The sequence below is a fragment of the Enterobacter sp. UCD-UG_FMILLET genome (assembly GCF_000762975.1).
Lineage (GTDB): Bacteria > Pseudomonadota > Gammaproteobacteria > Enterobacterales > Enterobacteriaceae > Enterobacter > Enterobacter dykesii.
Map to the genome: position 1 here is coordinate 1 of NZ_JRJC01000045.1, position 107,947 is coordinate 107,947.

The 107,947-nt window shown below is 55.5% G+C and carries 96 protein-coding genes, 2 rRNA genes, 1 pseudogene and 1 riboswitch; of the genes and pseudogenes, 49 read left to right on the top strand and 50 right to left on the bottom strand.

Translation table 11 applies throughout. The features are described 5' to 3' along the window. Positions 1 to 126: 126 nt before the first annotated feature. A 5S ribosomal RNA gene (gene rrf / locus LA04_RS20655) occupies positions 127 to 242 on the top strand. A gap of 99 nt (positions 243 to 341) precedes the next feature. Here rrf and mobB read toward each other — a convergent pair. Both mobB and mobA read right to left on the bottom strand, forming a co-directional pair. Next, positions 342 to 845 carry a molybdopterin-guanine dinucleotide biosynthesis protein MobB gene (mobB, locus tag LA04_RS20660; RefSeq protein WP_047652971.1) on the bottom strand — a complete coding sequence of 168 codons (504 nt, stop codon included), beginning with the start codon at positions 843 to 845 and terminating at the stop codon, positions 342 to 344. Continuing rightward, positions 842 to 1,426 carry a molybdenum cofactor guanylyltransferase MobA gene (gene mobA / locus LA04_RS20665; RefSeq protein ID WP_047652972.1) on the bottom strand — a complete coding sequence of 195 codons (585 nt, stop codon included), beginning with the start codon at positions 1,424 to 1,426 and terminating at the stop codon, positions 842 to 844. The genes mobB and mobA overlap by 4 nt, the downstream gene beginning before the upstream one ends. Before the next feature lie 68 nt (positions 1,427 to 1,494). On the opposite strand from mobA, the gene LA04_RS20670 reads away from it, so the two are divergent. From LA04_RS20670 to dsbA, 3 genes and pseudogenes are all read left to right on the top strand, one after another. Further along, positions 1,495 to 1,764, top strand: a complete 270-nt coding sequence (locus tag LA04_RS20670; RefSeq protein ID WP_008501866.1) for a YihD family protein — start codon at positions 1,495 to 1,497, stop codon at positions 1,762 to 1,764. A gap of 75 nt (positions 1,765 to 1,839) precedes the next feature. Then, complete coding sequence (locus LA04_RS20675) at positions 1,840 to 2,826, top strand: serine/threonine protein kinase (RefSeq protein ID WP_047652973.1); 987 nt, start codon at positions 1,840 to 1,842, stop codon at positions 2,824 to 2,826. A gap of 27 nt (positions 2,827 to 2,853) precedes the next feature. Next, positions 2,854 to 3,478 (top strand): annotated as a pseudogene (dsbA, locus tag LA04_RS20680) (thiol:disulfide interchange protein DsbA). 23 nt (positions 3,479 to 3,501) lie between these two features. Here the strand turns inward: dsbA and LA04_RS20685 are convergent. Next, entirely contained in the window at positions 3,502 to 4,410 is a 909-nt protein-coding gene (locus tag LA04_RS20685) for an acyltransferase (RefSeq protein ID WP_047652974.1), read from the bottom strand. A gap of 440 nt (positions 4,411 to 4,850) precedes the next feature. Between LA04_RS20685 and polA the strand changes: the two genes are divergently transcribed. Both polA and LA04_RS25360 read left to right on the top strand, forming a co-directional pair. Next, positions 4,851 to 7,643: a DNA polymerase I gene (gene polA / locus LA04_RS20690; protein ID WP_047652975.1), complete on the top strand. Its 2,793-nt coding sequence runs from the start codon at positions 4,851 to 4,853 to the stop codon at positions 7,641 to 7,643. A gap of 166 nt (positions 7,644 to 7,809) precedes the next feature. Next, positions 7,810 to 7,857, top strand: a complete 48-nt coding sequence (locus LA04_RS25360) for a spot 42 RNA, inhibition of DNA synthesis (protein WP_071892919.1) — start codon at positions 7,810 to 7,812, stop codon at positions 7,855 to 7,857. Positions 7,858 to 7,953: 96 nt separating this feature from the next. Here the strand turns inward: LA04_RS25360 and yihA are convergent, their stop codons facing one another. Then, complete coding sequence (gene yihA, locus LA04_RS20695; protein WP_029741470.1) at positions 7,954 to 8,583, bottom strand: ribosome biogenesis GTP-binding protein YihA/YsxC; 630 nt, start codon at positions 8,581 to 8,583, stop codon at positions 7,954 to 7,956. Positions 8,584 to 9,160: 577 nt separating this feature from the next. Here yihA and yihI point away from each other — a divergent pair. Further along, positions 9,161 to 9,676, top strand: coding sequence for a Der GTPase-activating protein YihI (gene yihI, locus LA04_RS20700; RefSeq protein ID WP_032644299.1), 516 nt, complete (start codon positions 9,161 to 9,163; stop codon positions 9,674 to 9,676). A 188-nt stretch (positions 9,677 to 9,864) separates the two neighbouring features. After that, entirely contained in the window at positions 9,865 to 11,238 is a 1,374-nt protein-coding gene (hemN, locus tag LA04_RS20705; RefSeq protein ID WP_047652976.1) for an oxygen-independent coproporphyrinogen III oxidase, read from the top strand. Positions 11,239 to 11,310: 72 nt separating this feature from the next. On the opposite strand, the gene LA04_RS24575 is transcribed toward hemN, so the two are convergent. The 4 genes from LA04_RS24575 to glnA all read right to left on the bottom strand — a co-directional run bounded on the left by LA04_RS24575 (position 11,311) and on the right by glnA (position 15,587). Continuing rightward, entirely contained in the window at positions 11,311 to 11,421 is a 111-nt protein-coding gene (locus LA04_RS24575; RefSeq protein WP_023333898.1) for a YshB family small membrane protein, read from the bottom strand. Between the two features lie 111 nt (positions 11,422 to 11,532). After that, on the bottom strand, positions 11,533 to 12,945 hold the full coding sequence (glnG, locus tag LA04_RS20715) for a nitrogen regulation protein NR(I) (protein WP_023309765.1): 1,413 nt from the start codon (positions 12,943 to 12,945) through the stop codon (positions 11,533 to 11,535). An 11-nt stretch (positions 12,946 to 12,956) separates the two neighbouring features. Further along, positions 12,957 to 14,006, bottom strand: a complete 1,050-nt coding sequence (gene glnL / locus LA04_RS20720) for a nitrogen regulation protein NR(II) (RefSeq protein ID WP_047652977.1) — start codon at positions 14,004 to 14,006, stop codon at positions 12,957 to 12,959. Between the two features lie 171 nt (positions 14,007 to 14,177). Continuing rightward, the gene (gene glnA / locus LA04_RS20725; RefSeq protein WP_023309763.1) at positions 14,178 to 15,587 is read right to left on the bottom strand and encodes a glutamate--ammonia ligase; all 1,410 of its coding nucleotides are present in this window, start codon (positions 15,585 to 15,587) and stop codon (positions 14,178 to 14,180) included. A 378-nt stretch (positions 15,588 to 15,965) separates the two neighbouring features. On the opposite strand from glnA, the gene typA reads away from it, so the two are divergent. Then, entirely contained in the window at positions 15,966 to 17,789 is a 1,824-nt protein-coding gene (gene typA / locus LA04_RS20730; protein ID WP_047624623.1) for a ribosome-dependent GTPase TypA, read from the top strand. A gap of 139 nt (positions 17,790 to 17,928) precedes the next feature. On the opposite strand, the gene LA04_RS20735 is transcribed toward typA, so the two are convergent. From LA04_RS20735 to LA04_RS20745, 4 genes are all read right to left on the bottom strand, one after another. Further along, positions 17,929 to 20,046: a peptidase domain-containing ABC transporter gene (locus tag LA04_RS20735; RefSeq protein ID WP_047653057.1), complete on the bottom strand. Its 2,118-nt coding sequence runs from the start codon at positions 20,044 to 20,046 to the stop codon at positions 17,929 to 17,931. Next, on the bottom strand, positions 20,039 to 21,313 hold the full coding sequence (locus tag LA04_RS20740; protein WP_047652978.1) for an HlyD family secretion protein: 1,275 nt from the start codon (positions 21,311 to 21,313) through the stop codon (positions 20,039 to 20,041). The genes LA04_RS20735 and LA04_RS20740 overlap by 8 nt, the downstream gene beginning before the upstream one ends. A 68-nt stretch (positions 21,314 to 21,381) precedes the next feature. Beyond that, positions 21,382 to 21,666, bottom strand: coding sequence for a hypothetical protein (locus LA04_RS24580; RefSeq protein WP_023309759.1), 285 nt, complete (start codon positions 21,664 to 21,666; stop codon positions 21,382 to 21,384). Between the two features lie 2 nt (positions 21,667 to 21,668). Next, a complete protein-coding gene (locus LA04_RS20745) occupies positions 21,669 to 22,445 on the bottom strand; it encodes a hypothetical protein (RefSeq protein ID WP_047652979.1) in 777 nt (258 codons plus the stop codon). Positions 22,446 to 22,850: 405 nt separating this feature from the next. Between LA04_RS20745 and yihX the strand changes: the two genes are divergently transcribed. The 4 genes from yihX to fabY are packed head-to-tail and all read left to right on the top strand — an operon-like array spanning position 22,851 to position 25,745. Next, the gene (gene yihX, locus LA04_RS20750) at positions 22,851 to 23,450 is read left to right on the top strand and encodes a glucose-1-phosphatase (protein ID WP_047652980.1); all 600 of its coding nucleotides are present in this window, start codon (positions 22,851 to 22,853) and stop codon (positions 23,448 to 23,450) included. Next, complete coding sequence (locus LA04_RS20755; protein WP_047652981.1) at positions 23,444 to 24,325, top strand: virulence factor BrkB family protein; 882 nt, start codon at positions 23,444 to 23,446, stop codon at positions 24,323 to 24,325. Before yihX ends, LA04_RS20755 begins: the two co-directional genes overlap by 7 nt. After that, positions 24,322 to 24,759 (top strand): D-aminoacyl-tRNA deacylase, encoded by a 438-nt coding sequence (dtd, locus tag LA04_RS20760; RefSeq protein WP_008501836.1) that lies wholly within the window; start codon positions 24,322 to 24,324, stop codon positions 24,757 to 24,759. Before LA04_RS20755 ends, dtd begins: the two co-directional genes overlap by 4 nt. Before the next feature lie 44 nt (positions 24,760 to 24,803). Continuing rightward, positions 24,804 to 25,745 (top strand): fatty acid biosynthesis protein FabY, encoded by a 942-nt coding sequence (fabY, locus tag LA04_RS20765; RefSeq protein ID WP_047652982.1) that lies wholly within the window; start codon positions 24,804 to 24,806, stop codon positions 25,743 to 25,745. Between the two features lie 182 nt (positions 25,746 to 25,927). On the opposite strand, the gene fdhE is transcribed toward fabY, so the two are convergent. Genes fdhE through fdnG form a run of 4 tightly spaced genes read right to left on the bottom strand, consistent with a single transcriptional unit; the run spans position 25,928 to position 31,451 of the window. Next, positions 25,928 to 26,857 (bottom strand): formate dehydrogenase accessory protein FdhE, encoded by a 930-nt coding sequence (fdhE, locus tag LA04_RS20770; protein WP_010436850.1) that lies wholly within the window; start codon positions 26,855 to 26,857, stop codon positions 25,928 to 25,930. Further along, positions 26,854 to 27,489, bottom strand: coding sequence for a formate dehydrogenase cytochrome b556 subunit (gene fdoI / locus LA04_RS20775; RefSeq protein WP_008501832.1), 636 nt, complete (start codon positions 27,487 to 27,489; stop codon positions 26,854 to 26,856). Before fdoI ends, fdhE begins: the two co-directional genes overlap by 4 nt. Then, positions 27,486 to 28,388, bottom strand: coding sequence for a formate dehydrogenase subunit beta (gene fdxH, locus LA04_RS20780; RefSeq protein WP_047652983.1), 903 nt, complete (start codon positions 28,386 to 28,388; stop codon positions 27,486 to 27,488). Before fdxH ends, fdoI begins: the two co-directional genes overlap by 4 nt. A gap of 12 nt (positions 28,389 to 28,400) precedes the next feature. After that, positions 28,401 to 31,451, bottom strand: coding sequence for a formate dehydrogenase-N subunit alpha (gene fdnG / locus LA04_RS20785; RefSeq protein ID WP_152594385.1), 3,051 nt, complete (start codon positions 31,449 to 31,451; stop codon positions 28,401 to 28,403). A gap of 372 nt (positions 31,452 to 31,823) precedes the next feature. On the opposite strand from fdnG, the gene fdhD reads away from it, so the two are divergent. Next, positions 31,824 to 32,660 (top strand): formate dehydrogenase accessory sulfurtransferase FdhD, encoded by an 837-nt coding sequence (fdhD, locus tag LA04_RS20795; RefSeq protein WP_047652985.1) that lies wholly within the window; start codon positions 31,824 to 31,826, stop codon positions 32,658 to 32,660. A 114-nt stretch (positions 32,661 to 32,774) separates the two neighbouring features. Continuing rightward, positions 32,775 to 32,987: a DUF1471 domain-containing protein gene (locus LA04_RS20800; protein WP_023309747.1), complete on the top strand. Its 213-nt coding sequence runs from the start codon at positions 32,775 to 32,777 to the stop codon at positions 32,985 to 32,987. Positions 32,988 to 33,026: 39 nt separating this feature from the next. Here the strand turns inward: LA04_RS20800 and LA04_RS20805 are convergent, their stop codons facing one another. Next, positions 33,027 to 33,350: an AzlD domain-containing protein gene (locus LA04_RS20805; RefSeq protein ID WP_033146957.1), complete on the bottom strand. Its 324-nt coding sequence runs from the start codon at positions 33,348 to 33,350 to the stop codon at positions 33,027 to 33,029. Then, positions 33,350 to 34,009 carry an AzlC family ABC transporter permease gene (locus tag LA04_RS20810; protein WP_023309745.1) on the bottom strand — a complete coding sequence of 220 codons (660 nt, stop codon included), beginning with the start codon at positions 34,007 to 34,009 and terminating at the stop codon, positions 33,350 to 33,352. Before LA04_RS20810 ends, LA04_RS20805 begins: the two co-directional genes overlap by 1 nt. Before the next feature lie 102 nt (positions 34,010 to 34,111). Between LA04_RS20810 and LA04_RS20815 the strand changes: the two genes are divergently transcribed. The 4 genes from LA04_RS20815 (at position 34,112) to LA04_RS20830 (ending at position 39,223) form a co-directional block, all read left to right on the top strand. Then, positions 34,112 to 34,660, top strand: a complete 549-nt coding sequence (locus LA04_RS20815) for a helix-turn-helix domain-containing protein (protein WP_023309744.1) — start codon at positions 34,112 to 34,114, stop codon at positions 34,658 to 34,660. Between the two features lie 17 nt (positions 34,661 to 34,677). Continuing rightward, positions 34,678 to 35,673 carry a LacI family DNA-binding transcriptional regulator gene (locus LA04_RS20820; RefSeq protein ID WP_047652986.1) on the top strand — a complete coding sequence of 332 codons (996 nt, stop codon included), beginning with the start codon at positions 34,678 to 34,680 and terminating at the stop codon, positions 35,671 to 35,673. 104 nt (positions 35,674 to 35,777) lie between these two features. Then, positions 35,778 to 37,901, top strand: coding sequence for an alpha-galactosidase (locus LA04_RS20825; RefSeq protein ID WP_047652987.1), 2,124 nt, complete (start codon positions 35,778 to 35,780; stop codon positions 37,899 to 37,901). A gap of 44 nt (positions 37,902 to 37,945) precedes the next feature. Further along, positions 37,946 to 39,223 (top strand): MFS transporter, encoded by a 1,278-nt coding sequence (locus LA04_RS20830; protein WP_023309741.1) that lies wholly within the window; start codon positions 37,946 to 37,948, stop codon positions 39,221 to 39,223. Here the strand turns inward: LA04_RS20830 and rhaM are convergent. The 5 genes from rhaM to rhaB are packed head-to-tail and all read right to left on the bottom strand — an operon-like array spanning position 39,211 to position 44,309. Next, complete coding sequence (gene rhaM, locus LA04_RS20835; protein WP_047652989.1) at positions 39,211 to 39,525, bottom strand: L-rhamnose mutarotase; 315 nt, start codon at positions 39,523 to 39,525, stop codon at positions 39,211 to 39,213. The genes LA04_RS20830 and rhaM overlap by 13 nt on opposite strands. Continuing rightward, on the bottom strand, positions 39,522 to 40,670 hold the full coding sequence (gene fucO, locus LA04_RS20840; RefSeq protein ID WP_047652992.1) for a lactaldehyde reductase: 1,149 nt from the start codon (positions 40,668 to 40,670) through the stop codon (positions 39,522 to 39,524). Before fucO ends, rhaM begins: the two co-directional genes overlap by 4 nt. 46 nt (positions 40,671 to 40,716) lie before the next feature. Further along, entirely contained in the window at positions 40,717 to 41,547 is an 831-nt protein-coding gene (gene rhaD, locus LA04_RS20845) for a rhamnulose-1-phosphate aldolase (protein ID WP_047652993.1), read from the bottom strand. Between the two features lie 36 nt (positions 41,548 to 41,583). Beyond that, complete coding sequence (gene rhaA / locus LA04_RS20850) at positions 41,584 to 42,843, bottom strand: L-rhamnose isomerase (RefSeq protein ID WP_047652995.1); 1,260 nt, start codon at positions 42,841 to 42,843, stop codon at positions 41,584 to 41,586. Beyond that, the gene (gene rhaB / locus LA04_RS20855) at positions 42,840 to 44,309 is read right to left on the bottom strand and encodes a rhamnulokinase (protein WP_047652997.1); all 1,470 of its coding nucleotides are present in this window, start codon (positions 44,307 to 44,309) and stop codon (positions 42,840 to 42,842) included. The genes rhaA and rhaB overlap by 4 nt, the downstream gene beginning before the upstream one ends. A 300-nt stretch (positions 44,310 to 44,609) precedes the next feature. Here rhaB and rhaS point away from each other — a divergent pair, with 300 nt between their 5' ends. Together rhaS and rhaR are read left to right on the top strand one after the other, a co-directional pair. Next, positions 44,610 to 45,446: an HTH-type transcriptional activator RhaS gene (rhaS, locus tag LA04_RS20865; protein WP_047653000.1), complete on the top strand. Its 837-nt coding sequence runs from the start codon at positions 44,610 to 44,612 to the stop codon at positions 45,444 to 45,446. Positions 45,447 to 45,519: 73 nt separating this feature from the next. Beyond that, complete coding sequence (rhaR, locus tag LA04_RS20870; protein WP_047653002.1) at positions 45,520 to 46,368, top strand: HTH-type transcriptional activator RhaR; 849 nt, start codon at positions 45,520 to 45,522, stop codon at positions 46,366 to 46,368. Here the strand turns inward: rhaR and rhaT are convergent, their stop codons facing one another. Further along, entirely contained in the window at positions 46,369 to 47,403 is a 1,035-nt protein-coding gene (gene rhaT / locus LA04_RS20875) for an L-rhamnose/proton symporter RhaT (protein WP_047653003.1), read from the bottom strand. It abuts the gene before it with no gap. 288 nt (positions 47,404 to 47,691) lie between these two features. Between rhaT and sodA the strand changes: the two genes are divergently transcribed. Beyond that, positions 47,692 to 48,312 (top strand): superoxide dismutase [Mn], encoded by a 621-nt coding sequence (gene sodA / locus LA04_RS20880; RefSeq protein ID WP_004203668.1) that lies wholly within the window; start codon positions 47,692 to 47,694, stop codon positions 48,310 to 48,312. Between the two features lie 71 nt (positions 48,313 to 48,383). Continuing rightward, positions 48,384 to 49,058, top strand: a complete 675-nt coding sequence (yiiM, locus tag LA04_RS20885; protein ID WP_047653004.1) for a 6-hydroxyaminopurine reductase — start codon at positions 48,384 to 48,386, stop codon at positions 49,056 to 49,058. A gap of 52 nt (positions 49,059 to 49,110) precedes the next feature. Here yiiM and cpxA read toward each other — a convergent pair whose 3' ends face one another. Then, entirely contained in the window at positions 49,111 to 50,484 is a 1,374-nt protein-coding gene (gene cpxA, locus LA04_RS20890) for an envelope stress sensor histidine kinase CpxA (RefSeq protein ID WP_023309731.1), read from the bottom strand. Next, entirely contained in the window at positions 50,481 to 51,179 is a 699-nt protein-coding gene (gene cpxR / locus LA04_RS20895) for an envelope stress response regulator transcription factor CpxR (RefSeq protein ID WP_006179159.1), read from the bottom strand. Before cpxR ends, cpxA begins: the two co-directional genes overlap by 4 nt. 150 nt (positions 51,180 to 51,329) lie before the next feature. Here cpxR and cpxP point away from each other — a divergent pair, with 150 nt between their 5' ends. The 6 genes from cpxP to LA04_RS20925 all read left to right on the top strand — a co-directional run bounded on the left by cpxP (position 51,330) and on the right by LA04_RS20925 (position 57,373). Further along, positions 51,330 to 51,836, top strand: coding sequence for a cell-envelope stress modulator CpxP (cpxP, locus tag LA04_RS20900; protein WP_047653005.1), 507 nt, complete (start codon positions 51,330 to 51,332; stop codon positions 51,834 to 51,836). Positions 51,837 to 51,988: 152 nt separating this feature from the next. Continuing rightward, positions 51,989 to 52,882, top strand: coding sequence for a CDF family cation-efflux transporter FieF (fieF, locus tag LA04_RS20905; RefSeq protein ID WP_047653007.1), 894 nt, complete (start codon positions 51,989 to 51,991; stop codon positions 52,880 to 52,882). 174 nt (positions 52,883 to 53,056) lie between these two features. Continuing rightward, a complete protein-coding gene (gene pfkA / locus LA04_RS20910) occupies positions 53,057 to 54,019 on the top strand; it encodes a 6-phosphofructokinase (RefSeq protein WP_023309696.1) in 963 nt (320 codons plus the stop codon). A 135-nt stretch (positions 54,020 to 54,154) separates the two neighbouring features. Continuing rightward, entirely contained in the window at positions 54,155 to 55,144 is a 990-nt protein-coding gene (locus tag LA04_RS20915; protein ID WP_047653008.1) for a sulfate ABC transporter substrate-binding protein, read from the top strand. 107 nt (positions 55,145 to 55,251) lie between these two features. After that, a complete protein-coding gene (locus LA04_RS20920) occupies positions 55,252 to 55,995 on the top strand; it encodes a CDP-diacylglycerol diphosphatase (protein WP_047653010.1) in 744 nt (247 codons plus the stop codon). Positions 55,996 to 56,068: 73 nt separating this feature from the next. Next, on the top strand, positions 56,069 to 57,373 hold the full coding sequence (locus LA04_RS20925; RefSeq protein WP_047653012.1) for an SLC13 family permease: 1,305 nt from the start codon (positions 56,069 to 56,071) through the stop codon (positions 57,371 to 57,373). Positions 57,374 to 57,420: 47 nt separating this feature from the next. Here LA04_RS20925 and tpiA read toward each other — a convergent pair whose 3' ends face one another. Continuing rightward, positions 57,421 to 58,188 (bottom strand): triose-phosphate isomerase, encoded by a 768-nt coding sequence (gene tpiA, locus LA04_RS20930; RefSeq protein WP_047653014.1) that lies wholly within the window; start codon positions 58,186 to 58,188, stop codon positions 57,421 to 57,423. A gap of 111 nt (positions 58,189 to 58,299) precedes the next feature. Beyond that, positions 58,300 to 58,896, bottom strand: coding sequence for a DUF1454 family protein (locus LA04_RS20935; RefSeq protein ID WP_047653016.1), 597 nt, complete (start codon positions 58,894 to 58,896; stop codon positions 58,300 to 58,302). 112 nt (positions 58,897 to 59,008) lie between these two features. Between LA04_RS20935 and LA04_RS20940 the strand changes: the two genes are divergently transcribed. After that, complete coding sequence (locus LA04_RS20940) at positions 59,009 to 59,428, top strand: DUF805 domain-containing protein (protein WP_023293600.1); 420 nt, start codon at positions 59,009 to 59,011, stop codon at positions 59,426 to 59,428. Here the strand turns inward: LA04_RS20940 and fpr are convergent, their stop codons facing one another. The 4 genes from fpr to LA04_RS20960 all read right to left on the bottom strand — a co-directional run bounded on the left by fpr (position 59,429) and on the right by LA04_RS20960 (position 63,764). Next, positions 59,429 to 60,175: a ferredoxin--NADP(+) reductase gene (gene fpr, locus LA04_RS20945; protein ID WP_029739198.1), complete on the bottom strand. Its 747-nt coding sequence runs from the start codon at positions 60,173 to 60,175 to the stop codon at positions 59,429 to 59,431. A 96-nt stretch (positions 60,176 to 60,271) separates the two neighbouring features. Beyond that, positions 60,272 to 61,282, bottom strand: coding sequence for a class II fructose-bisphosphatase (gene glpX, locus LA04_RS20950; protein ID WP_047653017.1), 1,011 nt, complete (start codon positions 61,280 to 61,282; stop codon positions 60,272 to 60,274). A gap of 106 nt (positions 61,283 to 61,388) precedes the next feature. Next, the gene (gene glpK, locus LA04_RS20955; protein WP_023333857.1) at positions 61,389 to 62,897 is read right to left on the bottom strand and encodes a glycerol kinase GlpK; all 1,509 of its coding nucleotides are present in this window, start codon (positions 62,895 to 62,897) and stop codon (positions 61,389 to 61,391) included. 21 nt (positions 62,898 to 62,918) lie between these two features. Further along, positions 62,919 to 63,764, bottom strand: a complete 846-nt coding sequence (locus tag LA04_RS20960; protein ID WP_010436934.1) for an MIP/aquaporin family protein — start codon at positions 63,762 to 63,764, stop codon at positions 62,919 to 62,921. A gap of 399 nt (positions 63,765 to 64,163) precedes the next feature. On the opposite strand from LA04_RS20960, the gene zapB reads away from it, so the two are divergent. Beyond that, entirely contained in the window at positions 64,164 to 64,403 is a 240-nt protein-coding gene (zapB, locus tag LA04_RS20965; RefSeq protein WP_010436935.1) for a septal ring assembly protein ZapB, read from the top strand. Between the two features lie 87 nt (positions 64,404 to 64,490). On the opposite strand, the gene rraA is transcribed toward zapB, so the two are convergent. The 7 genes from rraA to priA all read right to left on the bottom strand — a co-directional run bounded on the left by rraA (position 64,491) and on the right by priA (position 72,456). Further along, complete coding sequence (gene rraA / locus LA04_RS20970) at positions 64,491 to 64,976, bottom strand: ribonuclease E activity regulator RraA (protein WP_023309687.1); 486 nt, start codon at positions 64,974 to 64,976, stop codon at positions 64,491 to 64,493. A 92-nt stretch (positions 64,977 to 65,068) separates the two neighbouring features. Next, positions 65,069 to 65,989 (bottom strand): 1,4-dihydroxy-2-naphthoate polyprenyltransferase, encoded by a 921-nt coding sequence (gene menA / locus LA04_RS20975; RefSeq protein ID WP_047653019.1) that lies wholly within the window; start codon positions 65,987 to 65,989, stop codon positions 65,069 to 65,071. 68 nt (positions 65,990 to 66,057) lie between these two features. Next, the gene (gene hslU, locus LA04_RS20980) at positions 66,058 to 67,392 is read right to left on the bottom strand and encodes an HslU--HslV peptidase ATPase subunit (protein ID WP_008501803.1); all 1,335 of its coding nucleotides are present in this window, start codon (positions 67,390 to 67,392) and stop codon (positions 66,058 to 66,060) included. A gap of 9 nt (positions 67,393 to 67,401) precedes the next feature. After that, complete coding sequence (gene hslV / locus LA04_RS20985) at positions 67,402 to 67,932, bottom strand: ATP-dependent protease subunit HslV (protein ID WP_008501802.1); 531 nt, start codon at positions 67,930 to 67,932, stop codon at positions 67,402 to 67,404. Between the two features lie 94 nt (positions 67,933 to 68,026). Beyond that, positions 68,027 to 69,022 (bottom strand): cell division protein FtsN, encoded by a 996-nt coding sequence (ftsN, locus tag LA04_RS20990; RefSeq protein WP_039264217.1) that lies wholly within the window; start codon positions 69,020 to 69,022, stop codon positions 68,027 to 68,029. Between the two features lie 93 nt (positions 69,023 to 69,115). Then, complete coding sequence (gene cytR / locus LA04_RS20995; RefSeq protein ID WP_047653020.1) at positions 69,116 to 70,141, bottom strand: DNA-binding transcriptional regulator CytR; 1,026 nt, start codon at positions 70,139 to 70,141, stop codon at positions 69,116 to 69,118. A 119-nt stretch (positions 70,142 to 70,260) separates the two neighbouring features. After that, entirely contained in the window at positions 70,261 to 72,456 is a 2,196-nt protein-coding gene (gene priA / locus LA04_RS21000) for a primosomal protein N' (RefSeq protein ID WP_047653021.1), read from the bottom strand. 200 nt (positions 72,457 to 72,656) lie between these two features. Between priA and rpmE the strand changes: the two genes are divergently transcribed. Both rpmE and LA04_RS21010 read left to right on the top strand, forming a co-directional pair. Further along, the gene (gene rpmE, locus LA04_RS21005; protein ID WP_003862040.1) at positions 72,657 to 72,869 is read left to right on the top strand and encodes a 50S ribosomal protein L31; all 213 of its coding nucleotides are present in this window, start codon (positions 72,657 to 72,659) and stop codon (positions 72,867 to 72,869) included. 315 nt (positions 72,870 to 73,184) lie between these two features. Further along, positions 73,185 to 73,865, top strand: a complete 681-nt coding sequence (locus LA04_RS21010; protein ID WP_047653023.1) for an oligogalacturonate-specific porin KdgM family protein — start codon at positions 73,185 to 73,187, stop codon at positions 73,863 to 73,865. Between the two features lie 42 nt (positions 73,866 to 73,907). Here the strand turns inward: LA04_RS21010 and metJ are convergent, their stop codons facing one another. Further along, on the bottom strand, positions 73,908 to 74,225 hold the full coding sequence (gene metJ, locus LA04_RS21015; RefSeq protein ID WP_015966498.1) for a met regulon transcriptional regulator MetJ: 318 nt from the start codon (positions 74,223 to 74,225) through the stop codon (positions 73,908 to 73,910). Between the two features lie 276 nt (positions 74,226 to 74,501). On the opposite strand from metJ, the gene metB reads away from it, so the two are divergent. After that, positions 74,502 to 75,662, top strand: a complete 1,161-nt coding sequence (gene metB, locus LA04_RS21020; protein WP_047653026.1) for a cystathionine gamma-synthase — start codon at positions 74,502 to 74,504, stop codon at positions 75,660 to 75,662. Positions 75,663 to 75,664: 2 nt separating this feature from the next. Next, positions 75,665 to 78,097 (top strand): bifunctional aspartate kinase/homoserine dehydrogenase II, encoded by a 2,433-nt coding sequence (locus LA04_RS21025; protein ID WP_047653027.1) that lies wholly within the window; start codon positions 75,665 to 75,667, stop codon positions 78,095 to 78,097. A gap of 55 nt (positions 78,098 to 78,152) precedes the next feature. Here the strand turns inward: LA04_RS21025 and argH are convergent, their stop codons facing one another. From argH to argC, 3 genes are all read right to left on the bottom strand, one after another. Next, positions 78,153 to 79,526 carry an argininosuccinate lyase gene (gene argH, locus LA04_RS21030; protein WP_047653029.1) on the bottom strand — a complete coding sequence of 458 codons (1,374 nt, stop codon included), beginning with the start codon at positions 79,524 to 79,526 and terminating at the stop codon, positions 78,153 to 78,155. A 78-nt stretch (positions 79,527 to 79,604) separates the two neighbouring features. Continuing rightward, on the bottom strand, positions 79,605 to 80,381 hold the full coding sequence (gene argB, locus LA04_RS21035; RefSeq protein ID WP_090420882.1) for an acetylglutamate kinase: 777 nt from the start codon (positions 80,379 to 80,381) through the stop codon (positions 79,605 to 79,607). Between the two features lie 6 nt (positions 80,382 to 80,387). Beyond that, positions 80,388 to 81,392 (bottom strand): N-acetyl-gamma-glutamyl-phosphate reductase, encoded by a 1,005-nt coding sequence (gene argC / locus LA04_RS21040; protein WP_047653030.1) that lies wholly within the window; start codon positions 81,390 to 81,392, stop codon positions 80,388 to 80,390. Positions 81,393 to 81,480: 88 nt separating this feature from the next. Between argC and argE the strand changes: the two genes are divergently transcribed. From argE to katG, 3 genes are all read left to right on the top strand, one after another. Continuing rightward, complete coding sequence (gene argE, locus LA04_RS21045) at positions 81,481 to 82,632, top strand: acetylornithine deacetylase (protein ID WP_047653031.1); 1,152 nt, start codon at positions 81,481 to 81,483, stop codon at positions 82,630 to 82,632. Between the two features lie 262 nt (positions 82,633 to 82,894). After that, on the top strand, positions 82,895 to 83,782 hold the full coding sequence (gene metF, locus LA04_RS21050) for a methylenetetrahydrofolate reductase (protein ID WP_047653033.1): 888 nt from the start codon (positions 82,895 to 82,897) through the stop codon (positions 83,780 to 83,782). A gap of 147 nt (positions 83,783 to 83,929) precedes the next feature. Continuing rightward, positions 83,930 to 86,110 (top strand): catalase/peroxidase HPI, encoded by a 2,181-nt coding sequence (katG, locus tag LA04_RS21055; protein ID WP_047653035.1) that lies wholly within the window; start codon positions 83,930 to 83,932, stop codon positions 86,108 to 86,110. Positions 86,111 to 86,193: 83 nt separating this feature from the next. Here the strand turns inward: katG and gldA are convergent, their stop codons facing one another. From gldA to ptsP, 3 genes are read right to left on the bottom strand one after another with little or no spacing between them, the layout of a single operon-like run. Continuing rightward, positions 86,194 to 87,297: a bifunctional L-1,2-propanediol dehydrogenase/glycerol dehydrogenase gene (gene gldA, locus LA04_RS21060; RefSeq protein ID WP_047653036.1), complete on the bottom strand. Its 1,104-nt coding sequence runs from the start codon at positions 87,295 to 87,297 to the stop codon at positions 86,194 to 86,196. A gap of 12 nt (positions 87,298 to 87,309) precedes the next feature. Further along, the gene (gene fsa, locus LA04_RS21065; RefSeq protein ID WP_047653037.1) at positions 87,310 to 87,972 is read right to left on the bottom strand and encodes a fructose-6-phosphate aldolase; all 663 of its coding nucleotides are present in this window, start codon (positions 87,970 to 87,972) and stop codon (positions 87,310 to 87,312) included. A 14-nt stretch (positions 87,973 to 87,986) separates the two neighbouring features. Beyond that, positions 87,987 to 90,488, bottom strand: a complete 2,502-nt coding sequence (gene ptsP / locus LA04_RS21070; protein ID WP_047653038.1) for a phosphoenolpyruvate--protein phosphotransferase — start codon at positions 90,486 to 90,488, stop codon at positions 87,987 to 87,989. A 305-nt stretch (positions 90,489 to 90,793) separates the two neighbouring features. On the opposite strand from ptsP, the gene LA04_RS21075 reads away from it, so the two are divergent. From LA04_RS21075 to LA04_RS21095, 5 genes are read left to right on the top strand one after another with little or no spacing between them, the layout of a single operon-like run. After that, entirely contained in the window at positions 90,794 to 91,873 is a 1,080-nt protein-coding gene (locus tag LA04_RS21075) for a PTS fructose transporter subunit EIIC (RefSeq protein ID WP_047653039.1), read from the top strand. 14 nt (positions 91,874 to 91,887) lie between these two features. Continuing rightward, positions 91,888 to 92,208, top strand: coding sequence for a PTS fructose-like transporter subunit IIB (locus LA04_RS21080; RefSeq protein ID WP_024909180.1), 321 nt, complete (start codon positions 91,888 to 91,890; stop codon positions 92,206 to 92,208). A 51-nt stretch (positions 92,209 to 92,259) separates the two neighbouring features. Beyond that, a complete protein-coding gene (locus tag LA04_RS21085) occupies positions 92,260 to 94,557 on the top strand; it encodes a formate C-acetyltransferase (protein ID WP_047653044.1) in 2,298 nt (765 codons plus the stop codon). Continuing rightward, positions 94,523 to 95,398 carry a [formate-C-acetyltransferase]-activating enzyme gene (locus LA04_RS21090; RefSeq protein WP_047653046.1) on the top strand — a complete coding sequence of 292 codons (876 nt, stop codon included), beginning with the start codon at positions 94,523 to 94,525 and terminating at the stop codon, positions 95,396 to 95,398. Before LA04_RS21085 ends, LA04_RS21090 begins: the two co-directional genes overlap by 35 nt. 2 nt (positions 95,399 to 95,400) lie before the next feature. Further along, complete coding sequence (locus LA04_RS21095) at positions 95,401 to 95,757, top strand: PTS fructose-like transporter subunit IIB (RefSeq protein WP_047653047.1); 357 nt, start codon at positions 95,401 to 95,403, stop codon at positions 95,755 to 95,757. Here LA04_RS21095 and LA04_RS21100 read toward each other — a convergent pair. Next, positions 95,744 to 96,592, bottom strand: coding sequence for a helix-turn-helix transcriptional regulator (locus tag LA04_RS21100; RefSeq protein ID WP_047653059.1), 849 nt, complete (start codon positions 96,590 to 96,592; stop codon positions 95,744 to 95,746). The genes LA04_RS21095 and LA04_RS21100 overlap by 14 nt on opposite strands. A 54-nt stretch (positions 96,593 to 96,646) precedes the next feature. Next, positions 96,647 to 99,298 carry a phosphoenolpyruvate carboxylase gene (gene ppc, locus LA04_RS21105; protein WP_047653049.1) on the bottom strand — a complete coding sequence of 884 codons (2,652 nt, stop codon included), beginning with the start codon at positions 99,296 to 99,298 and terminating at the stop codon, positions 96,647 to 96,649. Positions 99,299 to 99,787: 489 nt separating this feature from the next. On the opposite strand from ppc, the gene oxyR reads away from it, so the two are divergent. Further along, the gene (gene oxyR, locus LA04_RS21110) at positions 99,788 to 100,705 is read left to right on the top strand and encodes a DNA-binding transcriptional regulator OxyR (RefSeq protein ID WP_023309664.1); all 918 of its coding nucleotides are present in this window, start codon (positions 99,788 to 99,790) and stop codon (positions 100,703 to 100,705) included. Here the strand turns inward: oxyR and sthA are convergent. After that, on the bottom strand, positions 100,688 to 102,088 hold the full coding sequence (gene sthA, locus LA04_RS21115; RefSeq protein WP_008501785.1) for a Si-specific NAD(P)(+) transhydrogenase: 1,401 nt from the start codon (positions 102,086 to 102,088) through the stop codon (positions 100,688 to 100,690). The genes oxyR and sthA overlap by 18 nt on opposite strands. A 196-nt stretch (positions 102,089 to 102,284) precedes the next feature. On the opposite strand from sthA, the gene fabR reads away from it, so the two are divergent. After that, complete coding sequence (gene fabR / locus LA04_RS21120) at positions 102,285 to 102,923, top strand: HTH-type transcriptional repressor FabR (RefSeq protein WP_008501784.1); 639 nt, start codon at positions 102,285 to 102,287, stop codon at positions 102,921 to 102,923. Between the two features lie 9 nt (positions 102,924 to 102,932). Next, positions 102,933 to 103,292, top strand: coding sequence for a YijD family membrane protein (locus LA04_RS21125; RefSeq protein ID WP_008501783.1), 360 nt, complete (start codon positions 102,933 to 102,935; stop codon positions 103,290 to 103,292). A 79-nt stretch (positions 103,293 to 103,371) separates the two neighbouring features. On the opposite strand, the gene trmA is transcribed toward LA04_RS21125, so the two are convergent. After that, complete coding sequence (trmA, locus tag LA04_RS21130) at positions 103,372 to 104,472, bottom strand: tRNA (uridine(54)-C5)-methyltransferase TrmA (protein ID WP_047653051.1); 1,101 nt, start codon at positions 104,470 to 104,472, stop codon at positions 103,372 to 103,374. Positions 104,473 to 104,576: 104 nt separating this feature from the next. Further along, positions 104,577 to 104,752: riboswitch (cobalamin riboswitch) on the top strand. Positions 104,753 to 104,818: 66 nt separating this feature from the next. Between trmA and btuB the strand changes: the two genes are divergently transcribed. The 3 genes from btuB to LA04_RS21145 all read left to right on the top strand — a co-directional run. Then, positions 104,819 to 106,666: a TonB-dependent vitamin B12 receptor BtuB gene (gene btuB / locus LA04_RS21135; RefSeq protein ID WP_047653053.1), complete on the top strand. Its 1,848-nt coding sequence runs from the start codon at positions 104,819 to 104,821 to the stop codon at positions 106,664 to 106,666. Continuing rightward, on the top strand, positions 106,611 to 107,462 hold the full coding sequence (gene murI, locus LA04_RS21140; protein WP_047653055.1) for a glutamate racemase: 852 nt from the start codon (positions 106,611 to 106,613) through the stop codon (positions 107,460 to 107,462). The genes btuB and murI overlap by 56 nt, the downstream gene beginning before the upstream one ends. Before the next feature lie 383 nt (positions 107,463 to 107,845). Beyond that, positions 107,846 to 107,947, top strand: a 16S ribosomal RNA gene (locus tag LA04_RS21145); the annotation flags it as partial.

The window sequence follows — 107,947 nt, forward strand, 5'->3', positions numbered from 1 at the left end:
AGCGCAGCGATGCGTTGAGCTAACCGATACTAATGAACCGTGAGGCTTAACCTTACAACGCCGAAGGTGTTTTGGCGAAGAGACAGACAATCAAATTTCAGCTTTGATACAGATTAACAGAATTTGCCTGGCGGCTTTAGCGCGGTGGTCCCACCTGACCCCATGCCGAACTCAGAAGTGAAACGCCGTAGCGCCGATGGTAGTGTGGGGTCTCCCCATGTGAGAGTAGGGAACTGCCAGGCATCAATTAAGTGAAGAGGCCATCCGCAAGGATGGCCTTTTTGCGTTTAAGCACCTCAGAAATTTGTAGGCCGGGTAGGGCGAAACCGCCCCGCGGTAAGTCAGATGGCACTCCACTCCACTATAAACTCCGCAATCCCTTCCACATCATTTAAATCCAGCATCGGAACTTCAAGCGGCAATACAACATCACTGGCCAACGCAATCACATGCTCATCCAGCGTTAATTCGCTGAAATCATGCCCGGCATCGCTTCTGAACAGTAGGATCTTAGGCACGGCCTCATGCTTAAATCCCTCAACCAGCACCAGATCCAGCGTGGCGTGATCCATACGGCTGACCAGATAAGCGAGATCCAGCGGCACCTCATCCGGCGTTTCTGTCATCAACGCCCAGCGCTGAGGACTTGCTACCATCGTTTGCGCTGCTCCGGCCTTACGCAGCTCATAGCTGTCTTTTCCTGGCGTATCGATATCCATGTTGTGATGGCTATGCTTAATCAATCCTGGACGGATACCTCTGGCACAAAGCGCAGGAATGAGTTTTTTCAGCAGCGTGGTTTTTCCGGTCCCACTCCAGGCGGAAATGGCGACAACAGGTATCATCTTTTCTCCTGCATCATCTGCAAATCTTCACACGTATTCACATTCACAAATGCTGATTTTAAATCGCTAAAATCAACGGGATGACCGCCAGACTCGCGCATAAAAGCCATCACCCTGCGCTCTCCCGCAGCCAGATAGGACTGCAGAGCTGGCGCTAGCGATCGATGCATCAATGCGATAGCAGGATGATCACGCTCGCCGTCATGTACCCAAACCACAGGAGCCGTACCGCGAAGCAGCAACAAACGCTCGACAAGATAGGACGGAATAAACGGGGTATCGCAGGGACAGAAGATGAACCACTCTCCGTGAGACTGTTGCATGACCGAAAGCATCCCGGCCAGCGGTCCCGGGTAATCCTCAAGGATATCCTGGTAAACGGCATACCCGCTGAGCTGGTAAGTGTCGATATGCCGGTTAGCACTGATGACCATTGTCGACACCTGGCCTGCGAGCGTATCAGCGACACATTGCCATAAGGGTTTGCCGTTCAGGCGTTGAAGCCCCTTATCTTTTCCCCCCATTCGCGTCGCTCTGCCACCTGCCAGAACGACCCCAATGATTTCCTGGCTAAGATTCACGAATATCGCCTCTTTTATTGTGGGATTGACCCTGCTAACGTGTCACTCTAAATGAAAGGAGCACCACCATGAAATGTAAACGTCTGAATGAAGTTATTGAACTCCTCCAGCCCGCCTGGCAAAAAGAGCCAGAGCTAAATCTGATGCAATTTTTACAGAAACTGGCGAAAGAGTCAGGTTTTGACGGTGATCTGGCAGACCTTTCTGACGACATCCTGATCTATCACCTTAAAATGCGTGACTCTGCCAAAGATGCTGTTATTCCTGGTATTCAGAAAGATTATGAGGAAGATTTTAAGACCGCATTACTGCGCGCCCGAGGCGTAATTAAAGAGTAAAAGCTTGTAAGCGGCGGCACCGAAATCGCCACAAGATGATATCCTGAATCATTCGTATAATTTCCGGATGATCGGATGAACGACCAGGCTTTTACTTTCCAGACATTACACCCGGACACCATTATGGATGCCCTGTTTGAACAGGGTATTCGGGTGGATTCCGGGTTAACACCGTTAAACAGCTACGAAAACCGCGTCTATCAGTTTCAGGATGAGGATCGTCAGCGCTTCGTCGTAAAATTCTATCGTCCTGAACGCTGGTCCGCAGAACAAATTCAGGAAGAGCATCAGTTTGCTCACGATCTGCTGGATGACGATGTTCCCGTTGCCGCACCGCTAAAATTCAATGACCAAACGCTCCTCACGCACGAAGGGTTTTACTACGCTGTATTCCCGAGCCTGGGTGGCCGCCAGTTTGAAGCGGATAATATCGATCAGATGGAGTGGGTTGCCCGCTATCTTGGGCGCATACACCAGACGGGACGCAAAAAAGCCTTTATTGCCCGCCCGACTATCGGGATTCAGGAATACCTTATTGAGCCACGCGGAATATTCGAAACGTCTGCCATGATCCCCACTGCGTTAAAGGATGATTTCCTCAACGCCACCGATAAGCTCATTGCTGCTGTTAAAACCTTCTGGCGCGACGATATTTCCGTCCTGCGCCTGCATGGCGATTGCCATGCCGGAAATATCCTCTGGCGTGATGGCCCGCTGTTTGTCGATCTCGATGATGCGCGTATGGGGCCAGCGGTTCAGGACCTGTGGATGCTGCTCAATGGTGATAAAGCCGAGCAACGCATGCAGCTTGAAACCATTATTGAAGCTTATGAAGAATTTAGCCCGTTTAATTCAGACGAAATTGCCCTGATTGAGCCTTTACGTGCGATGCGTTTTGTTTATTATCTCGCATGGTTAATCAGGCGTTGGGACGATCCCGCATTTCCCCGGAATTTCCCGTGGCTTACCGGAGAGGATTACTGGCGTAGCCAGATATCTACATTTACTGAGCAGGTTAAGGTTCTTCAGGAACCCCCTCTGCAATTAACGCCGATGTATTAATTGGACACACCCAGGAGAGAGTTAATCATGAAAAAAATTTGGCTGGCGCTGGCAGGTATGATTCTGGCATTTAGCGCTTCTGCTGCGCAGTTTACCGACGGAAAACAGTTCATCACGCTGGACAAGCCGGTCGCTGGCGAGCCACAGGTTCTGGAGTTCTTCTCGTTCTATTGCCCACACTGCTATCAGTTCGAGCAGGTTCTGCATGTGTCTGACAACGTTAAGAAAAAGCTGCCAGAAGGCACCAAAATGACCAAGTACCACGTCGAGTTCCTGGGCCCATTGGGTAAAGACCTGACCCAGGCGTGGGCGGTTGCGATGGCACTGGGCGTGGAAGATAAGATCACTGCGCCAATGTTTGAAGCCGTACAGAAAACCCAGACCGTTCAGACCACTGCGGATATCCGTAAAGTGTTCGTTGATGCCGGCGTGAAAGGTGAAGAGTATGACGCAGCATGGAACAGCTTTGTGGTGAAATCTCTGGTTGCTCAGCAGGAAAAAGCGGCTGCTGACCTCCAGCTTCAGGGCGTTCCGGCGATGTTTGTTAACGGCAAATACCAGCTGAACATGCAGGGCATGGACACCAGCAGCATGGATAATCTTCGTACAGCAGTATGCTGATACCGTGAAATACCTGGTTGAGAAGAAGTAATTTCGCTGATGTAAAAACGCCGGTCACTGACCGGCGTTTTTGTATGAAGATTTAATATTGTCTATCTGTTCGTCTTTCTCTTTCCAGAGCGTATTAAGCCACTGTTGGAAACGACGCTTGAAATTCTTATCGTTAACGTAATCACCGTGCAGCCCGGCATCTATCGGAACCAGATCGACACGCACAACAATGCGCGTCAATTTGCCGCTGAGCATATCGAAGAACGGCGTCTTATCGTTTTCCGGATAGCAGAGCGTGACGTTAAGGAGCTTATCGAACTGTGCTCCCAGCACGTTAAGCGCCATCGCAATACCCGCAGCCTTTGGCGGCAGCAGATGCTGATAAGGGGAGCGAGTTTGTTGATGCTTCTCTTCCGTAAACCGGGAGCCTTCAACAAAGTTCACGATGGTCGTAGGATGCGCGCGAAACTTTTCGCAGGAACGGCGCGTGGTCTCCACATCTTTGCCGCGACGCTCGGGATGACGAATCAAATAGCTGCGCGAATAGCGTTTCATAAACGGCATATCAAGTGCCCAGCAGGCCAGCCCGATAAAAGGCACCCAGGCGAGTTGCTGTTTCAGAAAATATTTGTTCATCGGGATGTGTTTGCGAAAAAGTACGCATAACACCACGATGTCCGCCCAGCTGTGGTGATTGCAGATCAGCAGATACCAGTTCTTCTTGTTAAGACTCTCCAGCCCTTTGATATCCCACTTCAGATGCGGATTCAGGCACAGCAGGATCGCCAGTCCTTCGCACCAGCAGTACATCATGAAATTACAAAATGCGGACACGGCTCGCCACACCCCAGGGACAGGCAGCAGCAGTTTAACGATCCCGGCGATAATGATCGGCACAGAGCAGGCGACAGTCACCAGGATAGTTAAAATGATGCTTAACAGTAATGTTATTGCTGCGAGCAATCTCGGCATGATGAGCTTTTTCAGGTAGTTAGCTGTAAGTTAGCGGTCGGCTATGCGACGCCGGGCGCTGATTTTACCAGAAAACAGACAAATTAATGGCCCTTTGACGTGATGATTTGGCCGCTTTTACCCTGTCGCAGACGATTTCTCTGTGATTGCTCGCTTAACAAGGCTTATATCCACATAGACTAAATTGCCATCAGTTGACCATATAGATAAGATCTAATGCTATAACAGCTTGATAATTAAGATCTAAAAATTAGCGCATATGTATTTTTTACGTCTGTTATTCATATGAAGTGAAAATATACACAAACTTATCCACAGTTTGATTTTTGCGAGCGATCCTCACGATCGCAAAATCTTTTCCTGTATCTGGCGCTAATACCTGATGTTTTCATCCTTCTGTGGCATCCTTTACCCATAAATTGATTAAAGGCACGGACATTATGGTTCAGATCCCAGAAAACCCTCTTATTCTCGTCGATGGCTCTTCTTACCTGTATCGGGCATATCATGCGTTTCCTCCTCTGACCAATAGCGCAGGGGAACCCACCGGCGCAATGTACGGCGTGCTGAACATGCTGCGCAGCCTGATCCTTCAGTATCAGCCAACCCATGCGGCTGTGGTCTTTGATGCGAAAGGTAAAACTTTTCGCGATGAGCTGTTTGAGCATTACAAATCTCACCGTCCGCCAATGCCTGACGATCTGCGCGCGCAGATTGAGCCGCTGCACACCATGGTAAAAGCGATGGGGCTGCCGCTGCTGGCCGTCTCTGGCGTTGAAGCCGATGACGTCATCGGTACGCTGGCGCGTGAAGCAGAAAAGATGGGGCGTCCTGTGCTGATCAGCACCGGTGATAAAGATATGGCGCAGCTGGTGACGCCAGGCATCACCCTGATTAACACCATGACCAACACCATTCTGGGGCCAGAAGAAGTGGTCACAAAGTACGGCGTGCCGCCTGAGCTGATTATCGACTTCCTCGCGTTGATGGGCGATTCCTCGGATAACATCCCGGGTGTCCCTGGCGTCGGTGAAAAAACCGCGCAGGCGCTGCTCCAGGGGCTGGGTGGTCTGGACACGCTCTACGCGGAATCGGATAAAATCGCCGGGCTCTCCTTCCGTGGCGCAAAAACCATGGCCGGAAAACTGGAAGAGAACAAAGAGGTGGCTTATCTCTCCTATAAGCTGGCCACAATCAAAACCGATGTCGAACTGGAGCTGGGCTGTGAGCAGCTTGAAGTGCAACAGCCTTCCGCTGACGATCTGCTGAGCCTGTTTAAGAAATACGAATTCAAGCGCTGGACCGCTGACGTGGAAGCCGGTAAATGGCTGCAGGCGAAAGGGGCCAAACCTGCTGCAAAGCCGAAGGAGACGATCGTCGTTGACGCAGAAGAGCAGGCGGAAGAAGAAGCCGTGGCGCTTTCCTTCGACAACTACGAAACCATTCTTGAAGAGTCACGGCTGATCGCCTGGATCGAGAAACTGAAAAAGGCGCCGGTCTTTGCCTTTGATACCGAAACTGACAGTCTTGATAACATCTCTGCCAATATGGTTGGTCTGTCATTTGCGACAGAGCCGGGTATTGCCGCCTACGTTCCTGTGGCGCACGATTACCTGGATGCGCCGGAGCAGATCTCCCGTGAACGCGTGCTTGAGCTGCTAAAGCCGATCCTGGAAGACGAAAAGGCGCTCAAGGTTGGGCAAAACCTCAAGTACGACCGCGGCATTATGCAAAACTACGGCATTGAACTGCGCGGGATTGCCTTCGACACCATGCTTGAATCCTACATTCTGGACAGCGTCGCGGGCCGCCATGATATGGATTCCTTATCTGACCGCTGGCTCAAGCACAAAACGATCACCTTTGAAGAGATTGCCGGTAAAGGGAAAAATCAGCTCACCTTTAACCAGATTGCTCTGGAAGAAGCGGGGCGCTACGCGGCAGAAGACGCAGATGTCACGCTGCAGCTGCACCTGAAGATGTGGCCAAAATTGCAGAAGCATGAAGGTCCGCTGAACGTGTTCCAGCATATCGAGATGCCGCTGGTGCCCGTGCTGTCTCGCATTGAACGCAACGGCGTGAAAATTGACCCAACGGTGCTGCATAACCACTCCGGGGAGCTGGCGCAGCGTCTGACCGAGCTCGAGCAAAAAGCGCATGAACTTGCAGGCGAGCCGTTTAACCTCTCTTCGCCGAAGCAGCTGCAGACCATCCTGTTTGAAAAGCAGGGCATCAAGCCGCTGAAGAAAACTCCTGGCGGCGCGCCGTCAACCTCGGAAGAGGTGCTGGAAGAGCTGGCGCTGGATTACCCGCTGCCAAAAGTGATTCTGCAGTACCGTGGCCTCGCGAAGCTGAAGTCTACCTACACCGACAAGCTTCCGCTGATGATCAACCCGAAAACGGGTCGCGTGCACACGTCGTACCATCAGGCTGTCGCGGCGACCGGTCGTCTCTCGTCAACCGATCCCAACCTTCAGAACATCCCGGTACGTAACGAAGAAGGCCGCCGTATTCGCCAGGCTTTCATCGCACCAGAGGATTATCTAATTGTCTCTGCTGACTACTCGCAAATTGAGCTGCGCATTATGGCGCATCTGTCCCGCGACAAAGGCCTGCTGACCGCGTTTGCCGAAGGGAAGGATATCCACCGGGCAACCGCGGCGGAAGTCTTCGGCTTGCCGCTGGACAGCGTGACCAACGAACAGCGCCGCAGCGCTAAGGCGATCAACTTCGGTCTGATTTACGGCATGAGTGCATTTGGTCTTTCGCGCCAGCTCAACATTCCGCGCAAAGAGTCGCAGAAGTATATGGATCTCTACTTCGAGCGTTATCCGGGCGTGCTGGAATATATGGAACGCACCCGCGCGCAGGCGAAGGAAAAAGGTTATGTCGAAACCCTGGATGGCCGCCGTCTCTACTTACCGGACATCAAATCCAGCAACGCGGCGCGTCGCGCTGGCGCAGAGCGTGCGGCGATCAACGCCCCGATGCAGGGTACCGCGGCGGACATTATTAAGCGCGCAATGATCGCCGTTGATGCCTGGCTGGAAAAAGAGAAGCCTCGCGTGAAAATGATCATGCAGGTACACGATGAACTGGTATTTGAAGTGCACAAAGACGACCTCGACGCCGTCTCGAAGAAGATCCACGAACTGATGGAAAGCAGCATGACGCTCGACGTGCCGTTGCTGGTGGAAGTGGGAAGTGGCGAAAACTGGGATCAGGCTCACTAACGGTTCTTCGCATAACGCGCCTTTTATGTAAGTTTGCAACATAACAACGCGCGTTTTGTGACAATCATTAGAATTCCCTATGTAAAGAATGAAAAAAAACTACAAAAAGTGCTTTTTCTGCAGCACAAAAAGGGGTAGAGTTGTCGGCGTAGGGTACAGAGGTAAGATGTTCTATCTTTCAGACCTTTTACTTCACGTAATCGGATTTGGCTGAATATTTTAGCCGCCCCAGTCAGTAATGACTGGGGCGTTTTTTATTGCGGCAAAGAAAACTCAGGCAAAAAAAACGCGGCTATCGCCGCGCTCGGTATTACTCTTCTTCCGCTTCCGTCGCGGGTTCCAGCTCGCTAAACCAGGTGTCGAGCTTCTGACGCAGCTTGTCCACGCCCAGCTTTTTCAGCGAGGAGAACGGCTCAACCTGCACATCACCGTTGAACGCCAGCACCGCTTCGCGAACCATATTCACCTGCGCTTTACGCGCGCCGCTCGCCAGCTTATCGGCTTTCGTCAGCAGCACCAGCACGGCGATATCGCTTGCTACAGCCCAGTCGATCATCTGCTGATCCAGATCTTTCAGGGGATGGCGAATATCCATCAGCACCACCAGACCTTTCAGGCACAGGCGTTTTTCCAGGTATTCACCCAGCGCACGCTGCCACTTGATTTTCATCTCTTCCGGTACCTGCGCGTAACCGTAGCCCGGTAAGTCGACCAGGCGTTTGCCCTCTGCGACTTCAAACAGGTTGATCAGCTGAGTACGGCCAGGTGTTTTTGAGGTACGCGCCAGGCTCTTCTGATTGGTCAGCGTATTCAGGGCGCTGGATTTGCCCGCATTGGAGCGGCCAGCAAATGCCACTTCAATACCGGTATCAGAAGGAAGGTGGCGAATATCGGGCGCACTGGTGACAAAATGCGTCTGTTGGTAGTTCCAGGTAGTCACGTGGTCGTCTCCAAAATCGTAATCTGAAGGGGATTATACCCGAATGCAGGCAAAAGGCTTTTCTGATTGCTATGACGTGTAGGCAAATGCCCCAGCCGGTGTGAGAGATAGGCAAGTGATGCTATGGGAGATTTCAGAGAATTCGCAGGCGTAAAAAAAGCCAAACTGTTTTAAATCATAAGCTTATTTCCGGGTAATTGTCTGAAAAATCCTTTTTGTACCGTTTCGTTGCTTGTTAGTTTAACGGAACAAGGTAAAGTGTGCGTCAGGGCGAGGAAGCCAACAGGAAATCGACTTAAGGATTAGGGTCAGGAGCGCCAGGAGGCGAAGACGCAGGATTGTCAGGATGACCAGCGCCTGGAGGCGTTTTAAAAGGAAATGGAACCGTATCACGGACGGTATTAGCCAAGGGATAAACAGGGTTTGTTGTTGGCAAACACGGAATGTCTGACCCGCTAAGGGTTGTGAGTCAGGAAAAAAGGCGACAGATTGCTCTGTCGCCTTTTTTCTTTGCTTGCTTTCTGCTAGATTTCGCCGCAATTCTATACTGAAGAAAACGACTTAAAGATAAAACATCATGAAAAAACCAACCTCCGCTGCGGGCGCGAAACGCCCTGCAAAAGCACGCCGCAAAACGCGCGAAGAACTGAACCAGGAAGCGCGCGATCGCAAACGCGACAAAAAACATCGCGGTCACGCTGCGGGTAGCCGTGCCAACGGTGGTGGTGCAGCGGGTGCTTCTGCAAAAGGCAAACAGCAGAAAGACCCTCGTATAGGCAGTAAAACTCCCATTCCACTGGGCGTGACAGACACCCCGGTCACTAAGCAGCACAAACCAAAGAGCGAGAAACCTATGCTTTCACCGCAGGCTGAGCTGGATTTGCTGGAGAACGATGAGCGCCTGGACGCGCTGCTGGAACGTCTTGAAGAGGGGGAAACCCTGACCGCTGAAGAGCAGTCATGGGTGGATGCCAAACTGGATCGCATCGACGAGCTGATGCAGAAGCTGGGCCTGTCATACGACGATGACGAAGATGAAGAAGAAGACGAGAAGCAGGAAGATATGATGCGTCTTCTGAAGGGTGGAAACTAACATTTGCACCCTGCAGGCACGATAGTCCTGCTTATAACCCTTCCGGTTATATGTTATCTGGTGTGGTTATTCGTTAAACTACGGCGGTTGTCGCGGCGACAGAAGTGGCTGCGCACCCGAATGATGGCCCGCAATGGGGCCAGAACGGGCCGCCGTATACGAACGCGACACCAACGGAAGGAGTGAGCATGTCAGCACCAACTATCGACTGGGATTTGGCCCTAATCCAGAAATATAACTATTCCGGGCCGCGTTATACGTCATACCCCACCGCGCTGGAGTTCTCCGATGCCTTCGGCGAGGCTGATTTCCAGCAGGCTGTCGCGCGCTATCCTGAGCGTTCGCTGTCGCTCTACGTCCATATTCCGTTCTGCCACAAGCTCTGCTACTTCTGCGGCTGCAATAAAATCGTTACCCGTCAGCAGCACAAAGCCGACCAGTATCTTGATGCGCTCGAACAAGAAATTGTGCATCGCGCGCCGCTGTTTGCTGGCCGTCACGTCAGCCAGCTTCACTGGGGCGGCGGTACGCCAACCTATCTAAATAAAGCGCAAATAAGCCGCCTGATGACGCTGCTGCGCGGCAATTTCAGTTTTAATGCCGACGCTGAAATCTCGATCGAAGTCGATCCGCGTGAAATTGAGCTGGATGTACTGGATCACTTACGCGCCGAAGGCTTCAATCGTCTGAGCATGGGCGTGCAGGACTTCAATAAAGAAGTTCAGCGCCTGGTGAACCGCGAGCAGGATGAAGAATTTATCTTTGCCTTACTCAACCATGCGCGTGAAATTGGCTTCACCTCGACCAATATTGACCTGATTTACGGCCTGCCAAAGCAAACGCCGGAAAGCTTCGCCTTCACCCTGAAGCGCGTGGCCGAACTCAACCCGGACCGCCTGAGCGTCTTTAACTATGCGCATCTGCCGACGCTCTTTGCCGCCCAGCGCAAAATAAAAGATGCCGATCTTCCTTCTGCCCAGCAGAAGCTGGATATTCTGCAGGAAACCATCACCTCGCTGACCGAAACCGGCTATCAGTTTATCGGGATGGATCACTTTGCCCGTCCGGATGACGAACTGGCGATTGCGCAGCGTGAAGGCGTTCTGCACCGTAACTTCCAGGGCTACACAACCCAGGGCGATACCGATTTGCTGGGGATGGGCGTCTCCGCTATCAGCATGATTGGCGACTGCTACGCGCAGAACCAGAAAGAGCTGAAGCTTTACTACCAGCAGGTTGATGAAACGGGCAACGCGCTGTGGCGAGGCATCGCGTTAACGCGCGACGACTGCATCCGGCGCGATGTGATTAAGGCGCTAATTTGCAACTTCCGTCTCGATTTCAGCGACATTGAGTCGCAGTGGGATCTTCATTTCAGCGATTATTTTGCGGAAGACCTGAAGCTGATTGCACCGCTGGCGAAAGACGGGCTGGTGGATGTGTCGGAGAGCGCGATTGAGGTCACGCCGAAAGGGCGTCTGTTGATCCGTAATATCTGCATGTGCTTTGACGCGTATCTGCGTCAGAAAGCGCGACTGCAGCAGTTCTCGCGGGTGATTTAAGGCGCATTGCAAAATGCACAAAACGTAGGCCGGGTAAGGCGAAGCCGCCACCCGGCTTTTACGTTCAACTCGCTAGCTAAACAGCCCAACCAGCGCCGCGCACAACATAGCCGCAACGGCTGTTTGTGGCGTGTGGCTTTCAGCGGCTCCGCTAGAGAGCATATTCACGATTGTTTCCAGCATGATGTTCACCCCCAATTTCCGGGCACGATCATACAAAACTCATCGGAACAGTAAAGCGCAAAATAACGGCAATTTGCGCTCAATTAATAAGCTTTACACAGCGGCGTACGATCACTCCATTCCCAGCTCTTTAAGCTTGCGCGTCAGGGTATTACGCCCCCATCCCAGAAGGCGAGCAGCTTCCTGCTTATGACCCTGCGTATGACGAAGCGCGGTAGTTAACAGCGTACGCTCCATCTCCGGCTGAGCTTCAGACAGCAGGTTTTGATGACCGGAACGCAGCGCGCGGTCGGCCCACTGCGCCAGCAGCGTCGCCCAGCTGTCCGGCAGCGCGTGCCCGGTACTGCTTTCAGGCGCGGTCGCTTCAAACAGCTCGGCCGGTAAGTCCTGAATCAGCACTTCCTGCCCGGCGGCCATCACGGTTAACCAGCGGCAGGTGTTTTCCAGCTGACGCACGTTGCCCGGCCACGCCAGACGCGTCAGAGCGGCATCGGTTTCCGGGTGAAGCTGCTTGGCCTCCACACCCAGCTCACGAGCGGCTACCTGCAGGAAATGGCGTGCCAGGCGGGGAATATCTTCCCGACGCTCACGCAGCGGCGGCAGATGAACGCGGATGACGTTCAGACGGTGGAATAAATCCTCACGGAATTTTCCTTCCTGCACGCGTTGCTCCAGGTTCTGGTGGGTCGCGGCGATAATACGCACGTCCACCTTCACCGGCGCATAGCCGCCCACGCGATAAAACTGCCCGTCGGCCAGCACCCGTAGCAGGCGTGTCTGGACATCCAGCGGCATATCGCCGATCTCATCCAGGAACAGCGTACCGCCGTCAGCCTGTTCAAACCGCCCCTGGCGAATGGTATTGGCGCCGGTAAATGCCCCTTTTTCATGGCCGAACAGTTCGGACTCAATCAAATCCTTCGGGATCGCCGCCATATTCAGGGCGATGAACGGCGCTTTTGCCCGCGGGCTGTGGCGGTGCAATGCATGCGCCACAAGCTCTTTACCGGTTCCCGACTCACCGTTAATCAATACGCTGATGGACGAGCGGGACAAACGACCGATAATGCGAAACACGTCCTGCATCGCCGGTGCTTCACCGATGATATCTGTCGTTGGCCCAAAATCGGGCGCGTGGCGCGGCTGTTGCTGCTCCTGATAATGGCTAATCGCGCGCTCAACCAGTGCCACCGCTTCGTCGATATCAAAGGGTTTGGGCAGGTAATCGAACGCCCCTTGCTGATAGGCGCTCACTGCGGCATCCAGATCGGAGTGCGCGGTCATTATGATGACCGGAAGCATAGGGTGGCGTTGTTTGATCTGCTTTAACAGCGCCAGCCCGTCCATGCCCGGCATACGAATATCCGAAAGCAGAACATCTGGCGTTTTGGTGGTGAGTGCGTCGAGCACTTCGCTGCCGCTCTCAAACGTCGTGCAGCTTAATCCTGCCCCTGTGAGCGCGCGTTCAAGCACCCAACGGATGGAGCTATCGTCATCGACTACCCAGACTATCCCTCGTTGCATAAACGTCACCTTTATTTTTTAATCGGCAGGAAAACCGAAAACTCGGTATGTCCCGGCCAACTGGTAAATTCAATTTTCCCGGAGTGTTGATCGATCAAACTGCGGGCAATGGATAAGCCCAGGCCGGTTCCGCCTTCGCGACCGCTAACCATCGGGTAGAACAGGGTGTCCTGCAGATGCGATGGAATGCCGGGCCCGTTATCCTCGACGTCGATTCGGGCCGCCAGCCGGTAGCGCACGCCGTGTAACGTGAGCTGAAAGGCGGTGCGGGTGCGTAAAATAATCTCGCCGCCTTCAGGCCCCAGCGCCTGCAGGGCATTACGCACAATATTTAACAGGACCTGCTCAATCTGGTCCGGGTCATGGGCCAGTTCCGGCAGGCTTGGGTCGTAATCACGTACCAGCGTGATGTTCTCCGGCAGCTCCATTGAGACGAGCTTCACCACCCGCTCAGCCACTTTATGGATGCTTTCCGTGACGTGCATTCCCGGCTGCTGCGGACCGAGAAGACGGTCTACCAGATTCCGCAGACGGTCCGCCTGCTCAATGATGACGTTGGTATACTCCGCCAGCGCGGGATCGGGCAGCGCTTTGGTCAGAAGCTGCGCCGCGCCGCGTAATCCACCTAGCGGGTTTTTGATTTCATGCGCCAGACCGCGCACCAGGTCACGGGCGGCAATCTGCTGCGCATGCTGAAGCTGCTCCTGGCTCAGTCGACGCTGATTATCCATCGGTGCCATTTCCAGCAGGATCAGGCCTTCGGGAAGACGTTGCGCGGTTAGCGACAGAATGTGCGAGCGCCCGTCGATCACCAGCGTCACTTCGTTATCGGTAAACCCCTGGCCAGCCTGCAAACTTTCCTGCATCAGGCCAATATTCAGCGAAAAATAGCTCAGGAGTTCAGGAAGCGGGGTGCCGAACAGTTTACGTGCGCTTTGGGCGAGCAGCTGCTGCGCGGCCGGGTTGGCGTAATGAACGGCCAGCTCGTCATCGACCAGCAAAATGCTGTTAATCAAAGAATTGAGGATCTGCCCAGCATCGGGCAGCGTGCCAGTTGCCATTCAGCAGTCTCCTGGAGTCGTTTGCACTAATTTAGTGCAGTATAGCGTTTTCGGCGTAAAAAGCGCGTGAGATCAGGTTGTTGGTGGAGAAAAAAGCCCATCCGGAGATGGGCTAAAAGTTTCCACGGCAACTACCCCCGGCGCTTATCGCGCCGGGTAAAACAACTTTAATTAAACGCTGTAGTACAGCTCGAACTCAACCGGGTGTGGCGTCATGCGCACGCGGTCGTTCTCTTCCATACGCAGGGCGATGTAAGCATCGATAGCGTCGTCAGTGAATACGCCACCTGCAGTCAGGAACTCGCGGTCTGCGTCCAGCGCCTGCAGGGCTTCTTCCAGAGAACCAGCAACCTGTGGGATCTCTTTCGCTTCTTCTGGCGGCAGGTCGTACAGGTTTTTGTCCATCGCTTCGCCTGGGTGGATCTTGTTCTTGATACCGTCCAGACCGGCCATCAGCAGTGCTGCGAAGCACAGGTATGGGTTAGCCGCTGGGTCCGGGAAGCGCACTTCGATACGACGCGCTTTAGGAGAAGCCACCACCGGGATACGGATAGAAGCAGAACGGTTACGTGCAGAGTAGGCCAGCATCACTGGCGCTTCGTAGCCCGGGACCAGACGCTTGTAGGAGTTCGTGGTTGGGTTCGCCAGGGCGTTGATCGCTTTAGCGTGTTTGATAACACCACCGATGTAATACAGCGCCTGCTCGGACAGACCGGCATATTTGTCGCCAGAGAACAGGTTGGTACCGTTCTTGGACAGAGACATGTGGCAGTGCATACCGGAACCGTTATCGCCAAACATTGGTTTTGGCATGAAGGTCGCGGTTTTACCGAAACGGTGCGCAACGTTGTGCACAACGTATTTGTAGATCTGAATTTCGTCCGCTTTTTTGGTCATGGTGTTGAAGCGGGTTGCCACTTCGTTCTGACCAGCAGTCGCCACTTCGTGGTGGTGAGCTTCAACAACCAGGCCCATCTCTTCCATCACCAGACACATGGTGGAACGGATGTCCTGTGCAGAGTCGACCGGAGGAACCGGGAAGTAACCGCCTTTCACGCCAGGACGGTGACCTTTGTTACCGCCTTCGTATTTGGTAGAGGAGTTCCATGCACCTTCGATGTCGTCGATAGCCACGTGGGAGCCAGAAATAGAGGCACCGAAACGGATGTCATCGAACAGGAAGAATTCTGGCTCTGGCCCGAACAGAACGGTGTCTGCGATGCCGGTAGAACGCAGGTACTCTTCAGCGCGTTTCGCGATAGAACGTGGGTCGCGGTCGTAGCCCTGCAGCGTGCCTGGCTCGAGGATGTCGCAACGGATGATCAGGGTTGGTTCTTCGAAGAACGGATCAATGACCGCAGTGGTCGCGTCTGGCATCAGAACCATGTCGGATTCGTTAATGCCTTTCCAGCCACCAATGGAGGAGCCGTCAAACATTTTGCCTTCTTCAAAGAATTCGGCGTTCACCTGATGAGCAGGGATTGTGACGTGCTGTTCTTTACCTTTGGTATCGGTGAAGCGCAGATCAACAAACTTCACTTCATGTTCGTTCAGCATCGTCAAAACGTGTTCAGCGGACATACTTAACTCTCCAGATTGGTCATTGTCGTCGTGGTAACGAGGTCTTCAATTTCTGTTTGTACTGGCTGGTGCCATGTATTTTTTATAAAGCGAAATCTGTGCCAACTTTTAAATCACCCTAAAAAGGCGTTATCATGCGCACCATAGTGCAAAAGGGCTGCACCACAATGGATTTGTTGCACCAGTATAGTGCTTCAATGTGAACATTGAGCACTATATTGGTGCAATTTACGTTAAAGTGCCCTTTTACCGCTCCGTGAAAGCGATCACAAAGCATCTCTGCAATACTTGTTTGCGGGGGATGTTTGTGATCCTGTTTTGTAGTGCGATTAATCCGTGTACAATAACGCGCTATTTCTAAATGCCTGAGGCAAAGTTGTGATCGAAAATTTGCGTAACATCGCCATCATCGCGCACGTTGACCATGGTAAAACTACCCTGGTCGACAAGCTGCTGCAGCAATCCGGTACGTTTGATGCGCGTGCCGAAACCCAAGAACGCGTGATGGACTCCAACGATTTGGAGAAAGAGCGTGGGATTACCATCCTCGCGAAAAACACCGCGATTAAATGGAATGACTACCGTATCAACATCGTTGATACCCCAGGGCACGCCGACTTCGGTGGTGAAGTTGAACGTGTAATGTCCATGGTAGACTCCGTTCTGCTGGTCGTTGACGCAATGGATGGCCCAATGCCACAGACGCGCTTCGTGACCAAAAAAGCTTTTGCCCATGGTCTGAAGCCAATCGTTGTTATCAACAAAGTTGACCGCCCTGGCGCGCGTCCTGACTGGGTTGTTGACCAGGTCTTCGACCTGTTCGTTAACCTCGACGCGACCGACGAGCAGCTGGACTTCCCTATCGTTTACGCCTCTGCGCTGAACGGTATCGCAGGTCTGGACCACGAAGACATGGCTGAAGACATGACCCCGCTGTATCAGGCGATTGTTGACCGTGTTCCTGCACCAAACGTCGATCTCGACGGCACCCTGCAGATGCAGATCTCTCAGCTCGACTACAACAACTACGTTGGCGTAATCGGCATTGGTCGTATCAAGCGCGGTAAAGTGAAGCCTAACCAGCAGGTTACTATCATCGATAGCGAAGGCAAAACCCGTAACGGTAAAGTCGGTAAAGTACTGACTCACCTGGGTCTTGAGCGTATCGAGAGCGACATCGCTGAAGCGGGCGACATCATCGCTATCACCGGTCTGGGTGAACTGAACATCTCCGACACCATCTGCGATCCGCAGAACGTCGAAGCGCTGCCAGCCCTGTCCGTTGATGAACCAACCGTATCCATGTTCTTCAACGTCAACACCTCTCCGTTCTGTGGTAAAGAAGGTAAGTTCGTTACCTCTCGTCAGATCCTTGACCGCCTGAACAAAGAGCTGGTGCACAACGTTGCGCTGCGCGTTGAAGAAACCGAAGATGCTGATGCATTCCGCGTTTCTGGTCGTGGTGAGCTGCACCTGTCTGTTCTGATTGAGAACATGCGTCGTGAAGGTTTCGAAATGGCGGTTTCCCGTCCGAAAGTAATCTTCCGCGAGATCGACGGCCGTAAACAAGAGCCGTTCGAAAACGTAACGCTGGACGTTGAAGAGCAGCATCAGGGTTCTGTGATGCAGGCTCTGGGTGAGCGTAAAGGCGACCTGAAAAACATGAATCCAGATGGCAAAGGCCGCGTACGTCTCGACTACGTGATCCCAAGCCGTGGTCTGATCGGTTTCCGTTCAGAATTCATGACCATGACTTCCGGTACCGGTCTGCTGTACTCCACCTTCAGCCACTACGACGACGTGCGTCCGGGCGAAGTGGGCCAGCGTAACAACGGCGTGCTGATCTCCAACGGTCAGGGTAAAGCGGTTGCGTTTGCGCTGTTCGGTCTGCAGGATCGCGGTAAGCTGTTCCTGGGTCACGGTGCTGAAGTTTACGAAGGCCAGATCATCGGTATTCACAGTCGTTCTAACGACCTGACCGTAAACTGCCTGACCGGTAAGAAACTGACCAACATGCGTGCGTCCGGTACTGACGAAGCAACGGTTCTGGTTCCACCGATCAAGATGACTCTGGAGCAGGCTCTGGAATTCATCGATGATGACGAACTGGTAGAAGTGACTCCGCAGTCAATTCGTATCCGTAAACGTCACCTGACCGAGAACGATCGTAAACGTGCTATGCGCGGTGCGAAAGAAGAGTAATACAGGTTAGCGTTAACGCTGTCCTGTATGTAAAAAGCCGCTGAGCGATCAGCGGCTTTTTTATTCGATTATCGCCAGAATTCTTCATTACCTGGGGCATTATGTCCGGAAGCTATCTCTTTCCTGCGAAATTCACGGATTAGGGTAACTCTGCTCCATTTATCACGAACACCCGATCTGCCGATGAAATCGTGGTTTCGCGATGCGCGATAATAATCCTTGTGATGTTCATCGCCTGTATAGACTGATTGACCTGACTCTCACTGGTTTTATCAAGGTGGCTGGTCGCCTCGTCCATGAATAAAATACCCGGTTTGCGGTATAATGCCCTGGCAATATAAATCCGCTGTTTTTGACCGCCGGACAACCCCTCCCCAAGTTCACCAATCAGTGTCTCGTAACCCATTGGTAGTTTTAAAATGTCATTATGAATATGGCTTGCGATGGCGCATTGCACCATCCACTGCTCGTCAATGTCAGGCCGAAAACCGGCGATATTCTCTTTGATAGAGCCTGAAAACAGCTTATCTTCCTGCATGATACAGGCAATGCGTTCAGCATAATGTTCAAAACCAAGTTGCTTAATATCAATGCCATTAATTCGGACGCAGCCGTTCGACGGTTCGAATAAACCGCACAACACTTTCATCAAGGTGCTTTTACCTGCACCCGATACGCCCGTAATAGCAATACTCTCCCCGGCATGAATGGTCAGATTCAGTTTGCTGAAGATAGGGTCCGCATGGTTATCATAACGGTAGGCCAGATCCTGAGTTTCGAGCGTTAAGGCTCCGTGTGGTAAACGCAGCGGGCTGGTGGACTTAGAAGAAGATGCTTCCTGCAGCGCAATATCGGCAACGCGTTCATTATGTAAATTGATGATCTTCAGATGAATGATAAAGTTGATCAGGGCATTTATTCGGTCATAGAACTGACTTCTGAAGGTGTTAAACGCGATAAACATACCGATGGTTAAATGACTATCCATCATCAGCCTGCCGCTAACCCACAGGATAACAATTTGGTCGCAGGCGGCGATAAAAGAGACGACACCACCAAAGAAGAGATCCATTCGCGTCAAACGAATGCCGGTATTGACCTTATCTGAAAAAAGATTAAACCAGTTATCGATTCTCAGGTCAGTCATCCCCTGAATCTTAATCGTCGCGATACCGTACAGGGTTTCCATAAAATAAGAATTAAGACGTGCTTCCTTGATTAACTCTTCTTCGGATAACTGGCGATAGTATCGATAGGTAGCAAACCGTATGAAGGTGTATATTGAGGTAAAAGAGACCACTATCATGCTGAGCTGCAGGTTGTATAAAAACATCATTACCAGCAAACCCATGAGCATTAGCGTATCAATAATGCTACCAGTTAAACCTGTGGTAAAAGTGGCCCGTATCACATCAAGCGAGTGGAAACGAGACTGAATATCCCCCAGTTTGCGTCTTTCAAAATAAGTGGTCGGTAGCTTAATAAGGTGAGAAAAGAGGCTAAAACTCCACTGGACGTCGATGAGTGTTCCCAGTATCAGCGTGGTCCAGGAGCGTATGACACTGACCGTCAAACGTAACAAAATCAGAATAAATAGCCCAAGACAGATGATATTAAGTAAACCGTAATCTCCGGATGCAATGACATTATCCGTGACTAATTGTGTCCCCACAGGCAACAGCAGGCTGATCAACTCAATCACCAGCGATAAGAAAAATATCTTCGTCAGTGATGTTATCAGTCCATTGATATTCTTTAATAACGTGGTGGCTTTTAATCTGTTTTGCTTTTTTTGAACTGAGAAAGTGGTTCCCGGCCATACCTCAAGCACAACACCAGTAAAATGTTGGGACAATTCGGGCATGCTAATCACCCGTCGTCCAAACGCAGGGTCGTGGATCACCGCGCCGTTCTTATCGACCTTAATCAGTACGACAAAATGGTTAAAATCCCAATGCAATATGCAGGGCTTGCGTACATCATGTAATTCCTGAAGGTCCACGGACAATGCGCGTGACGACATCTCCAGTTGACTGGCAATTGCTTTTATCGCATGGAGGTTGACCCCACGTGATGACAAATTAAATTGTTGCCGGAGTTGCAGTAGATCGACCTGCTTGCCATAAAAACTGCATATCATTGAAAGACAGGCCAGGCCACATTCGGACGCTTCAGTTTGAAAGACAACTGGGATGCGTTTAAATATCCTCAGATCCAACTTGCGCAGCAGCGTCTCAAGTGTATAAAGATTATTCATTACCCGCATCCGTTACGCTCATTTTCATTTCGTAAAAGGGCGATAATAACCACTCATAGATATGTCTCTTTTCAAGGAAAAGAGAAATCTGCGCTTTGGCTCCCTGGCTCAGTGAGAGTTGTTTTCCATGAACTTGCACAGACTGTAGGTCAGGTTTGATCATGATTTTGTACCAGGACTTTTTATCGTCATAGAATTCATGTGCGATGGTCTGCTTTGACAGGAGTTCTGGCTTCGATGCCGGAAGCCTGGATATTGCTGATATTGATGCCCTGAACTGACCAAATTTTTCATAAGGAAAGGCGTCGTAACTGACATTAACGCGCTGGCCAATCGCCAGATAAGGAAGAACTTCATCCGGAACCCAGGTTTCGAGATAGCATGGTGAATGTATATTCTGTTGAACTCGCGCCAGTACATCGCCTGCGCCGATCATCTTACCTTGCGCCGTATTGATGGAGTCGATTAAGCCATCGGCTGTTGCCTCGATGACATAATTACCTTCCGCTTCTGCATTTAACTTTTCTTTTTGCAATTCGTATATCTGTTGCTCAAGCTGGTAAATCTGGTGGTCATAATCAGCGCTCTGGGACTGGATTTGCTGATTGAGCGCATCGATCTGAACCTGGTCCTGTGATTTTCTGGCGACCAGGTCAGACACATTGCTCTGCTGTTGATAGAGTAGTGCGTTTTGGCTACTCATCTGGTCTTTGGTGACCAGACCTTTTTCCTGATAACGACGGTAATCGTTAACGTTTTTCTCAATCTGATGCAGTTCCCGCTCAGCCTGCACTAGTAACCCAGATGAGGTATTAAAACTGGACTGATAATGATCTTTTTGAGTGGTCAGCGCGTTGAGCGTACGTTTTTTCGAAGAGTTCAAATTTGCCATCATTACACTGATACTATTTATCTGTAGCGCGATCTCCTTTTTTTTATTCTCATCAACCAGGCCTGATTGCGTCGATACACCCGAATGAATGAGAAAGAGAGCGTCACCTTTTTTTACGCGATCGCCTTCATTAACAAAACTCTGCACGACTGTACCCTGCATTGATGCCGAGATATTCACTGAGCCTGGAAAAGTGGTTATCTCACCGTGAACGATTACGCGTCGGGTATAGGAACCTTTGGTAATAAAAATAGAAATGGAAGCAATAAAAAAAAAGCTGAGCAATATGATAAAAGCAAAAGGGATGCCCGGCAGAAGAACGGCTCTCCCTTCCCACCGGGTTCTTTGATGTTCAATAGCTTCCTTGCGAAACATATCTGGCCTCTTGCAAGGTGGAAATAGCCGCTAAATATCAGCGGCTATGAGTTATAATGATTCAGGAATTAATGTCTACCGTGATCATTACCCTGGCGGCCACCGCCACTTTTCGAACCACCATTACCTTTTGATGAACCACCGCTTTTACCACCAACGTTAACCGAGCAACCGCCGCTAAAGGATGTGCTTTCAGAGTGAGAACCATCTTTGTTAGTGGTGCTGGTGTGAGAATAGCTGCCATTACAACCAGCACTACCACCACCGAACATCCCACCAATCGCACTACCGATAGAACCCCACATTCCTGCACCGCTGACGTTACTTAATTCGCTTTCATTGAGTTCACGCATTATTAATGTTCCTTGCAATAGTGAGCAAAAGGTATACCCATAATATCCATAGACTTTTTCCATACCATTTCACCATCCGTGAATGAAATGTTTTTTACGCCAAAACGCGTAAAATCCTTTTCGCTGTACGTCGACAGACCTGTGTCTGGATCACCAATATTTTCTTTTTGCCCGCAAAGTGGCATCATCCATGACACATTTATATCTTTGTAGAATGCTTTATCCGTTTTTCTTAATTCTGAGAAAATGCGATCTGTTATTGTTGTGTCTGTATTGATTTCTCCGTTAACCGTAGTTGTTAACTTATTGTCATCAGAATTAGGCGACCCATGGAAGCCAATAATGGAACCATAGTTGATGATTTTATTTTTTGCCGCTGGGAAAAGATAGTTAGCACACGAAGAAAGGCATAATCGCCTCACCTCAATGTTAATTTCTTTATCATGAATAACTTGTGCTATTTTGATTGCAGTTTCGACATCGCCGCCACCACTGTTTATCGATATCGTTCTGACAGGGATAAGGTTTTTTCTGATAAGCCCCACAATGATTTTGTCATCATCTTTGGATATGTTACCGTCGATATATAACGTATCAAAAACGAGGTGGGTTGAAAGTTTTGGTTCAAGCCCTTGCTTCACAATCAGTTGGCTAGAGAGTTGATATAAAATATCTCTGCTGGCTTTTTTAAATCGGTAGGCATTGTATGAATACATAGCGAAAGCGCAGAGTAAAGCTATTAAAACGGCACTAAGGACGTATCCCTTTTTAATCTTCACGAAAGTGCAGCTCCATGTGTAAAGTAATGTAAAATTATCATTATAAAAAAGAAGATAAATAGAGTATTTGTATCAAAATGTAAATTTAAGTAAAGTAAACTTGTTGCGATTTCGAGCAAAGCCGCGCGAAATGGGATTGCCATGGCAAAAATGGGGGAATATGGTGATGAGGAAAAATTATACGGAAGCGTTTTTCGATAGTTTTTTGCAGAATGAACTAAAACCTATATCTTCGCAAAGTCGAACTTAAATAAAACTTATCCCTGCCTATCGCCCGAAAGCCAATATCATCTTCCTGGCTAAATTTTTGTTCTTCATACTGCTCCCTCTAAGCTGATTCTCGTGCATAGCCAAACTTTATCTTTCCCGCTACAGTTACCTCTCCACGGCGAGCAGGAGATAAACATGCTTTATATCTTTGATTTAGGAAACGTCATCGTCGATATCGATTTTAATCGCGTGTTGGGTGCATGGAGCGATTTTAGCCGCGTGCCGCTGGCGACCTTAAAGCAGAATTTCGCGATGGGCGAGACTTTCCACCAGCATGAACGCGGCGAAATCAGCGATGAAGAGTTTGCTGAACGTTTCTGCCAGGAGATGGGGCTTTCGTTAAGCTATGAACAGTTTTCCCACGGCTGGCAGGCGGTATTTGTGGCGGTTCGCCCTGAGGTGATCGACATCATGCACAAACTGCGCGAGCAGGGCCATCGGGTCGTTGTGCTATCAAATACCAACCGTCTGCACACCACATTCTGGCCTGAAGAATACCCTGAAGTTAAGGCGGTGGCCGACAAGATCTACCTCTCGCAGGAGATGGGGATGCGTAAGCCTGAAGCGCGAATTTATCAGGCTGTTCTGCAGTCAGAAGGATTCACTGCGGCCGATGCGGTCTTTTTCGACGACAACGCCGATAATATAGAGGGAGCTAACCAGTTGGGTATTACTTCAATTCTGGTGACCGGAAAAGAGACGATACCTGATTACTTTGCGAAGCAGCTATGCTAAAAACCGTTCATCAAAAAGCCACGCATCATACTCGTCCGCTGCGGGCCTGGCTGAAACTGCTCTGGCACCGGATTGATGAGGACAATATGACCACGCTGGCGGGTAACCTCGCCTACGTGTCGTTGCTCTCATTGGTACCGCTGGTGGCGGTCATCTTTGCCCTGTTTTCCGCCTTTCCGATGTTTGCGGACGTCAGCCTGCAGCTTCGCCATTTTGTCTTCGCGAATTTCATTCCTGCAACCGGCGACGTCATACAGAACTACATTGAGCAGTTTGTCGCCAACTCCAGCAAGATGACGGCAGTGGGTGCCTGCGGCCTCATCGTCACGGCGCTGCTTTTGATGTATTCCATCGACAGTGCCCTCAACACCATCTGGCGAAGCAAAAAAATCCGTCCTAAGGTTTACTCCTTTGCCGTGTACTGGATGATTTTGACCCTCGGTCCACTGCTGGCGGGGGCGAGCCTGGCGATCAGTTCCTATCTTCTTTCTCTGCGCTGGGCGAGTGACTTAAACAGCGTGATTGATAACGTTCTGCGCATCTTCCCGCTCATTTTATCGTGGCTCTCGTTCTGGCTGCTCTATAGCGTGGTGCCGACCACGCGCGTGCCTAACCGTGATGCGGTTGTGGGGGCGCTGGTGGCGGCGTTGCTTTTTGAGCTCGGTAAAAAAGGGTTTGCCCTCTACATCACCATGTTTCCGTCCTATCAGCTGATTTACGGCGTGCTGGCGGTGATCCCCATTTTGTTTGTCTGGGTCTACTGGACCTGGTGTATCGTCTTGCTTGGTGCGGAAATAACTGTCACTCTCGGCGTATACCGCGAACTCAAAAAAGCAGCAGAAGCTGAAAAACAACAAGAAGCAGACCAACCATGATTGCATTGATACAGCGCGTAACCCGTGCCAGCGTCACCGTGGAGGGAGAGGTGACGGGTGAAATTGGCCCAGGACTTTTAGTTTTGTTGGGTGTCGAAAAGGATGATGACGAACAAAAAGCCAACCGCTTGTGTGAGCGCGTGCTGGGCTACCGTATTTTCAGCGATGCGGAAGGTAAGATGAACCTGAACGTCCAGCAGGCGGGTGGCAGCGTGCTGGTGGTTTCCCAGTTTACGCTGGCTGCGGATACCGAGCGCGGCATGCGTCCGAGCTTCTCCAAAGGCGCCGCACCGGATCGTGCAGAAGCACTTTACGAGTACTTTGTTGAGCGTTGTCGCCAGCAGGAAATGAATACGCAAACCGGACGATTCGCTGCAGATATGCAGGTATCGCTGGTGAACGATGGCCCCGTTACATTCTGGCTCCAGGTATGAGCCAACTGGCGGCGTGGCCGCGGGTAACCAGAGAGAGTACAGCTATGTATCACCTTCGAGTACCGCAAACGGAAGAAGAGTTAGAGGTCTACTACCATTTCCGCTGGGAAATGCTGCGCAAGCCATTACATCAGCCAAAAGGGTCTGAACGCGACGCTTGGGACGCGATGGCGCACCATCAAATGGTGGTGGATGAAGAGGGTAACCTCGTCGCCGTTGGGCGACTGTATATCAATGCCGACAATGAAGCCTCTATTCGCTTTATGGCGGTTCACCCGTCAGTGCAGGATAAAGGGCTCGGCACCCTGATGGCGATGACGCTGGAGTCCGTCGCCCGTCAGGAAGGCGTTAAGCGCGTCACCTGTAGCGCCCGTGAAGACGCCGTCGAGTTCTTTGCCAAGCTCGGTTTTGTTAACCAGGGCGAAATTACCGCCCCGCAGACCACGCCGATTCGCCACTTTTTGATGATTAAACCCATTGCCACGCTGGATGACATTCTGCATCGTGCGGACTGGTGCGGTCAGCTGCAGCAGGCGTGGTATGAGCACATTCCGCTCAGTGAAAAAATGGGCGTGCGCATTCAGCAGTACACCGGGCAGAAATTCATTACCACCATGCCGGAAACCGGCAACCAAAATCCACATCACACCCTGTTTGCAGGCAGCCTGTTCTCACTGGCTACGCTCACTGGCTGGGGGCTGATCTGGCTCATGCTGCGCGAGCGTCACCTGGGCGGCACCATTATTCTTGCTGATGCACATATTCGCTACAGCGCCCCCATCAGCGGCAAGCCGAGCGCGGTGGCCGATCTCGGTGCACTGGGTGGCGATCTTGACCGTCTGGCGCGAGGCCGCAAAGCGCGCGTACAGATGCAGGTTGAGCTGTTTGGCGATGAAACGGCGGGCGCGGTGTTTGAAGGCACCTATATCGTTCTGCCTGCAAAGCCGTACGGTGCGTACGAAGAGGGCGGAAACGAGGAGGAGTAGCGGTCGTCTGGAAAGCGGCTCGCAAAATCGCCCGGCATTTTCTAAATTCTGGCTACCGCTCAGAGCAGAAGTTGCCCGTTGATCTCACGCAATACGAAAGACTTTTCGGGCATTGCCGGGTCGTTTCACCTTACCAGCTGTAGGCCGGGCAAGCTTGCGCCGCCCGGCACTCTCACAGGAGATTACTCCCCTTCACCCGGGAACAGGAACGGGTTGATCGAGCTGCGGGCAAAGCCCTCCTGCTCCATCTTCGCGTCCAGAATCAGCGAGGCGAGATCGTCTGCCACGGCTTCGACTTTCGGGTCTTTTTCCTGATACAGAATCTTCAGGTAAGTGCCGCAGTCGCCGCAGCTTTCGGCTTTCACTGCCGCTTCTTCATTTTCCAGCGACCAGTAGTTCAGATCGCGGGTCTGCTCGCAGTTGCTGCACTTGATGCGCACCACGTGCCACTCGGTTTCACACAGGTTGCAGTGCAGGTAGCGCAGCCCCTGAGTCGTGCCGATTTGCACCATGCTGGAGACCGGCATGGAGCCGCAGACCGGGCAGAACTGGCGCGCCTCGCCGTATTCGGCGCGGGCTTTGCCGGGGATCAGGCTTGCCATTTGCGCCCAGTAGAGCGACAGCGCAGCCCAGATAAACGGCGCTTTATCGCTGCTCACCAGCGAGAAGTCGGAGGCAAACAGCGCGCTCGCCATCTCTTCCAGTTCCAGGTCAGAGGCTTTTTCCAGATTCTCAATGACCGCCAGCGCGGTGCCGCTCATCTCTGGCTTCAGCTCTGCAATGAGCGAATGCAGCAGCTTTTGCCAGTGCTTGTCGCGCGGCAGGACGTGAATGTCCAGCGGCGGCTTGCCCTGCGCGTTGGCTTCTTTGATGCGCGCGGTCAGATCCATTTGCAGCGGGTGGTCGTACAGCACCACTTCCTGCGCGTGGGCAACCAGTGCGGCAAAGCGCAGAAAATCGCCCAGCGGGTTGTTCTCTGCCAGCTCGCGCAGACGCTCTGCGCGGCGGTTGTAGAGGTTCTTGAGTCTGGGGAATAACAACGGCGGAATATAATCCGCCGTGCGTTTCTCGCTCGACCCCAGCTCATCTTGCGGGATTATGCGAATACTCATTCAGATGACTTTTCCTGTTTCTGGCGGACTTCACGGTACCAGCGCGGGTGATGTTTCTTCGCCCACGTGCTGGTTACCCATCCTTCCACCATCGCGGTAATGGTGCCTTTCACCCAAAGGGCGGCGTAGATATGCACCATGATAACCACAATTAACGCCACTGCGGCAAATGAATGCAGCATCAGCGCGAATCGGATCACCGGGATTGAGAAAGCAGGCGCAAAGTACGGACGCCAGATGATCACGCCGCTCACCAGCAACAGGACCAGGAAGATAATCGCCGCCCAGAATACGCATTTCTGGCCGAAGTTATAACGCCCGGTATCACCCACTTCCTCGTTGACGACGATCTTACGAATATTCTTCGCCCAAAAGATATCATCCCGATTGATTAGGTTATGGTGCCAGTAGCGGAAAAACATGATGATGAACGACGCGAACATGATGACGCCCACAAACGGGTGCAGGATGCGCGCCAGCTGTGGTGTCCCCATGATCTGCATCAGCCAGTTGAAGGACGGGAAGAAGAACCCCAGCCCGCTTATCGCCGCCAGCATGAAGCAGAAGGCGGTGACCCAGTGGTTGATGCGTTCCGGCGCGGTGTAGCGCACGATGGTGTCACGTTTTCTCATTTGCGCACCTCGTCTTTCTCTTCATGCAGGTTGTCGTCTTCCTCTTCCGCGCGGTTCGGACCGACGCCGACGTAGTGGAAGATGCTCGCTGCGAAGGTGGCAGCAAAACCGACCGCTGCCAGCGGTTTCCAGATACCTTTCCAGAACTTCACGGTGGCGCTGATTTCCGGGTTCTCCGGCAGACCGTGATACAGATTCGGCTTGTCGGCGTGGTGCAGCACGTACATCACGTGCGTACCGCCAACCCCGGCCGGATCGTACAGGCCCGCGTTGTCGTAACCACGGGTTTTCAGCTCGCCCACGCGCTCTGCTGCCAGCGCTTTCATATCCTCTTTGGAGCCAAAGTGGATTGCGCCGGTTGGGCAGGTCTTCACGCACGCTGGCTCCTGGCCGACGGTGACGCGGTCAACGCACAGCGTGCATTTGTAGACGCGGTTGTCTTCCGGGTTCAGGCGCGGTACGTCGAACGGGCAGCCCGCGATGCAGTAGCCGCAGCCGATGCACTGTTCGGACTGGAAGTCGACGATGCCGTTGGCATACTGAATGATAGCCCCTTCTGACGGACATGCCTTCAGGCAGCCAGGATCCGCACAGTGCATACAGCCATCTTTGCGGATAAGCCATTCCAGCTTGTCGTTCTGCTCAACTTCCGAGAAACGCATCACCGTCCAGGACTTGGCGGTCAGGTCCGCCGGGTTGTCGTACACCCCGACGTTGTGACCCACTTCGTCACGCAGGTCGTTCCACTCAGAACAGGCCACCTGGCAGGCTTTACAGCCGATACAGGTGGTCACGTCGATAAGCTTCGCCACTTCCTGCTGGTGGTCCCGCGCCTGAGGCGCGGGCGTGAAACCGTTAGTCGCGGAACGACGGATAATGTCTTGAGATTGATAAGCCATAAGTCGTCTCCGTTACACCTTTTCCACGTTCACGAGGAAGGCCTTAAACTCCGGCGTCTGCGTGTTCGCATCACCGACGAACGGCGTCAGGGTATTCGCAATGAACCCTTTCTTCGCCACGCCCTCATAGCCCCAGTGGATCGGAATACCGATGGTATCCACCTGCTGACCGTGAACGTTCAGCGTGCGAATACGCTTGGTCACCACCGCCTTGGCCTTGATATAGCCACGGTTAGAGGAGACCTTCACGGTATCGCCATGGGCAATGCCGAGCTTGCCCGCCAGCTTCTCGCCGATCTCCACAAACTGTTCCGGCTGCGCGATGGCGTTAAGCAGCGCGTGCTTGGTCCAGTAGTGGAAGTGCTCGGTCAGACGGTAGGTGGTGCCCACGTACGGGAACTTGTCCTTTTTACCCAGCGCTTCAAAATCGCCCTTGAAGATACGGGCTGCCGGGTTAGAGACCACGTTCGGGTGCAGCGGGTTGGTACCCAGCGGCGTCTCAAACGGCTCGTAGTGTTCCGGGAACGGACCTTCCGCCATCTTATCGATAGCAAACAGACGCCCCATCCCTTCAGGCTGCATGATAAACGGCCCAACGTCGCTGCCCGGTGCGGCAGTGCTGTAGTCCGGAATATCCACGCCGCCCCATTTCGCGCCGTCCCACTTCAGAAGCTGACGCTTCGGATCCCACGGGTTGCCCTGCGGGTCAGCGGATGCGCGGTTATAGAGGATGCGGCGGTTGAGCGGCCATGCCCATGCCCAGCCCAGCGTATTGCCCAGGCCCGACGGGTCGGCGTTATCGCGGTTGGCCATCTGGTTGCCTTTCGGCGTCCAGCTACCGGCAAAGATCCAGCAGCCGCTGGAGGTAGTGCCGTCATCGCGCAGGTGTGCGAAGGTGCTGAGCTGATCGCCTTTCTTCGCCAGCACGGTACCGGTAGCCGGATCGATAACGTCCGCCAGCGCCTTACCGTTGCTCTCCATCGCCACTTCTTCCGGCGCTGGATTTTCCGGCGTCGAGTAGTTCCAGGTCATGTTCAGCACCGGCTCAGGGTTCGCGCCGCCTTCTTCCGCATACATCTTACGCAGGCGTAAGAAGATGCCGGCCAGGATCTCGCCGTCGTTCATGGCGATGCCCGGGGCGTCAGCGCCTTTCCAGTGCCACTGCAGCCAGCGTCCGGAGTTGACGATAGAACCGTTCTCTTCCGCGAAGCAGGTCGACGGCAGACGGAACACTTCGGTCTGAATCTTCGACGGATCGACGTCGTTCGATTCACCGTGGTTCTGCCAGAAGGTCGAGGTCTCGGTATTGAGCGGGTCAATCGTCACCAGGAACTTCAGCTTCGACAGAGACTCAACAACTTTGTTCTTGTTCGGGAACGAGGCCACCGGGTTAAAGCCCTGGCACATATAGCCGTTCACTTTGCCCTGGTGCATCATCTCGAAATACTGCAGAACGTCGTAACCTTTGTCCCACTTCGGCAGCCAGTCAAAGCCCCAGCTGTTTTCAGCCGTCGCTTTGTCCCCGAAGAAGGCTTTCATCATCGAGACGAAGAACTTCGGATAGTTGCCCCAGTAGTTTACCTGGCCTTCGAGCAGCGGTTTAGGCGTGCTGGCCGTCAGGTAGGTCTGCAGGTCGGTCTGTTTCTCGCTCGGCAGGGTCATGTAACCCGGCAGGCTTTGAGACAGCAGGCCGAGGTCGGTCAGACCCTGAATGTTGGAGTGACCGCGCAGGGCGTTCACGCCGCCGCCTGCCATCCCCATGTTGCCGAGCAGGAGCTGAACCATCGCCATGGTACGGATGTTCTGCGCACCGATGGAGTGCTGCGTCCAGCCGAGGGCGTACAGGAACGACGCGGTTTTATCTTTCGCGCTGGTTTCGGCGATAAGCTCGCATACCTTCAGGAAGTCTGCCTTCGGCGTACCGCAGATGTTTTCAACCACCTCCGGCGTGTAGCGGGAAACGTGCTCTTTCAGCAGGTTCCACACGCAGCGCGGGTGTTGCAGAGTGGTATCGCGCTTCGCAAAGCCTTTCTCGTCCAGCTCGTAGTTCCAGCTGGTTTTGTCGTATTTGCGTTTTTCGGCGTCGTAACCGCTGAACAGGCCATCTTCGAAGTGGTAATCCTCACGCACGATCAGGCTGGCGTTGGTATAAGCTTCGGTGTATTCGCGGTTATATTTTTCGTTGGTCATCAGGTACAGCAATACGCCTGACAGGAAAGTGATGTCAGTACCTGAACGAATAGGGGTGTAGAAATCCGCCACTGACGCAGTTCGCGTAAAGCGGGGATCGATCACAATCAGTTTCGCACCGTTGTGGATTTTGGCTTCCATCGCCCAGCGGAACCCGACAGGGTGCGCTTCAGCGGCGTTACCGCCCATCACCACAATGAGGTTGGCGTTCTTGATGTCGACCCAGTGGTTGGTCATCGCACCGCGACCAAATGTTGGAGCAAGACTTGCTACCGTTGGTCCGTGTCAGACACGCGCCTGGTTGTCGACCGCGAGCATACCGAGTGCACGCGTAAATTTCTGGGTTAAATAACCGGTTTCGTTGCTGGAAGCAGAGGCACACAGCATCCCGGTGGAGAGCCAGCGGTTGACCGTGACGCCATCGGCGTTCTTCTCAACAAAGTTGGCATCGCGGTCTTCTTTAATGTGTTTTGCGATGCGGTCGAACGCTTCTTCCCAGCTAATTTGCTGCCATTTGTCGGAGCCAGGCGCGCGATATTCAGGGAATTTGAGGCGGCTTTCGGAGTGGATGAAGTCCACCAGACCGGCCCCTTTCGGGCACAATGCGCCGCGGTTGACCGGATGATCCGGGTCGCCTTCGATATGGAAAATAGACGCTTTGGCGTTTTTAGCACCGTCGCCGAGGCTATACATCAACAGCCCGCAACCGACAGAGCAGTACGTACAGGTATTACGGGTTTCACGGGTGCGCAGCAGTTTATACTGCCGCGTTTCCGCCAGCGCTACGCCGGGCGCAAAGCCCAGTGCCGCTGCCGTGGTGCCTGCCATACCGCCAGCGCAGATCTTAAAGAACTGCCTTCTGCTGACCTGCATGGGTCACTCCTTGTTTCGACATTGCTTACATATGTAGTTTTGACTTCGCGGCTGAAGAATGGCCACAAAGGAAAAAAATTTGCGTTAATCCCTCAATTCCACGAGGGGTATCATCAGAATACCACAATGTCGGTACGCCTGTTCCAATGGCGTTAATACAAAGTGAACGTATTATCACCATGTTGATTATAAAGTGTGATATCGATCACATTAACAGCTCTGCATGTTAAAGCGGTGTAGCGGGTGTCAGGTTGCACCCCTCCCAATTGAGTAAGAGAATGGTTGTCGAAAAGTTGATCCATACTATGCGTAAAGCCTGTACTTTATGGTGCAATAGCAGGCTCACCTCCGTGGTTGTTCAGGAATACCGCTGTGTCTAAACAAAACCGTGCTCCCCACTCGTCACCACTGCCTGCGGGCATTGTGGAACTGTCGGTACACAGACCACCCCATATCACCCATGCCACACCGGATTTTCTGGCGGAAGAGGTTCCCGTCGCGCTCGTTTACAACGGTATCTCGCACGTGGTGATGATGGCTTCACCGAAAGATCTCGAGCTGTTCGCCATCGGTTTTTCCCTGTCGGAAGGCATCATTGACCATCCGCAGGAGATCTACGGCATGGACGTGGTGCAGGCCTGCAACGGCCTTGAAGTGCAAATCGAACTCTCCAGCCGGCGCTTTATGGGGCTGAAAGAGCGCCGCCGCGCGCTGGCCGGGCGTACCGGCTGCGGCGTCTGTGGCGTTGAACAGCTCAATGATATTGGTAAACCCGTTGCGCCACTGCCGTTTACTCAGACCTTTGATCTGGCTCACCTCGACCATGCGCTCGAGCACCTGAATGATGTACAGCCCATCGGTCAGCTGAGCGGCTGCACGCACGCGGCGGCATGGGTGTTGCCGTCGGGCGATATTGCCGGGGGACACGAGGACGTGGGCCGCCACGTGGCGCTGGATAAGCTGCTCGGTCGCCGGGCGCGTGAAAGTGACGCGTGGAAGCAGGGGGCTGCACTCGTTTCCAGCCGCGCCAGCTATGAGATGGTGCAAAAATCCGCGATGTGCGGTGTGGAAATTCTGTTCGCGGTGTCGGCGGCGACCACGCTGGCAGTTGAGGTGGCGGAGCGCTGCAACCTGACGCTGGTGGGCTTCTGCAAGCCGGGAAGGGCGACCGTTTATACCCATCCTCAGCGGCTAATAGTTGATCAATAATTTTGAATGATAATAGCAAATCCTTCCGCTTTTAGTTGTTCGAGATGAGGTCTAGTATTTATCTCATCAAGGCACGGTGCCTTACCTAAACAACTTAATGAAAGGGTTTATATTATGAAAAGCATCAAAACTTTTGTCGCTGTAATCGCTCTGGCTACTTCTTTCGGTTCTTTCGCTGCACAGACCGTGACCGCAACCGCCTCTACCATTGATGGCGCAGAAGCTAAAATCGCGGCTCAGGCTCAGGAAGCCGGCGCGTCATCTTACAAAATTACCCAGGCGTTCTCAGGTAACCGCGTACACATGACTGCTGAACTGACTAAATAAGCTGTCACACCGTCGAAAGAGCGCCCCCGGGGCGCTTTTTTAGTTTATGCCCGCCACGCGCAGCAGCGCGGTTACCACCGCCGCCGCCACGATCACTACAATTAACGGCATCTTCCGCCAGGCTAAAAACACCGCAAACGCCACGCCCAGCACGCGCGCCATGCCCGCGAAGTGGTCACCTTCATAAAACGTGGTCGCCAGCGCCACGGAGAACAGCAATACCGTTGCCGCATCTGACAGCAGCGCCTGTGAACGTTCTGACAATGCCAGCCTGCTGCCAAGTTTCGCCCCGCCAAGACGCATCAGATACGTTCCCGCAGACAAAATGGCGATACCGAGAATAAAAAACGTCATATTTCCCATTATTTTTTCCTCGCAGCAAGACCCAGTAAGGAAAGCAGCACCGGTAATCCCACCGGGGCAAACGGCACGGCGGCCAGTGACAGCGCGGCACCGCTGCAGGCGCGGATCAGCGTGGTGCGGTTTTTAAATGCGGGAACCACTAATGCCAGCAGTATCGCCGGGAATACTGCATCCAGCCCGATGGTCTCCGGGTCCGGCAGCAGCTTGCCGACCATGGCGCCCAGCAGGGCCCCCAGCGGCCAGACAATCGCCACGCCTAAACCACATAGCCAGTACGCCGCTTTGCGCTGTTCGGGCGTTTTTTGCGACAGGCCAAACACCACGCTTTCGTCATTCATGATGTGGCAGCCCAACAGGCTCAGACCACGTTTGCCGACCAGCTCACGCACCGTCACGCCAAACGGCACGTGCCGCGCGTTGACCAGTAATCCCGCCGCCGCGGCCGCCAGCGGGTTACCGCCGCTTGCTACAATGCCGATAAACATAAACTCTGACGCGCCCGCGAGTACGGTGATGGAGAGTACAAACGGTACCCAGACCGGGAAACCGTAGGCCATCGCCAGGGAGCCGTATGACATCCCGACCACGCCGACCGCGAGGCAGACCAGGATGATTGCTTTTATGGTGTCGCCTTTCAGGCAAGAGAGATGATGCTTCATACAATTTTAGCCATATCGAACGTGTATCCATTATAATGAACGCAACGAAACTGATTTTCAAGCCGAACGATTCGTTCGTTTTATAGAACAAGAGGCCGTTATATGACGCAGCCAATCAGCCTGATCGCAAAAAGTCTGGTGCGGGAACGCCTGCGAACCGGGCTTTCACTGGCGGAAATTGCCCGCCGTGCCGGGATCGCTAAATCCACCCTTTCCCAACTGGAGTCCGGCAACGGCAACCCTAGCCTGGAAACGCTGTGGTCGCTGTGCGTGGCGCTGGATATTCCTTTCGCCCGCTTGCTGGAGCCGCAGTTGCCGACCACGCAGGTGATCCGCCGTGGTGAAGGTACGAAGGTCGTTGCCGGACAGGCTAATTATGAAGCCATTTTGCTGGCGGCATGCCCTCCGGGCGCGCGCCGCGATGTCTATCTTCTGATGACCCAACCGGGCGCAGACCGTATTTCCCAGCCGCATCCGCCGGGCTCGGTTGAGCATATTATTGTGACGCAGGGGCGGGCGCTGGTCGGCCTGCTCGACGCGGCAGAAGAGCTCGGCGCAGGGGATTACATTTGTTATCCCGCCGACCAGCCGCATATCTTCAAGGCCCTGGAGCCAGACACTTACGCGCTGCTGGTGGCGGAACAAAACTAACGAAGATAAGGAAAATCATGTCGCTTAAAGCCATTGCCAAAGAACTGGGGCTCTCTGTTACCACCGTCAGCCGCGCCCTCAACGGATATGACGACGTTTCTGACGAGACGCGCGCTCGCGTTGAAGCGGAAGCCCAGCGACGCGGCTATCGGCCTAACACCTTCGCCCGCCGCCTGAAGATGGGCAAAATTGACGCCGTCGGGCTGGTGTTTCCCGTACATCCTGTTCCGCTCAATAACAGCGTATTTATGGACATGGTCGGCGAAATTAGCCATGAACTGGCGCGACATGAGATCGACTTATTGCTCATCGCCGACGACGATCTGGCGGATAAGCACAGCTATATGCGCATGGTGCAAAGCCGCCGCGTGGACGCGCTGATTGTGGCCCACACGCTGGATCGCGATCCGCGACTTGAGCAGCTGCAGGCGGCCGGATTCCCCTTTCTGGCGCTTGGGCGCAGCCAGCTGCCGCAGCCGTACGCATGGTTCGACTTCGACAACTATGCCGGTACGTACAATGCTACCCGCTGGCTGATCGGGAAAGGCCATCAGCGCATTGCCCTACTGGGCGAAAGCAACAATCAGGCGTTTATCACCCAGCGCCGTCAGGGCTATCTGGACGCCCTGCGGGAAGCCGGGCTTTCCAGCGAATGGCTGCGCGCCATGCCGCCTTCGCGCCGAGTCGGGTATGCCACCACCAAAGAACTGCTTGCCCTGCCGCAGCCGCCCACGGCCATCATCACCGACTGCAACACCCACGGCGACGGCGCGGCGATGGCGCTGGCGCAGCTGGGGCGTTTATCCGGCGACAACGCCGTCTCGCTGGTGGTCTATGACGGCCTGCCGCAGGACAGCATCGTCGATATTGACGTGGCGTCGGTGATCCAGTCCACCCGCCAGGGCGTCGGGAAACAGATTGCCGATATGGTGCGCCAGCTGATTAACGGCGACGATATTGAACAGCTTCAGGTGCTCTGGCAGCCCGAATTCTCTCCCGGCCAGACGGCCTGAATCTCTCCATTTTCTAAAGTCGATCACAAAACCGAAACGTTTTGGTTTGTATCCGAAACGTTTCGGATCAACACTCAGATCATCCCGATGACAGGAGATGTCTGATGCAAGATTCCGTTTTACGACTCGAAACCACGACGGTAGACGTGGTGATCAAAACCCATCCGTTCGCCGAAATTCTCTACTGGGGGCCGCACCTTCAGCACTTTTCTCAGCAGGATGTTGCTACGCTCGCACGTCCCGTTGCCAACGGCAGGCTTGACGTCGACTCCCCGGTCACGCTGATGGCCGAGCTGGGGCATGGCCTGTTTGGCTCGCCTGGCATTGAGGGGCATCGCCAGGGGTTGGACGGTTCCCCGGTGTTCAAAACCACGCAGGTGCAGCAGGGCGTTAACACCCTGACGATTACCGCCGAAGATGAGCATGCGGGCTTGCGCCTGACCAGCGAGCTGGCGCTGGATGCCAGCGGCGTGCTGGTGGTTCGTCACGGTTTAACGAACCTGAAAGCGATCCCCTGGCAGGTGGACCGTTTTGCCGTCACGCTGCCAGTGGCCGAGCGCGCGCGGGAGGTGATGGCCTTCCACGGACGCTGGATCAGGGAGTTTCAGCCGCACCGCGTAAAGCTTGAACATGACAGCTTCGTGATTGAAAACCGTCGGGGTAAAACCTCCCACGAGCACTTCCCGGCGCTGATTGCCGGTACGCCGTCGTTCAGCGAAATGCAGGGCGACGTCTGGGGCGTGCATCTGGGCTGGAGCGGTAATCACCGCCTGCGCGCGGAAGCGAAAACCGACGGTCGTCGCTATCTCCAGGCCGAAGCGCTCTACCTGCCGGGTGAAATGGCGGTTGAGGAGGGCGATACGCTCTGGACGCCGCGCCTGTATGCCAGCTACTCCACGCAGGGCCTGAACGGCATGAGCCAGCCGTTCCACCGCTACCTGCGCGACAACATCATCCGCTTCCCGGAAAACAAACCGCGCCCGGTGCACCTCAATACCTGGGAAGGGATCTACTTTAACCACGATCCGGAGTACATCAAGCGCATGGCCGACGAAGCTGCCGCGCTGGGCGTGGAGCGCTTCATCATCGATGACGGCTGGTTCAAAGGCCGCAATGACGACCATGCCGCGCTGGGCGACTGGTATCTGGACGAGAAAAAATACCCGAATGGCCTGACGCCGGTGATCGACCACGTCAAACGGCTCGGCATGGAGTTTGGCATCTGGGTTGAGCCGGAGATGATCAATCCGGATTCAGATTTGTACCGCGCACATCCTGACTGGGTACTGGCGCTGCCGGGCTATCCCCAGGCGACCGGACGACACCAGCTGGTCCTCAATCTCAACATCCCTGAGGCCTTTGATTACCTGGTGGAGCGCATGAGCTGGCTGCTGGGCGAACATGCGGTCGACTACGTGAAGTGGGACATGAACCGCGAGCTGGTGCAGCCTGGACACAACGGTAAAGCCGCCGCCGACGCCCAGACCCGTCAGTTTTACCGCCTGCTGGACGTGCTGGGCGAGCGCTTCCCACATATTGAGTTTGAATCCTGCTCCTCCGGCGGCGGTCGCATTGATTATGAGGTACTCACCCGCAGCCACCGCTTCTGGGCGTCCGACAACAACGACGCGCTGGAGCGCAGTACCATTCAGCGCGGCATGAGCTACTTCTTCCCGCCGGAGGTGATGGGCGCGCATATCGGTCATCATAAATGCCACGCCACCTTCCGCCAGCACGGCATCGCCTTCCGCGGGCTAACGGCCCTGTTTGGCCATATGGGGCTGGAGCTGGATCCGCTCACCGTGGACGAACAGGAGCGCGAAGGCTATCGCCATTACGCCGCGCTGCACAAGCAGTGGCGGGATGTCATTCATCACGGCACCCAGTGGCGAATTGATATGCCTGACGTCACAACGCTGGCGCAGGGGATTGTAAGCGAAGATAAGGCGCAGGGGCTGTTTATGGTCAGCCAGCTCGCGATGCCGGACTACAGCCTGATGATGCCGCTGCGCATGGCGGGGCTGGAGGCCAGCGCGCGGTACCGCGTCACGCTGCTCGATCACCCGAATATTCAGATTACGGGCGAGGGAGGGCACACCATGCGCAAGCTACCGGCATGGATGGAAACGCCGCAAACGGTGAGCGGCGAGTGGCTGATGCAGGCGGGCATTGCGCTGCCGATTCTGGATCCGGAAACCGCCATTCTGATTGGCGTTGAACGCGTGTAAGGGTGACGGGCCGGGCAGCCGGCCCTCCGTTGAGGATAAAAATAATGAACACAACAACCTGTACCCACAAAGACAACCCTAACTTCTGGATCTTTGGGCTGTTCTTCTTTCTCTACTTCTTCATCATGGCCACCTGCTTTCCGTTCCTGCCGATTTGGCTTTCGGACATCATCGGCCTGAATAAAACCCATACCGGGATTGTCTTCTCCTGCATCTCGCTGTCGGCTATCGCCTTCCAGCCGGTGCTTGGCGTGATCTCGGACAAGCTGGGGCTGAAAAAACACCTGCTGTGGATCATCTCCGTGCTGCTGTTCCTGTTTGCCCCTTTCTTCCTCTACGTCTTTGCGCCGTTGCTGAAAGCCAACATCTGGCTGGGCGCGCTGAGCGGTGGCCTGTATATCGGCTTTGTCTTTTCGGCGGGCTCGGGGGCAATTGAGGCCTACATTGAACGCGTGAGCCGTAACAGTTTCTTTGAATACGGTAAGGCGCGCATGTTTGGCTGCCTCGGCTGGGGGCTATGCGCCTCCACGGGCGGGATCCTGTTTGGCATCGATCCGTCATATGTTTTCTGGATGGGGTCTGCGGCGGCGCTGCTGTTGATGCTGTTGCTGGTGGTCGCGAAGCCAAAACCCAACCAGACGGCGCAGGTGATGAATGCGCTGGGTGCCAACCAGCCGCAGATCACTGCGAAAACGGTCTTTAGCCTGTTCCGTCAGCGCAGGATGTGGATGTTTATTCTGTACGTGATTGGCGTAGCCTGCGTCTACGACGTATTTGACCAGCAGTTTGCCACTTTCTTCAAAACGTTCTTCGCCACGCCGCAGGAAGGTACTCGCGCCTTTGGTTTCGCTACCACGGCGGGGGAAATCTGCAACGCGATCATCATGTTTTGTTCGCCGTGGATCATTAACCGCATCGGCGCGAAAAATACGCTGCTGATCGCTGGGGTGATTATGGCGACGCGCATTATCGGCTCATCGTTCGCCACCACAGCCGTGGAGGTGATTGCCCTGAAGATGCTGCACGCGCTGGAGGTGCCGTTCCTGCTGGTGGGGGCATTCAAGTACATCACCGGGGTGTTTGATACCCGACTGTCAGCGACTATCTATCTGATCGGCTTCCAGTTCGCCAAGCAGTCGGCGGCCATTTTCCTCTCCGCTTTTGCCGGGAATATGTATGACCGGATCGGCTTCCAGGAGACGTATCTGATGCTGGGCTGTTTCGTGCTGGCGATTACGGTAGTGTCGGCGTTTACGCTGAGCAGCAGGCAGGAGATAGCCGCTGCCGCGGGTGCGGCAGCGTTAACCGGTCAGTCCAGGTAAAACACCTCTTCCAGCCCGGTACTCACCGGGCTGTTGTCCGGGTTCGACGGCATTACATCACGCATGTGTTTCCACCAGCGCTGGCAGACGTCAGTACTCGCGACCGCGTTCCAGCGCTCCTCCGAATCAATCTCCACGGTGGCAAAGAGCAGGCTGCGTTCTCTGTCGAGATAGATGGCGTAGCGGTGCGCACCGTGGTCTTTCAGTACCGCTTCCAGCTCGGGCCAGATGGGGTTGTGGCGACGCGCGTACTCCTTATGCGCGTCCGGGTTAACCTGCATAACAAAGGCTTTACGGATCATAATGCCTCCAGATACAGCTCGCGAACCTCGTTGCGGCTGGCGGTGCGCGGATTGCATGGCGCGCACGGGTCGGCGAGAGCTTTATCCAGCCAGCCTTCAATATCGGCTTTGGTCACGCCGAGCTGGCTGAAGCCGGAAGGGATGCCGACGCGTGCGCTCAGGTCGCGAATCGCCTGAATGGCGGACATGCTGGCGGCTTCAACGCTCATGCCGCGAGTATCGATGCCCATCGCCTGCGCCACGCGGGCGAAGCGGGCAACTGCGTTCGGGCGGTTGAAGCTTTCAACGATCGGCAGCAGGATGGCGTTGCACACGCCGTGCGGCAGGTTGTGCGTCGCGCCCGGCTGGTGCGCCAGGGCATGCACAAGGCCGAGACCCGCACTGTTAAACGCCATGCCCGCCAGATACTGACCAAACGCCATCTGCTCGCGCGCCTCAAGATTATGACCGTCTTCGACCGCTTCCGGCAGCCAGAGGTTGATCAGGCGGATTGCCTCCAGCGCGTTGGCATCGGTCAGCGGGTGCGCGCCAACGGACACGTAGGCTTCTATGGCGTGGGTTAACGCGTCCATCCCCGTTGCGGCGGTCACGGAGGCCGGAATATCCAGCATGACGCTGGCATCGTCCACGGCGATATCCGGAATGATATTCGGATCGATGATCACCTCTTTCACCTGGCGCGCGGAGTCGATGATTACCGCGTTGCTGGTCATCTCCGCCGCCGTGCCTGCGGTGGTGTTGATCGCCACCAGCGGCACGCCCGCGTTTTTTACCTTGCCGACGCCGGAATAATCGGTGGACGGTCCGGGGTTGGCGGTGAGGATTTTAATCGCCTTGGCGGTATCAATCGGGCTGCCGCCGCCGAAGGCGATCACGTAATCACACTCCGCGTCCCGGTATGCCGCAAATCCTTTTTGCACCAGCGCTTCCGTCGGGTTCGGGAACACCTCGTCGAACAGGTGATACGACATCTGATGGGCGTCAAGAGCGGCAAAAAGGCTGTCGAGCAGGCCCAGCTTTACCAGCTGGCCGTCGGTGACAATCAGCGCTTTTCCCCACTGCTTGTTCGCCACCAGGTTAACCATATCGCCAATAGCGCCGGCGCCGTGAAGGCTGATTTTTGGAAGTGCCAACATAAAGCTCATGATAATTCTCCTTAACTATCGCCCGTACCGTCCGGTCAGCGAGGGTTTATGCATAGATTTCCAGCGCTGACCGTAGCGGGGTCACGCCGAAGCGCTTGCCGAGCGCAATAAGCTCTTCGCGGGTAATGGTCTGCTTCATTCCTCCCATGGAATAAACCTTCACCAGCACTTCAGCCGATTTCTCGGCGGTGTCGATCAGGCCGAAAGTTTCATCCAGCGTCGGACCGCTGCCGAACACGCCGTGGAACGGCCACAGCACCAGCGAATGTTTTTGCATATCTCTGGCGGTTGCCTGGCCAATTTCGTCGGTACCCGGCACCATCCACGGCAGAATGCCCACGCCATCCGGGAACACCACCAGACACTCGGTGCTGCCTTCCCACAGCTTGCGGGTGATGAAATCGGCGCTGTTTTCCAGCACGTAGGTCAGGGCGATCAGGTTGGTGGCGTGGCAGTGCATGATCGCGCGATCTTTGCCGTTAGTCGCCCTGATGCGCTCGCAGTGGGAGAGAAAGTGCGCCGGCAGTTCAGACGTGGGTACCGCCTCATCGGTCAGGCCCCACAGAATGTGGTAGCCCGCACCGTCGCTATCCACTTTCACCACGCCGAGGTTGGCCTGTGGATCAAGCTGAACGTTGCGGAAGAACTTGCCGGAACCGGTGACGATAAACGGCGTGTTGGCCAGCAGCGGCAAGGGCTGGCTCAGTGCAATATAGCGTGGCTTCTGGTGAAAATCCCCGGTGTAAGGCGCGATATCCGCGTCGTCCAGACGCAGCGTCAGGTTGCCGCCGTTGCGCTCGTCCCAGCCTTTCAGCCAGGCGTCGGAAGTGGCTTTGATCATGCCCTGGACGAACCAGGAGTGGGTGATAGTCTGCATAGTCTTTATTTTCCAGTTATCGCGGTGAGGGCAAAATTACCCGCGCTTGCTCAACACGTTGTTCTCGTACGCGCGCACGTTTTCCAGCCACTGGCTGCCTGCCGGAGCGTCGTTACGCTGGCAGTACATCTCCCAAACGGCCTGCCACGGTAGGGATTTCTGCTCTTCCAGCAGCGCCAGGCGCGCGGTGTAGTCGCCGTTTTCTTCCAGCTTTTTCAGCACTGCGGTTGGCTCCAGCAGCGCGCGCAGCAGGGCTTTCTTCATATTGCGGGTGCCAATAACCCACGCCGCGATGCGGTTGATGGAGGCATCGAAGAAGTCGAGGCCAATGTGCACGCGGTCGAACAGGTCATGACGGATAATTTCGCTGGCAATCGCCTGGGTTTCGTCATCCAGCAGCACCACGTGGTCGCTGTCCCAGCGCACCGGGCGGCTGACGTGCAGCAGCAGGCGCGGCACGTAGAGCATGGCAGCGGAGATTTTGTCGGAGATCGCCTCGGTCGGATGGAAGTGACCGGCATCCAGGCACAGCGCGGTCTGGCGGCTGGTGGCGTACCCCATGTAGAACTCGTTCGAGCCGACGGTGTAGCTTTCGGCGCCAATGCCGAACAGCTTGCTCTCCACGGCGTCGATGTGGTGCGCCGGGTCCAGCTTCTCGCTGATGGCCTCATCCAGCGCGGCCAGCAGGCGCTGACGCGGGGCCAGGCGGTCGACGGTGATGTCTTTCATGCCGTCCGGGATCCAGATGTTCATTACTGACGGCGTGCCGAGCTGCTCGCCGAAATACGCCGAAACGCGGCGGCTGGCCTTCACGTGGTCGATCCAGAACTGGCGGATGTCGTCGTCCGCGTGCGCGAGGGTAAAACCGTCGGCGCTCAGCGGGTGCGAGAAGCAGGACGGGTTAAAGTCCAGACCAAGCTTGTTGGTTTTCGCCCACTCCACCCAGTTTGTAAAGTGTTCCGGTTTGATCTCGTTACGCGCTACCGGTGCGTCGGACTCCAGATAAATCGCATGCAGGTTCAGGCGTTTTGGCCCCGGGATCTGGCTCAGCGCCAGCGCCAGGTCTGCACGCAGCTCGGTGGCGTTGCGCGCTTTGCCCGGATAGTTTCCCGTCGCCTGAATACCCCCCGTCAGAGAACCGCCCGGGTTCTCGAAGCCGGCGACGTCATCACCCTGCCAGCAGTGCATAGAGACGGGCAGACGGTCGAGCTGGCGCAGCGCCGTTTCGACATCCACGCCGACCGCGGCGAAACGCTGTTTAGCCAGCTCCCAGGCTTGTTCTAATTGAGTGGTCATGCGCAAAGCTCCTTAGTCAGTCGTTTTTGCTGAAACTGCGCCCGGTAGCGGGCTATTTCATGGCAGGGATTGGGGGTGAAGGTGGTCAGGCAGGTATTCGCGGTGACCACCGAACGGAATTCATCGACATCAGAAAGTTCGTCCAGGGTCATCAGCTGAATACCGATGTTGCCGAGCGTCGAAGCCTCCACCGGACCCGCCACCACGGTGATGCCGCAGGCATCGGCGCAGAGCTGGTTCAGCAGCTGGTTCTGGCAGCCTCCGCCAACAATATGCAACTGGCTGAACGGTGCTCCTCGCAGGTCGACCAGCTCGCTCAGTACATCCGCGTAGAGAAGGGCGAGGCTGTCAAAAATACAGCGCGCCAGCTCGGCAGGACGGGAAGGCACCGGCTGCCCGGCTTCGAAACAGGCAGACTGGATTTCGGCGCTCATATGCACCGGGTTAATAAAGCGGTCGTCGTTCGGGTTAATCAGGAACGTACAGGCCTTCAGCTTTTCGGTTTCTGCGATAAGCGCGGGCAGGTCGTTAACGTTTTGCTCTTTCAGCACGCGCTGAAGCAGCCACAGGCCCATGATGTTCTTCAGAACGCGGTAGCGCCCTTCGGCACCGCCTTCGTTAGTGATGTTCGCCGCCATTGCGGCGTCGCTGGTGTACGGCGTTTTGCTCTCAAAACCCATCAGCGACCAGGTGCCGGACGAGAGGTAGGCCGCGTCTCTACTGGCCAGCGGGGATGCAATTACTGCGCTGGCGGTATCGTGACTGGCGACGGCAACGACGGGGATTTCATTCCCCTGCGGGCAAATCCACCGACCTATCACATTTCCGGGGTGCGTTGGCGTGCCGAACCAGGAGGGCGAGGCGCCCGTCCAGGTCAGCAGGGTTTCATCCCAGCTATCGGTGTTGATGTTGACCATCTGCGTGGTGGTGGCGTTGGTGTATTCCCAGTTCATGTTGCCGGTCAGCCGATAGCTTAAGTAGTCCGGAATGAGTAACGCGTGCGTCACCTTTTTGACCAGCTCCGGCTGCTGCTCAACCAGCGCGCGCAGCTGATACAGCGTGTTAAACGGCAGAAACTGAATACCGCTGCGGCCATAGATGTTGTCCATGCCAAGCTGTGCGATGGCGTGTGCCATCAGCCCGTCGGTGCGACTGTCGCGATACGAGACGGGCAGGCCGACGCGTTCGCCGCGGCTGTCGAGCAGAACGTAGTCCACGCCCCAGGTATCGATGCCGATGCTGTCGATGCGAATGCCGTCATTGCAGACGTTGTTCAGCCCGGTGCGGATCTCCGCTTCCAGGGCATCAATATCCCAGGTATCAAAACCGTCCTGTTTTTGCAGGCAGTTGGCGAAACGGTGCATTTCGCGAAGCGTAAGCGTGCGCCGATCGCAGTCCCAGGTGGCGAGCATTACGCGGCCGCTGGATGCGCCTAAATCGACAGCCACACAATGGCGAAAAGTCATGGTCAGGTCCCTTCTTAAGTCATTGGTGCTGAGTGTAAAAAAGGGACGAAAAGACCACCTTCTCGTCACTGACAGCACGAATCTCGCGCTGGCAAGAAAGCAAAGATGATCGTGAGGAAGTTCACAATTTCCTGTTATGGCAGGGTTTTCGGGCAATGTGACGCTGACCGCATTTCCCGATTTTTCCGTCTGTTTCTTGAAAAACTGACGGCTTTTGCGCCGTTTGCTGTCAAAAATTTAAGGTGAGTGCGGAAGGCCTTAATTACTATTCGAGAACTTTCCTCATTGGTGGGGGCCGTTATGACCGTATTGCACAGCGTCGATTTTTTCCCGTCGGGAACGTCTCCGGTTGCGATAGAGCCCCGGCTCCCGCAGGCTGCGTTTCCTGAACATCATCATGATTTTCATGAAATTGTGATTGTCGAGCATGGAACGGGTATTCATGTCTTCAACGGCCAGCCCTACACCATCAGCGGCGGTATGGTGTGCTTCGTGCGCGATCACGACAGGCATTTGTATGAACATACCGACAACCTGTGCCTGACCAACGTGCTCTATCGTTCGCCGGACGCGTTCCAGTTTCTGTCGGGGTTGAACAAGCTACTGCCCCAGGAGCAGGATGGACACTACCCGTCTCACTGGCGGGTCAATCAGTCCACGTTGCAGCAGGTGCGCCAGCTGGTGAATCAACTGGAGCAGAGCGAGGGCGGGCAGGAGACGTATGCTATTGCCTCCCGCGAGCTGCTGTTTATGCAACTGCTGGTGCTGCTGCGTCGCAGCAGCCTTGTGGAAGGGCTGGGAAACAACGACGCGCGCCTGAACCATCTGATGGCCTGGCTGGAAGATCATTTCACCGAGGATGTCTGCTGGGAGACGCTGGCGGATGATTTTTCACTGTCCCTGCGCACCCTGCATCGCCAGCTTAAGCAGCACACCGGGCTGACGCCGCAGCGCTACCTTAATCGTCTGCGCCTGATCAAAGCGCGTCATCTTTTACGTCACACCGACGAAAGCGTCACGGATATTGCCTACTGCTGTGGTTTTGGCGACAGCAATCACTTTTCAACGCTGTTTCGCCGGGAATTTAGCTGGTCGCCGCGCGATATCCGTCAGGGAAAGGATGCTTCACTCCAGTAACGCGAATGCAATCACCGTTTTTTTGCCGCAAAAAGGCTAATAATATCCGGTTATTCACCGTAGAGGTGGTGGTGTGGCCGCTCAGTTAATTCTTCGCAAAGATGATTTTTTTGCCTCCGCGAGTCAGGCCGTCGCGGTGGCCGACCGCTACCCGCAAAATGTCTTTGCCGAGCATACCCACGAGTTTTGCGAGCTGGTGCTGGTATGGCGCGGCAACGGCTTACACATCCTCAACGACCGGCCCTACCGCATCACGCGTGGCGATCTGTTTTACATCCGCGCCGAAGACAAACACGCTTACGCCTCGGTTAACGATCTGGTGTTGCAGAACGTTATCTACTGCCCGGACAGGCTTAAACTGAATGTCGACTGGCCGGCCCATATCCCCGGTTTTCTCAATGCCAGAGGCGAACCCCACTGGCGCTTAAGCAGCAACGGCATGGCTCAGGTGCGCCAGACGATCGCCCAGCTGGAGCAGGAGAGTCAGAAGCACGATCCCGTGGCAAATCCGATGGCGGAACTGCTGTTCGCCCAGCTGGTGATGACCCTCAAACGTCATCGTTACGCGACCGATAACCCCTCCGCAACCGTCCAGGAAGCACTGCTGGACAAGCTGATTGCCCGGCTTGCGGGCAGCCTGAACAAAAGTTTCGTGCTGGAAAAGTTTTGCGATCAGGAGCAGTGCAGCGAGCGCGCGCTGCGCCAGCAGTTCCGCACCCAGACGGGGATGACGGTGAACCACTACCTGCGCCAGCTGCGCATCTGCCACGCCCAGTACCTGTTGCAGCATACCGAGCTGATGGTCAGTGAAGTGGCGATGCGCAGCGGATTTGAGGACAGTAATTACTTTTCGGTGGTGTTTAACCGCGAGGTGGGGATGACGCCGGTTCAGTGGCGTCATCGCAGTCGAAAGGCAGCGTAATCAGTTTGCCATGCCGAGGCCCACGATATTGGCCGCGATAATAATCACCACGCAGCCCAGGCTCAGCACGCCCACCGGACGACGCCCGGCGTTATTCCACTCCTTCAGTACCAGCCCAACCAGTCCGCCACACAGCACGTAGAAGCTCATGTGCAGCATCCAGCTTATGTAATCGTACTGCGGTGGAATGCTGGCGTGGCCCCAGGCGTAGAAAAAGAACTGCAGATACCACATGAGGCCGCCCAGCATCGACAGCAGCACATTGGTGATGATTAAGGATTTTGCCAGTGAGAAATCGGCTTTTACCGACAAATCCTTCACTTTTGCCAGACGAATGAAGCAGAAGCCGAGGTTTACCAACGCGCCGCCGCCCATGATCACCACGTAGCTTGGCAGCGCCACGTACAGCGGGTCGACGCCCAGCGCGGCGGCCGCTTCGTGCATGGGTTTTGCGGCGTTCATGGCGAACGACATGCCCGCCGAGAAGATGCCGCACATCACTGCCAGCAGCAGCCCCTTCTTCAGGTTAAAGTCTTCGGCTTTGATGCCCATCTTGCGCTCTTTCAACTGTCCCGCGCGGGTGACGATACCCACGCCTATCACCGCGACAAGCACGCCAAGCAGCGTCATTTGCCCGCCTTTGGTGTTGAGCAACACGTCGACATTGCCGTTAAGAATGGGCGTCATCAGCGTGCCGACGATGAGCGTAATGCCAATTGCGATACCAATACCCATCGACATCCCGAGGTAGCGCATGGTCAGGCCGTAATTGATGTTGCCGATGCCCCACATCGCACCGAACAGAAACACTGGCAGCAGGGTGGAGGCACTGAAGGAAGTAAAGTAGCCCCAGAAATCCGGAAGCAGAATGGCGCTAATGGTCCACGGCAAAATCAGCCAGGACACGGTACCGCCAACTGACCACATGGTTTCCCACGACCACCCTTTCACCTTTTTAAACGGGGCATAGAAACAGGCTGCGCTGGCCGCGCCTATCAAATGCCAGAAGATACCCATCGTAATCGCATGATTCATTTTTACGTCCTCATCATTTTTATAGCCGGTGGCTTCCCCCCGGCTTGATGAGTGTAAAAATTAAGCAGTTCAGGAACCTTCAGACGGTTGCCGCAATTTTGTTTTGGATGGCAATCAGCACGTTAACCGGGTGAGCAGACTCACAATTTTGTGATAAGGCAAAAAACAAATAACCTTATAAAAACTACGGCATTGATAATCATTTTCAATATCATTTAATTAACTATAATGAACCAACTGCTTACGCGGCATTAACAGCTGTGCCGCCCGACAATAATGGAGAGGATTATGAGTTATACACTGCCATCCCTGCCGTATGCCTACGACGCACTGGAACCGCATTTCGACAAGCAGACGATGGAAATCCATCACACTAAACACCACCAGACCTATGTGAACAACGCGAACGCCGCGCTGGAAAGCCTGCCAGAGTTCGCTAACCTGTCTGCTGAAGAGCTGATCACCAAGCTGGACCAGCTGCCAGCGGACAAGAAAACCGTTCTGCGTAACAACGCTGGCGGCCACGCTAACCACAGCCTGTTCTGGAAAGGCCTGAAGACCGGTACCACCCTGCAGGGCGACCTGAAAGCGGCTATCGAGCGCGACTTCGGCTCCGTTGACAACTTCAAAGCGGAATTCGAAAAAGCCGCTGCAACCCGTTTCGGCTCTGGCTGGGCGTGGCTGGTTCTGAAAGGCGACAAGCTGGCGGTAGTGTCTACTGCTAACCAGGACTCCCCGCTGATGGGTGAAGCAATTTCTGGCGCATCCGGCTTCCCAATCCTGGGTCTGGACGTGTGGGAACACGCTTACTACCTGAAATTCCAGAACCGTCGCCCGGACTACATCAAAGCGTTCTGGGACGTGGTGAACTGGGACGAAGCAGCAGCGCGTTTCGCCGCTAAAAAATAAGGTTGCATTGACGCCTGTGAGAAGCGAGTCTTATGACTCGCTTTTTTTGTATCTGCGTAATGGAGGCAGCAATGCATTATCCGGTGAACGTGTTTACAGGCAAGGTAAGGGAGTACGACGGCAGCCGCCCGAGTGCCATCGCCAAAATTCAGGTCGACGGTGAGCTGACGTTAACCGACCTCGGGCTTGCGGGTGACGAGCAGGCCGAAAAGAAAATCCACGGCGGGCCCGAGCGCGCGCTGTGCCACTACCCGCGTGAACACTATCAGCACTGGAAAACCGAGTTTCCCGAGCAGGCGGATCTCTTCGTCGCCCCCGCGTTTGGCGAAAATCTTTCCACCGAAGGGCTCACCGAAAAGAACGTGTTTATAGGTGATATCTACCGCTGGGGCGATGCCCTGATTCAGGTGACGCAGCCACGCTCGCCGTGCTTTAAGCTCAACTACCACTTCGGTATTCAGGATATGTCGGCCCAGCTGCAAAAAGCGGGTAAAACCGGCTGGCTGTATCGCGTGGTGCTGGCTGGGCAGGTTTCAGCGGACGCACCGCTTGCGCTGGCGTCGCGCCTGAGCGATGTGTCTGTTTATGACGCCTGCGCCATTGCCTGGCATATGCCGTTTGACGACGAGCAGTATCACCGCCTGCTGTCGGCGGCGGGGCTATCAACCAGCTGGACAAGAACGATGCAGAAGCGGCGTTTAAGCAATAAGATCGAGGATAATTCGCGGAGATTGTGGGGGAAATAGTCTTCCAGGAAAGTAGGCCGGGTAAGGCGAAGCCGCCACCCGGCACTAAAAGCTACGAACGCTTATACAACGGTAGCCACAGCGTTAACCGTAGTCCACCCAGCGGACTGTCATCGGCTTTCACCCAGCCGCGGTGCTGCTGCATGGCGGTTTCAACAATCGCCAGACCCAGTCCCGTACCACCTGATTCCCGGTCGCGCGCTTCGTCGGTACGATAGAACGGACGGAAAATCTGCTCGCGGTCTTCCGGGCTGACGCCAGGACCGTCGTCATCGACAATGACGGTGATCCCGTCTTTATCCACCGAGAACGCCACCTCAATCTTCGTATGCGAGTAGCGAAGAGCGTTACGCACGATGTTCTCCAGCGCGCTTTCCAGCGTGTTGGGGTTACCGTACAGCGGCCACGGGCCCGGCGGGAAGTTGACGGTGAAGGATTTACCCATCTGTTCCGCTTCGAACGCCGCGTTGTCCAGCACCTCGTGCCAGAGGTGATTGGCTTTCACCGTTTCGCTGACCAGCGCGTTTTTCTGCTGATTGCGCGACATGACCAGCAGGTCGTTGATCATGCTGTCCAGACGATGCGCTTCCGTTTCAATACGCTCCAGCTCTTTGCTCTCACCGCTGCGGCGGCGCAGCAGCGCGGTGCCAAGCTGCAAGCGCGTAAGCGGGGTACGCAGCTCGTGCGAGATATCCGACAGCAGACGTTGCTGTGCGGTCATCATGCGATCGAGGGCGCTCACCATCTGGTTAAAACTGGTTCCGGCGGCAAGGAACTCCTGCGGCCCGGCTTCCAGTTCAGGGTGTTGTCGCAGGTTACCCTGCGCCACCTCATCGGCGGCATTCTTCAGCTTACGCGCCGGTTTTGCCAGGCTCCACGCCAGCCATAACAGCAGCGGCGAGCTGACCAGCATGGTGACAATCAGCAGCAGGAGAGGGCGGTCAAACAGCAGGTTGATAAAATCAGACTGGGAGTTGCTCGCCGGACGGATCAGGTAGAGCTGATAATTATCCTCTCCGTCCCTGACGGAGAAAGGCCCCACCATCTCTACGCGGCCATATTTCTTCTTCTGGGGATGATCGGCGTTATCCGCCTGGCCAATGAAGTTGCGGATAATCTGCATTTCATTGCGATCGGCCCCAATCACGCGGCCTTCGCTGGTTACCAGCAGCAGGCGTTGTCCGGGCGGCGCCCACTTGTCGATAGCGCGAAACAGCCTGCGCCACCACATTAAATCGTTCGGCGGATCGTTTGCCAGCTCGGCTTCCACGTGCTGCTCGATCATCACGCCCTGACGTTGCTCGCTGTCGAGAAGCTCCGTCATCTGGCGTGAGTCGAGTTTTGGCAACATCAAAACGAGCATTAAAACCAGTGCCAGCGTCAGCCAGAAGATGGCGAAGATGCGGGCGGTTAAGCTTCCTATCATGAAGCGGAAACCATCAGATAACCGCGACCACGCAGGGTTTTAAACCATGGGTGACCGTCTTTACGCTCCGGCAGCTTACGGCGCAGGTTAGAGATGTGCATGTCGATGGCGCGGTCAAACGGGGTGAGGCGTTTGCCCAGCACTTCCTGGCTTAGATGTTCACGCGAAACCACCTGGCCGAGGTGCTGCGCCAGCAGATACAGCAGGGTGAACTCCGTGCCGGTCAGTTCCAGCGTCTGGCCATCAAAGCTTGCTTCCTGACGGCCCGGGTTCAGGCTCAGGGAGTCGACTTCAAGGGTGGGTGAGCTGTTGTCGGTATTTTGCTGCTGCTCGCTCCAGTGCGAACGGCGCAGGATAGCGCGAATACGGGCAACCAGTTCACGGTCGTTAAACGGCTTCGGTAAATAGTCATCCGCGCCCAGCTCAAGGCCGAGTACGCGGTCAAGTTCGCTGCCGCGCGCGGTCAGCATGATTACAGGAGTCTGGTGTGTCTGGCGAAGCTCTTTCAACGTATCAATACCGTTTTTCTTCGGCATCATCACGTCGAGCAAAAGTAAATCGATGCTGTCGTCAAGGAGACTCAGCGCCTGCTCGCCATCATGGGCAACCAGGACGTTGAAACCTTCCATGTCGAGCAACTCCTTTAAAAGGGATGTGAGCTCTCGGTCATCATCAACTAACAGGATTTTATTCATTGTTTAAATACCTCCGAGGCAGAAATTACGACATCAAGGCTATCTAATCCATGACTTTACGTTGTTTTACACCCCCTGACGCATGTTTGCAGCCTGAATCGTAGACTGTCTCTCGTTGAATCGCGACACGAAAGATTTTGGGAGCAAGTGATGCGCAAAGTTACCGCTGCCGTCATGGCCTCAACGCTGGCGTTCAGTGCGTTTAGCCAGGCTGCTGAAGCTATCATCAGCGATAACAGTCCCTTACAAGAGGGTGCAACGCAGAACAGCAGCCAAAGCCATATGTTTGACGGCATAAGTTTAACCGAACATCAGCGTCAACAGATGCGAGATCTGATGCAGAGGGCACGACACGACCAGCCCCCTGTTAATGTTAGCGAAATGGAGACAATGCATCGCCTTGTCACCGCAGAAAATTTTGACGAAAGCGCTGTACGCGCTCAGGCCGAAAAAATGGCACAGGAACAGGTTGCCCGCCAGGTAGAGATGGCGAAGGTCCGCAACCAGATGTTCCATCTGCTAACGCCCGAGCAGCAAGCGGTTTTGAATGCCAGACATCAGCAGCGAATGGACCAGCTGCGTGAGGTTGCACGGATGCAGCGAAGCTCAAAAACGTCGTTTTTCAGTAGCAATAGCAGTACCCGTAGTAACCAGTAAACCCTGTTTTCCTTGCCATAGACACCATCCCTGTCTTCCCCCACATGATGTGGGGGTTTTTTTTGCCCCGCATCCGCCCTGTTAACCGTTTATTCATCCTTAGACTCCCCATGCTTCCGTTATAATAGCGGCATGACATGACAGGAGCGTTTATGAATCAATCCTATGGAAGACTGGTAAGCCGGGCCGCCATTGCGGCTACCGTCATGGCCTCCAGCCTGTTACTGATTAAAATCTTTGCCTGGTGGTATACCGGCTCGGTCAGTATTCTGGCGGCGCTGGTGGACTCGCTGATGGACATTGCCGCCTCGTTGACCAACCTGCTGGTGGTGCGTTACTCGCTACAACCAGCGGATGAAGAGCATACATTTGGGCACGGCAAAGCGGAGTCGCTGGCCGCGCTGGCGCAAAGTATGTTCATTTCCGGCTCTGCGCTGTTCCTGTTTTTAACCGGGATTCAGCATCTCGTTTCGCCGACGCCGATGAACGATCCCGGCGTGGGCGTGATTGTGACGATCGTTGCGCTTATATGCACACTTGTTCTGGTAACGTTCCAGCGTTGGGTTGTTCGCAAAACGCAAAGTCAGGCTGTACGGGCGGATATGCTTCATTATCAATCTGATGTTATGATGAATGGGGCTATTCTTATTGCGCTCGGTCTGGCCTGGTATGGCTGGCATCGCGCCGATGCGTTATTTGCGTTAGGGATTGGTATCTATATTTTATATAGCGCCCTGCGGATGGGGTATGAAGCGGTGCAATCACTGCTTGACCGCGCCCTCCCGGACTCAGAACGTAATGAAATTTTTTCTATCGTGACCTCCTGGCCCGGCGTCAGCGGTGCACACGATCTTCGAACGCGGCAGTCAGGGCCGACCCGCTTTATTCAGATTCATATTGAAATGGAAGACAACCTGCCACTGGTTCAGGCTCACGTTATTGCTGAGCAGGTCGAGCAGGCGATTTTGCAGCGTTTTCCTGGGTCAGACGTCATCATTCACCAGGATCCCTGCTCGGTTGTACCCGGTCATGTTGGGCTTTCGTAATTCGTTGTAAAAAAGTGAGCCAGGCCAGCATTTTGTGTATAAATTACCGCCGTTTGGTCTGACCTGAATCAATTCAGCTGGAAGGGATTGATATACTATTTGCAGTATTCGTTGGTCGATAAGTTTCTTCCGGCAACAGATTTCAATTTTGCATTCCTAAGTTCAGAGGTAGTCATGATTAAGAAAATCGGTGTGTTGACAAGCGGCGGTGATGCGCCGGGCATGAACGCGGCAATTCGTGGTGTTGTCCGTGCAGCGCTGACGGAAGGCCTGGAAGTTTTTGGCGTTTATGACGGTTATCTGGGCCTGTATGAAGATCGTATGGTTCAGCTCGACCGTTACAGCGTGTCTGACATGATCAACCGTGGCGGTACTTTCCTCGGTTCCGCGCGCTTCCCGGAATTCCGTGATGAACACGTTCGTGAAGTGGCTATCGAAAACATGAAGAAACGCGGCCTGGACGCCCTGGTGGTTATCGGTGGTGACGGCTCCTACATGGGTGCAAAACGTCTGACCGAAATGGGCTTCCCGTGCATCGGTCTGCCGGGCACCATCGACAACGACATCAAAGGTACTGACTACACTATCGGCTTCTTTACTGCGCTGGGTACCGTTGTTGAAGCGATTGACCGTCTGCGTGACACCTCGTCTTCTCACCAGCGTATCTCTATCGTTGAAGTGATGGGCCGTTACTGTGGCGACCTGACGCTGGCGGCAGCCATTGCGGGCGGTTGCGAATTTATCGTCGTGCCAGAAGTCGAATTTAGCCGTGAAGATCTGGTGGCTGAAATCAAAGCGGGCATCGCGAAGGGTAAAAAACACGCGATCGTGGCTATCACCGAGCATATCTGTGACGTTGATGAGCTGGCGAAGTACATCGAAGCCGAAACCAAACGCGAAACCCGCGCGACCGTACTGGGTCACATCCAGCGCGGCGGCTCCCCAGGCCCTTACGACCGTATTCTGGCGTCCCGTATGGGCGCGTACGCTATCGATCTGCTGCTGCAGGGTCACGGCGGCCGCTGCGTCGGTATTCAGAACGAAAAACTGGTTCACCACGACATCATCGACGCCATTGAAAACATGAAGCGTCCGTTCAAAGGTGACTGGCTGGACTGCGCGAAAAAGCTGTACTGATTCTCCTGGCCCTCTTCTTTCGCGAAGAGGGCCATTATTCCTCTACGTTATAGCCAATCTTTTTTTATTCTTTAATCCTCGAATCGCTTTCTGGCACGCTGCATTCATCAAAACACTACACAAGAGAGCTGGGCGATGAATAAATGGGGCGTGGGTTTAACATTTTTGCTGGCATCGACCAGCGTTCTGGCTAAGGATATCCAGTTACTGAACGTGTCATACGACCCGACGCGTGAACTGTACGAGCAATACAACAAAGCGTTCGCGGCACACTGGAAGCAGGAAACCGGCGACAACGTGGTGGTTCGCCAGTCGCATGGCGGCTCCGGCAAGCAGGCGACGTCCGTGATAAACGGTATTGAAGCCGACGTGGTGACCCTGGCGCTGGCCTACGATGTTGACGCGATCGCCGAGCGTGGCCGCATCGACAAAAACTGGATCAAACGCCTGCCGGATAACTCCGCACCCTACACCTCGACCATCGTCTTCCTGGTGCGTAAAGGAAACCCGAAACAAATTAAAGACTGGAACGATCTGATCAAACCGGGCGTTTCTGTCATTACCCCGAACCCGAAAAGCTCCGGCGGCGCTCGCTGGAACTACCTGGGCGCATGGGGCTACGCGCTGCATCACAACAATAACGATCAGGCCAAAGCGCAGGAATTCGTGAAAGCGCTGTATAAAAACGTTGAAGTGCTGGACTCCGGCGCGCGTGGCGCCACCAACACCTTCGTCGAGCGCGGGATTGGCGACGTGCTGATTGCCTGGGAAAATGAAGCCCTGCTGGCCACCAACGAGCTGGGTAAAGACAAATTCGAGATCGTGACCCCGAGCGAATCGATTCTGGCTGAGCCGACCGTTTCAGTGGTCGATAAAGTGGTTGAGAAGAAAGACACCAAAGCGGTGGCGGAAGCCTATCTGAAGTATCTGTACTCGCCAGAAGGCCAGGAAATTGCGGCGAAAAACTTCTATCGTCCACGCGATCCGGCCGTTGCGAAGAAATACGAAAGCGTATTCCCTAAACTGAAACTCTTCACCATTGATGACGAGTTCGGCGGTTGGACCAAAGCGCAGAAAGAGCACTTCTCTAACGGTGGCACTTTCGACCAAATCAGCCAGCGCTAACCATTAGCCAATGACACGGTGACCCGGCGTGAGAAATCCGCCGGGTTTTTTATTTGGTCATCATTTTGCGTTACTCTTTTGCCTCTATTGAAAACAGGGAACGCGTTGTGAAAAAAATTATCTTTTTGATCCTCATTGTCATCGCCCTTGCCGCTGGCGGCGTGTACTGGATGAAGGCGGGTAATCCGAATGCGTTGCGACATATCGTTCTCGACCAGTGCGTGCCGAATCAGATCCAGAATCGTAACCCGGCACCCTGTGCGCAGGTGAAAACGGATGCAGGCTATGTGGTATTTAAAGATCGCAACGGGCCGCTGCAATACCTGCTGATGCCAACCTACCGCATCAACGGCACCGAGAGCCCGCTGCTGACCGAAGCGCATACGCCGAACTTTTTCTGGCTGGCGTGGCAGTCGCGCAGCTTTATGACCCTCAAGCGTGGCTCCGAGGTGCCTGACAGCGCTATTTCGTTGACGATTAACTCGCCGACTGGCCGCACCCAGAACCATTTTCATATTCATATCTCCTGCCTGCGCCCGGACGTGCGCGAGAAGCTCAACGCGGCACAGGGAGAAATCAGCACCCAGTGGCTGCCTCTGCCCGGGGGACTAGAAGGACATGAGTATCTTGCTCGCCGCGTGACCGAGAATGAACTGGTCCAGCGCAGCCCGTTTATGATGCTGGCGGAAGAGCTGCCGGAAGCGCGCGACCATATGGGGCGCTTCGCGCTGGCGATGGCGCAGCAGTCGGATGGCTCTTTTGTTTTGCTGGCGACCGAGCGTAACCTGCTCACGCTTAACCGCGCGTCCGCTGAGGAACTGCAGGATCATCAATGCGCTATCCTGAAGTAACCCCACCATAAATCGCGTTTACTCGGGCTACCTGTCACCGTAGACTTGCTGAAAAATTCTACAGGAGACAGGTATGTCGCTCTGGTTAACGTATCCTCTGCTGCTGCCCTCACTGATCGTTGGCGTCACCATCGTGCTGTGGGCGACGTCGCTATTGCCGGAATTCATCACCGCGCTGCTGTTCTTCACGGCGGCAATGACTGCGAAGATCGCCCCGCCGGAGGTCATCTTCGGCGGTTTTGCCTCGTCGGCTTTCTGGCTGGTCTTCAGCGGCTTTGTGCTTGGCGTGGCGATCCGTAAAACCGGACTGGCGGACAGGGCCGCCCGGGCGCTGTCGGCAAGACTCACCGACTCCTGGGTGTTGATGGTGGCGAGCGTGGTGCTGCTGAGCTATGCGCTGGCGTTTGTGATGCCGTCGAACATGGGACGTATTGCGCTGCTGATGCCGATTGTCGCGGCGATGGCAAAACGCGCCGGTATCGCCGACGGCTCCCGCGCCTGGTTCGGGCTTGCGCTGGCGGTGGGGTTCGGGACTTTCCAGCTGTCGGCGACTATCCTGCCTGCAAACGTCCCTAATCTGGTGATGAGCGGTGCGGCAGAAGGCTCGTACGGCATCCATCTGAACTATGTCCCGTATCTGCTGCTGCACACGCCGGTGCTGGGCATTCTCAAAGGCCTGATTTTGATTGGCCTCATCTGCTGGCTATTTCCCGGTAGCCCAAAACCGTCGAAGGAACAGGCGCCGTCTGAGCCGATGGGGCGAGATGAAAAGCGTCTCGCCTGGCTGCTGGCTGTGGTGCTGGGTATGTGGGTCACGGAGAGCTGGCACGGTGTAGGGCCGGCGTGGACGGGGCTGGCGGCGTCGATCATCGTTATGCTGCCGCGCATTGGTTTCATTACCGGGGAAGAGTTTTCTGCGGGAGTGAATATGCGTACCTGTATTTACGTCGCGGGTATTCTTGGGCTGGCGATCGTGGTGACGCAAACCGGTATCGGAACGGCCGTGGGCGAAGCATTGCTCCGGATTATGCCGCTGGATGCAGACAGACCGTTCATCAGCTTCCTGGCGCTGACCGGTATTACCACGGCGCTCAACTTCATTATGACCGCCAACGGCGTGCCTGCGCTTTACACCACGCTGGCGCAGAGCTTCTCGGACGCGACCGGTTTCCCGCTGCTGTCGGTAATCATGATTCAGGTGCTGGGCTATTCCACGCCGCTGCTGCCGTATCAGGCGTCGCCGATTGTGGTGGCAATGGGGCTCGGGAAGGTGCCTGCAAGGGCGGGGATGATGCTCTGTCTGGCGCTGGCCATTGCAACGTATCTGGTGCTGCTGCCGCTGAATTATCTGTGGTTTAGCGTGTTAGGCAAGTTGTAGGGTTTTGTAGGGCGGGTAAGCGCAAGCACCACCCGCCACAAAGGCAATTACGCCTGTTTAGCCGCTTCTGCTGCCTTAACGATCACTGCGAAAGCGTCAGCTTTCAGGGATGCACCGCCAACCAGCGCGCCATCGATGTCTGGCTGGGTGAACAGCTCAGCAGCGTTGGAAGCGTTTACGGAACCGCCGTACTGGATAATCACTTGCTCAGCGACCTTCGCGTCGGCTTTAGCAATGTGGTCACGAATGAATTTGTGAACCGCCTGAGCCTGAGCAGGGGTTGCAGATTTGCCGGTACCGATCGCCCAGACTGGCTCGTATGCGATTACCGCGCCTTCGAACGCTGCCGCGCCCTGGGTTTTCAGCACTGCGTCGATCTGACGTGCACACACTTCTTCGGTTTTGCCCGCTTCGTTTTCCGATTCGGTTTCACCGATGCACAGCACCGGGATCAGACCCTGCTCTTTCAGCACGGCGAATTTCTTCGCGATGAACTCATCGGATTCTTTGTGATAGGTGCGACGCTCTGAGTGGCCAATGATGATGTATTTCGCGCCAATATCTTTCAGCATTTCAGCGGAGGTTTCACCGGTGAACGCGCCAGACAGGTTAACGTCAACGTTCTGCGCGCCCAGAATGATGTGGCTGCCGTCAGCGGCGTGTTTAGCCAGATCCAGATACATATCCGGCGGAGCGATAGCAACCGCGCAGCCCGTCACGCCAGCCAGCTCTTTACGCAGGTTCGCAACCAGCTCGTTTACCATGTGGCGGCTGCCGTTCAGTTTCCAGTTACCCATCACTAAAGGATGTCGCATTTCAATTCTCCACGCTCAATAAGCGAATTAAGGAATATGGCCACCCTGTCGGGCAGCATGGTCTGTGAATCAGTATAGAGATTTTCCCTCGAAAGGCTTTGCTTTTTGTCATTAATTCGCCCCGCCGAGGGTGTCAGATAGTGCCAGCTTAATCGGTTCAACAGCGAAGGTCAGTCCTTTTTCGCCGTTGTCCGCCACAACATAGCGGATCGCGCCTTCGGTATCGGTGTAGTAACGCTTGTTTTTACCCGCGGCCAGCAGTTTTTGCAGCTTTTGCTGGCTTTGCTTTTTCGTCAGCGCAGGGGTAAAGGCCTGCAATACCGCGCTCATGTACTCCAGCGCTTTCGCCTTAGCAGCTTTCTGCTCTGGACCCTGTATCGGCAGCCAGGTGATCTGCATGCTTTTAATTTTTAACGTTCCGCGCTCCAGCGCCGTCGAAGCATACAAATTCTCGTTAATCTTGCTTGCCGCACGGGTCAGCGTGGGGGTATCGCGTGAGCCATCAATGGCGCGAAACTCATCCAGCGGCAGCGTGGGGTTGGTCTGATTGAACGCTTCACGAAACTGGCTGATGGACTGATCGAACGACGGCGCGCCCGCCAAAAGATACGGTGCTGTGGTCGGGGCTGTGGTTTCGGCGGCGTGCAGGGGATAACCCGCGCTGAGCAGCGCTAAACACAGGAAAAGAGAACGTGCCGAACTTTTCATCAACATTGCCCCTGGCCGTAAGTGCTCATGATTAAAACGATATCTGGTCGGCTTGTCAAAAGGTCACAACTCCAGGGTAAAATGCGCGCTATACGATAATAAGGAACCTTACATGACCATACAGCAGTGGCTGTTTTCATTCAAAGGGCGTATTGGACGCCGTGATTTCTGGATCTGGATGGTGACGTGGGTTGTCGCCATGCTGCTTCTGTTTTTCGTTGCTTACAATGCCTGGCTGAGCACGCAAACGGCGGCCTTCGCGCTGGTCTGCCTGCTATGGCCAACGGCGGCGGTTGTCGTAAAACGGCTGCACGATCGCGGACGTTCCGGTGCGTGGGCATTTCTGATTATTCTGGCGTGGATGCTGGTGGCCGGAAACTGGGCGATGCTGCCGTCCATCCTGCCGTGGGTCGTGGGCAGGCTGCTGCCGTCGGTCATCTTCGTAATGATGATTGTCGATCTGGGCGCGTTTATTGGCACCCAGAGCGAAAACAAATACGGTAAAGACACCGTTGAGGTGAAATACCGCTGATCACCAGTAGTGTTCGGCGGTCATATGGCCCGGTCGACGGCGAAGATGTTTCGTCATCTGCCGGGTATCCTTCAGAAGCTGCTGCGTGTCCCGCACCATCTGCGGGTTGCCACACAGCATGACGTGGCTGGTTTCAGCGTTCAGCGGCAACCCCACCGCGTCTTCCAGGGCTCCACTCTCAATTAGCGCCGGCACGCGGCCGGTAAGCGCTCCTGCTACGGTTTCGCGGCTGACCACCGTCTGAATCTTTAACTTTCCGCCGTACTGCTGTTCCAGCGCCTGCATTTGCGGCAGATAGCTCAGGTCTGCAGCGTAGCGCGCAGCGTGTACCAGCACGATGTTTTTAAAGCGCTCCAGATCTTTGCCGTACTGCAAAATAGAGAGATAAGGGCCAATGGCCGTACCGGTTGCCAGCATCCAGAGTGTGTCACAATCAGGGATCTCTTCGAGCACAAAGAAGCCTGCCGCTTCACTCACAATTTGCACTTCGTCGCCGGGCTTAAGGGCGGCAAGGCGCGGGCTGAGCTTACCGTCGGGAACGGTGACCAGATAGAACTCGAGATCCGGGTTATCAGGCGCGTTAACGTAAGAGTAGGCGCGCTGCACGCGCTCGCCGTCGACATCCAGCCCCAGCTTCGCAAATTGCCCGGCTTTAAACGGGTGAACGGGAGCATGTACGGTGAGACTAAATAGAGCATCGGTCCAGAACTGTACCTTTGTGACTTTACCTGTTACCCAGTCCGCCATGATCTTCTCCTGTGCTGTTTCTCTGTTCTATCTTCCGTACTTGTGGTGACAATTTCCAGCCCGTCAGGGCCGGAAAGCTCTATCGATCAAACGGTTTTACAGAATGTGCGTCTGCACGTCCGGGTCTTTGCGGTCGAGATAGTGGATAGACTGGATGCGGCGAATGGTGCGTGATTTACCGCGGATCAGCAGCGTTTCAGTGGTGGCCATATTGCCCTTGCGGGTGATGCCGTCCAGCAGATCGCCTTTGGTGATGCCGGTCGCCGAGAAGACAACGTTATCGCTACGCGCCATCTCGTCCAGCGCGAGCACTTTATTGGCCTCGATGCCCATCGCTTCGCAGCGCGCCAGCTCGTTTTCCCCAATACGGCGGTTCTCTTCGCTGTCGCCTTTCACCTCATGGCGGGGCAGCAGGCGGGCCTGCATATCGCCATCCAGCGCGCGGATCACTGCCGCAGAGACCACACCTTCCGGCGCGCCGCCGATGCCGTACAGCACGTCTACTTCGCTGTCCGGCATGCAGGTCAGGATCGAGGCGGCAACGTCACCGTCAGGGATGGCAAACACGCGCACGCCGAGCTTTTGCATCTGCGCGATAGTGGCGTCGTGGCGCGGTTTCGCCAGAATGGTGACGGTGAGTTCGCTAAGGGGTTTGCCAAGGGCTTTGGCGATGTTGTGCAGGTTCTCTTCCAGCGACAGGCTAAGGTCGATTGCGCCTTTTGCGCCCGGACCGACAATCAGCTTTTCCATGTACATGTCCGGCGCGTTGAGGAAGCAGCCCTTATCGCCCACGGCCAGCACCGCTAGCGCATTGGCCTGACCCATCGCCGTCATGCGGGTGCCTTCGATCGGGTCGACCGCGATATCCACGGCATCGCCTTTGCCGGTACCGACTTTTTCACCGATATAGAGCATCGGCGCTTCGTCGATCTCGCCTTCGCCGATCACGATGGTGCCGTCAATGTTGACCTGGTTAAGCACAATGCGCATGGCATGGACGGCCGCGCCGTCTGCGGTATTTTTGTCGCCACGACCCAGCCATTTATAGCCTGCGAGGGCGGCCGCTTCGGTGACGCGGGAAAACTCGATAGCAAGTTCACGTTTCATGAGGTACTCGTACAATCAAAAGGAATTGCACGAAGTTTATCACAGAGTGGGGAGGGGGGTTTTAAGTCCCCTCTCCCCTATGGGGAGAGGGTTAGGGTGAGGGGGATTACTCGTCGTGCTCTTCCCACGCCAGGGCGCGTTTCACCGCTTTTTTCCAGCCGCTGTAGCGGAAGTTACGCTCGGTGGTTTCGATGCCCGGGCGGAATTCGCGTTCGATAACCGCTTTTTCCTGCAGCTCGTCCAGGTTCTGCCAGAAGCCTACCGCCAGACCGGCAAGGTACGCCGCGCCCAGCGCCGTGACTTCACGCACTTCAGGGCGCTCAACGCGGGTGCCCAGAATGTCGGACTGGAACTGCATCAGGAAGTTATTCGCTACCGCACCGCCGTCCACGCGCAGGGCGTGCAGACGAATGCCGGAGTCAGCCTGCATCGCTTCCAGCACGTCGCGCGTCTGGTAGGCGATGGATTCGAGAGTAGCGCGAATAATGTGGTTAGAGTTCACACCGCGCGTCAGGCCAAAAATTGCGCCGCGTGCATACGGATCCCAGTACGGTGCGCCCAGACCGGTGAACGCAGGCACCACGTACACGCCGTTGGTGTCTTTCACTTTGGTCGCGAAGTACTCGGAATCGAACGCATCGCTGATGAGCTTCATCTCGTCGCGCAGCCACTGAATGGACGCACCGGCCATGAACACCGCACCTTCCAGCGCATAGTTCACTTCGCCGCGCGGGCCGCAGGCGATGGTGGTCAGCAGGCCGTTTTCTGATTTCACCGCTTTCTCACCGGTGTTCATCAGCATAAAGCAGCCGGTGCCGTAGGTGTTCTTCGCCATCCCTTCCTTGACGCACAGCTGGCCGAACAGCGCCGCCTGCTGGTCACCGGCGATACCGGCGATAGGAATACGGGTGCCGCCCTTACCGCCGATGTTGGTCTGGCCGTACACTTCTGAAGACTTACGCACTTCAGGCAGCATCGCGCGCGGAATGTCCAGCGCGTCCAGCATCTTGTCATCCCACTCCAGGGTGTTGATGTTGAACAGCATGGTACGCGAGGCGTTGGTGTAATCGGTGACGTGAACGCGTCCCTGGGTCATCTTCCAGATAAGCCAGGTATCGACGGTACCGAACAGCAGCTCGCCGCGTTTAGCACGCTCGCGTGAACCTTCTACGTGGTCGAGGATCCATTTCACTTTGGTGCCGGAGAAATACGGGTCAACCACCAGACCGGTGGCGCTGCGCACGTACTCTTCCATACCGTCGCGCTTCAGCTGTTCGCAGATCTCGGATGTACGGCGGCACTGCCAGACGATAGCGTTGTAAATGGGCTTACCGGTTTCGCGCTCCCAGACCACGGTGGTTTCACGCTGGTTGGTGATACCGATGGCGGCAATCTCGTCGGAGCTGATGTCGGCTTTTGCCAGCACTTCGACCAGCGTGGAGCTTTGTGACGCCCAAATCTCCATTGGGTCATGCTCTACCCAGCCTGGACGAGGATAAATTTGCTCAAATTCGCGCTGTGACACGCTGACGATGTTCGCGTCATGATCCATTACGACAGCGCGGGAGCTGGTAGTGCCCTGGTCGAGCGCAACGATATATTTTTTTTCGGTCATGGTATGTGTCCCGTAGTCAGATTACAGCGAAGCTTTTTGTTGTGCGGTAGAAGTCGTTTCCTTCTCCTCTTCCACACAGGTGTCGCACGGTAAGTGGCGACCAATTAATTTGCGATAGCCGAATGCACCCAGCGCCGCCCCTACGATTGGCCCGAACAGCGGAACCAGGAAGTAAGGAATGTCTTTGCCACCGGTGAAGGCGACGTCGCCCCATCCAGCGAAGAAGGCGAAGGTTTTTGGCCCCAGGTCACGCGCCGGGTTCATCGCGAAGCCGGTCAGTGGACCCATTGATGCGCCGATAACCGCAATCAGCAGGCCAATCAGCAGCGGGGCCAGCGGGCCACGCGGAATGCCGTTGCCGTCATCGCCCAGCGCCATAATGACGCCCATCAGAATAGCGGTAATCACCATTTCAACTGCGAACGCCTGCACAAAATTGATATGCGGGTTCGGATAGGTTGAGAAGATGCCAGCCAGATCCAGACTTTCGACGCTGCCGCGCACCATATGATGCGTCTGTTCGAAGTCGATGAAAAGATTGTAATAAAGCCCGTAAACTAACGCCGCTGCGCAAAAGGCGCCGGCAAACTGAGAAATGATGAAAGGAACAACTTTGCGTCCATCGAAGCACGCGAACAGCCACAGCGCGATGGTCACAGCCGGGTTAAGATGTGCACCGGAAACTCCTGCAGTCAGGTAGATGGCCATCGCCACACCCAGACCCCAGATGATACTGATTTCCCACTGACCAAAACTGGCACCCGCCACTTTCAGTGCAGCGACACAGCCCACTCCGAAGAATATCAACAACCCGGTACCAAGGAACTCGGCAATGCACTGGCCTTTTAAGGTTGATGTCTGACTCATAATCGGAATCCTGAAGAGATGAATGTTTATTGTTAGCATGGCCGCCCGTGACAGCCACGATGCCCTGTAGACATAGTGTTAATTTATCGTTAACGAGCAAAAACGAGAAATATCGAAATCAAAATGTGTGGTCTGTGTCAATAAAATGAGCGTTTTCGCGCCATAAAGCACATTTTTGCATCAGTACAGGAATGTGAGCTGAATCATTTCATTAACGAATCAGTTAACAATTTAGGGGTATATGACGCGAACACACCAGGACCAGACCTAAAAGTGTTGCAAACCGCGATCTGCGCGGTGTGTCGCTGGACACAGAGCGCCGCGCTCCATACAATCGACGGTATATGTCGTGCGCGTTTATGTTAAAGCGTCGCCTTGCAATTCAGGAGAGGTAGCATCATGTCTTTAGAAGTGTTTGAGAAACTGGAATCGAAAGTACAGCAGGCGATTGACACCATCACCCTGCTGCAGATGGAAATTGAAGAGCTGAAAGAGAAGAACAACAGCCTGGCGCAGGAAGTTCAGAACGCTCAGCACGGCCGCGAAGAACTGGAGCGCGAAAACAACCAGCTGCGCGAACAGCAGAACGGCTGGCAGGATCGCCTGCAGGCGCTGCTGGGACGTATGGAAGAGGTCTGATCTTCCTAACGGACCGCTAATCCCGAGTGACAAAAAAACCGCCACATTGCTGTTGGCGGTTTTTTTATGGTTCTCGCTGACTTTTTACTACTCGATATCCAGCGGATCTTCGGAAAGGATAATGCCGGTATTATCGGCGTAGAGATGGTCCCCGGAGAAGAAGGTCACGCCGCCGAAATTGACGCGCACGTCGCTTTCTCCGATGCCGTCACCCGCTGCCCCTACCGGTATGGCCGCGATGGCCTGAATCCCGATATCCAGGTCTTCCAGATCGTCCACCTGGCGCACGGAACCGTACACCACAAGGCCTTCCCACTCATTCTGGACGGCAATGCCGGCCAGTTCAGCATCAATTAACGCACGGCGCACGGAACCGCCGCCGTCGACCACAAGAACGCGGCCGCGGCCGTTCTGTTCGAGCAGATCGTACAGCAACCCGTTGTCCTCGAAACATTTCACCGTGACGATTTGACCGCCAAACGACGACCTCCCACCAAAGTTGGAGAACAGCGGTTCAACGACGTTGACATCTTCCTGGTAGATGTCACAAAGCTCGGAGGTATCGTATTTCATAGGTTTAACGCTCAGTTGCTGCGAATGTGTTCAGTATATCGTGCGAAATGCGTTGTTGGCAAAATCATCAATTGTTAATTGATATTTGTCAGCTAACTGAGCGTCTGGCTTAACACAATCCCGATGACGAACAACAGGTTAGTCAGCAACGCGCCTTTTACCGTGCGCTCCAGCATCGGCGGCATGGCGGACGGACTGAGTTCACGCATCACAAAGCGGGCCTGCTTAATGAGCAGCGGCGCGGCAAGCACAAACAGCCAGCCCCACAAGCTCTGCAAGGAGATCAGGTTAAACAGCGCCAGGCAAACCAGCGCGCCAATGACCAGGCAGGCGTGATAGCGGCGCGCATTGACCGGCCCCAGACGAACCGCCAGGGTGTTTTTGCCGTTCTCGCGATCGCTATCGATGTCGCGCAGGTTATTGATGTTGAGCACCGCCGTCGCCAGCAGACCGCAGGCGGTCGCGGGCAGGAACAGGGCAGGGATCACCGTATGCGCCTGCAGGTACCAGCTTCCCATCACGCTCAGCCAGCCGAAGAACACCAGTACGGAGATATCTCCGAGTCCAATATAACCGTAAGGACGCGTGCCGACGGTGTAGGTGATGGCCGCGATAATGGCCAGTAAACCCAGCACCAGGAAGCCAATAAAATCGCCGGTGGTCTTAGATGCCACCGTCACCAGCCCCAGGCCGGATACGCAGATCAGCGCCACGGTGATAATCAGCGCGCGTTTCATCTGCGCCTGGGTAATCACCCCTTTCTGCATTCCGCGCAGCGGCCCTATGCGGTCCGGCTTGTCGCTGCCTTTTACCGCGTCACCGTAGTCGTTGGCGAGATTGGAGAGGATTTGCAGCAGGCCGGCGGTAATCAATGCCAGCGCGGCAACCAGCGGGTCAAAATACCCCTGCCACCAGGCAAGGGCGGTGCCGACGATAATTGCGGCAAAGGCCAGAGGAAGTGTTTTAGGGCGCAGACTTTCGAGCCACGCCTGAGTACGGCTGATGTCAGTCATAAGTATTTAGCCAATAAAAATGGGGGCATTAGCCCCCATTAAACGTGATGAGAATCCAGTAACCGCGATTATAGGATAAAACGGCTCAGATCTTCATCTGCCACTAACGCATCCAGATGTTTACTCACATATTCTGCGTCAATGGTAACGGTTTGACCGTTCAGGTCGCTCGCGTCGTAAGAGATATCTTCGACCAGGCGTTCCAGCACGGTATGCAGACGACGCGCACCAATGTTTTCGGTGGTTTCGTTCACCTGCCATGCAGCCTGAGCAATACGTTTGATACCGTCTTCGGTGAACTCGAGGTTCACGCCTTCGGTCGCCATCAGCGCTTTGTACTGTACGGTAGCAGAGGCGTTAGGCTCGGTCAGGATACGTTCGAAATCTTCGGTCGTCAGCGCCTGCAGCTCAACGCGAATCGGCAGACGCCCCTGCAGTTCCGGGATCAGATCCGACGGGCTGGCAACCTGGAATGCGCCTGACGCGATAAACAGGATGTGGTCCGTTTTCACCATGCCGTGCTTGGTGGAGACGGTGCAGCCTTCGACCAGCGGCAGCAGGTCGCGCTGAACGCCTTCGCGGGACACGTCCGGGCCGGAGCTGTTGCCGCCACGCTTACAAATTTTGTCGATTTCGTCGATAAACACGATACCGTGCTGCTCAACCGCGTCGATAGCGTCCTGCTTCAGCTCTTCCGGGTTTACCAGCTTCGCCGCTTCTTCTTCAATCAGCAGCTTCATCGCGTCTTTGATTTTCAGCTTACGCGTTTTTTGCTTCTGGCCGCCCAGGTTCTGGAACATGGACTGCAACTGGCTGGTCATCTCTTCCATGCCCGGAGGCGCCATGATTTCCACACCCATTGGCGCGGCAGCGAGATCGATCTCAATCTCTTTGTCGTCCAACTGGCCTTCACGCAGTTTCTTGCGGAACGCCTGACGCGCCGCAGAAGGTTCCGCCTGCTGCTCTGCCTGGCCCCAGTTGTTCTTTGCCGGTGGGATCAGCACGTCGAGAATACGCTCTTCCGCCATCTCTTCCGCACGATAGCGGTTTTTCTCGATCGCCTGGACGCGCACCATTTTGATCGCCGAGTCGGTCAGATCGCGGATGATGGAGTCCACTTCTTTACCCACATAGCCCACTTCGGTGAACTTGGTGGCTTCAACTTTGATGAACGGCGCGTTAGCCAGCTTCGCCAGACGACGGGCGATTTCGGTTTTACCGACGCCGGTCGGGCCGATCATCAGAATGTTTTTCGGCGTCACTTCGTGGCGCAGCTCTTCGTCAAGCTGCATACGACGCCAGCGGTTACGCAGAGCGATAGCCACGGAACGCTTGGCGTTATCCTGGCCGATAATGTGTTTGTTCAGTTCGCTGACAATTTCGCGTGGAGTCATTTCAGACATGGGAGATCCTTACGCTTTGGAGGTCAATTCTTCGATGGTGTGGTTGTGGTTGGTATAAATGCAGATATCACCTGCAATATCCAACGCCTTCACCGCGATATCACGCGCGTTCATGTCGGTATTTTCCAACAGCGCGCGGGCTGCAGCCTGGGCATAAGGGCCGCCAGAGCCAATGGCAATCAGGTCATTTTCCGGCTGAATCACGTCACCGTTACCGGTGATGATCAGCGAGGCGGTTTCATCGGCTACCGCCAGCAGCGCTTCGAGCTTGCGCAGCATGCGGTCGGTACGCCAGTCTTTCGCCAGCTCAACGGCAGCTTTCACCAGATGACCCTGGTGCATTTCCAGTTTGCGTTCAAACAGTTCAAACAGCGTGAAGGCGTCCGCCGTGCCGCCTGCAAAACCGGCGATAACTTTGTCGTTGTAGAGACGGCGCACTTTCTTCACGTTGCCTTTCATGACGGTATTACCCAGCGTGGCCTGGCCATCACCGGCGATTACCACATGGCCGTTACGGCGTACACTTACTATTGTTGTCACGAGCAGACCCCCTGGTTACAGAATCGGGAAACAGAAGCCCTGAGCCTGTGCTCAGGGCTGAATTAAATGATAGATGGGGGGGATTTTGGGGGTTTCAACCCCCGGAGGCGAGTCGAATGCAGTTTGTGTGGCCAGCGATTTTCAACCGCGAAATAGTGCCGTCGGCGTTTTCTTTGCCTTTTACCGGACCAATCACCACGCGATTCCAGCCGTTATTGGTAGTAATACGCGAATCAAACCCTTCAAAGGCCAGCTGCGCGCGTACCGTTTCCGCCTGCTCTGCGCCTTTGAACGAACCGCACTGCACCATCCAGCGGCGCTCGTCTTTTTTCTCCGCCGTCTGTTTCGGCGCTTCAGTCTCTTTGGTCACCGGCGCGGCCTGCTGCGTTTTCGGCTGCTGCGCGGTGGTATGCGCTGGCGTCTGGAGCAGATCCTGATACGGCTGAGCGGCCTGTTTCTGCGGCTGCGTTTTCGGCTGCTGCTGGACAGGCTGAGACTGCGCCGTACGCGTCTGCTGCTGGTATGGCTGTTCCGTTACCCGCGGCTGTGCTTTCGGCTGCTGCACCGGCTGGGTTTGCGCCCACTGCTGCTGTTGCTGCTGCTGGATCTGCTGTTGCGCCTGACGTCGCTGCAGCGTTTGCTGGCGCTGTGCCGGCGTCTGCTCATTCCACGGCACTTCGTTCAGCTGCGTAGGCTGCTGGCGCATATCGGCCTGCATTTGGGCCAGCAGCTGACGCTGTTCATCCGTCAGCTGATTCGCATTCTGTACTTCACCACCCGCAGAAGGTTCGGTTGGCGCACGCACCCCGGGCTGGCGGCTTTCCAGCTCTTTGATATAGCGCCAGCGCTCTTCAGGCTTCGGAGGAAGGCCATTTCCGGCAACTTTACTGGCCTGAAGCGCCTCGGACTCTTCTTTTTTATGGTGCGTGATAAAGTACAGGCCACCAATAAAGGCGACGACTACAGCCGCAGCAATAGCGACCATTGCTGGCGAGACAGCAGGCAGGTTACGTTGCTTTTTCCTTGAGCTACTCTTTTTGCGTCGCGAAGGTGCCGGCTGGCCGCGACGTACATAATCTCGTTGTGCCACTATCGTTTCGCTGTATTTATTCGTTCGTCAGTCCGCCATGTTACTTAAGCGGCGGGGCTTTGACCAGATAAGGGTATCCGAAAGACGTTTACTTTAAGTCAATGCCTGGGTAGTGCCGCGGACAATCAGTTCGCAGTCCAGCAATCGCGAGCCGCTGCTAACTGTTTGACCGTGAAGCTGATCCAGCAGAAGAAGCATCGCTTCGCGGCCGATCTGATAGCGCGGCTGAGCGACCGTTGAGAGCGGCGGATCGCAAAATTCCGAAAGCGAAATATTATCGAATCCGATGATGGATAAATCTTTCGGTATCCGCAGGCCGCGGCGTTTGGCGTACGACAATGCGCCCAGCGCCATCACGTCGCTGTGACAAAATACGGCGGTTGGCGGCTCAGGCAGATCCAGAAGTTTCTCAAGCGCTTGTCCACCCGCGGCGAAGGTAAAGTCACCGCGCGCAATGTAGTGAGGATCGACGGTGACGCCGGTACGGCGCAGCGCCTGAACGTAGCCCTGTAAGCGATAGTGACACAGCGGCATCTCTTCCGGCCCGGCAATACAGCCAATGCGCTTATGCCCCAGCTCCTGGAGATAGTTTACGGCGTTGAACGCGGCGGTGAGGTTATCAATATGGACGGTCGGCAGCTCCAGCTCTGGCGCAAACTCGTTGGCCATCACCATCGGCGGTAAATTACGCTGCTCTTCAATGCTGGCATCAAACGGCAGGCGAGAGCCAAGCAGCAGCATGCCGTCGATCTGCTTGGTGATAATGAGATCGATGAAGGTCTTTTCCTGCTGGTTCTGATGAGCACAGTCGCCAATCAGCACCAGGTAACCCTGTTCCGCGGCGGTGACTTCAATACCGCGGATAATCTCGCTGAAGAAAGGGTCACAGATGTCCGGCACAATTACCAGAATGGTGCGCGACTCGTTGCGTTTGACGTTACGCCCCATCGCCTGCGGGAAATAGCCCACTTCAAGCGCAGCCTGCTCCACTCGGTTACGGGTCGCCTGGGAGACTTTATCCGGGTTCATTAATGCGCGGGACACGGTTGCCGTTGAGACTTGTGCTTTCTCGGCAACGTCTTTCATGGTCGCTGTGGCAACCTCTTTCCTGGACTTCAACGTCTTCTCCTCGACTGAACACCGAACTTCTGACATCACCATTTTTACAGATAGTTAATGGAATCGGTTACAGAATTTTCATAAAAAGTGTGAGGAGCGTTAAATTTTTCGATCCAGCTTCAGCCTTCGATGGGATCGACGTCCAGTACCCACTTCACTTTTCGCGCTTCCGGTAGCGTGTTGATGAGCGCCAGCGTGCCGCTGACGATATGCTGCAGGCGAACACGTGAGGGGTGCTGAAGTAAGATTTGCCAGCGGAAACGTCCGCCGCGCTTTGGTGCGAGTGCCGGCACCGGGCCCAGGATCCACAGCTGATTATCCACCAGCGGGCTGGCCTGCAGGAGGTTTCTCAGCTGCTGCAGGAAAAGCGGCGCCTGCTGGTTGTTATGGTCTTCCGCGCGGATAATGACGTGGCTGGTCCACGGCGGCAGCTGCATGGTCTGTCGCTCGGCCAGCGCCTGCTCGGCAAAAGCGTCATAGCCTTTATGCAGCAGGGTTTGCAGCAGCGGGTGCTCAGGATGGTGCGTTTGCAACACCACTTCGCCCTGTTTACCGGCGCGACCAGCACGTCCTGCCACCTGAGTATAAAGCTGGGCGAAGCGCTCGGCTGAGCGGAAATCTGCCGAGAACAGCGCGCCGTCCACGTCCAGCAGGGCGACCAGCGTCACGTCCGGGAAGTGATGGCCTTTAGCCAGCATCTGGGTGCCAATCAGGATGCGCGCGCCGCCGCGATGCACTTCCGCCAGCTGCTGTTCCAGCGCCCCTTTACGGCTGGTGGTGTCCCTGTCGATACGCGAAATAGGCACGTCCGGGAAGAAAGGACCAAGCGCCTGTTCCAGCTGTTCCGTTCCCAGACCGACCGGCACAATATGGGTTGAACCACACGACGGGCACTGGCGCGGCACCGGGCGCTGGCTGTCGCAGTGGTGGCAGCGCAAATGCCGCTGGGCCTGGTGGAAGGTATAGTAGTGGTCACAGCGCGGGCACTCGGCAATCCAGCCGCAGTCGTGGCACAGCAGCGCGGGGGCGAATCCGCGGCGGTTCAGAAACAGAATGACCTGATTCCCCGCCTGCAGGTGCTGGCGCATGCGGGTAATGAGTGCAGGCGCAAGCCCGGCCTGGACCTGCTGGCCTTTCAGATCCAGCACGTGCTGAATGGCCGGACGGGCATTCCCCGCCCGACGCGTCAGGCGCAGCATGTGGTATTTGCGCTGGCGCACGTTGTGCAGCGTTTCGAGCGCAGGCGTGGCGGAGCCGAGAATAATGGGTATTTGCTCGCTATGCGCGCGATAAACCGCCAGATCGCGGGCGTGGTAGCGCCAGCCTTCCTGCTGCTTATAGGAGCTGTCGTGCTCTTCGTCGATCACGATAACGCCAAGATTTTTAAACGGCGTAAACAGCGACGAGCGGGTGCCGATCACAATCGCCGCTTCGCCGTTTTTCGCTTTCAGCCAGGCGCTGAGGCGTTCGCTGTCGTTCAGGCCGGAGTGCAGCACCTCAACCGGCGCGTTAAAGCGCTCGCGGAATCGGGCGATGGTTTGCGGCGTCAGGCCAATTTCCGGCACCATCACCAGCGCCTGTTTGCCCTGAGCGAGCACGTTTTCCAGCACGCTCAGGTAGACCTCCGTTTTACCGGAACCCGTCACCCCTGCCAGCAGCCAGGCAGAGAAATGATCGGAGGCGCTATGAATCGCGCCCACGGCGGTGGCCTGCTCGGTATTCAGACGCAGGCGATCCCCTGAAACGGAGAAACTCTCGCGCCAGTCGTAAAGGGCAGGTGCTTCGCTTGCCAGTTCGCTCAGCCCTTTCTTTCTTAAGGCCTGTAGCGCCGTTTCGCTGACCTCAAGCTCGTCGACCTGATGCCGCCAGATTTTCCCCTGACGCAGCGCCGCCAGCGCCTGCTGCTGTTTCTGCGATCGCTTCAGGCTGTTGATGTCCACCGCCTGGCCCTGCTCGGTGGCAAACCAGTACCACATCGGCGCATGGCTGGCGCTTTTGCCCTGGCGCAGCATGATCGGCAGGGCATGGAACAGGACGTCGCCAATGGGGTGATGATAATAATCCGCCGCCCACAGCAGCAGTCGCCAGGTGCTGGCAGAGTAAACGGGCTCGCTGTCCAGCACCTCAACGACTGACTTCAGCTCATTAAGCGGCAGCTCGCTTTTATCGCTGACGGAGACAACGATCCCCACGCGCTGCTGTTTGCCAAACGGCACGGTCACGCGGCAGCCCGCTTTGGCGCTCATGCTGTCGGGCAGCAGGTAGTCAAAGGTGCGGGGAAGCGGAACGGGCAGGGCAACGTGAGCGACGGGCATCGAATCTTCCTGACTTGAAAAGTGGCGCGTTAGTATACACATTAGTAAAAGCGGCGTGCGGATCAGTTTGCATACGTTGGTCAAATTCTGTATGATTCGCCGCCTTTGGTGTACTTTACGCCAAAGAACTTACAATCAACATCGCGTGGTGTCTGGCGTTAGGGCTGGAAGAGCGACGCGGCCTTAACTGAGGTTCTCCCATGAAAAAAGATATTCACCCGAAATACGAAATGATTACTGCAAACTGTTCTTGCGGTAACTCTATCCAGATCCGCTCTACCGTGGGTCACGATCTGAACCTGGACGTGTGCGGCAAATGCCACCCGTTCTACACTGGTAAGCAGCGTGACGTTGCAACCGGTGGCCGTGTTGACCGCTTCAACAAGCGTTTCAGCATCCCGGGCGCTAAATAAGCATCCAGGAAAAACCGCCTTCGGGCGGTTTTTTTTGTGCCTGTAATATCCCTTCTGAATAAATCACATCTTAACATTTATATCTAAAATAATTAATTACGTATCATTGTATTAAATATATTTGTCTGGTTTATTCTTTAACGGATAGTGAACTGCATCTCTCATTTCTTTAATTCTTTGCCATCCTTTTGACGGGGGTGTCAAAAATTAAAAGGTTTCTCTCGTTTCGTAAACTTACACTGCGCCCGTCATACATTCTTATTTGCCATGACGACACAGTGGCTTTCAGGGTGCGTTTACTTCGAGGGAAATATTATGAAATTGAAGCAACTCTTATTTGTGCTTCCGTTAATATCGTGCGCGGCGCAGGCGGGATATGTGGATTACCGACACGAGTATTACGACGATGGGCGTAACTATGACCGTGTGTACATGTCGCACCGCTTTGGCACCGGCTTTGGCGTAGCGGTTGAGGCGGTATCGCGCTCCGATAACAAGCAGTCTAACGACGCGCTTAATAATATGGAAAGTAACAGCAACGAATATACCGCAAGCTATCAATTTACCTGGCAAGGTTTTATCTGGCAGCCGGGCATCGCCGTTGAAATGGGTGATGACATGGCCATCTATAAGCCTTATCTGCGCGTGCAGTATAATATTAATGGCAGCTGGTGGACGGCGTTTCGTTATCGTACGGAATACACCCGCCGTAATGCTGATGGTAAAGATGACCGTATGGTTTATCGTCCGGAAATGTGGCTGGGTTATAATATTGATGGCTGGATGTTCGAGTTAAACGGCATTTATAAATTCGCCGACAATGAAGACCTGTATAACAATAAAAAAGAAGATTACGAATATAACTTCCGCGTGGCGTATAACATCGACTCGTGGATCCCATTTGTGGAAGTGGGCAACGTCTCTTCCGGCTATAACACCGCCACCAGCGACGACCGCCAGACGCGTCTGCGCGTGGGTTTAGGCTACAACTTCTAAGAAACCATCCCGCTGAGTAATCTCAGCGGGATCGCACCGCAGTTAGTATTCCCACGTCTCCGGGTCAATGCCCAGTTCACGCATGATGACTTTCGCCTCTTCCGGGATTTCATCACTACGCTCTTTGCGCAGATCTTCATCGTTCGGCAACGGTTGACCGGTAAACGCATGCAGAAACGCTTCGCACAGCAGTTCGCTGTTGGTCGCGTGGCGCAGGTTGTTCACCTGACGACGCGTACGTTCATCGGTGAGGATCTTCAACACCTTCAGAGGAATGGAAACCGTAATTTTCTTTACTTGCTCACTCTTCTTACCGTGCTCAGCGTATGGGCTGATATATTCGCCGCTCCATTCAGCCATGAGATACCTTTAATCCTCTCAGTCATTTATTTAAAGGTGCAAAACCTGTAACCACCCGTTTTGAACCGCAATCTTGTCTAGTTTACCGTAGAGACGATACCGTGGCACGGATATTGCCGCTGCAGCGTGCACTAAAGCATATAATTTTAACGGCTATTTGCGCTTTGCTCAATCTATACGCAAAGAAGTTTAGATGTCCAGATGTATTGACGTCCATACTTTCAATGTTTACTCTGGTGCCTGACTTTTCACCTCATTCGCCAGGAAGCCCTCACCATGACGCGTAAACAGGCCACTATTGCAGTGCGTAGCGGATTAAATGATGACGAGCAGTACGGCTGCGTTGTCCCGCCGATTCATCTTTCCAGTACCTACAATTTCACCGGATTTAATGAACCCCGCGCGCATGATTATTCGCGTCGTGGCAATCCTACGCGAGACGTGACCCAGCGCGCGCTGGCCGAGCTGGAAGGTGGCGCGGGTGCAGTATTAACCAATACGGGGATGTCCGCCATTCACCTGGTGACCACGGTGTTCCTGAAACCGGGCGATCTGCTGGTTGCGCCGCACGACTGCTACGGCGGCAGCTATCGCCTGTTTGACAGCCTGGCGAAACGCGGCTGCTATCGCGTGCTGTTTGTCGATCAAAACGATGAACAGGCGCTGAAACAGGCCCTGGCAGAGCAGCCGAAGCTGGTTCTGGTGGAAAGTCCAAGCAATCCGTTGTTGCGCGTTGTCGATATTGCGAAAATTTGTCAGCTCGCAAGGGATGCGGGAGCGATAAGTGTAGTGGATAATACGTTCCTCAGTCCGGCCCTTCAGAACCCACTCGCACTGGGTGCCGATCTGGTATTGCATTCATGCACTAAATATCTGAACGGCCATTCTGATGTGGTGGCGGGCGTGGTGATTGCCAAAGATCCCGACGTTGTCACCGAACTGGCATGGTGGGCCAATAATATTGGCGTCACCGCGGGTGCCTTCGACAGCTATCTGCTGTTGCGCGGCATTCGCACGCTGTCGCCGCGCATGGAAGTGGCGCAGCGCAATGCCCAGGCGATTGTGGATTTCCTGAAAACCCAGCCGCTGGTGAAGAAGCTCTATCACCCGTCGCTGCCGGAAAACCAGGGGCACGAGATTGCCGCACGCCAGCAGAAGGGATTTGGCGCGATGTTAAGTTTTGAACTGGACGGTGACGAGCAAACGCTGCGTCGCTTCCTGAGCGGGCTGTCATTGTTTACGCTGGCGGAATCCTTAGGTGGGGTTGAAAGCTTGATCTCCCACGCCGCGACCATGACGCACGCAGGTATGGCACCGGAAGCACGTGCCGCCGCCGGAATTTCTGAGACGCTGCTACGTATCTCAACCGGCATTGAAGATTCTGAAGATTTAATTGCCGATCTGGAAAATGCCTTCCGGATCGCAGCCAAGGGGTAATCATGAGTGTGATAGCGCAGGCAGGGGCGAAGGGTCGTCAACTGCACAAGTTTGGTGGTAGTAGTCTTGCTGATGTGAAATGTTACCTGCGCGTTGCAGGCATCATGACGGAATATTCACAGCCGGGTGACATGATGGTTGTCTCGGCGGCGGGCAGCACCACCAACCAGTTGATTAGCTGGCTGAAGCTGAGCCAGACCGATCGCCTTTCTGCGCATCAGGTGCAACAGTCCTTACGCCGTTACCAGAGCGAGCTGATTGCCGGCCTGCTGCCTGCGGACGTGGCGGACGGGTTGATCGGCGCCTTTACGCATGACCTTGAGCGTCTGGCTGCCCTGCTGGACAGCGGAATTACCGACGCGGTGTATGCCGAAGTGGTGGGCCACGGTGAAGTGTGGTCCGCGCGCCTGATGGCCGCCGTGCTGCAACACCTGGGCGTGGAAGCGGCCTGGCTCGACGCGCGTGATTTCCTGCGCGCCGAACGCGCCGCGCAGCCGCAGGTGGATGAAGGGTTGTCCTACCCGCTGCTGCAACAGCTGCTCGTGCAGCACCCGGGCAAACGTATTGTCGTCACCGGCTTTATCAGCCGCAGCAACGCGGGTGAAACCGTGCTTCTGGGCCGTAACGGTTCGGACTACTCGGCAACGCAGATTGGTGCCCTGGCGGGCGTGTCCCGCGTCACCATCTGGAGCGACGTAGCCGGTGTGTACAGCGCTGACCCGCGCAAAGTAAAAGATGCCTGCCTGCTGCCGCTGCTGCGTCTCGACGAAGCCAGCGAGCTGGCGCGTCTGGCTGCGCCGGTGCTGCACGCCCGTACGCTGCAGCCGGTTTCCGGCAGCGATATCGACCTCCAGCTGCGCTGCAGTTACACCCCGGATCAAGGCTCCACGCGCATTGAGCGCGTGCTGGCGTCCGGTACCGGGGCGCGTATTGTCACCAGCCACGACGACATCTGCCTGATTGAGTTCCAGGTGCCTGCGGGCCAGGACTTCAAGCTGGCGCATAAAGAGATCGACACGATCCTGAAACGCGCCCAGGTGCGTCCGCTGGCCGTTGGCGTGCATAACGATCGCCAGCTGCTGCAGTTCTGCTATACCGCTGAAGTGGCGGACAGCGCGCTGAAAATTCTGGATGAAGCGGGCCTGCCGGGCGAGCTTCGCCTGCGTCAGGGGCTCGCGCTGGTGGCGATGGTGGGCGCGGGCGTCACCCGTAACCCGCTGCACTGCCACCGCTTCTGGCAGCAGCTGAAAGGCCAGCCGGTGGAGTTCACCTGGCAGTCGGAAGAGGGCATCAGCCTGGTCGCCGTCCTGCGCAAAGGGCCAACCGAGAGCCTGATTCAGGGCCTGCACACCTCCCTGTTCCGCGCGGAAAAGCGCATCGGCCTGGTGCTATTCGGGAAAGGCAACATCGGTTCCCGCTGGCTGGAGCTGTTCGCCCGCGAACAGGTGACGCTCTCGGCGCGTACCGGATTTGAATTCATTCTTGCGGGCGTGGTGGACAGCCGCCGCAGCCTCCTGAACTACGAAGGGCTGGATGCCAGCCGCGCGCTTGCGTTCTTTAATGATGAAGCGGTTGAGCAGGATGAAGAGTCGCTGTTCCTGTGGATGCGTGCGCACCCGTATGACGATCTGGTGGTGCTGGACGTCACCGCCAGCGAACAGCTTGCCGATCAGTACCTGGATTTCGCCAGCCACGGTTTCCACGTCATCAGCGCCAATAAGCTGGCTGGGGCAAGCAGCACCGATAAATACCGCCAGATCCACGACGCGTTTGAAAAAACAGGGCGCCACTGGCTCTATAACGCTACCGTTGGGGCTGGCCTGCCGGTTAACCACACCGTGCGTGACCTGATTGAAAGCGGCGACAGCATTCTGGCGCTGAGCGGTATCTTCTCCGGCACGCTCTCCTGGCTGTTCCTGCAGTTTGACGGCACCGTCCCGTTCACCGACCTGGTGGATCAGGCGTGGCAGCAGGGCTTAACCGAGCCCGATCCGCGCGTTGACCTTTCCGGCAAAGACGTGATGCGTAAGCTGGTGATCCTGGCGCGTGAAGCCGGTTATGACATCGAACCGGATGCCGTACGCGTCGAATCGCTGGTGCCTGCCGGCTGTGAAGAAGGTTCTGTGGACCATTTCTTTGAAAATGGTGAAGAGTTGAACGAGCAGATGGTACAGCGTCTGGAGGCGGCGAACGAGATGGGGCTGGTGCTGCGCTATGTTGCGCGTTTCGAGGCCAACGGGAAAGCGCGAGTCGGCGTCGAGGCGGTGCGTCCTGAACATCCGCTGGCGGCGCTGCTGCCGTGCGATAACGTCTTCGCCATCGAAAGCCGCTGGTATCGCGATAACCCGCTGGTGATCCGCGGTCCTGGTGCGGGGCGCGACGTCACCGCTGGAGCCATTCAGTCCGACATCAACCGTCTGGCTAAGCTGCTGTAACTCCTCACCCTGGCCCTCTCCCCGCACGGTGGGAGAGGGCATCTGTCAGGACAGATTAAACCAACCGGTTTTTCGCATCCGCTATCGCCTGCGCCACCTGCTTAGGCGACACGCCGCCTTTCGCGGCACGTTTATCCAGGCAAGACTGCAGCGCAAGGATCGGATACACATCATCCCCGATAACCGCGCTGAACTTCTGCAGGTCGGCCAGCGCCAGATCTTCCAGCGGTTTACCCTGACGAATGGCTTCCACCACCGCTTCACCCACAATATGGTGCGCCTCACGGAACGGTACGCCTTTCGCCACCAGATAATCCGCCAGTTCGGTAGAGTTCGCATAGCCCTGCTGCGCCGCTTCCTGACAGCGCGGACGTTTCACCTGAATGCCGTCCAGCACCAGCGCGCCCATGTGCAAACAGTCCAGCCAGGTGTCGAGCGCGTCGAACAGCCCTTCCTTGTCTTCCTGCATGTCTTTGTTGTACGCCAGCGGCAGCCCTTTCAGTGTCATCATCATGCCGGTCAGCGCGCCCTGCACGCGGCCACATTTGCCGCGGATCAGCTCCAGCGCGTCCGGGTTTTTCTTCTGCGGCATCAGGGATGAACCTGAGGTCACGCGGTCGGACAGCTCGACGAAGCCCGCTTCGCCAGAGTTAAAGAAAATCAGGTCTTCAGCAAAGCGCGACAGGTGCACCATGCCGATAGAGGCATTCGAGAGCAGCTCCAGCACGTGGTCGCGGTCGGACACGCTGTCCAGGCTGTTACGGGTGGCGGAGGCAAAGCCCAGCCAGCCTGCCAGCTGTTCGCGGTCGATTTCATACGCCGTGCCGGCCAGCGCGCCGCTGCCCAGCGGGCTGACGTCCAGACGTTTCAGGGTATCCTGCAGACGGCTTTCGTCACGCGCCAGCATCTCAACGTAGGCCAGACACCAGTGCGCGAAGGTCACCGGCTGCGCGCGCTGCAGGTGGGTATAACCCGGCATCACCGCATCCTGGTTGTTCTGCGCGGTTTCCACCAGCGCGCTCTGCAGCTGACGGTTAGCCGCCAGCAGTTCGCCAACGGTATCTTTACACCACAGCTTCAGGTCGGTGGCGACCTGGTCGTTACGGCTGCGCCCGGTATGCAGCTTTTTACCCAGCTGACCGACTTTGTCGATCAGTTTGCCTTCCACCCAGCTGTGAATATCTTCAGCATCGCTTTCGAGGATCTGCTGCGGGTTAAGACGCACCTCTTCCAGCAGATTGTTCAGCGCTTCTTCCAGCCGTAATTGTTCGTCTGCGGTCAGTACGCCCGCCGTCACCAGCGCTTTGGACCAGGCCACAGAGCCGACAATATCCTGTTCGGCCAGGCGGTAGTCGAAGCGCAAAGAGTCGTTGAACTGTTTGAACCGCTGATCCGCTGCCTGTGTAAAACGCCCACCCCAAAGTGCCATAACATGCTTCCTTAAATATCTTTGAATTTCATTGCCCGGTAGCGCTGCGCTTATCGGGCCTACAAAACATTAAATCGATTACGCCAGAATACGCGTGCCAATCGGCGTGCCGTTAAACAGCGCCGGCAGTTGTTCCGCGTGACGCCATGAGGCGATATCCACTGGGCGGCCCAGCGTGCGTGCGGCATCCAGCGCGGCGTTCACTTTGACGATCATGCCGTCGGTGATAATGCCCTGCGCAATCAGCTGCTCCGCTTTCTCAGCCGTCATTTCCGCGATGCGCTGGCCTTTGCCGTCCAGAATGCCGCTCACGTCGGAAAGCAGGATCAGATCCGCGCCCAGCGTTGCCGCCAGTGCCGTCGCCGCCTGGTCAGCGTTGACGTTCATCAGCTCGCCCTCTTCGGTCACGCCGATGGAGCTCACCACCGGCAGGAAACCTCCTTCCAGCAGCGTGTTAATCAGCTTAGGCGAACCTGGCTGCGCCAGTCCAACGTGGCCGAGCTCTTCGTCGAGCTGGGTCACTTTTACGCTGTCGCCATCACCCAGATAGAGGCCAACGGACGCGATGTGGTGTTTCTTCGCCCACGCCAGCAGCGTTTTGTTCGCCGTACCCGCCAGCGCGCCGGTAATGATGTCAATCTGATCGGCCGGCGTGACGCGCAGGCCGTTCTTCTTTTTCACCGGCAGGTTGAGCCCTTTCATCAGCTCGTCCACCACGCAGCCGCCACCGTGCACAATCACCAGCGGACGCTGGTGTGATTCACGATAGTTCACCAGCGCGGTAAACAGACGCTCCAGCGCTTCTTCGCTGTCCAGCAGTACACCACCGAGTTTGATAATTAATGGGTTCATCATCACACCTTAAATAAGAGCCTGCGTTTCCGGGAAACCGAAACGAATATTTGCACACTGCATTGCCTGTGCGGCAGCGCCTTTGAGTAAGTTATCTTCTGCGGCCACCACAATCAGGTGCTCGCCCTGCACGGCAAAGCCGATGTCGCAGAACGGCAGGCCGACCACGTTTTTCAGCGCCGGCACGCCTTTATCGTACAGGCGCACCAGCGGTTTATCCGCATACGCCTGCGTGAAGGCCTCGCTCACCTGCTCGTTGGTTACGCCAGGCTTCAGGCGGCAGGTAATGGTTTCGAGGATCCCGCGCGGGAAGCTGCCCAGGTGCGGGGTGAAAATGACGTCCGCGCCCAGATGCGTCGTGATTTCAGGGTGATGACGGTGATTAAACACGCCATACGGCTGAAGGCTCACTTCGCAGAAGCTGTTGGAAATAGCGGCCTTGCGTCCTGCACCGCTCACGCCGCTGGTGGCGTTGATCACCGGCCACTGGCTCAGATCCAGCAGGCCTGCGTCGATCAGCGGCTTCAGGGAAAGCTGCGCCGCCGTCGGGTAGCAGCCCGGCACGGCAATAAGGTCCGCTTCTTTTAGTTTGTCTGCGCTCCACTCCGCCAGGCCGTACACCGCTTTTTCAAGCAGATCCGAATGCTGATGGGTGAAACCATAATATTTTTCGTAGAACGCGCCGTCGTTCACGCGGAACGCGCCGGAAAGGTCGAAGACCACGCAGCCGGCCGCCAGGAACTGCGGCGCCAGGTCGTGGCTGACCTCGTGCGCGGTGGCTAAAAACACCACGTCGACGCCGTCGGTAAACTCGCTGATGTCAGACATGGGCTGCAGCGGCAGATCGACCAGGCCCTTAAGCTGCGGATGCAGATCGGAAATTAACTTTCCTGCATCATTGCTTTGCGCTGACACGGTCAAAGCGGTTATGGTCATATGTGGATGGCGATTCACGTAGCTTACAAGCTCTGCGCCCGCATAACCGCTAGCGCCTACAATCAGCGTATTCAACATCGGGTTCCTTTATGCTCAACGTTAGTGTATTTTTATTCACATTTATTGCATGAATATTGATACTATCACGACCTAAGGTGTGTCAACAATGAAAATGAACTTACCGCCATTTATCGAGATCTACCGCGCCCTGATTGCCACACCGTCCATCAGCGCAACGGAAGAAGCGCTGGATCAGAGCAATGAGTCTTTAATCAATCTGCTGGCGGGTTGGTTTAGCGATCTTGGGTTTAACGTTGAGGTTCAGCCCGTTCCCGGAACCCGCCACAAATTTAACCTGCTCGCCAGCACCGGAACCGGTGCGGGCGGCCTGCTGCTGGCCGGTCATACCGATACGGTGCCGTTTGACGACGGCCGCTGGACGCGCGATCCGTTCACCCTGACCGAGCACGACAACAAGCTCTATGGCCTGGGCACCGCCGACATGAAAGGCTTCTTCGCCTTTATCCTCGACGCGCTGCGTGACGTGGACGTGACGAAGCTGAAAAAACCGCTCTACATTCTGGCGACCGCCGATGAAGAAACCAGCATGGCGGGCGCGCGCTACTTCTCTGAAAACACATCGATTCGCCCGGACTGCGCGATCATCGGCGAGCCGACGTCTCTGCAGCCGATCCGCGCGCACAAAGGCCATATCTCTACCGCCGTGCGCGTGCTGGGCCAGTCCGGCCACTCCAGCGACCCGGCGCGCGGCGTGAACGCCATTGAGCTGATGCATGACGCCATCGGCCGCATCATGGCCCTGCGCGACGATCTGAAAGAGCGCTACCACTACGACGCGTTCACCGTGCCGTATCCGACCCTGAACCTCGGCAGCCTGCACGGCGGCGATGCCTCGAACCGCATCTGCGCCTGCTGCGAACTGCATATGGACATCCGCCCGCTGCCGGGCATGACCCTCAGCGATCTCGACGGCCTGCTGAATGAAGCGCTGGCCCCGGTGAGCGAGCGCTGGCCGGGCCGCCTGACGGTCTCCGAACTGCATCCGCCGATCCCGGGTTACGAATGTCCGCCGGATCATCAGCTGGTTGAAGTGGTGGAAAAGCTGCTCGGTGAGAAAACCGACGTGGTGAACTACTGCACCGAAGCGCCGTTTATTCAGACGCTTTGCCCTACGCTGGTCCTGGGCCCCGGCTCCATCAACCAGGCCCACCAGCCGGATGAATATCTGGAGACCCGCTTCATCAAGCCAACTCGCGAATTGATTACCCAGGTTGTGCATCACTTCTGCTGGCATTAAAACCGCCCCGTGCATCCCCCCAGGGGGAGAAAACTGCCCGATGCGGTTTTTTCCCCTTTACCCAAAGGGGGGTCGGTCCTGGGGAAGGGGATGTCTCCCCCATCATGAACTTTCTTCATCTTTCCTGAGCAAACCTCACCGTTATTGTTGATTATTTATATTGACGTCCCTCCGCTTTTCCGTCATTTTTACATCTGGACGTCTAAACGTATAGAAGTTCACAACACAACAGATAACGACATGCGATTGATAGAGGTAAGGTATGAGCTTTTTTCACGCCAACCAGCGGGAAGCACTGAATCAGAGCCTGGCCGAAGTAAACGGCCAGATTAACGTCTCTTTTGAATTTTTCCCGCCGCGCACCAGTGAAATGGAGCAAACCCTGTGGAGCTCTATCGATCGTCTCAGCAGCCTGAAGCCGAAGTTTGTCTCCGTGACTTACGGTGCTAACTCCGGCGAGCGTGACCGTACGCACAGCATCATTAAAGGCATCAAAGATCGTACCGGTCTGGAAGCGGCGCCGCATCTCACCTGTATCGACGCGACCGGCGACGAATTACGGGCTATCGCCCAGGATTACTGGAATAACGGCATTCGTCATATCGTTGCCCTGCGCGGTGACCTGCCGCCGGGCAGCGGTAAGCCGGACATGTACGCCGCCGATCTGGTCGCGCTGCTGAAAGACGTGGCCGACTTTGATATCTCCGTTGCCGCTTATCCTGAGGTGCATCCGGAAGCGAAAAGTGCCCAGGCCGATCTGCTGAACCTCAGGCGTAAAGTGGACGCCGGTGCGAACCGCGCCATTACCCAGTTCTTCTTTGATGTGGAAAGCTACCTGCGTTTCCGTGACCGCTGCGTCTCCGCGGGCATCGACGTTGAAATTATCCCGGGCATTCTGCCGGTCTCTAACTTCAAACAGGCGAAGAAGTTCGCTGATATGACCAATGTTCGCATTCCGCTCTGGATGTCCAAAATGTACGAAGGGCTGGACGATGACCCGGAAACCCGCAAGCTGGTGGGGGCCAATATCGCGATGGACATGGTGAAAATTTTAAGCCGTGAAGGGGTGAAAGATTTCCACTTCTATACGCTGAACCGCGCGGAGATGAGCTACGCCATTTGCCATACGCTGGGCGTTCGTCCGGCGTAATAAGCACAAAGCCCTCATTTTTCGAGGGCTTTTTTGTCACGCGAATAGTTAAAAGGTATTAGCTATCGAATCTGTGGATTAATTCAACTATAACTTATTGCTAGTGGTGTATATCGTAACGGTAACACTGTAAAAGGGAGCATAGCGATGAGCACGTCAGACGAGACCAATAAAGCGGCATCGGTCGGCAAATGCCCGTTCCACCAGGGCGGCGTCGATCACAGCGCGGGCGCAGGTACAGGCAGCCGCGACTGGTGGCCAAAACAACTCCGCATCGATCTTCTTAACCAACATTCCAATCGTTCGAACCCGCTGGGTGAAGACTTCGACTACCGCAAAGAATTCAGCAAACTTGATTACTCCGCCCTTAAAGGCGACCTCAAAGCCCTTTTAACCGACTCTCAACCGTGGTGGCCTGCCGACTGGGGCAGCTATGCGGGCCTGTTTATCCGTATGGCCTGGCACGGCGCGGGTACCTATCGCTCCGTTGACGGGCGCGGTGGCGCTGGTCGCGGTCAACAGCGCTTTGCGCCGCTGAACTCCTGGCCGGATAACGTGAGCCTGGATAAGGCGCGCCGTCTGCTGTGGCCAATCAAGCAAAAATACGGACAAAAAATTTCCTGGGCCGACCTGTTTATCCTCGCGGGTAACGTGGCGCTGGAGAACTCCGGCTTCCGTACCTTTGGTTTCGGTGCCGGGCGTGAAGACGTCTGGGAACCGGATCTGGACGTGAACTGGGGTGATGAAAAAGCCTGGCTGACCCACCGTGACCCGGAGGCGCTGGCGAAGCGTCCTCTGGCCGCCACCGAAATGGGCCTGATCTACGTTAACCCGGAAGGGCCAAACGCCAGCGGTGAACCTCTTTCTGCTGCGGCGGCAATTCGTGCGACCTTCGGCAACATGGGGATGAACGACGAAGAGACCGTTGCGCTGATCGCGGGCGGCCACACCCTTGGCAAAACCCACGGCGCGGGTGAAGCCACCCACGTCGGCACCGACCCGGAAGCCTCGCCGATTGAAGCGCAGGGCCTGGGCTGGGCCAGCACGCACGGCACGGGAATTGGCGCAGATGCTATTACCTCCGGTCTGGAAGTCATCTGGTCACAAACCCCGACCCAGTGGAGCAACTACTTCTTCGAGAACCTGTTCAAATACGAATGGGTGCAGACCCGCAGCCCGGCGGGTGCGATTCAGTTTGAAGCCGTGGACGCGCCGGAAATCATGCCTGACCCGTTCGACCCGTCGAAAAAACGCAAACCTACCATGCTGGTCACCGACCTGACGCTGCGTTTTGACCCGGAATTCGAGAAAATTTCCCGTCGCTTCCTGAACGATCCGCAGGCCTTCAACGAAGCCTTCGCGCGCGCGTGGTACAAGCTGACCCACCGCGATATGGGGCCGAAATCGCGTTACCTTGGCCCGGAAGTGCCGAAAGAAGATCTGATCTGGCAGGACCCGCTGCCGCAGGCGGTGTTCAATCCGTCGAAAGAAGACATTGAAAGCCTGAAGGCGGAAATCGCTGCCTCTGGCCTCTCCGTGAGCGAACTGGTTTCCGTTGCCTGGGCGTCAGCTTCAACCTTCCGCGGCGGCGACAAGCGTGGCGGCGCCAACGGCGCGCGTCTGGCGCTGGCTCCTCAGCGCGACTGGGATGTTAACGCCGCAGCGGTTCGCGCATTGCCGGCTCTGGAAGCTATCCAGCGCACCACCAACAAAGCCTCTCTGGCCGATATCATCGTGCTGGCGGGCGTCGTGGGCGTTGAGCAGGCGGCGAAAGCGGCAGGCGTTTACGTCAACGTTCCGTTTACGCCGGGCCGCGTCGATGCGCGTCAGGATCAGACGGATATCGAGATGTTTAACCTGCTCGAACCCATTGCCGACGGCTTCCGCAACTACCGTGCGCAGGTGGATGTGTCCACCACTGAGTCACTGCTGATCGACAAAGCCCAGCAGCTGACGCTGACCGCGCCTGAGCTGACGGTGCTGATCGGTGGCCTGCGCGTGCTGGGTGCAAACTTTGATGGCAGCAAGAATGGCGTGTTTACCGACCGCGAGGGCGTGCTGAGCAACGATTTCTTCGTGAACCTGCTGGACATGAACACCCAGTGGAAGGCGACCGACGAATCTAATGAACTGTTTGCCGGAAGCGATCGCGCCAGCGGTGAAGTGAAATATACCGCCACCCGCGCCGATCTGGTCTTCGGTTCTAACGCCGTCCTGCGCGCGCTGGTAGAGGTTTATGCCAGCAGCGATGCCAGCGAGAAGTTCGTCCGCGACTTCGTAGCCGCATGGGCGAAGGTGATGGATCTGGACCGGTTTGACCTGCAGTAACCGTTGTGCCGGGTGGCGATAACGCTTACCCGGCCTACGGGCAAAAAAATCCCCGCTGATGCGGGGATTTTTATTCACGCAATTTACTCCCACTCCTGCAGGAACCGCTGCCCATACTGGTCGGCCACCAGCAGCGCCGCATACACCTGATCCGGCGTTACGCCGCCGGGCATGTTGTGAATGGTTTCCCCTTCGGCACAGGAGGCTTCCGCGATCAGACGCATTTTGGCCGGGATATCCTCTTTTATGTTCAGCTGCGCCAGCGTGATCGGCAGCCCAACGCTGTGACAAAGCGCCGCGACGGTCTCTATTTCTTCTACCGGCGCGTTTTCCAGCACCAGCTGCGTCAGCGTGCCAAACGCCACTTTTTCACCGTGATAGAAGTGGTGCGCGTCCGGTACCGCCGTCATACCGTTATGAATAGCGTGTGCCGCCGCCAGCCCGCCGCTTTCAAATCCTACGCCGCTGAGATAGGTATTGGCTTCGATAATGCGTTCAAGAGCAGGCGTCACCACATGCTGTTCTGCCGCCAGCATCGCTTTTTCACCCTCTTCAACCAGCGTGTTGTAGCACAGCTCGGCCAGCGCGAGTGCTGCCTGAGTACATTTGCCGCCCGCCATGGTGGTCGCGCCGCTGCGCGAGCAGGCGCGTGCTTCAAACCAGGTTGCCAGCGCATCGCCAATCCCGGCGGCCAGCAGGCGTGCCGGCGCACCCGCTACCACTTTGGTATCGACGATAACCATGTTCGGGTTGTGCGGCAGCATCAGATAGCGGTCGAACTCGCCGCTGTCGGTGTAAATAACGGAAAGGGCGCTGCACGGCGCATCGGTGGAGGCAATGGTTGGGGCAATAGCCACGGGTACGTCCATAAAATGGGCCAGCGCTTTGGCGGTATCGAGCGTTTTACCTCCACCGATACCCAACACCGCCAGACAGTCGGCGCTGTCGGCCAGCTTTTTCAGGCGATCGATTTCATTTTGTGAACATTCGCCACTAAACGGCGCGATTTCGGCATGCAGTTCGGCTTTTTTAAAACTCTGGCGCAGGGTCTCTTCGGCAAAACCCAGCACAAATTTATCGCCGACGACCAGCCAGCGATTGGCCAGGGGTTTCAGATAGTCGCCGAGACGGGTAAGCACATCAGCGCCCTGGATATATTTTCCCGGCGATTGAATGATACGTTCCATAACAGTTCTCCCTTAGAGGTTGAGGTTACCAAACGCGTTTTTCCAGTCCTGCTCGAACTTCTCTATGGCTGACTCTACCGCTGGCGTGCCGAGCATTTGTTGCGCTACGTCTAAGGGAAGCGTGATTGCCTCGCATCCCGCCAGCAGGCAGTCCAACGCCTGACGCGGCGTTTTGAAGCTGGCGGCCAGCACTTTACTGTCCGGCGCGTGCAGTTCCAGCAGGGACTGCAGTTCCTGAACCATGCGAATGCCGTCACCACCCTGCGCGTCAACGCGGTTTACGTACGGTGCGACATATTTCGCGCCTGCCAGTGCGGCAAGCAAACCCTGCGCAGCGCTGTAAACGGCAGTACCTAGCGTGGTTATCCCCTCTTTTTTCAATGCCTTAATCGCGATGAGCCCCTGAGCCGTCACCGGGATTTTCACCACGATGCCAGGGACGGCGTTACTCAGGCGTTTGGCCTCCGCCACCATGCCTTCGGCATCGCGGCTCATGGTTTGAGCAAACAGCGTGCCTTCCGGTCCGATGGCTTTTTGCAGACGCGGCAGCACATCCCAGATGGATTCACGGCTGGCGGCAATAATGCTCGGGTTGGTGGTGACGCCCGCAATGGGAAAGATGCGCGCCAGGCGTTCAACTTCCGCCACGTTGGCGGTATCCAGGTACAGTTCCATCACACTTCCTCGTTTTACAGTTCTAATTCGTGTTGTAGCAGGGAAGCAATCGCCTCCCCGGAGCTGGCGTTAACCAGCGCGTTGCGGAAATCGGCATGCATGATGCGGCGGGCCAGGCGGGAGAAAATACGCATATGCTGGTCGCCCGCGGCGTGTTTGTTCAGCGTCAGCATGATGATGAATTGTGCTTCTTCATCTCCCCACATGACGGGGCTTCTCAGGCGTGCAACGCTGATGGTGGATTGCTCAATATGCTCAGACTTGCTGTGCGGAATGGCGAAGCTGAAGCCAAGCCCGGTGGAGAAAACGGCTTCGCGCGCCCACAGATCGGCCTCCAGCTTGCGGGGGTAGCGGCAACGTCCGGCGAGCAGCAGGTTATCGGTCATCCCTTTCATGACCTCTTCTTTACTGTTCCAGTCGTTATCCAGCGAAATACAGCGTGGCGTCACCAGCGGTGTGTCCTGCTGATTCATGCGGAACTGCGCCAGCAGGTGTTCCACTTCAAGCGAAGTGCGACACGCCATGGCCTGATTCAGCAACTGGCGGCAGGCGCGGCTGTCAAGCTGTGCCAGACGCGCCTTGGTTGCCGGAATGGCGGGCGACCCCATGCTCAGCTCGTCCAGGCCCAGGCCCACCAGCAATGGCAGCACTGAACCTTTTGCGCCCAGCTCGCCGCACAGGCCAACCCATTTCCCCTGGCGATGGACGGCCTGTACTGCATAATCCAGCGCCCTCAGGAAGGCCGGGTTCAGGCTGTTGTAATGGCGTGTGACTTTGGCGTTGTCGCGGTCAACGGCCAGCAGATACTGCGTCAGGTCATTACTACCGATGCTAAAGAAATCAATCTCTTCGCAGCACTGATCGATGATGAACATCACCGAAGGGACTTCCAGCATGATGCCGAGCGGGATTTTCTCATCAAACGGAATATGTTCAGCCCGGAGCTGCTGTTTCGCTTCGGCAAGTTTCTCTTTCACCCACAGGATCTCTTCCATAGAAGAGATCATCGGGATCATGATCTTCAGGCTGCCGTGAGCAGAGGCGCGCAGGATCGCCCGAAGCTGGGTGGTGAAAAGCGCTGCATACTCTTCGTAAATGCGGACGGCGCGGTAGCCGAGAAACGGGTTATTTTCAGCCGGGATATTCAGGTACGCCACCGGTTTATCGCCGCCGATATCCATGGTGCGCACGATAATGCTGCGCCCGTTTGCGCTTTCCAGTGCCTGACAGAAAATATTGTACAGCTCGTTTTCACCGGGCGCGCTGCTGCGGTCCATATAAAGCATTTCGGTGCGAAACAGGCCAACGCCCTCGGCGCCGTTCCCAAATGCTGCCTGCGCTTCCACCGCATGGGCGATGTTCGCGGCGATCTCAATGCGCAGGCCGTCGGCGGTTCTGGCTTCCCGGCCAAGCCAGATGCGCTGCTGCTCGCGTAGTGCCTGTTGTACCCGTGCTTCCTGTCGGTAGTAGCGCGCTACCGCATCGCTGGCGTTGACCATGACCGCACCGGCATTGCCATCGATAAATACGGGTTTATTGCGCCACTGCAGCAGGCTTTCGCTGTCAACGCCCACCAGCGTCGGAATATTAAAGGAGCGTGCAAGAATAACGGTGTGCGAGGTTGTTCCGCCGCTTTTTAACAGCAGCCCTTTGAGCAGGGTTTTATCGAGTTCCAGGAACTGGCCGGGCGTAAGATCGTCGGCAAGGCAGACGCTCGGCTGAGTGAGCTGTCCCGGTGCCGGGAAGCGTTGTTCACCATAAATTTGTTGCAAGAGTTGATAGCAAACATCGCGCACATCCAGCACACGTTCCTGTAAGTAGCTGCTGCTGGAGCAAGAGAACGCATCGCAGAAATGGTTGGCTGTGGCGATTATCGCTTGCGCGCAGCTCAAACCCTGGCTCACTCCTGCAAGCAGATGCTGGCGCAAAGAGGTATCCGTTGCCAGCGAACGATGTGCCTCAAGAATGGCGCAGGCGGTGCTGTCGCTGTCCAGCGCGCGCAGCTCAATGTTTTTCACCAGCAGGGTGAGGCCGTTATCCAGCGCTGACTGTTCATCTTCCACGTTTTTCGCGTCGGGTAAATCCGTCAGTGCATTGAGATCCAGCGAGGTCAGCAAGGTCAACACGCCCCGGGCGCTACCGCTGCAAACAGGCAGGGCGCGGAATAGCGTTGGATTAAGGCGCGCGAGAGATTCTGGCAGCGGATCAAGCTCGGTATTGGGGGCTTCCGCAAGCGGCGCGTCGCAGTGGGGAAACTCTTCCCGGAGCCATTGTTCCAGCTGTTGATGGGCGCTCTGCTCATCTTCACCGTGGATCACCAGACGACAGGCGTCGCCTGCCAGCGTGTCGGTGCCAATAAGTGCCAGTGCGCTCTTGGCATTCCCTTTGCGGTCTGTGCGCAGGTTGTGCCACTCGATTTGCGAGATAAACGTATTGCACAGCGTCTCTACATGACTTGCCGGACGCGCGTGAACACCGTTGGGCAATTCACAGGTAAATTCCACTACCAGAGCCATACACACTCCTGAAACTCATCATCATTCATTGGGGAACAGCATACGAGCGTGTTGATGACGCGCGCCATGTGACAAATCTGCCAAAAGCTGGACAAATGTAATATCACGTGAAAAGTGAGATTTGACTCACAGGTTGTGGCGGTTTGTCTTATGCGTAACGTCTACAGGAAATGTCGAGGCGGATCGCATTTTCATTTCAATCTTACAAAAATCCAGTAAATGACCTTTTTGTCTCCTGTCCGCCGTCTTCCTGATTGCCTATTGTTTGCCACAACATCTTTATGGTTTTTGGTCAGGAGCGACATATGAAAGAGTTGGTGCATATTCTCAAGAACACGCGGCAGCATCTGATGACTGGGGTGTCGCACATGATCCCGTTCGTGGTCGCGGGCGGTATTTTGCTGGCGGTGTCGGTCATGCTGTACGGCAAGGGCGCGGTACCGGATGCCGCAACCGATCCCAACCTCAAAAAGCTATTTGATATCGGCGTGGCGGGGTTAACGCTGATGGTGCCTTTCCTGGCCGCCTATATTGGCTATTCCATTGCCGAGCGCGCCGCGCTTGCTCCCTGCGCTATTGCCGCGTGGGTCGGTAACAGCTTCGGTGCGGGGTTCTTCGGCGCCATTATTGCCGGGATCCTCGGCGGGATTGTGGTCTGGTATCTGAAAAAACTGCCGGTCCCGAAAGTCCTGCGCTCCGTCATGCCTATCTTCATCATCCCTATCATCGGCACCTTTGTTACCGCGGGCATCATGATGTGGGGTCTGGGCGAACCTGTTGGTGCGTTGACGACGGGCTTAACCCAGTGGCTGCAAGGGATGCAGCAGGGCAGCATCGTCGTGTTGGCCATCATCATGGGGTTGATGCTGGCCTTCGACATGGGTGGCCCGATTAATAAAGTCGCCTATGCCTTCATGCTGATCTGCGTTGCTCAGGGAGTCTACACCGTGGTGGCGATTGCGGCAGTCGGTATCTGTGTGCCACCGCTGGGATTAGGCCTGGCGACGTTGATTAATCGCAAGAATTTTACCGGTGAAGAGCGTGAAGCGGGTAAGGCTGCATTAGTGATGGGCTGCGTGGGGGTTACCGAAGGGGCCATTCCGTTCGCCGCTGCCGATCCTATGCGTGTCATTCCCTCCATCATGCTGGGCTCGGCGTGTGGCGCAGTGACGGCTGCTGTGATGGGTGCGCAATGTTATGCGGGATGGGGCGGGCTTATCGTTCTCCCTGTGGTGGAAGGCAAACTGGGCTACATCGCGGCGGTCGCCGTAGGGGCTGTGGTGACGGCCATTAGCGTCAACGTGCTGAAGAGTATTGCCCGCAAGAATGCAAAACAGGTCGAGGAAAAAGAGGACGACCTGGATCTGGATTTCGAAATTAACTGAGTGAGGAAGAGAACATGGCCCGAATTATCGCAGTAACAGCATGCCCGTCAGGCGTTGCCCATACCTACATGGCGGCCGAAGCGCTGGAAAGCGCCGCTAAAGCCAAAGGCTGGGAAGTGAAGGTTGAAACGCAGGGGTCGATTGGTCTTGAGAACGAGCTGAATGCTGAGGATATCGCCGCAGCGGATATGGTGATCCTGACCAAAGATATTGGCATTAAGTTCGAAGAACGTTTTACCGGGAAAACCATCGTGCGCGTCAATATCAGCGACGCGGTTAAACGTGCCGACGCCATTATGAACAAAATTGATGCCCACCTGGCGCAAACCGCCTGACGCTCTCCCGCCCTTCGGGGCGGGCTTGTTTTCCGTTACAGGAGTTCCTTCATGACGAATCGTACCCAGCGTTTGAAAGACGCACTCTTTGCCAGCCCGCGTGAAATTTCGCTTGAGCGTGCTTTGCTCTATACCGCCAGCCATCAGCAGACGGAAGGCGAGCCGGTTATCCTCAGGCGAGCAAAAGCCACGGCGTACATTCTTGACCATGTGAACATCGCGATTCGTGATGAGGAACTGATTGCCGGCAACCGGACCGTTAAACCGCGCGCGGGCATTATGTCTCCTGAGATGGATCCGTACTGGCTGCTTAAGGAGCTGGATCAGTTCTCCACTCGTCCACAGGACCGCTTTGAAATCAGCGAAGAGGATAAGCAGATCTACCGTGACGTGCTTTATCCCTACTGGGAAAAACGGTCGATGAAGGATTTCATCAACAGCCAGATGACGGATGAGGTGAAAGCCGCTGTGGGGACGCAAATTTTCAGCGTCAACCAGACGGACAAAGGGCAGGGGCATATCATTATTGATTATCCGCGCCTGCTCAATAACGGCCTGGGTGCGCTGGTGGAAGAATTGCGCGAACACTGCGCCCGCGATGCGCAGAACACGTTTTATGCCGCCGCGCTGATTCTGCTTGAAGCGTCCCAGCGTCATATTCTGCGCTACGCCGCGCTGGCTGAAACGCTTGCTACCGTCTGTGATGAAGCTTCACGGCGAGAAGAATTACGGAAGATTGCAGAAATCTCGCGCCACAACGCGCAGCATAAGCCGCAAACGTTCTGGCAGGCGTGTCAGTTGTTCTGGTATATGAACGTGATTTTGCAATATGAATCTAACGCCAGCTCGCTCTCCATCGGGCGCTTTGACCAGTATATGCTGCCGTTTTATCAGGCTTCGCTCTCGCGGGGCGAGGAGCCCGCGTTCCTGAAAGAGATTCTGGAATCGCTGTGGGTGAAGTGCAATGACGTGGTGCTTTTACGCTCGACCAGCAGCGCCCGCTATTTTGCCGGTTTCCCAACGGGTTATACCGCTTTGTTGGGTGGCCTGACGGAGAACGGTCGTAGCGCGGTGAACGTGCTTTCCTTCCTGTGCCTGGATGCTTATCAGAGCGTTCAGCTTCCTCAACCGAACCTTGGCGTGCGGGTTAACGAACTTATCGACAGGCCTTTCCTGCTTAAAACGGCAGAGACGATCCGCCTGGGCACCGGTATTCCGCAGATTTTCAATGATGAAGTGGTGGTGCCTGCTTTCCTGAATCGGGGGGTGTCGCTGGAAGACGCGCGCGATTACGCGGTGGTTGGCTGTGTAGAACTGTCGATTCCGGGTAAAACCTATGGGCTACACGATATCGCGATGTTTAACCTGCTGAAGGTGATGGAAATCGCGATGCAGGAGAACGAAGGCAACACAGCGCTGAGTTATGAAGGGTTGCTGGAGCATATTCGCACTAAAATTAATCACTATATTGCTCTGATGGTCGAGGGGAGCAATATCTGTGATATAGGCCATCGTGACTGGGCTCCGGTACCGTTGCTCTCTTCTTTTATCAGCGATTGTCTGGAGGTGGGAAAAGACATCACCGATGGTGGCGCACGCTATAACTTCTCTGGTGTACAGGGGATCGGGATAGCCAACCTGAGTGATTCACTCCACGCGCTGAAAGGGCTGGTCTTTGAACAGCAGCGCTTAAGTTTTGATGAGCTCTTAGCCGTATTAAACGCTAATTTTGCCACGCCTGAGGGCAAAAAAATCCGCGCACGGTTGATTAATCGCTTCGAAAAATACGGCAATGATATCGATGATGTCGACAACATCAGCGCTGAACTGCTGCGCCACTACTGTAAAGAGGTCGAAAAATACCGTAACCCGCGCGGCGGGCAGTTCACGCCGGGTTCTTATACCGTGTCGGCACACGTGCCGCTAGGCGCGGTTGTAGGGGCAACGCCCGATGGCCGTTTTGCCGGCGAACAGCTGGCCGACGGTGGGCTCTCGCCGATGCTTGGGCAAGATATGCAGGGTCCAACGGCGGTACTTAAATCGGTAAGCAAGCTGGATAACTATCTGTTATCAAACGGTACGCTGCTAAACGTTAAATTCACCCCTGCGACGCTGGAAGGCGATGCCGGGCTGCAAAAGCTGGCGGATTTCCTCCGTGCCTTCACCCAGCTTAAGCTGCAGCATATCCAGTTCAACGTGGTGAACGCGGAAACACTGCGTGAAGCGCAACAGCGTCCGCAGGATTTTGCCGGGCTGGTGGTGCGCGTTGCCGGATACAGCGCCTTCTTTGTTGAGTTATCGAAGGAGATCCAGGATGACATTATCCGCCGCACAGCGCATCAGCTGTGACGTGATGGAAACGCGCGCCGAGGTGGCGCGTATTTTCAACATTCAGCGCTACTCATTGAATGACGGTCGCGGCATCCGCACGGTAGTTTTTTTTAAAGGCTGCCCTCACCGCTGTCCGTGGTGCGCGAATCCGGAGTCGATCTCGCCGAGAATCGAGACGGTGCGCAGAGAAAGTAAATGTCTGCACTGCGCCCCCTGCCTGCGGGACGCAGTTGAGTGCCCGTCCGGTGCCTTCGGGCATATCGGAAGAGATGTGACCCTGGATGAGCTGGAAAACGAGGTAATGAAAGACGATGTATTCTTTCGTTCCTCGGGAGGCGGAGTGACGCTTTCGGGTGGGGAAGTGTTGCTACAGGCGCCTTTCGCAACTCAGTTTCTTCAGAGGCTGCGTCGTTTCGGCGTGCATACGGCCATCGAAACGGCAGGCGATGCGCCTTTGTCCCGATTAATGCCGCTGGCCCACCAGTGTGATGAAGTGCTGTTTGATTTGAAGATCATGGACACGGCGCTGGCCCAATCCGTTTTGGCTATGAATCTCCCCAGGGTGCTGGATAATTTCCGCCAGCTGGTGGCAGACGGGATAAACGTGATTCCCCGCGTCCCGCTTATTCCTGGCTATACGCTCAACGAAACGAACATGGCGCGCGTGCTGGCTTTCCTGCTACCTTCAGGAATACGGCAGCTGCATTTATTGCCCTTCCATCAGTATGGGGAGCCAAAATACCGTCTGCTGGGACAGGAGTGGGGAATGAGGCAAGCGATCCCTCCGACAGAAGATGAGGTGTCAGCGATGCGTCAACTGGCAGAGCGCGAAGGTTACAACGTTACCCTGGGAGGTTGAATATGACAGTGATAACGGGACGTCATCTGGTGGCGGTGACCGCGTGCGTCAGTGGCGTCGCACATACCTATATGGCTGCCGAACGGCTGGAAAAGCTTTGCCAGCAGGAGAAGTGGAACGTTAACATCGAGACGCAGGGAGCGCTGGGCGTCGAGAGCGAGCTTACGGAAGAGGACATCCGGCGTGCCGATGTCGTATTGCTGATTACCGATATAGAACTGGCGGGCAGTGAGCGTTTCGAGAATGCGCGCTACGTGAAGTGCGGTATTAGCGCCTTTTTACGTGATCCACAAAAGGTGATGGGGGCGGTGCGTAAGATATTAGCCGCTCCGCAGCATACTCAGGTCATTCTGGACTGACGGCTTTCCCGGTGAGCTGGCTATGATACTGGCGACGGTATTCTGACGGCGAACGCTCCGTGTTCTTGCGAAATAACCGGCAGAAATAGTTGCTGTCGACAAATCCGCAGGCATGGGCCACCTCTTTCACTTTTAAATCATACCCTTTCAACAGCTGGCGCGCGTGTTCCAGTCGGGTCTGCGTCAGATACTCATTGAAACCCACTGCGCCCGTTTTCTGAAACAGATGCGACAGGTAGTTTGGGGAGATATAAAACGCCTGCGCAACGGATTCCCGGGTAAGCGGAGTGGCGTAGTGCTCGTCAATATAGACCCGAATCGCTTCAAAAAGAGCCTGGCTGCGGGAGGCGGTTTGGATCTGACTCCCCAGCAGGTCGACGCAGTGGCTAAGCAGGCTGGCGATAATCAGCCGTGCGGTTTGCTGCTCGTGCGGTTGCATCTGCATTTCATGGAGCGTCTGTAAGAGAAGCGAGCCAATGCGCGGACCGCGGCGGGCAACGTGCTGCTTCACCAGGTTACGAACGTCTACTCCATCCCAGTGTAGAAGGCTAAACCCAAGCTGCTGTTTGCCAAACAGGATGCTCAGCGTTGTTGCGGGGGCTTGCCATTGTGGATTATTCCAGCCGCCAGCTGGGACGTATAAGACATCACCCCGCTGTAAAACGCAGCCAGCCATGTCTTTCATCGAACCTTCGATCACGATCTCCAGACGCGGAAAATCGACCTGCAAGGCAAGTTCGGGGGCGGAGATCGCTGGGTTTGCAAAATGCACCTGACGCAGCGGCTTTATGCCGTTGATCAGGTCAGTCAGGATGTTGGCAATGTCGTGGTGCATGGTGAAGATACCAGGGTATTGCCCGGCGAGCGTAGCGCCGCCGGGCATAAAGTATTAGCCGGTGTTACGCATACCCGCAGCAACGCCCGCAATTGTCACCATCAACGCCTGTTCAACGCGTGGGTCCGGCTCTTTACCTTCTTCTTCCGCCAGACGCGAACGGTGCAGCAGTTCTGCCTGCAGGACGTTCAGCGGGTCGGTGTAGATGTTACGCAGCTGAATAGACTCGGCAATCCACGGCAGGTCCGCCATCAGATGTGAGTCGTTGGCAATGTCCAGCACCACTTTGATGTCGCCTTCCAGCAGTTCGCGCAGCTCTTTACCCAGCGCCCACAGCTCTGGTTTCACCAGACGCTGGTCGTAGTATTCCGCCAGCCACAGGTCGGCTTTCGAGAAGACCATCTCCAGCATGCCCAGACGGGTAGAGAAGAACGGCCAGTCGCGGCACATGGTTTCCAGTTCGCTCTGTTTGCCGTCTTCCACCACTTTTTGCAGCGCGGCACCGGCACCCAGCCAGGCGGGCAGCATCAGGCGGTTCTGCGTCCAGGCGAAGATCCACGGGATCGCGCGCAGAGACTCTACGCCACCGGTTGGGCGGCGCTTCGCAGGACGTGAACCCAGCGGCAGTTTACCCAGTTCCTGCTCAGGCGTGGCCGAGCGGAAGTAAGGAACGAAATCTTTGTTTTCACGTACGTAGCCGCGGTACAGATCGCAGGAGATATCAGACAGCTCGTCCATGATATGGCACCAGGATGCTTTCGGCTCCGGCGGTGGCAGCAGGTTTGCTTCCAGGATAGCGCTGGTATAGAGCGACAGGCTGCTGATGGTCACTTCCGGCAGACCGTACTTGAAGCGGATCATCTCGCCCTGCTCGGTGACGCGCAGGCCGCCTTTCAGGCTTCCCGGCGGCTGTGACAGCAGCGCTGCGTGTGCAGGTGCGCCGCCACGGCCAATCGAGCCACCGCGTCCGTGGAACAGGGTCAGTTCAATACCGGCTTTTTCGCAGGTTTTGATCAGTGCGTCCTGCGCCTGATACTGCGCCCAGGATGCCGCCATCACGCCCGCATCTTTCGCGGAGTCGGAATAGCCAATCATCACCATCTGTTTGCCCTGAATAAAGCCGCGGTACCAGTCGATATTCAGCAGCTGGGTCATGACGTCGTTGGCGTTGTTCAGGTCGTCGAGGGTCTCAAACAGCGGGGCGACCGGCAGGGCGTAGTCGATTCCCGCTTCTTTCAGCAGAAGGTGAACGCCCAGCACGTCGGACGGCGTCTTCGCCATAGAGATCACATAGGCGGCCACCGATCCTTTCGGTGCGTCCACGATCGCTTTACAGGTGTTGAGCACTTCGCGGGTTTCGTTGCTTGGCTCCCAGTTACGCGGCAGCAGAGGGCGCTTCGAGTTCAGCTCGCGGATCAGGAAGGCCTGTTTGTCGGCTTCGGACCAGCTTTCATAGTCGCCGATGCCGAGATAGCGGGTCAGCTCGCCCAGCGCTTCGGTATGACGGGTACTTTCCTGACGCACGTCGATACGCACCAGCGGCACGCCGAAACACTTCACTCGGCGCAGGGTGTCCAGCAGTTCGCCGTTAGCGATGATGCCCATCCCGCACGCCTGAAGTGATTTATAACAGGCATACAGCGGCTCCCAGAGCTGTTCGTTCTGGCTGAGCAGACCTTCTGGTTTTGGCAGGCGCTGACCTTTCAGCCGCGCTTCCAGCCAGGCCTGTGTGGCCATCAGCTGACCACGCAGTTTCTTCATCAGGAAACGGTACGGCTCGCTGGCGCCTTCTTCTCCGGCCAGCGCGCGCAGTTCCGGCGTCGCTTCAACCATCGACAGTTCGGAGATCAGCACCTGAATGTCTTTCAGGAACAGGTCGGTCGCTTTCCAGCGGCTCAGGAGCAGGACGTGACGGGTGATTTCTGCGGTCACGTTCGGGTTGCCGTCGCGGTCGCCGCCCATCCAGGAGGTGAAGCGCACCGGAACAAAGTCGACCGGCAGGCGGTAGCCAAGGTTCTCTTCCAGCTGTTCGTTCAGCTCGCGCAGGTAGTTAGGCACCCCTTCCCACAGGCTGTTTTCCACCACCGCAAAGCCCCATTTGGCTTCGTCGACCGGGCTTGGACGATGCTTACGAATTTCATCGGTGTGCCAGGACTGGGCAATCAGCTGGCGCAGACGGCGCATCAGCTGGTTGCGTTCGTAGTCGGCAATGTCTTTGTTATCCAACTGCTTCAGACAGTTGTTCACTTCCACCATTTTGTGGATCAGGGTGCGACGGGTAATTTCGGTGGGGTGTGCGGTCAGCACCAGCTCCAGCGAAAGCGACTCCACCGCTTTTTTGATGGTGGCTTCGTTGAGGTCTGGCTGGTCTTTCAGTTTACGAAGGGTGCGGGCAATGACTTCCGGGTTGCTGGCCGCTTCGCCATTTGGCGAAATGCTGTGGTATTGCTCAGCGGTGTTGGCCAGGTTCAGGAACTGGCTGAATGCGCGTGCAACGGGCAGCAGCTCATCGTTAGAGAGGTTCTGCAAGGTGGTGAGCAGCTCCTGACGACTGGCCTCGTTACCGGCACGGGAAGATTTAGACAGCTTGCGGATGGTTTCAACGCGGTCGAGGATGTTCTCCCCCAACGCGTCTTTGATGGTATCTCCAAGCACTTTGCCGAGCATACTGACATTACTACGCAACGCGGAATATTGTTCGTTCATAAAAACCCAGTCACCCCATCATTTTTGTTTATGCCCAGGCGAAAATTTTCTGGACATTATTTTGTCATCTCCCTTTATAAAGCCACGTAAAACCCCCGTCGTCAATTGCTGCGAAAACGGTTCAGCAAACGAATAAATGAGGGCAATTTACGAAATTTAATTCGCATTGCGTCAGATAAGAGATGCTTATGAAAATGTACAGGGGAAAGGGAGTAAACGCTAAAAATGGTAACTTCTGTTGCCATTTTGTTTGTATGTCCGGCCTTTTTTTCGCAAAAAAAATGCGGACCACGGGGTCCGCAAAAGTTCACGTTGGCTTTAGTTGTTCGAGTTTTGAGAGAAACTCGCTGACGGAGCGGGGACGTCAAGGGTCAAACACGTGCCGCCTCGTCTGTGTGGTGTATTATTCAACAGAATGCTTGATAGGGATAATCGTTCGTTGCTATGCTATCTATCGCCATGAACTATCGTGGCGACGGAGGATGAATAATGAATATTCGCGATCTTGAATACCTGGTAGCGTTAGCTGAGCATCGTCACTTTCGCCGCGCGGCAGACTCCTGCCACGTCAGCCAGCCCACGCTGAGCGGCCAGATCCGCAAGCTGGAAGATGAGCTGGGCGTGATGCTGCTGGAGCGCACCAGTCGTAAGGTTCTGTTTACACAGGCAGGTCTGCTGCTGGTGGATCAGGCGCGCACCGTGCTGCGCGAGGTCAAAGTGCTCAAGGAAATGGCAAGCCAGCAGGGGGAAGCGATGTCCGGCCCGCTGCATATTGGCCTGATCCCAACCGTTGGCCCGTACCTGTTGCCGCACATCATTCCGATGCTGCACCAGACGTTCCCGAAACTCGAAATGTACCTGCATGAAGCGCAAACCCATCAGCTGCTGGCGCAGTTAGACAGCGGCAAGCTCGACTGCGCCATTCTGGCGCTGGTGAAAGAGAGTGAAGCCTTTATTGAAGTGCCGCTGTTCGATGAGCCGATGATGTTGGCGATCTATGAAGATCACCCGTGGGCGAACCGCGATCGCGTACCGATGGCCGATCTGGCCGGTGAAAAGCTGCTGATGCTGGAAGATGGCCACTGCCTGCGCGACCAGGCGATGGGCTTTTGCTTTGAAGCGGGTGCGGATGAGGATACCCATTTCCGCGCAACCAGCCTGGAAACGCTGCGTAATATGGTCGCGGCGGGAAGCGGTATTACGCTGCTGCCTGCGCTGGCCGTGCCGCGCGAGCGTAAACGTGATGGCGTGGTTTATCTGCCGTGCATTAAGCCGGAGCCGCGCCGCACTATCGGCCTGGTGTATCGTCCGGGTTCACCGCTGCGCAGCCGCTATGAGCAGCTGGCAGAGGCCATCCGTGGTTCGATGGATGGCCATTTCGACAGCGCGTTAAAACAGGCGGTTTAAGCCGTTCAGCGCAGCTACCCGATAGGCTTCCGCCATGGTCGGGTAGTTAAAGGTGGTGTTAACGAAGTACTCAATGGTGTTACCACCGCCTTTCTGCTCCATTATCGCCTGGCCGATATGAATGATTTCCGCGGCGCGTTCACCAAAGCAGTGAATACCGAGGATCTCTTTGGTCTCGCGATGGAACAGGATCTTCAGCGTTCCCACGCTCATCCCCACGATTTGCGCCCGCGCCAGATGTTTAAACTGGGCACGACCCACCTCGTAAGGCACCTTCATTGACGTCAGCTGCTGCTCGGTTTTCCCGACTGAACTGATTTCAGGAATAGTGTAGATCCCCGTTGGGATATCTTCGATCAGGTGCGCCGTCGCTTCGCCTTTTACCAGCGCCTGTGCGGCAATGCGTCCCTGGTCGTAAGCGGCTGAGGCCAGGCTTGGGTAGCCAATCACGTCGCCGACCGCGTAAACGTGCGGTAGCGCGGTCTGGTACATGCTGTTGACCTTCAGCTGACCGCGGCTGTCGGTCTCAAGCCCGATATTTTCCAGCTGCAGTGAATCGGTGTTGCCGGTACGACCGTTGGCGTACAGCAGACAGTCTGCTTTCAGCTTCTTACCGGACTTCAGGTGCATGATCACCCCGTCGTCACAGCCTTCGATTTTCTCGTACTCTTCGTTGTGGCGAATCACCACGCCGCTGTTCCAGAAGTGGTAGGAGAGAGAGTCCGACATCTCCTGATCCAGGAACGCCAGCAGACGGTCACGGGTGTTGATCAGGTCAACTTTGACGTCCATTCCGCGGAAGATCGACGCATATTCGCAGCCAATGACCCCTGCGCCATAGATAATGACGTGGCGGGGCTCATGGTGCAGGCTCAGAATCGAGTCGCTGTCGTAGACGCGCGGATGCGAGAAGTCCACGTCGGCCGGATGGTAAGGGCGTGAGCCGCAGGCGATCACAAATTTTTCAGCCGTGATGGTTTCAACCGAACCGTCATGGCATTCGAGTGCCAGGGTGTGTTCATCCACAAAATGCGCGTTGCCCTGCAAAATTTCACAGTGGTTACGCTCATAAAATCCCTGACGCATGCGTGTCTGCTGGTTAATAACGGTATCCGCGTGATTCAGGATGTCAGCAAAGGATGAACGAAGAAGTCGGGAGTGGTCGCTGTAAAGAGGGTTCTGGTTAAATTCGATAATGCGGCTAACGGCGTGGCGGAGGGCTTTCGAAGGGATGGTGCCCCAGTGGGTGCAACCGCCGCCGACATTATGGTAGCGCTCGATGACCGCTACTCTGGCTCCCTGTTTCACCAGACCCATAGCTGCACCTTCGCCGCCGGGGCCGGAACCAATAACTATTGCGTCGTAATCGTAGGAATGTGGCATGGTAAGGCTTACCTGTTCTTATACATAAAAGCAACAGAATCATAACATCATTGGCAGAGTAACCCAATTATCGTTGTGCTTTTTTCGGGCAGTGGAGCACAAACCGCACGTAAACAATCATTCACAAAGCCAGGCAAACAGATTAATTTTATTCTCTGGTATAGTGCCATCAGGCCTTTGGAAGGATTCAACTATCGTGATGGGCGTAAGAGCACAACAAAAAGAGAAAACCCGGCGTTCGCTGGTGGAAGCCGCATTCAGTCAACTGAGTGCTGAGCGGAGTTTTGCCAGTTTGAGCCTGCGAGAAGTCGCACGCGAGGCCGGGATTGCGCCAACGTCCTTCTATCGTCACTTCCGTGATGTGGATGAACTGGGCCTGACCATGGTCGACGAGAGCGGTCTGATGCTGCGCCAGCTGATGCGCCAGGCGCGTCAGCGTATCGCCAAAGGGGGCAGCGTGATCCGCACCTCCGTATCGACTTTTATGGAATTTATTGGCAATAACCCCAACGCGTTTCGTCTGCTTCTGCGCGAGCGTTCGGGCACATCGGCGGCGTTTCGTGCCGCCGTCGCGCGTGAAATTCAGCACTTCATCGCGGAACTTGCCGACTATCTTGAACTCGAAAACCATATGCCGCGGGCGTTTACTGAAGCACAGGCCGAGGCGATGGTGACGATTGTTTTCAGCGCGGGTGCCGAAGCGCTGGACGTCAGCATTGAACAACGCAAGCAGCTCGAAGAGCGACTGGTATTGCAGCTCAGGATGATCTCCAAAGGCGCGTACTACTGGTATCGCCGTGAACAAGAGAAACTGGCACATCAAACCGAAGAGTGAAGGTGAGTAATGAAACAGTCAGGTCAGGATAAAGGGACGCTGTTGCTGGCATTGATCGCTGGCTTATCCATTAATGGTACGTTTGCCGCTATTTTTAGCTCAATCGTTCCATTTTCGATTTTCCCGCTTATTGCGCTGGTGCTGACGGTTTACTGCCTGCATCAACGTTACCTGAACCGCACCATGCCGGTGGGGTTACCGGGGCTGGCCGCTGCCTGCTTTATTCTGGGCGTATTGCTGTATAGCACGGTGGTTCGCGCGGAGTATCCGGATATCGGCTCTAACTTCTTCCCTGCGGTACTGTCTGTGGCGCTGGTGTTCTGGATTGGCTCGCGCATGCGTAGCCGTAAAAGCCAGTTACCAGAGTAATGAATTATTTGTAGGGCAGGTAAGCGAAGCGCCACCTGCCAAAAACGCCGGATGGCGCTACGCTTATCCGGCCTACAGATCACCGTGCGGTAAGTAAAACGCCGCACTCCATATGGTGTGTATACGGGAACTGATCGAACAGCGCCAGACGTTCAACCTTATGCGTCTGGCCTAATGTTTCGAGGTTCTTGCACAGCGTCTCCGGGTTACAGGAGATGTACAAAATACGCGGGTACGCCTGCACCATCTTCTCGGTTTCGCTGTCCAGGCCACTGCGCGGCGGGTCGACAAAAATTGTCTCACACTGGTAGCTCTTGAGATCGATCCCTTCCAGGCGGTTAAACTGGCGTACGCCGTTCATGGCCTGCGTGAACTCTTCCGCGGCCATACGAATAATCTGCACGTTGTCGATATGGTTAGCGGCGATGTTGTACTGCGCGGCAGCCACCGACGGCTTGGCGATTTCCGTCGCCAGAACGCGATCGAAGTTACGCGCCAGCGCCAGCGAGAAGTTGCCGTTACCGCAGTAGAGCTCAAGCAGATCGCCCGTTGACCCTTCCGTCGCCTTCAGCGCCCACTCCAGCATCTGCACGTTCATCGCGGCATTCGGCTGGGTGAAGCTGTTCTCGACCTGACGATACACCATCTCTTTACCTGCCACCGGCAGGCGTTCGTCGATGTAGTCCTGATCCAGCATAATTTTGGTTTTTGTCGCGCGGCCAATCAGGTGAACGTTGATGTTCTGCGCGCGCAGCGCATCGCGCAGCGCTTCTGCCTGCTCGCGCCACTCGTCGTTAAGCGCTTTGTGGTACAGCAGAGAGACAATCGCCTGATTGCTTTGCGTGGTCAGGTAGTCAATCTGGAACAGCTTGTTACGCAGTACCGGATTGTTGCGCACGCCGTCCATTATCAACGTCATCAACTGGTTAATGAGTTCGCTCGCCGCCGGAAAGCTGTCCACGCGGATACGGGATTTCGTCTGCTGATCGAAAATGATGTGGTACAGGTCGTCACCGTCGTGCCAGATGCGGAACTCGGCGCGCATGCGGTAGTGGCTGACAGGAGAGCGGAACACCTCGGGAACGGGCGCGTTGAAAGGCGTCATCATACTTTGCAGGCGGACGACTTTCTCTGCCAGCTGCGCGTCGTACTGTTCTGTCGGGAGGTGTTCTGGGGTCATGATGCGTCCTGAGTGATAAAGAATTACGCGGGGATTGTAGGCATTGTTCAGGGGATGTCCAGATTTAATGGGCAATAGCTGTCTGGACATCCATACGTGTCTAATTGTAGCATTCTGTTTCCGGTCTCCTGAGAGTGAAAAGGGAATCCAGTGTAAATCTGGAGCTGACGCGCAGCGGTAAAGACTGGCGGGATGAGCGTTGTAGACACTGTGAAAATGGGAAGTCTTCATCCTTATATAGCCACCTAGCCCGAAGACCTGCCGGGATCACGTCGCATTTGGTTTCATCATCGCGTGCTATCGATGAGGCCTGCGGCATCCTTCTTATATTGTGGATGCTTTAACAATGATTAAAAAAGTATCGCTGTTGACGGCGTTGTCCGTCACGGCATTTTCGGGCTGGGCGCAGGATAGCGCCGACTCGTTGGTGGTGACGGCAAATCGTTTTGAACAACCTGAAAAAACTATTCTGGCTGCAAACACGGTTGTTACGCGTGCCGATATTGACCGCTGGCAATCAACCTCAGTCCTGGATGTTATGCGTCGCCTGCCCGGCGTGGATACGGCGCAAAGTGGTGGGATGGGGCAACTCTCTTCTCTCTTTATACGTGGCACCAACTCCAGCCACGTCCTGATCCTTGTTGATGGGATCCGCCTTAACCAGGCGGGCGTCACGGGGTCATCCGATCTCAGCCAGTTCCCGATCTCCCTGGTGCAGCGTATCGAATATGTTCGTGGACCGCGTTCGGCGGTATACGGCTCGGACGCGATCGGCGGAGTCGTAAACATTATTACCACTCGCGCGAAGGACGGTACCACGCTGAATGCAGGCGTAGGGTCGCATGGTTACCAGAATTATGGCGGCAGTACTCAGCAAACATTGGGCGACAGCACGCGCGTCACGCTTGCGGGTGATTACACCTATACCAAAGGGTTTGATGTGGTTGCGGACGGCAACAATGGTGGCCTTGCCCAGACCGATCGCGACGGCTTTATGAATAAAACGCTCTATGGTGCAGTGGATCACGCATTCTCGGAGCAGTGGAGCGGATTTGTTCGCGGCTTTGGCTACAGCAACCGTACTGCCTACGACGGTTACTACAGTTCATTTACCCCTGACGTACTGGTCGATACCCGCCAGCTCTATAGTCAGACCTGGGATGCAGGATTGCGCTTCAACGATGACATCTTCCATTCACAGTTGCTCACCAGCTATAGCCACAGCAAGGACTATAACTACGACCCAAATTTGGGCCGCTACGATTCGACAGCCACGCTGGATGAAATCAAACAGTACAACGTCCAGTGGATCAACTCCGTTGATGTTGGCCATGGAAACATTGGCGCGGGCGTTGACTGGCAGAAGCAGAGCACCGAGCCGGGTACAAACTACGTGACCAACGGCTACGACCTGCGTAACACCGGCCTTTACCTGACCGGGTTGCAGCAGTTTGGTGACTTCACTCTGGAAGGAGCGGTTCGCAGCGATGACAACTCTCAGTTCGGTCGCCATGGCACCTGGCAAAGTAGTGCGGCCTGGGAGTTCGTGGAGGGTTACCGCTTCGTTGCTTCGTATGGTACGGCCTATAAAGCACCGAATCTGGGACAACTCTATGGTTTCTATGGCAATGACCATCTTGATCCAGAAGAGAGCAAGCAGTGGGAAGGTGCGTTTGAAGGCCTGACGGCGGGCGTGAGCTGGCGCGTTTCTGGCTACCGTAATGACGTTGATAATCTCATCGACTTCGATAATAACCTTCAGCAATATTACAACGTCGGTAAAGCGCGCATTAAAGGTGTGGAAGCGACGGCATCGTTTGATACGGGTCCGTTGACGCATACTGTAGGCTACGACTATGTGGATGCCCGCAATGCCGCAACCAACGAACTTCTGGACCGTCGTGCTAAACAGCAGGTGAAATATCAGCTCGATACGCAGATCTATGATTTCGACTGGAGCCTGACTTATCACTATCTCGGTACGCGTTACGACACTGACTTTGGTGCTTATCCGTCTGAGAAAGTAAAAATGGGCGGTGTCAGCCTGTGGGATGTCGCAGTTTCGTATCCTGTCACCTCACATCTCACAGTTCGTGGTAAAATAGCCAACCTGTTCGATAAAGATTACGAGACAGTTTATGGCTACCAAACTGCAGGACGGGAATACACCTTGTCTGGCAGCTACACCTTCTAACCCGCGTCCCACCGTGCTGGTGTTTGATTCCGGCGTTGGTGGGCTTTCGGTCTATGATGAGATTCGGCATCTCCTGCCGGATCTCCATTACATCTACGCCTTCGATAACGTCGCTTTCCCGTATGGGGAAAAGAGCGAAGATTTTATTGTTGAGCGTGTGGTTGAAATCGTCACCGCGGTACAAAAGCGCTATCCCCTTGCGCTGGCCGTCATCGCCTGTAATACGGCGAGCACCGTTTCTCTTCCCGCCCTGCGTGAAAAATTCCCGTTCCCGGTTGTGGGCGTCGTTCCTGCAATAAAGCCAGCCGCGCGCCTGACGGCGAACGGCATTGTGGGTTTGCTGGCAACGCGAGGCACGGTAAAGCGTCCTTATACCCGCGAACTGATCGACCGTTTTGCCAACGAATGCCAGATTGCGATGCTTGGTTCGGCTGAACTGGTGGAGATGGCTGAAGCGAAGCTGCATGGAAAGGCGGTATCACTCGACGAGCTGCGTCGTATTCTTCGTCCGTGGCTGCGCATGCCTGAACCCCCGGATACCGTTGTGCTGGGGTGCACCCACTTCCCGCTATTACAGGAAGAGCTATTAGAGGTGTTCCCGGAGGGAACGCGCCTGGTGGATTCCGGTGCGGCTATCGCCCGTCGTACGGCCTGGTTGCTGGAGCATGAAGCGCCGGATGCGAAATCTATCGATGCGAATATTGCGTTTTGTATGGCCATCACGAAAGAGACTGAGCAACTTTTACCCGTTTTACGCCGTTATGGCTTTGAAACGCTCGAAAAACTGGCGCTGTAGCACGGTTTTGAGCAAAAAAGAGACGGTTGAAAGTTTTTTTTAAAAGAGGGGTTGTCAACGTCTGAGAACTCCCTATAATGCGCCTCCACTGACACGGAACAACGGCTTACAGGCCGCCGGGTTAGCGGGGTTCAGAGATGAACGCCGGCAGAGAAAAGCAAAAATAATCGCTTGACTCTGAATGAGGAAAACGTAATATACGGGACCTCGCAACGGTGAGCTTAACGCCGCGTTGCAACTGCTCTTTAACAATTTATCAGACAATCTGTGTGGGCACTCAAAGTGACATGGATTCTTAACGTCCTCGGACGAAAAATGAATACCAAGTCTCTGAGTGAACATACGTAATTCATTACGAAGTTTAATTCACGAGCATCAAACTTAAATTGAAGAGTTTGATCATGGCTCAGATTGAACGCTGGCGGCAGGCCTAACACATGCAAGTCGAGCGGTAACACAGGGAGCTTGCTCCCGGGTGACGAGCG

Coding starts and splice junctions, on each gene's coding strand:
- LA04_RS21085 (WP_047653044.1), top strand. CDS start 92,260: ATGACGAATCGTACCCAGCGTTTGAAAGACGCACTCTTTGCCAGCCCG.
- glnA (WP_023309763.1), bottom strand. CDS start 15,587: ATGTCCGCTGAACACGTTTTGACGATGCTGAACGAACATGAAGTGAAG.
- LA04_RS21010 (WP_047653023.1), top strand. CDS start 73,185: ATGAAATTGAAGCAACTCTTATTTGTGCTTCCGTTAATATCGTGCGCG.
- LA04_RS21075 (WP_047653039.1), top strand. CDS start 90,794: ATGAAAGAGTTGGTGCATATTCTCAAGAACACGCGGCAGCATCTGATG.
- LA04_RS20670 (WP_008501866.1), top strand. CDS start 1,495: ATGAAATGTAAACGTCTGAATGAAGTTATTGAACTCCTCCAGCCCGCC.
- LA04_RS20755 (WP_047652981.1), top strand. CDS start 23,444: ATGCTAAAAACCGTTCATCAAAAAGCCACGCATCATACTCGTCCGCTG.
- fdxH (WP_047652983.1), bottom strand. CDS start 28,388: ATGGCTTATCAATCTCAAGACATTATCCGTCGTTCCGCGACTAACGGT.
- fabY (WP_047652982.1), top strand. CDS start 24,804: ATGTATCACCTTCGAGTACCGCAAACGGAAGAAGAGTTAGAGGTCTAC.
- oxyR (WP_023309664.1), top strand. CDS start 99,788: ATGAATATTCGCGATCTTGAATACCTGGTAGCGTTAGCTGAGCATCGT.
- cpxA (WP_023309731.1), bottom strand. CDS start 50,484: ATGATAGGAAGCTTAACCGCCCGCATCTTCGCCATCTTCTGGCTGACG.
- sthA (WP_008501785.1), bottom strand. CDS start 102,088: ATGCCACATTCCTACGATTACGACGCAATAGTTATTGGTTCCGGCCCC.
- argC (WP_047653030.1), bottom strand. CDS start 81,392: ATGTTGAATACGCTGATTGTAGGCGCTAGCGGTTATGCGGGCGCAGAG.
- LA04_RS20935 (WP_047653016.1), bottom strand. CDS start 58,896: ATGAAAAGTTCGGCACGTTCTCTTTTCCTGTGTTTAGCGCTGCTCAGC.
- LA04_RS21080 (WP_024909180.1), top strand. CDS start 91,888: ATGGCCCGAATTATCGCAGTAACAGCATGCCCGTCAGGCGTTGCCCAT.
- LA04_RS21090 (WP_047653046.1), top strand. CDS start 94,523: ATGACATTATCCGCCGCACAGCGCATCAGCTGTGACGTGATGGAAACG.
- yihX (WP_047652980.1), top strand. CDS start 22,851: ATGCTTTATATCTTTGATTTAGGAAACGTCATCGTCGATATCGATTTT.
- polA (WP_047652975.1), top strand. CDS start 4,851: ATGGTTCAGATCCCAGAAAACCCTCTTATTCTCGTCGATGGCTCTTCT.
- argE (WP_047653031.1), top strand. CDS start 81,481: ATGAAAATGAACTTACCGCCATTTATCGAGATCTACCGCGCCCTGATT.
- fpr (WP_029739198.1), bottom strand. CDS start 60,175: ATGGCGGACTGGGTAACAGGTAAAGTCACAAAGGTACAGTTCTGGACC.
- LA04_RS20675 (WP_047652973.1), top strand. CDS start 1,840: ATGAACGACCAGGCTTTTACTTTCCAGACATTACACCCGGACACCATT.
- glnL (WP_047652977.1), bottom strand. CDS start 14,006: ATGGCAACTGGCACGCTGCCCGATGCTGGGCAGATCCTCAATTCTTTG.
- LA04_RS21025 (WP_047653027.1), top strand. CDS start 75,665: ATGAGTGTGATAGCGCAGGCAGGGGCGAAGGGTCGTCAACTGCACAAG.
- LA04_RS24575 (WP_023333898.1), bottom strand. CDS start 11,421: ATGCTGGAAACAATCGTGAATATGCTCTCTAGCGGAGCCGCTGAAAGC.
- katG (WP_047653035.1), top strand. CDS start 83,930: ATGAGCACGTCAGACGAGACCAATAAAGCGGCATCGGTCGGCAAATGC.
- LA04_RS20915 (WP_047653008.1), top strand. CDS start 54,155: ATGAATAAATGGGGCGTGGGTTTAACATTTTTGCTGGCATCGACCAGC.
- LA04_RS20805 (WP_033146957.1), bottom strand. CDS start 33,350: ATGGGAAATATGACGTTTTTTATTCTCGGTATCGCCATTTTGTCTGCG.
- zapB (WP_010436935.1), top strand. CDS start 64,164: ATGTCTTTAGAAGTGTTTGAGAAACTGGAATCGAAAGTACAGCAGGCG.
- LA04_RS20800 (WP_023309747.1), top strand. CDS start 32,775: ATGAAAAGCATCAAAACTTTTGTCGCTGTAATCGCTCTGGCTACTTCT.
- btuB (WP_047653053.1), top strand. CDS start 104,819: ATGATTAAAAAAGTATCGCTGTTGACGGCGTTGTCCGTCACGGCATTT.
- rhaT (WP_047653003.1), bottom strand. CDS start 47,403: ATGAATCATGCGATTACGATGGGTATCTTCTGGCATTTGATAGGCGCG.
- fieF (WP_047653007.1), top strand. CDS start 51,989: ATGAATCAATCCTATGGAAGACTGGTAAGCCGGGCCGCCATTGCGGCT.
- priA (WP_047653021.1), bottom strand. CDS start 72,456: ATGCCCGTCGCTCACGTTGCCCTGCCCGTTCCGCTTCCCCGCACCTTT.
- rhaS (WP_047653000.1), top strand. CDS start 44,610: ATGACCGTATTGCACAGCGTCGATTTTTTCCCGTCGGGAACGTCTCCG.
- metJ (WP_015966498.1), bottom strand. CDS start 74,225: ATGGCTGAATGGAGCGGCGAATATATCAGCCCATACGCTGAGCACGGT.
- gldA (WP_047653036.1), bottom strand. CDS start 87,297: ATGGAACGTATCATTCAATCGCCGGGAAAATATATCCAGGGCGCTGAT.
- sodA (WP_004203668.1), top strand. CDS start 47,692: ATGAGTTATACACTGCCATCCCTGCCGTATGCCTACGACGCACTGGAA.
- LA04_RS20925 (WP_047653012.1), top strand. CDS start 56,069: ATGTCGCTCTGGTTAACGTATCCTCTGCTGCTGCCCTCACTGATCGTT.
- fsa (WP_047653037.1), bottom strand. CDS start 87,972: ATGGAACTGTACCTGGATACCGCCAACGTGGCGGAAGTTGAACGCCTG.
- LA04_RS20960 (WP_010436934.1), bottom strand. CDS start 63,764: ATGAGTCAGACATCAACCTTAAAAGGCCAGTGCATTGCCGAGTTCCTT.
- LA04_RS20940 (WP_023293600.1), top strand. CDS start 59,009: ATGACCATACAGCAGTGGCTGTTTTCATTCAAAGGGCGTATTGGACGC.
- dtd (WP_008501836.1), top strand. CDS start 24,322: ATGATTGCATTGATACAGCGCGTAACCCGTGCCAGCGTCACCGTGGAG.
- rraA (WP_023309687.1), bottom strand. CDS start 64,976: ATGAAATACGATACCTCCGAGCTTTGTGACATCTACCAGGAAGATGTC.
- murI (WP_047653055.1), top strand. CDS start 106,611: ATGGCTACCAAACTGCAGGACGGGAATACACCTTGTCTGGCAGCTACA.
- fdhE (WP_010436850.1), bottom strand. CDS start 26,857: ATGAGTATTCGCATAATCCCGCAAGATGAGCTGGGGTCGAGCGAGAAA.
- rhaB (WP_047652997.1), bottom strand. CDS start 44,309: ATGACTTTTCGCCATTGTGTGGCTGTCGATTTAGGCGCATCCAGCGGC.
- LA04_RS20830 (WP_023309741.1), top strand. CDS start 37,946: ATGAACACAACAACCTGTACCCACAAAGACAACCCTAACTTCTGGATC.
- mobB (WP_047652971.1), bottom strand. CDS start 845: ATGATACCTGTTGTCGCCATTTCCGCCTGGAGTGGGACCGGAAAAACC.
- argB (WP_090420882.1), bottom strand. CDS start 80,381: ATGATGAACCCATTAATTATCAAACTCGGTGGTGTACTGCTGGACAGC.
- LA04_RS20820 (WP_047652986.1), top strand. CDS start 34,678: ATGTCGCTTAAAGCCATTGCCAAAGAACTGGGGCTCTCTGTTACCACC.
- fdoI (WP_008501832.1), bottom strand. CDS start 27,489: ATGAGAAAACGTGACACCATCGTGCGCTACACCGCGCCGGAACGCATC.
- LA04_RS24580 (WP_023309759.1), bottom strand. CDS start 21,666: ATGCGTGAACTCAATGAAAGCGAATTAAGTAACGTCAGCGGTGCAGGA.
- menA (WP_047653019.1), bottom strand. CDS start 65,989: ATGACTGACATCAGCCGTACTCAGGCGTGGCTCGAAAGTCTGCGCCCT.
- metF (WP_047653033.1), top strand. CDS start 82,895: ATGAGCTTTTTTCACGCCAACCAGCGGGAAGCACTGAATCAGAGCCTG.
- trmA (WP_047653051.1), bottom strand. CDS start 104,472: ATGACCCCAGAACACCTCCCGACAGAACAGTACGACGCGCAGCTGGCA.
- hslU (WP_008501803.1), bottom strand. CDS start 67,392: ATGTCTGAAATGACTCCACGCGAAATTGTCAGCGAACTGAACAAACAC.
- LA04_RS21095 (WP_047653047.1), top strand. CDS start 95,401: ATGACAGTGATAACGGGACGTCATCTGGTGGCGGTGACCGCGTGCGTC.
- metB (WP_047653026.1), top strand. CDS start 74,502: ATGACGCGTAAACAGGCCACTATTGCAGTGCGTAGCGGATTAAATGAT.
- LA04_RS20735 (WP_047653057.1), bottom strand. CDS start 20,046: ATGAATAATCTTTATACACTTGAGACGCTGCTGCGCAAGTTGGATCTG.
- LA04_RS21100 (WP_047653059.1), bottom strand. CDS start 96,592: ATGCACCACGACATTGCCAACATCCTGACTGACCTGATCAACGGCATA.
- yiiM (WP_047653004.1), top strand. CDS start 48,384: ATGCATTATCCGGTGAACGTGTTTACAGGCAAGGTAAGGGAGTACGAC.
- pfkA (WP_023309696.1), top strand. CDS start 53,057: ATGATTAAGAAAATCGGTGTGTTGACAAGCGGCGGTGATGCGCCGGGC.
- cpxR (WP_006179159.1), bottom strand. CDS start 51,179: ATGAATAAAATCCTGTTAGTTGATGATGACCGAGAGCTCACATCCCTT.
- hemN (WP_047652976.1), top strand. CDS start 9,865: ATGTCAGCACCAACTATCGACTGGGATTTGGCCCTAATCCAGAAATAT.
- cpxP (WP_047653005.1), top strand. CDS start 51,330: ATGCGCAAAGTTACCGCTGCCGTCATGGCCTCAACGCTGGCGTTCAGT.
- LA04_RS20825 (WP_047652987.1), top strand. CDS start 35,778: ATGCAAGATTCCGTTTTACGACTCGAAACCACGACGGTAGACGTGGTG.
- LA04_RS20810 (WP_023309745.1), bottom strand. CDS start 34,009: ATGAAGCATCATCTCTCTTGCCTGAAAGGCGACACCATAAAAGCAATC.
- ppc (WP_047653049.1), bottom strand. CDS start 99,298: ATGAACGAACAATATTCCGCGTTGCGTAGTAATGTCAGTATGCTCGGC.
- glpX (WP_047653017.1), bottom strand. CDS start 61,282: ATGAAACGTGAACTTGCTATCGAGTTTTCCCGCGTCACCGAAGCGGCC.
- argH (WP_047653029.1), bottom strand. CDS start 79,526: ATGGCACTTTGGGGTGGGCGTTTTACACAGGCAGCGGATCAGCGGTTC.
- LA04_RS20740 (WP_047652978.1), bottom strand. CDS start 21,313: ATGTTTCGCAAGGAAGCTATTGAACATCAAAGAACCCGGTGGGAAGGG.
- LA04_RS21125 (WP_008501783.1), top strand. CDS start 102,933: ATGAAACAGTCAGGTCAGGATAAAGGGACGCTGTTGCTGGCATTGATC.
- rhaM (WP_047652989.1), bottom strand. CDS start 39,525: ATGATCCGTAAAGCCTTTGTTATGCAGGTTAACCCGGACGCGCATAAG.
- rhaD (WP_047652993.1), bottom strand. CDS start 41,547: ATGCAGACTATCACCCACTCCTGGTTCGTCCAGGGCATGATCAAAGCC.
- glnG (WP_023309765.1), bottom strand. CDS start 12,945: ATGCAACGAGGGATAGTCTGGGTAGTCGATGACGATAGCTCCATCCGT.
- glpK (WP_023333857.1), bottom strand. CDS start 62,897: ATGACCGAAAAAAAATATATCGTTGCGCTCGACCAGGGCACTACCAGC.
- rhaA (WP_047652995.1), bottom strand. CDS start 42,843: ATGACCACTCAATTAGAACAAGCCTGGGAGCTGGCTAAACAGCGTTTC.
- rpmE (WP_003862040.1), top strand. CDS start 72,657: ATGAAAAAAGATATTCACCCGAAATACGAAATGATTACTGCAAACTGT.
- ptsP (WP_047653038.1), bottom strand. CDS start 90,488: ATGGCTCTGGTAGTGGAATTTACCTGTGAATTGCCCAACGGTGTTCAC.
- yihI (WP_032644299.1), top strand. CDS start 9,161: ATGAAAAAACCAACCTCCGCTGCGGGCGCGAAACGCCCTGCAAAAGCA.
- LA04_RS20685 (WP_047652974.1), bottom strand. CDS start 4,410: ATGCCGAGATTGCTCGCAGCAATAACATTACTGTTAAGCATCATTTTA.
- tpiA (WP_047653014.1), bottom strand. CDS start 58,188: ATGCGACATCCTTTAGTGATGGGTAACTGGAAACTGAACGGCAGCCGC.
- LA04_RS20815 (WP_023309744.1), top strand. CDS start 34,112: ATGACGCAGCCAATCAGCCTGATCGCAAAAAGTCTGGTGCGGGAACGC.
- fucO (WP_047652992.1), bottom strand. CDS start 40,670: ATGAGCTTTATGTTGGCACTTCCAAAAATCAGCCTTCACGGCGCCGGC.